This window comes from Burkholderia sp. AU28863 (genome assembly GCF_002223195.1).
GTDB lineage: Bacteria > Pseudomonadota > Gammaproteobacteria > Burkholderiales > Burkholderiaceae > Burkholderia > Burkholderia sola.
Genome location: NZ_NKFE01000003.1, coordinates 1 through 114,111, shown reverse-complemented (window position 1 = coordinate 114,111; position 114,111 = coordinate 1). Strand labels below are relative to the sequence as shown.

Below are 114,111 nucleotides of genomic sequence, written 5' to 3'. Positions count from 1 at the left end.
TCTGGGGCGACCGGTTCGCGCAGATCGAGGATCTCGACGGCTACCGCTGGGCGCTCGGGTGCCGTCTCGACGCATGACCGAAACCGCCACACGCATGAATGAAGCCACCACCACCGCGGCCGTGCCGCGCTTTTTCGTCGACGCCGCGCTGCGCGCCGACGCCACGCTCGCCTTGCCGGCCGACGTCGCGCGCCACGTGCAGGTGCTGCGCCTGCAGCCGGGCGACGTGCTCGCGTTGTTCGACGGCACGGGCGGCCAGTACCGCGCACGACTCGTCGAGCTCGACAAGCGCAGCGCGCTCGCGCAGATCGATACGTTCGAGCCCGTCGAGGCCGAGCCGCCCTATCGCGTGACGCTCGCGCAGGGGATCGCCGGCGGCGACAAGATGGACTGGGTGATCGAGAAGGCCGTCGAGCTCGGCGTCGCGGCGCTCGTACCGCTGTCGACCGCGCGCGGGGTCGTGAAGCTGTCCGGCGAACGGGCGGACAAGCGCGTCGCGCACTGGCGCGGCGTCGTGCGCGCGTCGTGCGAGCAATGCGGACGCAACCGCGTGCCCGACGTCGTGCCGGTCGCCGGGTTCAACGCGTGGCTCGATGCGCTGCCGGCCGCGCCGGCCGACGGCGAACTGCGGCTGCTGCTGTCCCCGCGCGCGAGCATCCCGTTCGCGTCGCTGCCCGACGCGCCGCCCGCGGCGGCCGTCACGCTGCTGATCGGGCCCGAAGGCGGGCTGTCGCCCGACGAGGAAAATGCGGCCCGCGCGCGCGGGTTCACCGCGCTGTCGCTCGGGCCGCGTGTGCTGCGCACCGAGACGGCCGGCGCGGCCGTGCTCGCGGCGCTGGCGGCGCGCTGGGGCGGGTGGTGACGCGCGTCAGCGCGTCGCGCCATGCAGCCGAGCGCGAATCGCACACGCAAAAAAGCCCGCTCGAAGCGGGCTTGTTACCGAATCGCCGAATCGGCCGCGCGGGCCGACCGGGCGCTTACGCGAACGAGTAGAACACGCGGAACGCGACCTTGCGCTCGGCCCAGAATTCGGCCGCCTCGCGGAACACGTCGAGCAGCGTTTCGCGCCCTTCCTTGTCGAATTTCTGCGCGATCGGCAGCCCTTCCAGGACGATCACGAAGCCGGGCTGCGCGCCGGCCTTCGCGACCAGGTCGGTGAGGCAGTCGTACAGCGCGTCGTAGTTCTTCCCGAAATGCTTCGGAAACAGGAACGAGGTCGCGATCGTTTCCATGACTTCCTGCTTCGACTGCGCGGCGCCGCAATACGCATACAGGAAATGCTGGCCGAGCCGACCGGCTTCGTCGGCGAGATCCTGCACGCGGAACGCGCGGATCGACTGCACGAGATTGGGTCGCACGGTCGTGAAAAGGCTCATAGGCTCCTCGTTCGATGAAAGCCCGGGCTCGGCTTCCTGTTGCTCCGGCGTGCCGCCGGCCTGCGCCGCCGCGTGCAGCTGAATCACACGCTGAAACAGATTGCCGTCGCCGGCCGCGAACAGTTCCGCCGCCGCCGTATCGTGCGCGTAGATGGAGTCGCTCATGCCATTCGTCCCGAAGTCATTCAACAATACGTTTAAAACTGTTGTAGTGGTCGCCCGTGTAATAACAGTTGTCGATCCGGCGCAACGGCCCGCCACAGACGATCCGGCGCGCGCCGCGATTGCGCGCACGCGGCGTCGGCACCGTGTACTCATGGTAGTAGCCGCGCTTCGCCTTCGGCAGGATCCGCTCGCGATTGCCGAACACCACGCCGTCTTTCTCGTACGGATAGGGGCCGCCGGCGCCGATCAGGCCCAGCGTGGTCACGGCCTCGCGCGGAAGACGGGCGGTCGGGATCGTATCGAGCCCGCTCGCGGCCACGTCGGCCGGAACGGCCTCCCGTGCGTAAGCGGCGGAAACCAGACTGCCCGTCGGCGTGCCGACGATACCCATCGCGAACATCGCGAAGACGGACGCGAGCGCGCCGTTGCGGAGCCACTTGCGTGCCATGAACCAGGGTTCCCGCTGTTAAATCAAGTAGTTGACGACCAACAAAGGCGTTAGCGTAGCGTTATTGGCCGCGCGAATCAATGTCCGTTTGGGAATCGAAAGCCCCGCGACACCCGTTATTCCGTATTTCTTACCGAAATTACACTACATTTATCTTACATGAGATAAAATGCGGGCGGCATCGCTCGTATGGCAAGACCCTGCCTCCTTGCCGCACTCTATTACCCGGGGTGGAGCGATGCTGCTGTTGCTTATGGGAAGCGCGGTTGCGCCCTGCCCGCGGCGTGCCCATTGCGGGCACGCCTCTTTTTGCCTTTGTTTACATTTCGCCCGACGCACGGCACCGGGTCGACCGGCACCGCGAGGTTGTTTCGGCTCAGCGCGCGGCGTTGACGTCGGCGACCAGCAGCGCCGCCATGTTGACGATGCGACGAACGGTCGCCGATTCGGTCAGCACGTGCACCGGCTCCGCGGCGCCCAACAGGATCGGCCCGATCGCGATGTTGTTGCCCGCGGCCGTCTTCAGCAGGTTGTATGCGATGTTCGCGGCGTCGATGTTCGGCAGGATCAGCAGGTTCGCGTCGCCTTCGAGCGTCGATTCCGGCAGGATTTCCTTGCGCAACGCCGCATCGAGCGCGACGTCGCCGTGCATTTCGCCGTCCACCTTCAGCTCCGGCGCGGTTTCCTGCAGGATCGCGAGCGTATCGCGCATCTTCTTCGCCGAAGGGGCATTGCTCGTGCCGAAATTCGAATGCGACAGCAGCGCGACCTTCGGTTCGATGCCGAAGCGGCGCACTTCTTCCGCGGCCATGATCGTGATCTCGGCCAGCTCCTCCGGGGTCGGATCGACGTTCACGTGCGTATCGACGAGGAAGATCTGGCGGCCCGGCAGCACGAGGCCGTTCATCGCCGCGTACACGCTGCAGCCCGGACGCTTGCCGATCACCTGGTCGATGAAGTGCAGGTGGCGGTGCGTGGTGCTGATCGTGCCGCAGATCATCCCGTCCGCTTCGCCCTTCTTCACCAGCATCGAGCCGATCAGCGTCGTGCGGCGACGCATTTCGACGCGCGCGAGCTGCTCGCTGATGCCCTTGCGCGCCATCATCTTGTGGTACGTCTGCCAGAAGTCGCGGTAGCGCTCGTCGTGCTCAGTGTTGACGACCGTGAAATCGGTGCCGGGCGTGAGGCGCAGGCCGTAGCGCTGGATACGATGCTCGATCACCGACGGGCGGCCGATCAGGATCGGCTTCGCGAGTTTTTCGTCGACGATGATCTGAACGGCGCGCAGCACGCGCTCTTCTTCGCCTTCCGCGAACACGACGCGCTTCTTCTCTTCCGGCGCGGCGCGCGCGATCTGGAAGATCGGCTTCATCGTCGTGCCGCTGTGATACACGAACTGCTGCAGATGGACGCGGTACGCCTCCATGTCCTCGATCGGGCGCGTCGCGACACCGCCGTCCATCGCGGCCTGCGCGACGGCCGGCGCGATCTTCACGATCAGGCGCGGATCGAACGGCTTCGGAATCAGGTATTCGGGCCCGAACGACAGATCCTGGATACCGTACGCGGTCGCGACGATGTCGCTCTGCTCGTGCTGCGCGAGTTCGGCGATCGCATTGACGGCCGCGATCTCCATTTCACGCGTGATCGTCGTCGCGCCGACGTCGAGCGCGCCGCGGAAGATGAACGGGAAACACAGGACGTTATTGACCTGATTCGGGTAGTCGGTGCGGCCGGTGGCCAGCACCGCGTCCGGGCGCACTTCGAGCGCGAGTTCCGGCAGGATTTCCGGCGTCGGGTTCGCGAGCGCGAGGATCAGCGGGCGCTCGGCCATGCCCTTCACCATCTCCTGCTTCAGCACGCCCGCGGCCGACAGGCCGAGGAAGATGTCCGCGCCGTCGATCACTTCGGCCAGCGTGCGGGCGTCGGTTTCGCGCGCGAAACGCTCCTTGTCCGGATCCATCAGCTCGGTGCGGCCCTTGTAGACCACGCCGGCCAGGTCGGTCACCGTGATGTTCTCGAGCGGCAGGCCGATGTCGACCAGCAGGTCGAGACACGCGAGCGCGGCCGCGCCCGCGCCGGACGCCACGAGCTTGACCTTCTTGATGTCCTTGCCGACGACCTTCAGGCCGTTCGTGACGGCCGCGGCCACGACGATCGCGGTGCCGTGCTGGTCGTCGTGGAACACCGGGATCTTCATCCGCTTGCGCGCTTCGCGCTCGACGATGAAGCAGTCCGGCGCCTTGATGTCTTCGAGGTTGATCCCGCCGAAGGTCGGCTCCAGCGCGGCGATCACGTCGACGAGCTTGTGCGGGTCCGACTCGTTCAGCTCGATGTCGAACACGTCGATGCCCGCGAACTTCTTGAACAGCACGGCCTTGCCTTCCATCACCGGCTTCGACGCGAGCGGGCCGATGTTGCCGAGACCGAGCACCGCCGTGCCGTTCGTCACGACGCCGACCAGGTTGCTGCGCGCGGTGAAGCGCGCCGCGTTCAGCGGATTCTCGACGATCTCCTCGCACGCGAACGCCACGCCCGGCGAATACGCGAGCGCGAGGTCGCGCTGGTTGATCATCTGCTTGGTCGGGGCGATCGCGATTTTGCCGGGGGTCGGAAATTCGTGATAGTCGAGCGCGGCTTCGCGGAGCTTGGCTTTGGAGGAGGCTTGGGTGGACATGTGTCTCTTGACGGGCGGATTAGAATAACTGTTCGACGGCATTGTAGCGCCAATCATTGGCCGCCAGACCGGCGATTCGGGTGCGACGGCCGCGACAAAAATGGTCTGGATGGTGCAGAAGCGCCGCCGCCCGCCTCGTACAATGCCGTTCCTTCAATCGTTTCGGATCGCCCGCCGTGCCAGCCGCCCTCTCCGAGTTCTCGCTGATCGAACGCTTCTTCACGCGCCGCGCCGCGCAGGGCGCCCGCGCGTCGACGCTCGGCATCGGCGACGATTGCGCGCTGATCGCGCCCCGATCCGGGAAATTGCTGGCCATTTCGACGGACATGCTGGTGGAGGGCCGCCACTTCTTCCCCGATGTCGCGCCGGACGCGCTCGGCCACAAGACGCTCGCGGTCAATCTGTCGGACCTCGCCGCGATGGGCGCCGCGCCGCGCGCCTTCACGCTCGCATGCGCGCTGCCGCGCGCCGACGCGGCGTGGCTCGAGGCGTTCAGCAACGGCCTGTTCGCGCTGGCCGAACGATACGGCTGCGAACTGATCGGCGGCGACACGACGAGCGGGCCGCTGAACCTGTGCGTGACCGTGTTCGGCGAAGTCGCGCCCGACGCGGCGCTGCGGCGCGATGCCGCGCGCGAAGGCGACGACGTGTGGGTGTCCGGCACGCTCGGCGATGCGCGCGCGGGGCTCGGCGTCGCTCGCGGCGAATGGACGGCCGGCGTGGATGAGGCCGCCGCATTCCGGCGCGCGCTCGAGCGTCCGGAGCCGCGCGTCGCGCTGGGGCTCGCGCTCGCGGGCGTCGCGCACGCGGCGCTCGATCTCTCCGACGGCCTCGCCGGCGATCTCCAGCACATCCTGACGCGCTCGAACGTGCGCGCCGAGATCGACGCCGACGCGGTGCCGCGCTCGGCCGCGCTCGCGACGCTGCCGGCCGACGTGCAGCGCCGCTGCACGCTGGCCGGCGGCGACGACTACGAACTGTGCTTCACGGCGCCGGTGGCGGCCCGCGCGGCGGTCGAAGCGGCGGGCGCCGCGGCCGGCGTGCCGGTCACGCGAATCGGTACAATACACGCGTTGTCCGCGCCGTCGGCGCAACCCGCCATCGCGTGGCGCGACGCCGCCGGCGCGCCCCTCGCTCTCACGTTGCACGGTTTCGACCACTTCCATGCAGACTGATCCGACGCCCGCGCACGCCGCGGCCGAGCCCGGCGCCGCGCCGCCCGCGCCGACCCGCACGACGGCCCGCTTCATGCTGTCGCACCCCGCGCATATCGTGTCGCTAGGCTTCGGCAGCGGGCTCGCGCCGATCATGCCCGGCACGTTCGGCTCGCTGTTCGGCTGGCTCACGTTCGTCGTGCTCAATCGCTACCTGACGGTGCCCGAATGGTGGGCCCTGATCGCCGTCGGCTTCGTGGCGGGCACCTGGATCACCGGTTTCACCGCGAAGAAGGCCGGCGTGTCCGACCCGGGCGCCGTCGTCTGGGACGAGATCGTCGCGATCTGGCTCGTGATGCTGTTCGTCACGCCCGCGACCTTCGTCGGCCAGCTGTGGGCGTTCGTCGCGTTCCGCTTCTTCGACATGCTGAAGCCGCCGCCGATCCGCTACTTCGACCGCCGCCTGAAAGGCGGGCTCGGCATCATGGTCGACGACCTCGTCGCCGCGTTCATGACGCTGCTGGTGATCGCGCTGTGGCGCTCGGTCGCCGGCTGACCGATTTCCCGACTTCCGTTTCCCGACGCGCATGCCAACCGATTCCGTCGTCCATCAGCTTGCGATCCGCGCAGGCAACAAGCTGCGTGACGAGCACCTGACGCTCGCCACCGCCGAATCCTGCACCGGCGGCATGATCGCCGCGGCGATCACCGACATTTCCGGCAGCAGCCAGTGGTTCGAGCGCGGCTTCGTCACGTACTCGAACCAGGCCAAGATCGAGATGATCGGCGTGCCGTCCGACCTGATCGACAAGCACGGCGCGGTCAGCGAACCCGTCGCGCGCGCGATGGCCGAAGGCGCGCTGCGCAACAGCCGCGCGCAGGTCGCGCTGTCCGTCACCGGCATCGCGGGCCCCGGTGGCGGCAGCGAGAAGAAGCCGGTCGGCACCGTATCGTTCGGCTGGAGCAACCGGCTGCATACCGACGTCGAAACGCTGGTGTTCAAGGGCGACCGCGAACAGATCCGCACGCAGGCGGCCGCGCATGCGCTGCGCGGGCTGCTGAAGCTGCTCGACGAACGCGAACGCTGATCGGGCCGGGCGCGCGTGCCGCGCCCTTCCTGCTCGCTTACTGAATCGCGTCGGGCTTCACGACGATCCAGTTCTTGTCCGCCGTCACCGGCAGCCCGAGCGCCTTCTGCTTCGCGGCCGATTCGTCCGACCACGCGCGGATCTGCGTCATCTGCTTGTCCTTCTTGTTGACCCACACGCGCACGCCGCCGCGCGCGACGTCGGTCGCGTTCAGCAGCATGTAGCCGTCGGACGTCGGCGTGTCGCCCGCGACGAGCACCGGCTTCTTCCACTGGTCGATCCAGCCGACGATCGAACCGAGCTTGCCTTCGTACCACGTCATCGGGTTCATCAGGAACGGCGTGATCACGAGATTGCGGTTCGCGGCCTCGTCGTACTTGCCGGCCTTGATCTGCAGCCGCGACGTCGTCAGCGCGCCGGTCGCCGGGTTGCGCAGCAGCGTCGTCACGCCGATCACGTTCTGCGGCTTCACGTTGTAGCCGTACTTCGGGTCGGCCAGCACGAGCCGCGCGAGTTCCTCGTGCGCGGCCGTCATCACGTAGACGTCGATGCCGTTCTCGCGCAGCGCGTTGTACAGCTCCTGCATTCCGCGAAAGAAGCGCGGCGGGTTCACCGTGCCGTCGACGACCTTGTCGCCCTGCCAGTAGCGGATCGGGATCGGCTTGCCGTCGGCGAGCATCGCGTCGATGTGGCGCTTCAGGTCGGCGAGCGACTGCCCGGCGAACGCCTGCGCGATCCACGGATAGCAGACCAGATCGTCGATCTCGCACAGCCGGTAGTAGTAGCTCGTCAGCGATTCCTTGTAGTCGGCGGAATCCTTGAACGGGATCAGCTTCAGCGACGGGTCGAGCGAATCGCGCGTCAGCACGCCGCGGTTCTCGAGATACGGCAGCAGCGCTTCCTCGAGGTCGTAGCGGTAGGTCGTGTTGTCGGCGTCGAACACCGCGTAGTCGCCGCGGTTCGCGTGCGCGGCGATCATCGCGTTCAGCGCCTTCGCGCTGTCGGCGGGCCAGTGCGACAGGTCGGCCGCATGGGCGAACGTCATGCACAGCGACGCGGCGAACGCGCTCAGAAGACGGCGGGACAGCTTGGGCATGGCGTCGCTCCTTTTCTTGACATTTTTGTGACGAATCGATGACAAACGGCAGCATGGCGCGACTAAATTGCGCACGTGCGGTACGGAAGCGACGGGAAATTGTTCGCGTGCGCCAGGACGGCGACCACGCGACAAAAGCGCGCGGCCCGCGGACGCGGGCGCGGCGATCGAAGGCCGCCCGGCGTGGGCGGCCCGTATTTCAGCGATGCGCGTTGATCGTGTCGCGCGTCTTCTGCGCGGCGAGCGCCGCGGCTTCGGCGAAATCCTCGCCTTTGCTCGCGTACAGGATCGCACGCGACGAGTTGATCATCATCCCCGTGCCGTCGGCCGTGCGGCCCGCGTTGACGGTCGCCTGCACGTCGCCGCCCTGCGCGCCGATGCCCGGGATCAAGAGCGGCATGTCGCCGACGATCCCGCGCACGATCTCGATTTCCTTCGGGAACGTCGCGCCGACCACGAGGCCGAGCTGGCCGTTCTTCGCATTCCACTTGTTCGCCGCGAGATCGGCGACGACCTGGTACAGCGGCCGCCCGTTCGTATCGAGGAACTGCAGGTCCGAGCCGCCCGGGTTCGACGTGCGGCACAGCACGATCACGCCCTTGCCTTCATGCTCGAAGTACGGCTCGACCGAGTCGTAGCCCATGTACGGGTTCACCGTGACGGCGTCCGCGCGATAGCGCTCGAACGCTTCGCGCGCGTACTGCTCGGCCGTGCTGCCGATGTCGCCGCGCTTCGCGTCGAGGATCACGGGCAGGCCCGGATGCTGGAGATGGATATGCGCGATCAGCCGCTCGAGCTGGTCTTCCGCGCGATGCGCGGCGAAGTACGCGATCTGCGGCTTGAACGCGCTCGCGTACGGCGCGGTCGCGTCGACGATCTGCCGGCAGAATTCGAAGATCGCGTCGGGCTGGCCGTCGAACTGCACGGGAAAGCGCGACGGCTCGGGATCGAGGCCGACGCACAGCAGCGAATTCGTGCGCTGCCACGCGGCGCGCAGCGATTCAATGAAAGTAAGCGGGGAAGACATGGCGGGTACTCGCGGCAAACCGTTGGTAGACCGCGTATTTTACCCGTGTCGCCGGCGTCCCCCGCGCGTCGCGGCATTGCTGCGCGCATCGGTGCGCCCGACGGTAAACGCGAAACGCCGCGTGAGCCGCTCGCCGGGCGCGAGCAGCGTCATTCCGTGCGCGGTCGCGCCGCCCGGCAGGTTCACCGCATTGATCGGATGATCGACCGGCTCGAAGCAGAAGAAATCCTCGCCCGGCGGCGTATAGAGCACGTACGCGTCGGCGTCGGCCGCGACGGTCAACGACAGCCGACGGCGCGGCCAGCTCACCGTCGCGTGGCCGCCCCAGCCGGTGAACGCGTGATTGACGAGCGCGGCCGGCAGCGGATACGCGACCCCGAACTGCCAGGCCGGCGGCACGCTGACGTGCCGCACCGGCAGGAAATCGGCGCCCGACAACCACAGCCCGCCCGCCGCCGCGGCCAGCTCCGTCACCGCATCGCGCACGAGGAACGGATGCACGCCGAGCCCGAACGGCAGCCGCGCGCGGCCCGCGTTCTCGATCGTCAGCGCGATCGACAGCGTCGCGTCGTCGAGTTCGAACGACTGGATCGCGCGGAACGCGTACGGCGCGCCGGCGGCGCGGTCGAGCGACAGTTGCAGCGACGTGTCGGTCGCCTCGTCCACCTGCCACGGCGCGAGCCAGCCGTCGCCGTGGATCGGCAGCGGCTCGTCGCGGCGGTTGCGCGGCACCGCGACCTTGCGCCCGTCGCATTCGAAGCGTCCGTCGCCGATCCGGTTCGAGTACGGCAGCAGCGGATAGCACGCGAGCTCGTTCGGGTCCGTCGCCGTCTCCGGGTGTTCGCAACGGCGGAACACCGGCATCAGCACGCCGTTGTCGCCGCGCCAGTCGAAGCGCGCGATGCCGCCGCCGAGGTGCGGCAGCACGTCGAGCCGCAGCGACGCGTTCGACAGCGTGACGACCGCCGCGGGCGCGGCGCCGACGCCCTGCGCGAACACGGCCGTCTGCGGGCCGGGGCTGACCGGCTGGGCGGCGGCGGCCAGGCGCGCGCGGCGCGACTGGCTGGCGGACGACGATGCGCGCGAGGACGTGGCGGTCATGGTGAGCTCCTTTCCTTCGTCGAAGAAACGATGCAGGTCGTGCGAGCGGTCAGGCCCAGCCGCCGTCGACGATCACGTCCTGCGCGGTGATCATCCGGCTGTCGTCGGCCGCGAGAAACAGCGCCATCCGCGCGAGGTCGGCGGGCAGCAGTTCGGCGTCGATGCACTGGCCGGCCTTGATCGCCGCGCGGCCCGCGTCGTCGAGCCACAGCCGGCGCTGCTTGTCGGTCATCACCCAGCCGGGCACCAGCGAATTCACGCGGATGCCGAACGGGCCGAGATCGCGCGCGAGGCCGCGCGTCAGGCCCTGCACGGCCGCCTTCGCCATCACGTAGACGGGATAGCCGCCGTTCTTCAGCATCCAGCTGATCGAGCCGAGATTGATGATCGCGCCGCCGCCCTGGCGCTTCATGTCGTCGATCACCGCCTGCGCGGCGAAGAACTGGTGGCGCAGGTTCACCGCGATGCCCGCGTCGAACGACGCGGGCGTCACGTCGCCGATCGCATGGCGTGCGTCGTTCGCCGCGTTGTTCACGAGCACCGCGATCGCGCCGATGCGCGCGCGGATCGCGTCGATCGCGCCGCGCAGCGCGTCGACGTCGGTCAGGTCGCAGGACAGGAACAGCGGCGCATGACGCACGTGCGCGAGGCGTTCGGCCAGCGCGGCGCCGGCCGCCGCGTCGAGGTCGACGAACGCGACGCGCGCGCCCTGTTCGACGAAGTGCTCGACGAACGACGCGCCGATGCCGGTCGCGCCGCCCGTGATCAGCACCGCGCGATCCTCGAGGCTCGGGTAGCGCGCGAAGCGCGCGTCGCTCGCCGCCGTGTGCGTGCCCTGCACTGATGTGTCGATGGTCATGCGGATCGTCTCCGTGGATTCGTCAGTCGCGTACGCCGCGATTCTTCAGCTGGTCGAGCAGCACGGCCGCGAGCAGGATCGCGCCGCGCACCAGGTACTGGTAGAACGCGTCGATGTTCAGCAGGTTCATCACGTTCTCGACGGTGCCCATGATCAGCACGCCGATCACGACGCCCGAGATGGTCGCGCGGCCGCCCATCAGCGACACGCCGCCGAGCACGCACGCGGAGATCACGTTCAGCTCGAAGCCTTGCGCGGCGTTCGGCTGGCCCGACGTGATGCGCGACGCGAGGATCACGCCCGCGAGCGCGGTCACCGCGCCCTGGATCAGGAAAATGTATACGCGCGTGCGTTCGACGTTGATCCCCGCGAGCCGCGATGCTTCCGGGTTGCCGCCGATCGCGAGCGTGTTGCGGCCATAGACGGTCTGGTTCAGCAGCACGCCGAACCCGATGAAGCACAGCAGCGTGACCCAGATCGGCAGCGACACGCCGAACATCGACAGCCCGCCGAGCGCGATGAACGTATCCGACGACACGCCGACCGCCTGCCCCTTCGACACGATGAAGCCGAGCCCGCGCACGATTTCCATCGTCGCGAGCGTGGTGATCAGCGCGTTGATCCGCAGGTACGCGATCACCGCGCCGTTCACGAAGCCGATCGCGGCGCCGGCCGCGACCGCGGCGACGATCGCGACGAACGTGTTGTCGGTCGCGTTCAGCACCATCGCGCACAGCACGCCCGAGAACGCGACGGTCGAGCCAATCGACAGGTCGAAGTCGCGCGACGCGAGACAGAACATCATCGTGCACGCGACCATGCCGATCTGCGAGATCGACAGCGCGAGGCCGAGCATGTTGTCGATCGAGAAGAAGTGATCGACGGTCAGCGACATCGTAATGAACATCACCGCGAAGATCGCGATCAGGCTGTATTCGGTCAGATGCTGCCACCACTTCTGGCGGTCGCTCTGCTGTGGCACCAGCGCGTCGGCCGACGGCTTCACGGCGGCGCTGGCAAGGTTTTCGTTGGCTTGCATGATGTGTCTCCTGCTCCTGCATCGCGCGGCCCGCGCCGCGCGTGTTCGATTCGAATGTCCCGGGCTTGTCCGGACGTAGCCGGCCGCGTCAGGCCGCCTCGACCGCGCTCGTCTGCGGCAGCGCGAGGTTCAGCACCGCGTGCTCGTTCGCCTCGGCGCGCGGCAGCTCGCCGGCGATCCGGCCTTCGCGCATCACGACGATGCGGTCGGACACGCCGAGCACTTCCGGCAGTTCCGACGACACCATCACGATCGCGCAGCCGCGCTCCGCGAGCCGGTAGATCACGTCGTAGATCTCGTGCTTCGCGCCGACGTCGATCCCGCGCGTCGGCTCGTCGAGGATCACGACCTTCAGGTCGGGCTCCGCGAGCCAGCGCGACAGGATCGCCTTCTGCTGGTTGCCGCCCGACAGGAAGCGGATCTTCTGCCGCCGGTTCGGCGTCTTGATCTTCAGCCGCTGGATGAAGCGATCGGCCGTTTCGCTTTCGGTCTTGCCGTTGATGAAGAGCCCCGCGCGCAGCGAATGGCGGCGGCAGCTGATGTTGATGTTCTCCGCGACCGACGCGATCGCGATGATCCCTTCTTCCTTGCGGTCCTCGGGGCACAGCACGATGCCGTGGCGGATCGCGTCGCCGGTGCGCTTCACGTCGATGCGCTTGCCGTCGAGCGTCAGCACGCCCGCGCGCCGGCGGTCCGCGCCGTACACGAGCCGCATCAGCTCGCTGCGGCCCGCGCCGACGAGCCCGAAGAAGCCGACGATCTCGCCCGCGCGCACCGAGAAGCTGGCGGGTTCGCGCAATGCCGGGCCGTCGACGCCTTCGGCGGAGAACCGCACGTCGCCGAGCGCGCGCGGCGCGTAATGGTAGATGTCCGCGATCTCGCGCCCGACCATTTCGGCGACGAGCCGCTCGCGCGGCACGTCGGCCAGCGCTTCGTGCGACGCGATCTTGCGCCCGTCGCGAAAGATCGTGCATGCATCGCACAGCCGGTAGATCTCGTCCATCCGGTGCGAGATGTAGATCAGCGCGCGGCCTTGCGCGCGCAGATCGTCGACCAGCTTGAACAGCACTTCCGTCTCGCGATGCGACAGCGAGCTCGTCGGTTCGTCGAGCGCGATCACGCGCGCATTGCGCATCAGCGCCTTGCAGATCTCGACCATCTGCCGCTGCGCGATCGACAGCCGCCCGAGCCGCGCGTCGGGATCGAGGTCCACGCCCATCTCGGCGAGCCGCTCGCGCACGTAACGCTTCGCCTCGCGCTTCCTGACCCAGCCGAACGCATTCGGCAGGCGGCCGAGCAACAGGTTCTCCGCGACCGTCAGGTCGGGCACGTACTGCAACTCCTGGTGAATCACCGCGATGCCGGCCGCGATCGACGCGGCCGCATTCGCGAACTGCACGGGCTGGCCGTCGACCAGCACGCTGCCCGCATCGGGCTGGTATTCGCCGCCGAGAATCTTCAACAGCGTCGACTTGCCCGCGCCGTTCTCGCCCATCAGGCCATGCACCTCCCCTGCATGCACGTCGAACGAAATGCCGTCGAGTGCGCGCACGCCGGGAAATACCTTGCCGATATTGTCAAAACGCAGTGCCGCTGACACGTCGTCTCCCCACTTCCAGATCCATCGACCGCCGGCCGCCGCGTCGCGCGGCAGCCGGCGGGCCGCTTACTTCGACGCGAGCCCCATCTCCTCGCGCACCTTCGACACGTTGTCGCGCGTCGCGAGCATGCCCGTCGTCAGCGTCAACGGCGGCGGCGCCTTGCCCTGCGTGATCCACGTGTACATCAGGTCCGAGGTTTCCTCGCCGTGGCGCTTCGGGCTGATGATCACGGTGCCGTAGAAGCCCGTCGGCTGCGGCTTCTTGAACTCGTTCAACGCCGAATCGGAACCGCCGATGCCGATGCCGATCATGTTGTCGGCCTTGAAGCCGCGCCCTTCGGCCGCGCGCACCGCGCCGAGCACGGCCTCGTCGTTCAGGCCGTACGCGACCCAGTGCTTGAACTGCGGGTTCTTCGTGAGCGCGATGTTCGCCGCGTTGAACGCGTTCTCGGTGTCGGTCTTCGCCTGCGGCGCCGCGACCACGTTCGCCTTCGGGAAGCCGGCGGCGACCAGCGCGTCGGTCGCGCCGCTCGTGCGGTCGTGCGCGGTCGGCAGCTGCTCGTAGGTGATGTCGATCGCGCCGACGTCCTTCATGTCCCAGCCGCGCTTCTTGATCTCGGCCGCGATGCCGTCGCCGACCTGCTTGCCGATGTTGTACGCGGAAATCCCCATGTGCGGCACCGACTCGATCGGCTTGCCCGCGCCGTCGACGAGGCGGTCGTCGACCGTCATCATCTTCAGGTTGTGCGACTTCGCCTTCGCGACGATGCCCGGCCCGAGCTTCACGTCGGGCGTGCAGATGATGAAGCCTTGCGCCTTCTGCGCGGACAGGTTGTCGATCGCGCTCATCACCTTCTCGCCAGACGGCGCGCCGATCTTCACGAGCGTGAAGCCCTTCTGCTTCGCGGCGATCTCGGCGAATTTCCACTCGTCCTGGAACCACGGCTCTTCCGGCTGCTTCACGAGGAAGCCGATTTTGACCGGGTCGGCCGCGTGCGCGACCGGGCTGCCCATCACCACCGCGGCCGCGGCGGCCAGCGTTACGAACGTTCTGCGTTTCATCTCCAGTGTCTCCTTGTTTTCATCGAACAGGATGCAGCCGCTTGTTGGTTTCGACGCAGCGTGCGCGCGGCCGTCGCACGTGCGGTCTTTCGAATCGTTACGTCACTTGTGTCAGTCGTGATACAGCGCCGCGCGCCCGCCGTCGACGGTGATGCACGCGGCATTGATGAACGGCGCCTCGTCGGACGCGAGAAACACGGCCGTCATCGCGACCTCCTCCGGTGTCCCGATCCGCTTCATCGGCTGCAGCGCGAGCGTCTCGGCACGCGCGGCGGCCGGATCGGGCTGCGCGTCCCACCAGTCGCGCGTCAGTTGCGTCTCGATGTAGCCCGGCGCGATCGCGTTCACGCGTACGTTGCGCGCCGCGTATTCGATACCGAGCGCACGCGTGAGGCCGAGCACGCCGTGCTTCGCGACGGGGTATGGAAAGCAGCCCGGGATGATCCTGAATGCATGCGTCGACGCGATGTTCACGATGCTGCCGCGGCCGCGCTCGACCATGCCCTCCAGCGCCGCGCGGCAGCCGTGCCACACGCCGTCGAGATCGACCGCGAAGCAGCGGCGCCAGTCGTCGTCGGTCATCGTCAGCGGATCGGCGAACACGTTGATGCCCGCGTTGTTCACGAGCACGTCGAGCGGGCCGAACGCGGCTTCCGTCTGCGCGAGCGCATCGCGCACCGCCTGCTGCCGCGCGACGTCGGCGTGCAGCGGCAGCACGCGCGCGCCGTCGCATTCACGTGCAATCGCGGCGGCCGTGTGCCGCGCCTGCGGAAAGTCGAGATCGACGAGCGCGACGGCCGCGCCTTCGCGCACGAACGCACGCGCGATCGCGGCGCCGATGCCGCGGCCCGCGCCCGTCACCATCGCAACCTTGCCCGCGAGGCGGCCCATCATGCGGCTCCGCCGCGTGCGGCGCGCAAGCCGGCCTGGAACGCGCGCGCATTCGCCGCGGTCGTGTCCGCCGACTGGCCGGGGCGGTACAGCGCCGAGCCGAGCCCGAAGCCGTTCGCGCCGGCGTCGAGGAACGGCTGCATGTTGTCCGGCGAAATTCCGCCGACCGGAATCAGCGGCACCGCGCGGTCGATCACCGCGCGCCACGCCTTCACGACGATCACGCCGAGCTGCTCGGCCGGGAACATCTTCAGCACGTCGGCGCCATGCGTCAGCGCCGCGAACGCTTCGGTCGGCGTCGCGACGCCCGGCGCGCTCGCCAGCCCGCGCTCGCGTGCGCGGCGGATCACGGCCGCGTCGCCGTGCGGCATCACGATCAGCGCGCCGCCCGCGTCCTGCACGCGGTCGACGTACTCGGCGCGCAGCACGGTGCCCGCGCCGACGATCATGTCGTCGGGCAGCGCACGGCGCAGCGCCGCGATGCTGTCGAACGGCTCCGGCGAGTTGAGCGGCACCTCGACGATCCGGAAGCCGGCTTCGTACAGCGCACGGCCATGGTCGGCCGCCTCGGCGGGCGTGATGCCGCGCATGATCGCGATCAGCGGACACGCGTCGAACGCACGCATCAATGCGGCGTGGGGCGTGTACGGTGCGGGCAATGTCAGGTCGGACGGCATCGGCAATTCCTCTTCAAGCAGTTCACTGGTCGGCACAGACGGGCTCGCCGTCCGCGCGTACGAGCCCGGCGCGCGACGCGATCCGCCACAGGCCGCGCTCGGTCGCATGCGGGACGACACGCGCACGCGCATGACCGAATACCCGGAGCGCATCGACGTAGCGCGAACACAAACCGTCGTCGCCGATCAGCAGCAGCGGCTGGTCCGCGAGCGCGATGCCGCGCTCCGCGAGCATCGCGTCGAGCGCGTTGAGCTCATGGCCGATCAGCAGGCCGGACAGGTAGTCACCCTGCGCATCGGGGGCGAGCCGGTCGGTCAGTCCCAGCGTGCGCGTGCTGAAAATCGTCGCGAGCAGGCCCGTGCGCTGCGCGCCGCGTGCGACCGCCACGCCGCGCAGGAACGCCGCGCGATCGGGCGATTCGCCCGCGCGCATCGTGCGGCCGAGGATCGTGTGATCGCGCAGCACCGCGAACAGCTCGCCCGTCATGAAGGTCTGGAAGCGTTCGATCAGCCCGTCCTTCACCCACGCCCATTTCGCATGCGTGCCCGGCAGGCCGATCAGTACCCCTGAACGATCGGCGCCAAGCATCGGATCGCTCGCGAGCGCGCCGACGATCTGCGTTTCTTCGCCGCGCATCACGTCGGGCAATTCGCCCGTCGCGATCACGCCCGGCACGATCGAGACCGTCGCGCCGCGCGCCGTCGTGACCGTGATGAGGCCCGCGACGAGCGCGTCGGCGCCGGCCGGCACCGCGACGTACGGCGCCTCGCGCCAGCCCTGCGCGCTGCCGACCATCCCGGCGGCGAGCACCGGCAGGCCGGGCGTACGGTCGAGCCAGTCGCCGCACGCTTCCTCGAACACCGCGTCGAACCCGCGCGCGCCGCCGCCGGGCACGTGCATCACGCCGGCCGCCCGGCTGCGCGTATCGATCGGCACGCCGTGCGCGTCGTACAGATACGCGCGCAGCGACGTGGTGCCCCAGTCGAGCGCGATCAGCGACGGGGACGCGGAACTGGCATCCGGAACGGGCCGGGTCGAAGTCGTCATCGTTTGATCCTGCGGGTACCCTGCGGCGGGCTCCAGCCCAGTTCCGCGGAAATGGCTCGCGCTTCGCGCTGCACGAGCGGAATCAGTTCGTCCATGCGGTCGTGCGGCATGTACGGAATCGTGCTCGCGACCGACACCGCCGCGACGATCGCACCCGACGCGTCGCGGATCGGCGCGGCCACGCAGCGGATCGATGCCTCGTTTTCCTCGAGATCGAACGTATAGCCGCCGGCCGCGTAATGGGCCATGCGCTGCAGGAACGCGCTCGTCTCGGGCCGGTTGTCGGGCTTGAAGTTGACGCCGGCCAGCGCGCGCCGCGCGGCTTCGAACAGCGAGCGCCACAGATCGGGATCGAGGTCGAGCATCATCGCCTTGCCGATGCCGGTCGACGCGAGCGGCATCCGGTGGCCGACGCGCGAGCGCATCTCCAGGCCGCGCGTGCCGGGAATCTTGTCGATGTACAGCACGTCGTCGCCGTCGCGCACGCCGAGATGGATCGTGTCGAGCGTCGCTTCCGCGAGCGCTTCCAGATGCGGGCGCGCCACCGCGGTCAGCGGCATCTGCTCGAGCGCGATCGTGCCGAGCTCGATCAGCTTCGGGCCGAGCAGGTAGCCGCCCTGCACCTGGCGCAGATAGCGCGCCTGCACGAGGCTGCTGACGAGACGGTGCGTCGTGCTGCGCGTCGTGCCGAGCGCGGCGCCGATCGCACGCATGTCGCGCGCGCCGTTCGCGATCGCCTCGAGGATCGCGAGGCCGCGCAGCAGCGTCTGCGTGCCGGCCTGCTGCGCGGCGAGGTCGAGCGGCGTGCTGGTCGCGCCGATGCTGTCGGTCAGCGACGTATCGGCCGGCATCGCGCGCCGGGCGTCGAGGGCAAGGGAGTCTGGCATCTTGGTCATGGAACGGGGCGTCTTCAACGGAATCGGTGAAGCCGCTCGCGCGGCGCCGGAACGGCGTCCGGTGCGGCGGCGTGGCGGCGGTCGATGCACCGAGTAAGGCGCCCGGCGAACTTCATGGAAGGTGTCTCCGTGTGCGACGGGCGCCGCGCGATGCGTGGGTCCGAAGCTGTCGATGTGCTTCGGATTGTAGGAGCGCACGCACTCGTCTCCAATATTTGAATGCGTTGTCCAGATAATGAGAATTCATGCGGGGTCGGCGGCGGGCTCGATGCCCCTGGCCGCGCCATGCGCGCGGGGGCGGGACCTGCCGTGCCGCAGGTTCCGCCCCCGTTTGTTCACGCCGTCCCGCGCTTACTGCTGACTCGTGCTGCGCGCCTGCATGTAGCGCTGTACGTCGGCGAACGACACGCGTCCGCTGCCGCCCGCGTCGATCTGCCGGAAGTGGTTCGCGACATAGCCGAGGCCGGCCGCGCGCGCCTGCGACTCGGTGATCGAACCCGTGTTCTGCGTGTCGGCCGCGCTGAACTGCCGCGCGAGCTTGCGCACCACCTGCGCATGCAACGCGGCGCCGGTGGTCTGCGTGCCGGCGGTCGCATGGCGCGCGGCCGGCGGCACGTACGGATCGCCGAGCTGCGCCTGGCGCGCACGCGCCGGCGCGGCGGCGGCGTCGCTCGCCTGCGCGAACGCGGAAACGGATGCGGCGGCGCCGACGCATGCGAGCGCCGCGGCAACGACGATGAAACGATTCTTCATGTCAGGCTCCAGTCTGGAATGAGGTCGTCGACTGCCGGCGAGCGGCGCCGACGAGGACGCCTGTCGCCGGCCTCGCGCAATCAATGCGCGGCCGCGTTGTAGAAGGTCACGAGGTCGGCTTTCTCCTGCGGGCGCGACGTATCGTCGAGATAGACCATGTGCCCGCCCTGATAGTCCCGGATCGTCAGGTTCGGTTGCGTGCCGAGCCGCGCGAGGTCGAGCTCGGTCTGGTAGAACGGCGTCGCGATGTCGTGATACCCGTTCAGCGACAGCACCTTCAGCGCCGGGTTCAGCGTCAGCGCCGCGGCCAGATCGGGGATCGTGTCGGGCATCGCGAGGCCGTCGTGCGTCCAGTCCCACGTGTTGATCGCATTGCTGCTCACCGAGTAGGCCGACTGCGCGGTGTACTTCAGTTCGTTCGGCAGATAGCTGCCGATCGTGTCGGTGAACGGCTTCGTGATGAACGAGCTGGACGGATCGCCGTCGGCCGCGAGCGGGCTCGACACGGGCACGTTCACGCGTGCGTCGTAGCGGCCGATCAGCGTGCCCGGCACCAGCGACAGCTGGAAGCTGTTGTCGAAGAAGGTCGGGACCACGTTGAAGTCCGCATTCCACAACGCCTGCTTCACGCCGGTCGAATTCGCCATCGTCGTGACGAGACTCGGCGGCGGCGGCGTGTGGCTCGCCAGGTACGCGTTCACGGCGGGCGCGTAGCTGCCGGCCGTCAGCAGCCGCATCTGGTCCGCATACTGCGGCAGGTTCGACGGATTCGGGTTGTCGAGCTGGTAATACGCGCCGACCGTGCCGTACGACGGCACGAAGCCGGCGCAGCTCACCGGGCTCGCGCCGTTGTTCGAGTTGCCGACATAGTCGCTCGCCATGTCGCAGTTCGTGTTGTAGTTCAGGATCGACGACTGCAGCACGATGCCGTCGAGCTTCACGCCGGCCGTCTCGAGCAGGTTCGCGAGCACGTCGGTGCGCGGCGTCCCGTACGACTCGCCGAACAGGTACTTCGGCGAATCGTTGCGCTGGTTCACGCTCAGGTAGCGCGTCACGAAATCGCGGAACGCGCCGGCGTCCTGGTCGACGCCCCAGAACGTCTGGTTCGTGTTCGGCGCGACCGCTTCCGAGAAGCCGGTGCCGATCGCATCGACGAACACGAGGTCGGTCGTGTCGAGCAGGGTTTCCTGGTTGTCGACGAACGGGAACGTCGACGTGTTCGCATTCGGGTCGCCGGTCTGGATCCGGCGCGGGCCGAACGAGCCGAGGTGCAGCCACACCGAGGCCGAGCCGGGGCCGCCGTTGTACAGGAACGTGACGGGCCGCTTCGCCGCGGACTGGTTGTCGGCCGTGTACGCGACGTAGAAGAACGATGCCTCGGGCGCGCCCGTCTGCGGATTGCGCGCGACGAGGTGGCCGGCCGTGGCCGTGTACCGGATCGTCTTGCCGTTCAGCGTGATCTGATGGTGCGTGACGGCGGCCTTTTCGACCGCGGCGGAGGCGTCGAGCGACGCGTTGGCGCTCGACGAATAACTGTTTGGATCGTTGTACGCGCGGTCGACCTGACCGGCGGGGTCGGCTGAATTGGCGGCGCTCGCTGCAGACGGCGACGTCACGTCGTCATTGCAGGCCGTCAGAATCAGCGAAGAACACACCACCCCCAACAACAGCTTCGCTTTGCTCGCTGGCATCGTTGCGTTCCTTCCCGGATGTTTTTTATGTCGAGCAGCCGGATAAGCCGCCCCCCGCCTCGATTGCGGCCGATGAGCCGAGGCGCCGGCCAATATACGCGAGCCCGCCGGCTTTGAAAAATTTGGAAATATTCGGCGCGCAACCGGTGCAGCGCACACCTTTCAGGAATGCTTCGATTCGCGAAACGTTGCATTTCACGTCGCTTTCATCGACTTTCGCGTTTACTGGCGACGACTAAAAAAGCACCGGTTTCGTGCGATGTCGACCAACAAAATCGCGCAGTCATCGGTATTGCTCGGCAAAGCGAAATAGACGGATTCGTCTAAAGGATACGGCCCGAAATGGTGTGGACACGCATGCGCTGCAGCGCACCAATCGCGCCTTTGCGACAGAAAGGACAATGCAGCGGCGCTGACGCGCCGCTTACTCGGATTGCGGCAGCTCGGCCGCGCCCATCCGCCGTGCGATGACCGCCGCCCGCTGCGCCTGGTAGGCCGAGCCGCGATGCGCATCGAACCAGCGTGGCTTCGGCAGCATCACCGCGAGGCGGGCCGACTGCCACGCACCGAGCCGGCTCGCGGGAATCCTGTAGTAATAGCGTGCGGCCGCTTCCGCGCCGTACACGCCGCGTCCCCATTCGACCGAATTCAGGTAAATCTCGAAGATGCGCTCCTTGTCGAGCACCGTTTCGAGCATCCACGTGATGATCAGCTCCTGCCCCTTGCGGATGTAGCTCTTCTCGCGCGACAGGAACAGGTTGCGTGCGAGCTGCTGTGTAATCGTCGAGCCGCCCGCGACGATCCTGCCGCGCGCCTTGTTCTTCTCCCACGCCTGCAGGATCGCGTCGACGTCATAGCCGTTGTTGGTCGCGAAGGTCGAATCTTCGGACGCGATCAGCGCGCGCTTCAGGTTGCGCGAGATCTGGTCGTACGGCACCCACTGGTGCCGGATCTGCGCGGGCGGCGTGTCGCGCGACAGCCACCACGCGTCGGTGCGCATGAACGCGGTCGAGCCCGGGTTCACGAACGACCACAGCGCGATCTGCGCGAGATAGAACAACTGCGTCGCGAGCCACGCGAGCGCGAACACCGATCCCGCGTAGACGATCCAGCGCGCGACGCTCACCGTCCGCGTGCGCTGCGTGCCGCTCACCGCCACCACGTGCCGCGCTCCGTTCAGTTCGCCGCGAGCGCCTGGCGCAGCGCGGCCAGCACCGGTGCGCCATCCGGCCGCACGCCGCGCCAGATAAAGAACGATTCGGCCGCCTGTTCGACCAGCATCCCGAGCCCGTCGGCCGTGCGCGCGCCGAGCGACGCCGCATGCTGCATGAACACGGTCGGCTGCGCGCCGTACATCATGTCGTACGCGAGCGTGCCGGCGCCGAACGCGGCCGCGTCGCATTCCGGCAGCGCGGCATCGAGGCTGCCGGCCGTCGCATTGATCACCACGTCGTACGGTTCGGCCCGCACGACGCCGGGGCCGCCGCCCGCGAGCGTGCAGCCCGCATCGTGCGCGGCCTGCATGAACTGGCCGACGAGCGCTTCGGCCTTGCTCGCGGTGCGGTTCACGATTTCGATCGACAGCGGTCCGCGGTCGAGCAGCGGCAGCACGACGCCACGCGCGGCGCCGCCCGCGCCGAGCAGCAGGATGCGCGCCCCCGCGAGCGACACGCCGAGATTCGCTTCGATGTCGCGCACGAGGCCGACGCCGTCGGTGTTGTCGCCGTGGAGGCGGCCGTCCGCATCGATGCGCAGCGTGTTCACCGCGCCTGCCGCCGCCGCGCGCGGCGACAGCGTGTCGGCGAGCGCATGCGCGTCGAGCTTGAACGGCACCGTCACGTTCGCGCCGCGCCCGCCTTCGGCGACGAACGCGCGCACGGCGGCCTCGAACCCGTCGATCGGCGCGAGCCGGTGCGCGTACTCGATCGGCTCGCCGGTCTGCGCGGCGAACTGCGCATGGATGAACGGCGACTTGCTGTGCGCCACCGGGTTGCCGAACACGACATAGCGGTCCGTGCCGCTCGTCGACGCAACTGCGTTCATGATGCGCGTCCCTCTTCGCCGTCGTTGCCGCTCGCGGCTTCGCCGCCCTCTGCCGCCGCGTCGCCCGACTCGGCCAGCGCCTCGGCCTCGGTTTGCGCCGACGCGTCTTGCGCGTCGACCAGCGTGTCGTCGCCGCCTTCGACATCATCCTCTTCGTCGGCCGCGTCGCCGCTCGTCACGGTCGGCGCGTCGAGCACGTTCAAGAGGCGCACCGACGCCTCGATCGTCAGCTCGTCGAGCGACATCACGTCGAGCAGCACGCGCGTGCCGCGCGCATGCACGCCGAGCCCCGGCACGTGCAGCAGCAGCGGGATTTCCTCGAGGCGCACGAGATCGCCCTTCACGACGCTCGCGACGACCTGCTTCTTCTGTTCCTGCTTGAGCCAGCGCAGGCACCAGAAATATTCCATCCGGCGCTGGTAGTCGGCATAGGCCGTGTACGTATCGTCGAAACCCTGCACGACCGCGTAGAGATCGGCGTCCTTCGGCTTGAACGGCGCGGCGAGCTTCGCGGTGACGCCGTGCTGCACGCACGCGAGCAATTGCCACTGGTTCACGAGGTCGACGTAGCGGCGCAGCGGCGACGTGCTCCACGCGTACTGCGCGACGCCGAGGCCTTCGTGCGGCGCGGCTGTCGTCTGCATCCGCGTGCGCTTCGGGCCCGGCGCGCCGAAGCCGCGCTGCGACCGGTAGATGCCCGGCACCGTGTGGTCGTGCAGGAACGCGCCCCAGGTCGAGTTCGCGAGGATCGCGAGCTCCGACACGATCAGGTCGAGCGGCGAGCCGCGGCGGCGCGGCGTGATCGTCACGTGCTCGCCTTCGACGTAGAAGTTGTAGTCGGTGTTGCGCTGCACCTCGCGCTTCAGGCCGTAGCCCGCGCGCGCGACCTGGCGCTTCTCGAACAGCGCCTGCGCGAGCGGCCACAGCACGGCGATGTCATCCTTGTGCGGGTAGTCGCCGGTGCCGGCCGCGAGCGTCTCTTCGTTGACGAGCTCGTCGAGCGTGTTGTGGCGCAGGTTGTTCTTCACGAACACGAGTTCGGCGCGGGTCTCGTTCGCGACGATGTCCTGCGTCTCGCGGTTGACGATGATGTACAGCGACAGCGCCGGCCGGTAATCGCCCTCTTTGAGCGTGAACACGTCGACGACGTCGTCCGGCAGCATCGTGATCTTGTCGCCCGGCATGTAAACGGTCGACAGGCGCGCGCGCGCGATCGCGTCGACCGGATCGCCGCGCACGATGCCGAGCGCCGGCGCCGCGATGTGCACGCCGATCCGCACCCGGCCGTCGGACAGGTGCTCGACCGAGAACGCGTCGTCGATTTCGGTCGTCGTGATGTCGTCGATCGAGAACGCCTCGACGTTCGCGCGCGGCAGGTCGTCCGGCAGCGGGCCGACCGTGACGGGCGGAAAGCCGGTGCCGTGCGGGAAGAATTCCGCGAGGAAGCGCGCTTCGTGCAGCGCACGCGGCGACTCGATGCCGCCGCAGTCGAGCATCAGCCGCGCCGGCGACACGCCGCGCGCGCCGGCCGCCGCTTCCATCGCCTTGTACTCGATCGAATTCTTGTCCGGCCGCGTCAGCAGCCCGAGCACCTTGCCCGCGAACGCTTCCGGCAGCTTGCCGGCCTTCAGCTCCTCTTCATACTGCGCCTGCACGAGCGCCTGCTGGCGCTTGCGCTCGAGCGACGCGAGCGCCATCTTGAGCTGCTCTTCCGGCGCGCGCTGGTACTGGCCGCGCCCCTTGCGGCGGAAATAGACGGGCGAGCCGTGCAGCCGCAGCACCAGCGCCGCGCGCTCGACCGGGCCGTACGTCGCGCCGAAGTATTCGGCGGCCAGCGCCGTATACGCGAACTCGTCGGCTGGCGCGCATTCCCACAGGAAGTCCAGATCGATCTGCTGCGCGGCCGTGTCGGCCTCCTGCATCAGTTCGCCTGCAGCCGGCTTGTCGAATTCGATCAGCACGTCTTTCGCGCGCACCTTCGCGCGCCGCCCGCCGGGCAACTCGACCTGAAACGCGTCGCCCTGGCGCGACAGCACGCTGCCCGCCTTGAAACTGCCCGATTCCTCGAAGAAAACGTTCACTCAGTACTCTCGTTCAGACTGCCGGGCGCCGCGTCGGCGGCGCCGCATGATGATGGGAATTCGATCGGCACGTGGCCGGTTTATGACGTCTTTCCGTCGCAAAACGCGAGAACGTCGTCGACATAGTCGGCAAATTCGCTGATTCCATGATCGCTGCCGTCGATCACGCGGGTTTTCGCACCCGGGTAATGGGCGAGCATCTCGCGGTAATCGAGCACTTCGTCGCCGGTTGCCGCGAACAGATAGTAGCGGTCGGCGCGCGTGATCGCCGGCACGCGCAGCGCGTCCAGTTCGTGCAGATGACGGCGCTCGACGACGATCGTGCCGCCGCCGTGCCACAACGGCTGCTCGCCCAGATGCTGCTCGAGATCGCGCTGCGGCACGATTGCCGGATTCAGCAGCACGGCTTTCCAGCCATGCTTTTCGGCGAGCCACGTCGCGTAATACCCGCCGAGCGAGCTGCCGATCACGGTCACGTCGCGTGCGCCCGCGACCTCGGCTTCCGCCACCGCGATCGCGTCGAGCGGCGACACCGACAGCAACGGGCACCGCCACTCGCCGGTGCGGCCGAGTTCGGCCATCCGTGCGGCGAGCAGCCGCGATTTCTGCGATTCCGGCGACGACCGGAAGCCGTGCAGATACAGGATCACGGGCGGCTCCCGAGCGCGTCGAGCAGCTTCTGGTGCACGCCGCCGAAGCCGCCGTTGCTCATCACGAGCACATGGTCGCCCGGACGCGCGGCCTCGACCACCGCCTTCACCAGCAGATGCAGATCGTCGAATGCGCGCGCGCGGTCGCCGAGCGGCGCGAGCGCCTCGGCGAGATTCCAGCCGAGCGCATCGCGCCCGGTCGGCGCGCCGTAGCCGAACACGAGATCGGCATCGGCGAGGCTCGCCGGCAATTGCGACTTCATCACGCCGAGCTTCATCGTGTTCGAGCGCGGCTCGAGCACGGCGAGGATGCGGGCATTCTGGCGGCCGATGCGTGCACGAAGACCGGCGATCGTGGTGTCGATCGCGGTCGGATGGTGCGCGAAATCGTCGTACACGGTCACGCCGTCCACGCTGCCGCGCACTTCCATGCGGCGCTTCACGTTGCGGAACGACGCGAGGGAAACCGCGGCCTGCGCCGGCGGCACGCCGACGTGGCGCGCGGCGGCGATCGCCGCGAGCGCGTTCATCCTGTTGTGGTCGCCCTGCACCTGCCACGCGACTTCGCCGACGCGCTCGGCGTGCGAATACACCGCGAAGCGTTCGTCGACCGGCACGCCGTCCTCGGCCGGCAGCGCCTGCCAGCCGCCGTCGACGCCGAAACGCTCGACCTCGCTCCAGCAACCGCGCGCGAGCACGCGCTCGAGCGCATCCGAGCGGCCGTTCGTGACGATCCGCCCGACGCCGGGCACGGTGCGCACCAGATGATGGAATTGCGTTTCGATCGCGGCGAGATCAGGGAAGATGTCGGCGTGATCGAATTCGAGGTTGTTCAGCACCGCGGTGCGCGGCCGGTAGTGCACGAACTTCGAGCGCTTGTCGAAGAATGCCGTGTCGTACTCGTCCGCTTCGATCACGAAGAAGCTCGAATCGGTGAGCCGCGCGGACACGCCGAAGTTCAGCGGCACGCCGCCGATCAGGAAGCCCGGGTTCAGCCCGGCGTCTTCCAGCAGCCAAGCGAGCATCGACGACGTGGTCGTCTTGCCGTGCGTGCCCGCGACCGCGAGCACCCATTTGCCGGCGAGCACGTGCTCGCCGAGCCACTGCGGACCCGACACGTAAGGCAGGCCGCGATCGAGGATCGCCTCCATCAGCGGATTGCCGCGCGTGACGACGTTGCCGATCACGAACAGGTCCGGTTTCAGGTCGATCTGCTCGGCGCCGTAGCCCTCGATCAGCGTGATGCCCTGCGCCTGGAGCTGCGTGCTCATCGGCGGGTAGACGCCCGCGTCGCAACCCGTCACCGTGTGGCCCGCCTCGCGTGCGAGTACGGCGAGACCGCCCATGAAGGTGCCGCAGATGCCAAGAATGTGGATGTGCATAGATGAATGCTTTCGCGCCGCCGGGCGCCGTCGATTCGGAAAGGATGCGTGCGCGGCGCGCCGGCGAGGCCGTGGAGCCGGCGCCCGCCCAACGACCTGGCCGCGACACAAAGAGCACTATTGTAACTGACGGCCTGCGACGCCCGGCGGCCCGAACGATGCGCGCGAACGGTGCCGGCGCCCTTGGACCGCGGGCCGCCGCACCCGTGCTCGGGCGCCGTGGCGATCGAGTATGATTGCCGGATCATGTCTCGCAAACCTCTTGTCGACCCGCGGCGCGTCCGCGAGGAAATCGCCCAGTCCGCCGCCCGCCTGATCGCGGAGGACGGCCAGGACTACGCCGGCGCGAAACGCAAGGCCGCGCGCCAGTTACTGGGCGATTCGCGCGTTGCCGGCGAATGGCTGCCCGATAACGACCAGATCGAGGAAGAACTGCGCGAGTACCTCGCGCTGTTCCAGAGCGACACGCAGCCGGACGAACTGCGCCGCCTGCGCGAGATCGCGCTCGACTGGATGGGCCGGCTCGCCGAGTTCCATCCTTATGTGACGGGCGCGGTGCTGAACGGCACCGCGAACGCGCATTCGGATATCCATTTGCAGGCATTCACCGACAACCCGAAGGACGTCGCGATCTACCTGCTGAACCAGAACGTCCAGTACGACGTGTCCGAGACGCGGCATTTCGCGGGCCGCGGCGACGTCGAGACGCTCAGTTTCCTGTGGCGCCCGCGGCGCGACGTGGATGCGATCGGCATCCATCTCGCGCTGTATGCGAGCGACGACCTGCGCGGCGCGGTAAAGGCCGACGCGCGCGGCCGCGTCGCCCGCGCGGACGCCGCGGCGCTGCGGGCGCTGGTCGGCGCAGGCCAGGCTCCTTCCGAACCGGAATGATTGAACGATGATGATGAAACGCATGTTGGCGCTCGCGGTGGTCGCGGCCGCCGCCATTGCCGGCGGGATCGCCGCCGGCCACTGGTTCCGCGGCACGGCCGACGACGGCGTCGCCGTCGCCGCGCCGGCCGCCCACGGCAACCCGGTCGACCAGCTGTGGGCGTCGTCGCTCACCGGCGTCGACGGCAAGCCGGCCACGCTGGCGGCCTTCAAGGGCCAGAAAGTCGTCGTCAATTTCTGGGCGTCGTGGTGCGGCCCGTGCGTCGAGGAGATGCCCGAGCTCGTTGCGCTGTCGCACCAGTACAAGCAAAAAGGCATCCGTTTCGTCGGAATCGGCGTCGATTCCGGGCAGAACGTGAAGAACTTCCTGCAGAAGGTGAAGGTCGACTATCCGGTCTTCGTCAGCGGCTATGCGGGTGCCGATCTGGCCCGTAATTTCGGAAATACGGCCGGCGCGCTGCCGTTTACCGTCGTCATCGACGAAACCGGCAAGATTCGCGAGACAAAATTGGGACAAATCCAACCGGCCGAGCTGAAAAAGACGCTCGACGCACTGTAATCCGTCCGAATGGCAGCCCGCGCGTTGGCGGCGATTTGCAGGTCAATCGCCGCAATTTCGCGGAAATTCGCGAATACTTTGCGGCCGCACCGGTAATTCTTGCGGGTCCGGCGCGCCTGGCCGTTCGGCAAAACTAGACAAATTTCTCTAAATAGCGCTAAAGTTCGCGCAATTCCGCAGAAATAGAAGCGACCATGACACGATTGCTGGTGCTGCACGGCCCCAACCTGAACCTTCTCGGCACCCGGGAACCGGAGGTGTACGGCCGCGTCACGCTCGCGCAGATCGATCAGGCGCTTGCCGCGCGTGCCCAGGAGGCCGGCGCCCAACTGTCGTCGTTCCAGAGCAACCATGAAGGCGCGCTGGTCGACCGCATCCAGGCCGCGCGGGAGGAACAGACCGATTTCATCCTGATCAATCCGGCCGCGTATACGCATACGAGCGTTGCGATCCGGGACGCGATCGCCGGCGTCGGCATCCCGTTCGTCGAGGTTCACCTGTCGAACGTGCATCGCCGCGAAGCGTTCAGGCACCACTCCTACTTTTCCGACCAGGCCGAAGGCGTGATCTGCGGGCTCGGCTGGAAAGGTTATCTGTACGCGCTCGAGTACGCGCTGGACAAGCTGCAAGGCGCGTCGCGCGGCTGATTTCGCGATCTAGATTCAGCGCCGGCCCCTAACCGGCGCTTTCACGTATTGAAAGGGGAATTCCCGATGGATCTTCGTAAGCTGAAAACTCTGATCGACCTCGTTTCCGAATCCGGCATCTCCGAGCTGGAAGTGACGGAAGGCGAAGGCAAGGTGCGCATCGTCAAGAACGCACCGCCGGTCTACGTGCAGCCGACGGCTGGGTATGCCCCGCAAGTCAGCGCGCCGGCTCCGTCGGCCGCGCTGCCGACCGACGGCGCTGCCGCGCCGGCAGCCGGCGCAGCCGCCGCACCGGCCGTCCCGCAGGGCCACGTCGTGACGTCGCCGATGGTCGGCACGTTCTATCGCGCGCCGTCGCCGGGCGCCGACCCGTTCGTGCAGGCCGGCGACACGGTCAAGGAAGGCCAGACGATCTGCATCATCGAAGCGATGAAGCTGCTCAACGAGATCGAGTCGGACAAGGCCGGCGTGATCAAGGAAATCCTCGTCGAGAACGGCCAGGCCGTCGAATACGGCCAGCCGCTTTTCGTGATCGGCTAAGCCCGCCGCGCGGCCCTGCCGGCCGCGCGCCGCCGATGCTCGCCAGGCGCCGTTCGCGCGCCCCTCGAAGAGACGAATACTCGCTATGTTTGAAAAAATCCTCATTGCCAACCGCGGTGAAATCGCGCTGCGCATCCAGCGCGCGTGCCGCGAACTCGGCGTCAAGACGGTGGTCGTCTACTCGGAAGCCGACAAGGAAGCCAAGTACGTGCGCCTCGCGGACGAAGCCGTCTGTATCGGCCCGGCCCCGTCGAACCTGAGCTACCTGAACATGCCGGCGCTGATCAGCGCCGCGGAAGTCACCGATGCCGAGGCGATCCACCCCGGCTACGGCTTCCTGTCCGAGAACGCCGATTTCGCGGAGCGCGTCGAGCAGTCGGGCTTCACGTTCATCGGCCCGCGCCCGGAAACGATCCGCATGATGGGCGACAAGGTCACCGCGAAGCAGACGATGATCAAGACCGGCGTGCCGTGCGTGCCGGGCTCGGAAGGCGCGTTGCCGGACGATCCGAAGGAAATCGTCAAGATTGCGCGCGCGATCGGCTATCCGGTCATCATCAAGGCGGCGGGCGGCGGCGGCGGGCGCGGGATGCGCGTCGTGCACACCGAAGCCGCGCTCGTCAACGCGGTCAACATGACCCGCGAGGAAGCCGGCCGTGCGTTCGGCAACCCGCAGGTGTACATGGAGAAGTTCCTCGAGAACCCGCGCCACATCGAGATCCAGGTGCTGTCGGACGCGCACAAGAACGCGATCTGGCTCGGCGAGCGCGACTGCTCGATGCAGCGCCGCCACCAGAAGGTGATCGAGGAAGCGCCGGCGCCCGGCATTCCGCGCCGCCTGATCGACCGCATCGGCGACCGCTGCGCGGACGCGTGCAAGAAGATGGGCTACCTCGGCGCGGGCACGTTCGAATTCCTGTACGAAAACGGCGAGTTCTACTTCATCGAGATGAACACGCGCGTGCAGGTCGAGCACCCGGTATCGGAACTGATCACCGGCGTCGACATCGTGCAGGAACAGATCCGCATCGCGGCCGGCGAGAAGCTCACGCTGCGCCAGCGCGACATCCAGTTCCGCGGACACGCGATCGAATGCCGGATCAACGCCGAAGATCCGTTCAAGTTCACGCCGTCGCCGGGCCGGATCACGTCGTGGCATACGCCGGGCGGCCCCGGCGTGCGCGTCGATTCGCACGCCTACAATGGCTATTTCGTGCCGCCGAACTATGATTCGATGATCGGCAAGCTGATCACCTACGGCGCGACGCGCGAGCAGGCGATCCGCCGGATGCGCATCGCGCTGTCGGAAATGGTCGTCGAAGGCATCCAGACCAACATTCCGCTGCACCGCGAGCTGATGATCGACGCGAAGTTCGTCGAAGGCGGCACCAGCATCCATTACCTCGAAAACCGGCTCGCACAGAAGCAGCAGGTCGCACCGGAAGAAGCGTAAGCATGAGTTATCGCGAACTCGTCGTCGAACTGGCCCGCGAGCATGCGGAGGCCCTGTCCGACGCACTGCTCGATCTCGGCGCGCTGTCGGTGTCCGTCGAGGACGCCGACGCCGACACGCCCGACGAACAGCCGCTCTTCGGCGAGCCGGGCCTCGTGCCCGATCGCACCGCGTGGCAGCACTCGCGCGTGGTCGCGCTGCTGTCGGCCGACCACGAGCCAGCCGTGCTGCTCGCGGCGGCCGCGAACGAGATCGGCATCGCGGAAACGCCGAAGTTCGTCGTGCGCGAAGTCGAGGAGCAGGACTGGGTGCGGCTCACGCAGTCGCAGTTCGAGCCGATCCCGATCGGCGAGCGGATCTGGGTCGTGCCGTCGTGGCACGATGCGCCCGATCCCGATGCGCTCGTCCTCGAGCTCGACCCCGGCCTCGCGTTCGGCACCGGCAGCCATCCCACGACCCGCCTGTGCATGGAGTGGCTCGAGCAGTCGGTAAAGCCCGGCCAGTCGGTGCTCGACTACGGCTGCGGCTCGGGCATTCTCGCGATCCTCGCGAAGAAATGCGGGGCGAACCCCGTGATCGGCATCGACATCGATCCGCAGGCGGTCGAATCGGCGCGCCAGAACAGCGAGCGCAATCGGGCGGAAGTCACGTACGGCCTGCCCGACGCGTGCCCGGACGGCGAATTCGACATCGTCGTCGCGAACATCCTGTCGAATCCGCTGAAGCTGATGGCGTCGATGCTCGCGTCGAAGGTCAAGCCCGGCGGGCGCATCGCGCTGTCGGGCGTGCTCGCGCGCCAGGCGGACGAAGTCGCGGCCGTTTATGCGCGCTACGTCGACATCTCGGTCTGGCGCGAACATGAAGGCTGGGTATGCCTTGCCGGAACCCGCCGCGAAAGCCATTAGAATAGCGCTGTCCTTCACTCTGGCCAGCAGGCCGCCCGGCTCGACATGCTTCTTGCGACGCGCTGCCCTCATTGCGAAACCGTCTTCCGGCTGCAGCAGGAACAGCTCTCGCTGCATCAGGGGCTCGTACGCTGCGGGCATTGCCACGAAGTCTTCAACGCCGCCGAATCGCTCGTTCCCGAGTACGCGCCGCAGCCCGAACCGGCATTGACGGAGCCGGCTGCCGCGCCGCACGGCGGCGACGCACGCCAGCAGGCCGCGCCGGCTCGGCTGTTCCTCCCTGACGCGCCGCCCGAATTGCCAACCGGCGCCGATTACAAGCCGGAAGGCTGGGACATGTGGGCGCCGTGGCTCGACGCCGGCGTCGATCCGTCGTTGCAGCACAGCGTCGAGACCGTGCGCACCGAGCCGTTGATACCGCTCGCGCTCCCGTCCACGGAAGCGGGCGTCGTCCACCTGTCGGGTACGCCCGAGTCATTCGCGACCGCTCCGGCCGAGCTCGACGCATCGACTGCCGTCGAGCAACCGGCAGAACCGCATTCGCCGCAAACGCGGTACGAACCGCACGAAGCCGACGAGGCCACGCCCTCGCGCTCGCCCACCGAGCACGATCCGCACGAGCCCCGTTTCGTCGCCCATCTTCCGTCGGAAACGGAAGCCGCCGCCGAACCGGTCGAACCCGTCGTCCCCACGCACTTCGCGACGCCGGACGACGAACGCGCGCCGCGCGAACCGCGTTTCGCGTTCACGCCCGCACCGGCCGTCACCGAAGCCGAAACAGCATCGGAACCCGACACCTTCGCCCGGCACGAGCAAGCCCCGACCGCAGCGGCAGCCGATGAACCGGCCGTCCAACCGGCCGTCCCCTTCCCCGCCGCATTGGCCGACGACGATCGCCCGCACTTCGCCGTCACGCGCGAAACGCGCGCGCCGCAGCGACGCGGGATGCTCGGCGGCTTTTTCGGCGGCTTTTTCGGCGGCCTGGTCGCGGCCGCGCTGGTCGGGCTGCTCGTCGCGCAGCTGGCGTGGTGGCAACGCGAAACGCTGATGATCTACTGGCCCGTCACGCAGGGCTGGTTCCGGCAGGCGTGCGCGCCGCTCGGCTGCACGGTCACGCCGCCGCGCGCGATCGACGGGCTGCGGCTCGACGCGACCGACCTGCGCCAGCTCGACGGCCCGCGCGAGCTCGAACTGAAGGTGCCGCTGACGAACCGCTACCGCGTCGCGCTCGCGTACCCGTCGCTCGAACTCACGCTGCTCGACGACACCAATCACGTCACCGTGCGCCGCGTGCTCGCGCCGCGCGACTACGTGCGCCCGGGCACGCCGATCGACGCCGGGCTGCCGCCCGGCACGACGCAGACGATGGTCGTCCGCCTCGAAACGAACGGCACGCCCGCCTCGAATTTCCGCGTCCAGATCTTCTATCCGTGACGCGCCGCGGCGCGCTCGCGCGCCCGTCTCAACCCGCGCGCCCCGAGCGGCGCGCTATTTCGGAGCACGAACATGAGCAAAGTTACGCTGGGTGGCAACCCGATCGATCTCGCCGGCACGTTCCCGGCCGTCGGCGCGCAAGCCGCCGATTTCAAGCTGGTCGGCAAGGATCTCGCCGATCTGTCGCTCGCCAGCTTCGCCGGCAAGCGCAAGGTGCTGAACATCGTGCCGAGCCTCGACACGCCGACCTGCGCGACGTCGACCCGCAAGTTCAACGAAGCTGCGTCGTCGCTCGACAACACGGTCGTGATCGTCGTGTCCGCCGACCTGCCGTTCGCCGCCACGCGCTTCTGCACGACCGAAGGCCTCGCGAACGTCGTGACGGCATCGACGTTCCGCACCGGCCGTGCGTTCGCGAACGCATACGGCGTCGACGTGACGAGCGGCCCGCTGAACGGCCTGACCGCACGCGCGGTGGTCGTGCTCGACGCGCAGGACAAGGTGATCCACGCGGAACTCGTCGGCGAAATCAAGGACGAGCCGAACTACGATGCAGCGCTCGCCGCACTGAAGTAAGCTTTCTTCCGCTTATCCCCTGCCGCGCCGCGCCCTTCGCGCGGCGTTGTCGCGCAGGGTCCCTCATTTCTACAGGAACGCACACCTTGGCTACGCTGATTTGCGGCTCGATCGCCTACGACTCCATCATGACCTTCGAAGGGCGGTTCCGCGAGCACATCCTGCCCGACCAGGTGCACCTCATCAACCTGAGCTTCCTCGTGCCGACGATGCGACGCGAATTCGGCGGCTGCGCGGGCAATATCGGGTATGCGCTGCACCTGCTCGGCGGCGATGCGCGGATCATGGGCACGATGGGCGCGCTGGATGCGCAGCCGTATCTCGACCGGCTCGACCAGCTCGGCCTGCGCCGCGACCATGTTCGCGTGCTGCCCGATACGTACACCGCGCAAGCGATGATCACGACCGATCTCGACAACAACCAGATCGCGGCGTTCCACCCGGGCGCGATGATGCAATCGCACCTGAACCATGCGGGCGACGCGCCGGACATCAAGCTCGCGATCGTCGGCCCGGACGGCTTCGACGGGATGGTGCAGCACGTGGAAGAGCTCGCCAGGGCCGGTGTGCCGTTCGTGTTCGATCCGGGCCAGGGTCTGCCGCTGTTCGACGGTGCGACGCTGCGCCGCAGCATTGAACTTGCGACCTATGTAGCGGTCAACGACTACGAGGCCAAGCTGGTGAGCGACAAGACGGGATGGTCCGAAGATGAAATCGCCAGCCGGGTCGACGCGCTCGTCATCACGCGTGGCGAGCACGGCGCGACCATCCGCCACAAGCAGGGGGCGGAGCAGATTCCGGTCGTGCCGGCCGAGCGCATCGCCGATCCGACCGGCTGCGGCGACGCCTTCCGGGGCGGCCTGCTCTACGGCATCGAGCATGGCCTCGACTGGGCAACCGCCGGCCGCCTCGCGAGCCTGATGGGCTCGCTCAAGATCGCCCATCAAGGGCCCCAGACTTACGTACTGACGCGCGCCGAAATCGACGCACGCTTCGAGACTGCGTTCGGTTACAGTCTCAAATGAATATTGTGGGAGAGCAAAGATGTTGACGAAAAAAACCCTCACGCTCGCGGCCATGCTAACGGCCACGCTGACCCTCGCCGGCTGCTTCACGGCACCCGGTTCGGCGGATGTCTATAGCGTCGGCCAGGCGCAGCGCGAACAGACGGTCCGCATGGGCACGGTCGAAAGCGTCCGTGCGGTGCGCATCCAGTCCGACGGCGGCGGCAGCGCGATCGGCACGCTCGGCGGCGGCGCACTCGGCGCGGTCGCGGGCAGCGCGATCGGCGGCGGCAAGGGCTCGATCCTGACGGCGATCGCCGGCGGCCTCGTCGGCGCGGTCGCGGGTAACGCGGTCGGCGAAAACCTCAGCACGGCGAACGGTGTCGAAATCACCGTGCGCCTCGACAACGGCGATCTGCGCTCGATCACGCAGGCGGCAAGCGGCGAAGCGTTCCGCGCCGGCGAGCGCGTACGCCTGCTGTCGAGCGGCGGCGTCACGCGCGTCACGCACTAACCGGTATCCTCAGCACGCGGCGCAAGCCGCGGTCGAACGCATGTGCGAAGCCGCACATGCGTTTTTTTTCGTCCGCCCGTTTCCTTCCGCGCTCGCATCGGCCAACCCATCGGCGACCTGCCGGCGGCTCATGCTGACGAAAAAAATCCCGCCACCTGAGCCAGGTGACGGGACTGATTGAGTAGCGCTACTCAACCCACGGACACCACGTGAGTGTCCGGGTGATGCTGCTCAGCCGCGATTACGGACGGCTGCCGGTCGGGAACGGCCATGCCGCTGCCGGGTTGAGCGCGGTCTTCACGCCCGATGCCGGCGCGACCGATGCGGTCGACGCGGTCGTTGCCGGCGCAGCCTTCTTCACGACGGCCTTCTTCGGCGCAGCAGCCTTCTTCGCCGGTGCGGCAGCCGTCTTCGCAGGGGCAGCCTTCTTGGCGGGCGCAGCCTTCTTCGCGGCAGCCTTCTTCGCCGGCGCGGCCTTCTTCGCGGCAGCCTTCTTCGCCGGCGCAGCCTTCTTAGCAGCAGCCTTCTTCGCCGGTGCGGCCTTCTTCGCAGCAACCTTCTTCACTGCGACTTTCTTGGCTGCAACCTTCTTCGCGGCGGCCTTCTTGGCCGGCGCCGCCTTCTTTGCAGCAACCTTCTTCACCGCGACTTTCTTCGCTGCGACCTTCTTGGCTGCAACCTTCTTCGTTGCGACCTTCTTCGTTGCGACCTTCTTTGCAGCGGCCTTCTTCGCCGGTGCTGCCTTCTTCGCGGCGACCTTCTTCACCGCGACCTTCTTCGCAGCAACCTTCTTCACCGCGGCCTTCTTCGCCGGAGCAGCAGCCTTCTTCGCAACGGTCTTCTTGGCAGCAACCTTCTTAGCAGCCGGTTTCTTCTTGGCAGTAGCCATGTTGTTCTCCTTCAGGTTCAGATGAGAGTCAGTTCAAACTACACCCTTCGTCAAAACCCGCTTCCCGCGGACGCTGTTCAGGACGTGCGCTTCGAAGCGGGCTATTCATCGGCGTACGCAGATACCGCGCGCTTACGCTAATGAATACGGTATGGCGCGCGTGACCGCCCGGCCTCGCGCGCCAAATCAAGTCGGTAGCCGGCGCGCCCCGCGCCGCTACCCCTAATCGCTTGATCAAGCGGACCGCCACACGGCCGTCCGCTTTTTCCGGAGGGAAGTTTGCCCATCCCACTGAAGGGTTCGCAAAGTGCCTGTCGTATCGTTGGGCCGTTAAGGCACCGGGCATGCTTTGCATCAGGCGTTCTTGCTCCTAAACCTTGGGCCGGGGCCGAGAGGCCACCGGCTGCTCCATCATGTAACGGGTTCGCTGCTGCGGGTTATTCCCAGGACAGCGCGCCCCCCGTCTGATACTCGATCACACGCGTCTCGAAGAAGTTGCGTTCCTTCTTCAGGTCGATCATCTCGCTCATCCACGGGAACGGGTTTTCCTCGTTCGGGAACAGCGGGTCGAGGCCGATCTGCTGGCAACGGCGGTTGCTGATGAAGCGCAGATAGCTCTTGAACATCGACGCGTTCAAACCCAGCACGCCGCGCGGCATCGTGTCCTCGGCGTAGCGGTATTCGAGTTCGACAGCCTGCTTGAACAGCTCGCGGATCTCGGCGCGGAATTCCGCGGTCCAGAGATGCGGGTTCTCGAGCTTGATCTGGTTGATCAGGTCGATGCCGAAGTTGCAGTGCATCGACTCGTCGCGCAGGATGTACTGATATTGCTCCGCAGCACCCGTCATCTTGTTCTGGCGGCCGAGTGCGAGGATCTGCGTAAACCCGACATAGAAGAACAGGCCTTCCATGATGCAGGCGAACACGATCAGCGACTTCAGCAGCTTCTGATCCGCTTCGAGCGTGCCGGTCTTGAAGGCCGGGTCCGTCAGCGTATGAATGAACGGGATCAGGAATTCGTCCTTCGCGCGGATCGACGTGACCTCGTGGTACGCGTTGAAGATCTCGCCTTCGTCGAGACCGAGCGATTCGACGATGTATTGGTACGCGTGCGTGTGGATCGCTTCTTCGAACGCCTGGCGCAGCAGGAACTGCCGGCACTCCGGCGCCGTGATGTGGCGGTACGTGCCGAGCACGATGTTGTTCGCCGCGAGCGAATCGGCCGTCACGAAAAAGCCGAGGTTGCGCTTCACGATGCGGCGCTCGTCCTCGGTCAGACCATTCGGGTCCTTCCACAGTGCGATGTCGCGGGACATGTTGATTTCCTGCGGCATCCAGTGGTTCGCGCAACCGGCCAGATACTTTTCCCACGCCCACTTGTACTTGAACGGCACCAGCTGATTGACGTCAGTCTGGCCGTTGATGATGCGCTTGTCGGCGACATTGACCCGCGCTTCCGTACCGCCGGCGGGAACAGCCGATGCTTGCGGCGGCACCGCAAGATCGCCTTCGAAAATGTCGCGGACCTGATGGGCGGCAGGCGTTGCAGCCTGCATTCCGACAGCCATCCCGGCGGAGGTGCGCATCGCGTTTTGCTGCGCTCCGCTCGCGGGGGTTACGGCAGTCTTCTCGTCATCCCAGTTGAGCATAAATTCTCACCATCAATTTAGAACGGTTTGTACCATCTTTTCCTGAGCGATAAAAGGGTTCGCTCACGAAAAATCCTTTTTTCGATTCGCGTTGCGACCTCGATACAACACTTTGAGCAACGCATCGTCGTTCATGCAGCGCGCGATGTGAGTCGCGCTTGTATCGCGAGGTGCGCTCGACGCATCGAACGTCGATCGAAACGCGACGCCGTCGGAGATGTTTCGATCGCTTGTCATTGCCTGCAACGCAGGTGTCGCGTTACAGATTCCTTATCATTTTTTTAGTTGAGCGCGGCGCACACTTCAACCTCGATCGGTCGTCGTGTGCGCCGCTCGGGCCTGCTTCTCAGGTCAGGCGCACGGCGTTACTGGCACGCTTCGCATTCGTCGAAGCCGGGGTCTCCCGGACGCATCGTGCACACCGGACCGTCCGCTTCGACCGGCGCGAGTGCCGGCGCCGCGCTGACCGCGCCCGACGACGCACCGCCGCCCGTCGCACCGAAGCCGCCCGCCGCGCCTTGCGCGCCGCCGCTGCCCGAGCCGCCCGTCGGCACTGCGTTCAGCGCGCCGTGTGCGACCGTCGACTTCTCGACGTGCGTTGCCGCCATCGTGCGGAGGTAGTAGGTCGTCTTCAGGCCGCGCAGCCATGCGAGCTTGTAGACCTCGTCGAGCTTCTTGCCCGACGCGCCGCCCATGTAGATGTTCAGCGACTGCGCCTGGTCGATCCACTTCTGGCGACGCGATGCCGCTTCGACCAGCCACGTCGGGTCGACCTCGAACGCGGTCGCGTAGATTGCGCGCAGGTCGGCCGGGATGCGGTCGATGCGCGACAGCATGCCGTCGAAGTACTTCAGGTCGGCGACCATCACCTCGTCCCACAGGCCGCGTTCCTTCAGGTCGCGGACGAGATACTCGTTCACCACCGTGAATTCGCCCGACAGGTTCGACTTCACGTACAGGTTCTGGAAGGTCGGCTCGATACAGGCCGACACGCCGATGATGTTCGAGATCGTCGCCGTCGGCGCGATCGCGACGCAGTTCGAGTTGCGCATGCCGTGCGCGGCGATCCGCGAACGCAGCGTCGTCCAGTCGAGCGATTCCGACGTGTCGACCTCGACGTAGCCGCCGCGCGCTTCCGTCAGCAGCTTCAGCGTGTCCTGCGGGAGGATGCCGCGATCCCACAGCGAGCCGCGGTAGCTCGAGTAGCGGCCGCGCTCTTCGGCCAGCTCGGTCGACGCGTAGTACGCGTAGTAGCAGACGGCTTCCATCGAACGGTCGGCGAACTCGACCGCCTCTTGCGACGCGTACGGCGTGCGCAGCAGGTGCAGGCAGTCCTGGAAGCCCATGATGCCCATGCCGACCGGACGGTGCTTCAGGTTCGAGTTACGCGCCTTCGGCACCGCGTAGTAGTTGATGTCGATCACGTTGTCGAGCATGCGCATCGCGACGCTGATCGTGCGCTTCAGCTTGTCGTGGTCGAGCGCGTAGCTGCCGTCGGCCTGCTTCACCAGGTGCGCGACGAGGTTCACCGAGCCCAGGTTGCACACCGCGATTTCGGTGTCGCTCGTGTTCAGCGTGATTTCCGTGCACAGGTTCGACGAGTGGACGACGCCGACGTGCTGCTGCGGCGAGCGCACGTTGCACGGATCCTTGAACGTGATCCACGGGTGGCCCGTCTCGAACAGCATGCCGAGCATCTTGCGCCACAGCTGCTGCGCCGGGATCTTCTTGAACAGCTTGATCTCGCCGCGCGCGACCTTGTCTTCGTAAGCCGTGTAAGCCTTCTCGAAATCGGCGCCGAACTTGTCGTGCAGGTCCGGGCAGGTCGACGGCGAGAACAGCGTCCAGTCGGCGCCTTCCATCACGCGCTTCATGAACAGGTCGGGAATCCAGTTCGCCGTGTTCATGTCGTGCGTACGGCGGCGATCGTCACCCGTGTTCTTGCGCAGCTCCAGGAATTCCTCGATGTCGAGGTGCCACGATTCGAGGTACGCGCAGACCGCTCCCTTGCGCTTGCCGCCCTGGTTCACTGCGACGGCCGTGTCGTTCACGACCTTCAGGAACGGGACCACGCCTTGCGACTTGCCGTTCGTGCCCTTGATATGCGAGCCGAGTGCGCGCACGCGCGTCCAGTCGTTGCCGAGGCCGCCGGCGAACTTCGACAGCAGCGCGTTTTCCTTCAGCGCTTCATAGATGCCGTCGAGATCGTCCGCGACCGTCGTCAGGTAGCACGACGACAGCTGCGAGCGATGCGTGCCCGAGTTGAACAGCGTCGGCGTCGAACTCATGAAGTCGAAGCTCGACAGCACGTTGTAGAACTCGATCGCGCGCGTTTCGCGGTCGATCTCGTTCAGCGACAGGCCCATCGCGACGCGCATGAAGAATGCCTGCGGCATTTCGATGCGGGTGCCTTCGACGTGCAGGAAGTAGCGGTCGTACAACGTCTGCAGGCCGAGGTAGCCGAACTGCAGGTCGCGGTTCGCGTCGAGCGCTTCGCCGAGGCGCTTCAGGTCGAACTGCAGCAGCTTGTCGTCGAGCAGGCCGGCGTCGACGCCGCGCTTCAGGAACTGCGGGAAGTATTCGGCATAGCGGGTCGACATCTCGGCCTGCACGACTTCCTCGCCGAGAATCTCGCGACGGATCGTATGCAGCAGGATGCGGGCCGTGACCTGGCTGTACGCCGGATCCTTTTCGATCATCGTGCGCGCCGCGAGGATCGCCGAGTCGTAGACCTGGCTCATCGGCACGCCGTCGTACAGGTTCTTCACCGTCTCCGCGACGATCGGGTCAGGGTTAACCGCAGCGCCGAGGCCGTCGCACGCCGACACGATCAACGCGCGCAGCGCGTTCAGGTCGAGCGGGCGCGTGACGCCGTTGTCGACGACGTTGATGCCGGTGGTCGACTCGCCGCCCGTTGCCGCCGCTTCCTCGCCCGCGTGCTGGCGCTCAAGGTGACGCTTCTCGCGATACAGCACGTACGCACGCGCGACGTTGTGCTCGCCGCCGCGCATCAGCGCGAGTTCGACCTGGTCCTGGATGTCTTCGATATGGAACGTACCGCCGTTCGGGCGGCTGCGCACGAGCGCGCGAACGACGTTGTGCGTCAGCTGTTCGACCTGCTCGCGCACGCGCGCCGATGCCGCGCCCTGCCCGCCATTGACGGCCAGGAAAGCCTTGGTCACCGCGATCGCGATCTTCGATGGTTCGAACGACACCACGCTGCCGTTGCGGCGGATCACCTTGTAGTCGGCGAACGTGGCCTGCGGCGCGAGCGCCTTCGCGCCCTGTTCGGTCCCGCCGAGCGGACGGCTCGAGGCGCTCTCGTACTGGGACGTCGCGTTGTCGGTGGTTTGCATGTGCAAAGCTCCTGGTGTTGGATGGTGCGGAGAGAACCGCGGATTAAAACGAACGCTGCGCAACGCGGTGCGCGAGCGGTAAGAGGCGAGCGATGCGCCGGGGAAGCCGGTTCGGTCGATGCGCGACAACCCAGCCGGTCGTGTGCTTCGTCATGTCTACCCTGCCCCGTCGATGTTCGCTGCGCTGATCGCGACGCCCGGACCGCCCGGCCTGACGCGCCGCCGTGAGAACCCTGTTCGCCGGCGTTGCCCGCCGGCCGGTGCCGCTCGGGTTTTCCCCTGCAACACACACTATATCTAGTACAGAACCGCTCAACTGGCACCAAGTATAGTGGACATTCGGAGGACGTCCAAACGGATAATTTGCGATGGAGGTCTTGACATCGCTCGCGCGCAGACACGGCAAGGCATTGATCGGAGAAAAAACTTTCTCCGATCAAAAAACCCCGCGATCAGTGCTGACGGAAAGGAAAGTATTCGGCGGAAAAACCGGCATCGCTCGCGAAGCGTTGCCAATCGAAGTGCGGGCCCGGGTCGGTCTTGCGGCCCGGCGCGACGTCCGAGTGCCCCGCGAACGCGTCGACCGGATAGCGTGTGGCGAGCGCGCGGGAGAGCGCGGCGAGCACCGCGTATTGCGCATCGTCGAACGGCACGTCGTCCGCGCCCTCGAGCTCGATGCCGATCGAGAAGTCGTTGCAGCGCGTACGGCCGAAGAACTCGGACGAGCCCGCGTGCCACGCGCGCTCGTCGCACGACACGAACTGCACGAGTTCGCCGTCGCGGCGGATCAGGAAATGGGCGGACACCCTCACGCCGCGCAGGTGGCTCTGGTAATAGGGGTGCGCATCGCAGTCGAGGCGATTCAGGAACAGCGCCTCGATCGCGTCGCCGCCGAATTCGCCGGGCGGCAGGCTGATGTTGTGGACGACCACGAGCGTCGGCGCCGCACCCGCGGGCCGCGCCTCGAAGTTCGGCGACGGCGCATGGCGCGCTTCGCGCACCCAGCCGTTCGCGTCGACCGACAACACCGGTGCGTCGCTCATCGCGCGTCGCGGCCGTTCACGCGCGCGGCGTGTCGCTGCGCATGCTCCGCGCTGCAGAAGTATTCGCCGCTCGCGGCGACGGCGTCGCCCTTCGGCGCATGCACGCCGCATTCGGCGCAGCGCACCATCGGCTCGGGCAGCGACCGCGCGTCGCCGTTCGGGCGCGCGGCGCCGCGGCCGGCGCGCGCCTGCGCCTGTTCCTGCGCGTGGCGCAGTTTGCGCGCGAGCCAGGAACCGGCGAAGAAGAGAAGGATCAGGAGAAGAATCTGTCGCATCGGGAACCTGCGGTCAAACCACGGAGCGGTGCAGCAGCACCTCGAACACGAACCGGCTGCCGACATACGCGAGCAGCAGCGCGGCGAACGACACGAGTACCCAGCGCGCGGCGCCGCGGCCGCGCCAGCCCGACGTCTTGCGGGCGACCAGCAGCCCGCCGAACATCAGCCACGACAGGATCGCGAACACCGTCTTGTGGTCGAGCCGCAACGCGCGCGCGTCGACCTGCTCGCTGAACAGGATGCCCGACGCGAGCGTCAGCGTGAGCAGCACGAAGCCGGCGCCGATCAGGCGGAACAGCAGCTTCTCGAGCGTGAGCAGCGGCGGCAGCGTTTCGAGCCAGCTCGCGATCCAGCCGGTCGAGCCGTCGCGCCCGCCGTGCCGCAGCGACTGCAGGCGCCGCTCGACCATCAGCATCAGGATCGCGTGCAGCGCGGCGATCGCGAACAGCCCGTAGGCGATGTTCGCGATCAGGAAATGCAGCTTGAACAGCGGCGCTGCGGCATAAGGCAGCACCCGCACGCCGCCGAACACGAGCGGCAGCAGCGACGCGCCGCAGGCGAGCGGCAGCACCAGCAGGCGCAGGCTGTCGAGCGGGAAGAAAAAGCTCTCGATCCAGTAGATGCCGGCGCCGAGCCAGAACATCGCGGACAGCGCGAACGCGAAGCCGAACACCATCGCGTCGTTCGGAAAGATCGTCATGTGGAGCAGCACGCCGTGCGCGAGCAGCGCGGCGAACAGCAGCGCGCGGCCGGCCCCACTCATCCCGGACGCGGCCGACGCGGGGACCGGCACGGCCGGCACGCTCGCGACGAGTGGCGTCGCGCCCTGGCGGTGCGCGCGCCAGCCTGCGACGGCGAGGCCGCCGTACAGGAATGCGGTGAGGGCATACAGTACAATATCCATGTTCGAAGTTTACACTAGGCCCCCTTCCCGCGACGGCTCCCTTTGTTCGGTTCCGCCGCGCCTTCGGGCCCCACTGTCCATCGCTCCCCATGCTCGACAATCTCACTCAACGGATGGCGCGCGTCGTCAAGACGCTGCGCGGCGAGGCCCGGCTCACCGAGGCGAACACGCAGGAAATGCTCCGCGAGGTGCGTCTCGCGCTGCTGGAAGCCGACGTGTCGCTGCCGGTCGTCCGCGAATTCATCGCCAAGGTCAAGGAAAAGGCGCTCGGCGAAGAAGTGATCAGCAGCCTGTCGCCGGGCCAGGCGCTCGTCGGCGTGGTCCAGAAGGAACTGACCGCCGTGATCGGCGGCGACTACGAAGGCAAGGCCGCCGAGCTGAACCTCGCGGTCACGCCGCCCGCCGTGATCCTGATGGCCGGCCTGCAGGGCGCGGGCAAGACCACGACCGTGGGCAAGCTCGCGAAACTGCTGCGCGAGAAGTACAAGAAGAAGGTGCTGACCGTGTCGTGCGACGTGTATCGCCCGGCCGCGATCATGCAGCTGAAAACGGTGACCGAGCAGGTCGGTGCCGACTTCTTCCCGTCCACGCCGGACCAGAAGCCCGTCGACATCGCGCTCGCGGCCGTCGACTGGGCGAAGCGCCACTACCATGACGTGCTGCTCGTCGACACGGCCGGCCGCCTCGGCATCGATGAAGCGATGATGCAGGAAATCGCCGCGTTGCACGGCGTGCTGAAGCCGGCCGAAACGCTGTTCGTCGTCGACGCGATGCTCGGCCAGGATGCCGTCAATACCGCAAAGGCGTTCAACGACACGCTGCCGCTCACCGGCGTCGTGCTGACCAAGCTCGACGGCGATTCGCGCGGCGGCGCCGCACTGTCGGTGCGTCACGTCACGGGCAAGCCGATCAAGTTCGTCGGCGTCGCCGAGAAGCTCGACGGCCTCGAGGTGTTCCACCCCGACCGGATGGCGAACCGGATCCTCGGCATGGGCGACATCCTCGCGCTCGTCGAGGAAGCGCAGCGCGGCGTCGACGTGCAGGCCGCGCAGAAGCTCGCCGACAAGGTCAAGAAAGGCGGCGATTTCGACCTGAACGATTTCCGCGCGCAGATCTCGCAGATGAAGAACATGGGCGGCCTGTCGTCGCTGATGGACAAACTCCCCGCGCAGTTCCAGCAGGCGGCGGCCGGCGCCGACATGGGCCAGGCCGAGAAGTCGATCCGCCGGATGGAGGGGATCATCAGCTCGATGACGCCCGCCGAGCGCGCGAAACCCGAAATCATCAAGGCGACGCGCAAGCGCCGCATTGCCGCCGGCGCGGGCGTGCCCGTGCAGGAAGTCAACCGGATGCTGAACCAGTACGACCAGATGCGTACGATGATGAAGAAGCTGAAGGGCGGCAACATGCAGAAGATGATGCGCGGCCTGAAAGGCATGATGCCCGGCATGCGCTGATTCCGTCCGTCGGCCGGCGCGCGGGTTTTTGCCGTAGCGCGCGCCTGCCGTTCTGCTTCATCCTTATTTGTATACCGACTGCCCGCCAGAACACATGAACCGCGAAGAAGCCCTCCACATTTTCGACCACTCCGAAGAGATCGTCTCGGCCGACGCCGTCAACGCGTCGATCTCGAAGATGGCCGACGCGATCCGCGCCGAGATCGGCGACGCGTTCCCGCTCGTTCTCTCGGTGATGGGCGGCGCCGCGGTGTTTACCGGGATGCTGCTGCCGCATCTCGATTTCCCGCTCGAATTCGACTACATCCACCTGACCCGCTACCGCAACACGACGCAGGGCAGCCCGGAGATGCACTGGCGCGTCGCGCCGCGCGAATCGGTGAAGGACCGCATCGTGCTCGTGCTCGACGACATCCTCGACGAAGGCGAGACGATGGCCGCGATCCGCGACCGCATCCTCGACATGGGCGCGAAGCGCTTCATGTCGGCCGTGCTGTGCGAGAAGACGCTCGCGAAGCCGAAACCGCTGCACCCCGACTTCTGCGGCTTCTCGGTGCCGGACCGCTACGTGTTCGGCTGCGGGATGGACGCGAAGGGCTACTGGCGCAACCTGCCGACGATCCGCGCGCTGACCGCGAACGTCTGATCGCGGCGCTGTCCGCGCGATACCCGCTATATAAATAGAAAGCGGCGCGCCGGTTTCCCGGAGCGCCGCTTTTTTTCGTCGACCGCGTCGCCCGCGCTACGGCTGCAACTGGTGCACGAACGCGCGAATGCCCGCCAGCAGCATCTCGACCGAGATCGCGACGAGCACGAGGCCCATCAGCCGCTCGAACGCCGCGACGGTCCGCTCGCCGAGCCACGCCTGAATCCTTTCGGCCAGCACCAGCGTGATCGCGCAGACGATCATCGTCACCGTCAGCGCGCCGACCCACTCGAGCATCTTGCCCGGCGCCTGCGACGTCATCAGCATCACCGTCGCGAGCGCGGACGGCCCGGCCAGCGCCGGAATCGCGAGCGGCACGATGAACGGCTCGCCGCCCGCGCGCGGATCGCTGCCGAGCGCGCCGTCCGGATGCGGGAAGATCATCCGCAGCGCGATCAGGAACAGCACGATCCCGCCGCCGAGCCGCAGCGACAGGTCGGTGAGGCTCATCATCCGCAGGAAGCGGTCGCCGACCAGCATGAAGAACAGCAGGATCACGAACGCGATCCCCACTTCGCGCAGGATCAGCTTCACGCGCCGCTCGCGCGGCACATCCCGCATCGCCGTAATGAACAGCGGGATGTTGCCGAGCGGATCCGTGATCAGCACGAGGAGCACGGTGGCCGACAGGAACGTGTATTCCATCGTGTCCCCCGGTCGCCGCGCTTAGTGCGCGAGCGCGGCGCGAACCTTCTCGGCGACCGTCGCCGCGGCCGTGTCGGCCGGCAGCAGCGTCGCTTCGGCATCGCGACGGCCCTGGTACTCGATCTTGCCTTCCTTCAGGCCGCGCTCGCCGATCACGAGACGATGCGGCACGCCGATCAGTTCCCAGTCGGCGAACATCACGCCCGGGCGCTCGCCGCGATCGTCGAGGATCACGTCGATGCCGGCCGCGACGAGTTCCGCGTACAGCTTGTCGGCCGTCTCGCGCACCATGTCGCTGCGGTCATAGCCCATCGGACACAGCACGACCTCGAACGGCGCGATCGACTCGGGCCAGATGATGCCGCGGTCGTCGAAGTTCTGTTCGATCGCCGCGCCGAGAATGCGCGTGATGCCGACGCCGTAGCAGCCCATCAGCATCGGCTGCGGCTTGCCGGACTCGTCGAGGAACGTCGCGCCCATCGCTTCCGAGTACTTGGTGCCGAGCTGGAACACGTGGCCGACCTCGATGCCGCGGCAGATGTCGATCGCGCCCTTGCCGTCCGGCGACGGATCGCCCTTCTTCACGTTGCGCACGTCGGCGACTTCCGGCTCCGGCAGGTCGCGGCCCCAGTTCACGCCCGCGATGTGATAGTCGACCTCGTTCGCACCGACGACGAAATCGCTCATGTTCGCGACCGTGCGGTCGGCGATCACCTTCACCGGCTTCTTCGTGCCGACCGGGCCGAGATAGCCCGGCGGCGTGCCGAACCACTCGACGATTTCCTGCTCGGTCGCGAAGCGGTGGTTCTTCAGGCCCGGCAGCTTCGACACCTTGATCTCGTTCAGGTCGTGATCGCCGCGCAGCATCACGAGCCAGATGGTCGGCTCGGCGCCTTCGTTGTCGGTCGCGAGCACGATCGACTTGATCGTGCGCTCGAGCGGGATCGACAGCAGTTCGGCGACGGCCTCGCACTTCGCCTTGCCGGGCGTCGCGACCTTTTCCATCGCTTCGGCCGGCGCCGCGCGCTCAGGCGTCAGCGGCAGCGCTTCGGCCGCCTCGACGTTCGCCGCGAACTCGGACGTCGGGCAGTACGCGATCGCGTCCTCGCCGGTGTCGGCGATCACGTGGAACTCGTGCGAGAAGTTGCCGCCGATCGAGCCGCTGTCGGCCGCGACCGCGCGGAACTCGAGGCCCAGACGCGTGAAGATGCGCACGTACGCGTCGTACATCTTCCGGTACGACTCGTTCAGGCCGGCCGCATCCTTGTCGAACGAATACGCGTCCTTCATGATGAATTCGCGGCCGCGCATCACGCCGAAGCGCGGGCGGATCTCGTCGCGGAACTTCGTCTGGATCTGGTAGAAGTTCACCGGCATCTGCCGGTAGCTCTTGATCTGGTTGCGCGCGATGTCGGTGACGACTTCCTCGTGCGTCGGCCCGATCACGAAATCGTTGTCCTTGCGGTCCTTGAAGCGCAGCAGCTCGGGGCCGTACTGCTCCCAGCGGCCCGACTCCTGCCACAGCTCGGCCGGCTGCACGGCCGGCATCAGCAGCTCGATGGCGCCCGCCCGGTTCATTTCCTCGCGCACGATCGCCTCGACCTTGCGAATCGAACGCAGGCCGACCGGCAGGTAGTTGTAGATGCCGCCGGCGACGCGACGGATCATGCCGGCGCGGACCATCAGCTTGTGGCTGACGATCTCTGCGTCGGCGGGTGCCTCTTTCAGGGTGCCGATAAAGAAACGGGAAGCTTTCATGCGGACGGTTCCAAAAACGGCGCCCCCAAGCGGGGCGCCCGAAAAAGTTTCAAGGTGAAAAAGCGGCGCGCCGGGAACAGCGATGGCGCAGATGACGTAGCAGACTAATCAGGGACAATTCAGCCGGTGTACCCCGCGCGGATTCGCTCCGTCACGGTGCGCAGCGCCCGTTATCTGTTTATAATCAAAGCAATTTTAAAGGATTCGAAGGTGGTTGTATGCTGGATCGTGAAGGCTTTCGCCCGAACGTCGGCATCATCCTCTTGAACGCGCGCAACGAGGTGTTTTGGGGCAAGCGGCTCCGCGAGCATTCCTGGCAGTTTCCTCAAGGTGGGATCAAGTACGGCGAGACCCCCATGCAGGCGATGTACCGGGAACTGCACGAGGAAACGGGCCTGCATCCGGAACACGTCAAGATAATCGGCCGCACCCGCGACTGGTTGCGTTACGAGGTGCCTGACAAGTTCATCAAACGCGAAGTACGCGGTCATTACCGCGGCCAGAAGCAGATCTGGTTCCTGCTGCGGATGGTTGGACGCGATTGCGACATTTGCTTGCGCGCGACCGACCACCCGGAGTTCGATGCGTGGCGCTGGAACGAGTATTGGGTACCGCTCGATGCGGTGATCGAGTTCAAGCGGGATGTCTATCAGTTGGCGCTGACGGAACTATCGCGCTTCCTGCGCCGCCCGGCGCAGCGAGCCGAGAAGCCGCGCGGGCCGCGTGTGTCGCGCTATCCGCGCGTCATTGGCGCGCAGGCCCAGACGCTGACGATTGTCGACACATCGGTAGTCTGTTCGGAGATCGAAGTGGAAGCGGGCACGCTGGACGAGATGCCGCCCCACGTGATCGTCGGCAAATGACGAGTCGGACTGCATGACCGGGCGCGACCTTGGTGTCGCGCCCTTTTTTTACGAGGAATGCATATTGAAAGCGATTGCTCTCGCGCTCGCATCGATCGCCGCGATGGCCGCCCTGGCCGGCTGCGCGAACTCGAAAGCGCCGTCCAACAAGGATGACAGCGAGTTCGTGTACCTGCTCGACCGTCAGGGAACCTGGAAGGAAAACACCGTCGACACGCTGCCGCCGCTGCCGCAAACGGGCGATCTGCTGCCGTTCAACGTGTCGCAGAACACGCCGCTGAAATTCTTTGTCGATGCGAAATCGCTCGACGTCGGCAGCGACGGCGTCGTGCGCTACGCAGTCGTCGTCACGAGCCCGGCCGGTGCGCGCAACGTGAACTACGAAGGCATCCGCTGCGACACCTACGAGTGGCGCCAGTACGCCGGCCTGAATTCGGACCACAACGGCTGGGATCGCACCGTCGAGAACGACTGGCGGCGTATCGAAAACGGCGAGCTGAACGCCTACCACTCCGCGCTCTACCAGGACTACTTCTGCGCGAACAAGATGCCGCAGGGCTCGACCCGGCAGATCCTCGAAAACATCCGGTTCCACCGCACCGCGATGACGCAGTTGCGCTGACGGCACGCGATGTGGGTCGCCACATCGTCCGCCGCACAAAAAAGCCCGCATCGCGCGGGCTTTTTCATTTGAACGACGGAATCCGGCCGGTGATCACACCAGCACGAGGTTGTCGCGGTGAATCAGTTCGGGCTCCAGCATGTAGCCGAGCACGGCCTCGATCTCGCCGCTCGGCTTGCGGTGAATCAGCTTCGTTTCCGCGCTGCTGTAGTTCGTGAGCCCGCGCGCCACCTCGCGCCCGTCCGGGCCCACGCACGCGATCACCTCGCCGCGCGCGAACGCGCCCTGCACGTCGATCACGCCGATCGGCAGCAGGCTCTTGCCGCCGGCCGTCAGCTTCTCGACCGCGCCCGCGTCGATCACGACGTGGCCGCGCACCTGCAGATGGTCGGCCATCCATTGCTTGCGTGCCGCCATTCGCGCGGTCCGTGCGATCAGTTGCGTGCCGATCGCCTCGCCGGCCGCCAGGCGCACGAGCACGTCGGACTCCCGGCCGCTCGCGATCACGGTATTCGCGCCGCTGTGCGCCGCACGCTTCGCCGCGAGGATCTTCGTCAGCATCCCGCCGCGACCGAGGCTCGAACCGGCCCCGCCCGCCATCGCCTCGAGCTCCGGCGCGCCCGCATTGGCCTCGCCGACGAGCGTCGCATTCGGGTCCTTGCGCGGATCGGCCGTGAACAGCCCCGACTGGTCGGTGAGGATGATCAACGCATCGCCTTCGATCAGGTTCGCGACGAGCGCACCGAGCGTGTCGTTGTCGCCGAACTTGATTTCGTCGGTGACGACCGTGTCGTTTTCGTTGATGATCGGCACGACGCCGAGCCGCAGCAGCGTGAGCAGCGTCGAGCGCGCGTTCAGGTAGCGCTCGCGGTCCGCCAGATCGGCGTGCGTGAGCAGGATCTGCGCGGTGCGGATGCCGTGCTCGGTGAAGCGGCTTTCGTAGACTTGCGCGAGCCCCATCTGGCCGACCGCGGCGGCGGCCTGCAGCTCGTCGATTTCCCGCGGCCGCTTGCTCCAGCCGAGTCGCTGCATGCCTTCGGCAATCGCGCCCGAACTGACGAGCACGACTTCCTTGCCCTGCGCACGCAACGCGGCGATCTGGGCTGCCCAGCGGCCGATTGCAGCATGATCGAGCCCCTTGCCGTCGTTGGTCACGAGGCTGGAGCCCACCTTCACCACCAATCGCTTCGAATCCGCGATGATCGAACGCATCCTGCACTGTCTCCTGTATCTGATGCCGGCCCGCCGGGCGCGATGGAACGCCGACGCCGGGCGGCACGCCCGGCGCGTGACCTAACCGTTCAGGCGTCGTCGCCCGGCGCCGCACCGCCCTTCGCCGGCGGCGCATCGCGGAAACGCACGTCCGCCGCGAGATCCTCCGCCTCCGCCGCGCGATGCGCGTCCGAATGTTCGGAGAGGTAGTCGTAGATCGCATAGCACAGCGCTTCGCAGCCCTGGCCCGTCAACGCCGAGATCTCGAACACCGGGCCGTCCCAGCCGAAGCGGTCGAGGAAATCCGCGACGCGTGCCTCGCGCTCGTCTTCCGGCACCATGTCGAGCTTGTTGAGCACGAGCCAGCGTGGCTTCTCGTAGAGCGCCTCGTCGTATTTGCGCAGCTCGCCGACGATCGCCGTCGCTTCCGCGACCGGATCGACGCTTTCGTCGAACGGCGCGAGATCGACCAGATGCAGCAGCACGCCGGTACGCTGCAGGTGACGCAGGAATTGATGCCCGAGGCCCGCGCCTTCGGCCGCACCTTCGATCAGCCCCGGGATATCGGCGATCACGAAGCTCTTGCTCGGGCCGACCCGCACCACGCCGAGATTCGGCGCGAGCGTCGTGAACGGGTAGTCGGCGATCTTCGGCTTCGCGTTCGACACCGACGAGATGAAGGTCGACTTGCCGGCGTTCGGCATGCCGAGCAGGCCGACGTCGGCGAGCACCTTCAGTTCGAGCTTCAGCATGCGCCGCTCGCCCGGCTTGCCGTCCGTCTTCTGGCGTGGCGCGCGGTTCGTGCTCGACTTGAAATGCAGGTTGCCGAGGCCGCCGGCGCCGCCCTGCGCGAGCATCACCCGCTGATCGTGCTCGGTCAGGTCGGCGATCAGCTCGCCCGTTTCCATGTCGGTGATGATCGTGCCGACCGGCATGCGCAGCGTGACATCGTCGCCGCCCTTGCCGTAGCAATCCGAGCCGCGGCCGTTTTCGCCGTTGCGCGCGAGGTGCTTCTTCGCGTAACGGTAGTCGATCAGCGTGTTGATGTTGCGGTCGGCGATCGCGTAAACGCTGCCGCCCCGGCCGCCGTCGCCGCCGTCCGGCCCGCCGAACGGGACGAATTTCTCGCGGCGCATCGACGCACTGCCATCGCCTCCGTCGCCGGCGATGACTTCGATTCGTGCTTCGTCAATGAACTTCATTCGTCACTCCGCCCAGTATTTCCGCTATTGTGCCGTGCGCCGGCACGCTTGAACAATCTGCCGTTCGGCCGATCGTATGCCGGTTGCGCGAGGGTCGCCGGCCCGCACTTGCGGGCGGCGACCCAATAAAAAAGGCCCCGCGAAGACTGCGGGGCCTTTCGGCTACGAAGCCCGTGGGTGCCTGACTTAGGCAGCCGCCGGGACAACGATGACCAGATGCTTCTTGTCCGCGCCCTTCGTCGCGAACTTGACGTGACCGTCGACCAGCGCGAACAGGGTGTGATCCTTGCCCATGCCGACGTTCTCGCCTGCGTGCATGCGCGTACCGCGCTGACGCACGATGATGCCGCCGGCATTGATTGCCTGGCCGCCGTACACTTTCACGCCGAGACGTTTCGACTCGGAGTCGCGGCCGTTCCGGGAAGAGCCGCCTGCCTTTTTGTGTGCCATCTGATTGCTCCTTTACCGAGGCGCTTACGCGTTGATCGCGTCGATGCGCAGCTCAGTGTAGTTCTGGCGGTGGCCGCCGTGCTTTTGGTAGTGCTTCCGGCGACGCATCTTGAAGATGGTGACCTTGGCATGACGACCGTGCGACACAACGGTGGCCTTGACGGAAGCCCCACTGACCAGCGGCGTACCGAACTTAATCGATTCGCCTTCGCCCACTGCGAGAACCTGGTCGAGCGTGATTTCAGCGTCAATGTCAGCCGGTATCTGTTCTACTTTGAGTTTTTCGCCAACGGCAACCTTGTACTGCTTGCCGCCGGTTTTTATGACCGCGTACATTGAGAACCTCACTCTGGATCCAATTTTTCCGCACACCACGCGCGGAAAACACGTGATTATACATGGGGTTAGCACCCAAGTCAAAGCCGATCGACGATTGCCGCGCGCGGGCCTCGGCCGGACGGCCAAAATCGCGCCGCTGGTACGTCTGACAGACCGGCATATCGCGGATTCGACTTATAATCCGCGGCATCACCCAATTCCATCATCATGTCGTCGTCCACCGCCTCCCCCACCCTCAGCGCCGCCCACCTGCTCGCCCCGATCACCAGCGACATGGAGCAGGTGAATCGCGTTATCCGGCAAAGCCTCGCGTCCGACGTGCTGCTGATCAACCAGATCGCCGAGTACATCATCGGCGCGGGCGGCAAGCGGCTGCGTCCGGCGTTGCTGCTGCTCGTCGCCGGCGCGCTCGGCGAAACGTCGCACCAGCGGCACGTGCTGGCCGCCGTCGTCGAGTTCATCCACACGGCCACGCTGCTGCATGACGACGTCGTCGACGAATCCGAGTTGCGCCGCGGCCGCCAGACCGCCAATGCGCTGTTCGGCAACGCGGCGAGCGTGCTGGTAGGCGACTACCTCTACTCGCGCTCGTTCGAGATGATGGTCGGCGTCGGCAAGATGCGCGTGATGGAGATCCTGTCCGAAGCGACGACGATCATTTCGGAAGGCGAGGTGCTGCAGCTCCTCAACATGCACGACGCGGACGTCGACGAAACGCGCTACATGCAGGTGATCCGCTACAAGACGGCGAAGCTGTTCGAGGCGTCGGCGCGCCTGGGCGCGGTGCTCGCGGGCGCCGACGCGCCGACCGAGGCCGCCGCCGCCGAATACGGCCGCCGGATCGGCACCGCGTTCCAGATCATGGACGACTGGCTCGACTATGCGGGCACCGCCGAGGCAATGGGCAAGAATGCCGGCGACGATCTGCGCGAAGGCAAGCCGACGCTGCCGCTCATCTATCTGATCGAACGCGGCACGCCCGAACAGTCGGCGCTCGCACGGGAGGCGATCGAACACGGCGGCACCGATCGCTTCGACACGATTTTCGAAGCGATCACGCGCTCGGGCGCGCTCGATCACACGCTCGAATGCGCACGCCAGGAAGCGCAGGCGGCAGCCGCGGCGATTGCCGCGTTCCCCGATTCGATCTACAAGGAAAGCCTGCTCGGGTTGTGCTCATACTCGACGTCGCGGCAGTCGTAAACACGCCGCGAACGCGAGGCGATGCCTTGTCTCGAAAATTTTCTTCATCAAAGTATTCCCTTTTAGAAAAAACATCGTTATAGTTACGTTCTTGCTTGTGACGACGCAGCGATTCTTAACGAAGACGGCGAAGTCGGAAGAGCAAAAATCGGGGTGTAGCTTAGCCTGGTAGAGCGCTACGTTCGGGACGTAGAGGCCGGAGGTTCGAATCCTCTCACCCCGACCAGGTTTCCTTGCAAAAACAGCGGACTAGATGTCCGCTGTTTTTGTTTTCAGGGTCCGCAGTGGCAAATCAGTGGCAATCTCCGCCACTTCGCTGCAAATCGCGAATCATCCCCCTGTGTCACGCCTATACGGTGCTCCCAACCTTGGAGCATCGCTGCCATGGCGTCCATCGAGAACCGCTCGCGCATCCGCGTCACCGTCCGCAACCGCGACGACCTGACCCGCACCTTTTCCCACAACGCCGACAAAGCTATCCAGCGCTACGTCCAGACGCTGCAGTTGCAGGGACTCAAGCCGAGGCTGGCCAGCCTCGACGACCACTATGTCGTCCGAACACGCAGCGTCGCGCACAAGAACCAGTTCCTCACCGCGCACAGCGAAGCGGAAGCCATCGCCATCAAGCAGCGCATCGAGAGCGAGCAGCGCCAGGGGCTTTTCATCGACTATGCGAAGGGGCACAAGACAACCCTCGCCGACCTGCTGATTCGCTACCTGCGCGACGAGGCGCCGCGCGACAAGAGCTTCGAGGTCCTCGGCTACAAAATCAATGCGTGGCTGGAGGATGCCGGCCTGCCCCGGCAGGACCTCGCCGAGATTCGCGACGCGCATCCAAATCCCTGCCCCACGGTCGCGGCCATGAAAATCCGCAAGTCCACGGGCACTCGCGTCGGGCAGCCGTCGGAGACCAGCAAGTTCATCCGGAAGCCCTTCGCCGCCATCGTCCCGGACGACTTCGCCGACTACATCGAGGAGCGGTGCCAGGTCGTCGAGCCGAGCACGGTGGACCGCGAAATCGACATCTTCTCGGCGGTCTGCCACATCGCCATCGACACTGGCGGATTCACGTCGCCAAGAACCCGATGGACGGTGTACGCCGGCCCCGCTACTACAACGAGCGGGACCGCCGCCTGAAGGATGGCGAGGAACCTGCGTACCATCCCCGGCGACTGGGACGACCGCATCGGTTCAGTGGAGACTCGTAACCGGGACAACACCATGGCAAATGAAGTTCAGCGAACCATGCTCGTGCTGGACCAGCCAATCCCAACCCTATTCGTCGATTACGATGGCACGCTCCACCGGGGACACGCCGTTCTCGACGCCGGCGGTAATGTGCTACTGGATTCTGGCCAGCCCTTGTTCGAATATGCGCCGCTTCTGGCGGAGATGCTTGAGCCGTATCCGGACGTGCAGCTTGTCCTGACGACATCTTGGCTCGACACGCTGCCGCTCGACCAAGTCGTCTCGTACCTGCCGGCTGCGCTCGCCAGACGGGTCGTGGGTACAACTCGCGGCATCAAGGTCCGCTTTGGGTATCTGAAGGACGGGTCGGCACGAACCTACGTCATCAGGTCTTACGTGTTCGAGAAGCGCTTAAAAAACTGGCTGGCGCTGGATGACTCGGTCTACGGTGCGTTTCACCTCAGCACCGATTTCCTCGACCTGAGTCCACATCTGGTCTTGCTCGACGCCCAGCGTGGAATTGGCGACGCGCAAGCCCAGCAACGCATCCAGGAGTGGCTGGTCGAAATGTATCGCCCGGGTTCCTAGGGTTGACACGATGGTCCATCGACTTCAGGAAATTATGGGCAAGCTGTACAAGCCGCCAGCGGATGGTTCGCGCCAGGTATTTGCGCTATCGCGCGGCGACGCCGAGAAACTGCCGCGGCTACCGTCGATTGCCGTCATCTCGGTCATCGCACCGGAGCGCTCGCCCGCCAGCCTCAACGGCTTCGCCCATCTGCTGCGCCTGAGCTTCGCGGACGTCGATTTTCTGAGCCCGAATCTGTCGACGAAGTCGCGGGACAAACTCGTCCACGCGTTCACCCCGGAACAGGCTCAGTCGATTCGCTCCTTTGTCGAGGCCCTGCCGATTGAAATCGTATCGGTGGTTGCCCATTGCGAAGGCGGCTATTCACGTTCATGTGCTATCGCCCTGGCGCTCCATCGGCTATACGGCTATCAAGCGGAAATCGAGCATCTTTCGCACGCCAACCAGTCAATCGTCCGCATCATGATAGGAAATGACAGTACAGCTCACCGCGAGCGGCAACGAGCCCGTCGCTGATACATTTCAACGACCGCGCCCGTTGTCCTGCAACAGGCAGCGACGCCCCGTCATGTCTTTATTGAGCCAAGAGTTTGCGACGCCACCAGCTTCGGCAGTGGCTCACATTTGCATTGGCACAAATCGTTCTCCAATGCGACCTGCTTGCCCATCATCGTCATCGTTCGTGGTGAGCCGTCGCTTATGATGATACCCGTCGTGCCACAGGTGGGGCACTGAACCGGGGCGCCTAGATAAGCGAAAGGTTGGCCTTGCAACGAGGTCCCAGCGATACCGTCAACCACAACACCGTTGCGGTCAGTCTTATCGCCCTCACGAATGAACCGTCGGCTCATACAGGAAGCCCCTTGGACGGAGCCTCGGCATTGCATGCACGTTCGATATTTTCGGGCCACACAGGTTCGCGGCAAGTCAGTTGGGCGAACCACTGCATCAGCGAGAAAATGAATGCTGGAAGTGCGCCAATCCCCATTACCAGCCATACCATCGGATTGCGCGAGTTAGTAAGAGCAGACCAGCCTGCAAAATTCAACCTAAGCGAATTGCGGAGGGAAGCCCCCTTCGGCAGGTACTCTGTCACGGGCGGCACGGAAGCGGGACCTTCCTCCATAAAGCGTCGGTAGAACTCGAAGTCCTGGTAAAGGATTTTCATGACCTCGTGGCCTCCCACACTGCTCTCATCGAATGCCAAGACGACGCGTGTTCCTACCGAAAACGTGTCCTTAACCAGTCCCTTGTCGTCAAGAACAAGGCAGCGGACCATACGCGGCGTGGTGCGCGCAAGGCCCTTTCTGGGTTTGCGTTCAACGTACAGGAAAGCACTATCCCAAGGTACTGATACAACCCCCCCAGGGCCATTGTGCTTGAACGCATAAATCATCCGGTTACGCCGGTCAAAGCGGACGGGTTTGCTGGTGTAGTTGAAACAATCGCGCGTCAATGCCCAAATCCCAAGCCCCGAGAAGCAAAGCCCGACAAACAGGAAAAAGCCAAACCCACCATAGACAAGCCCAAGCTGTCCTCGCTGCTCGTAGATTGGAGGTACATGAGTCAGCATCCAAAGTAGGGCCGCAGTGAACGCCAACGAGCCGAGCCCTGGCAGCAAAAAGGCAAAAACACCCCAACCCTTCTCCGAGTAGGTTCCATTGCGGACCTCAAGACAAGTATCGCTCATCGAGAATACGGAACGGTCATCCTTGGGCGTGTCAGACGCAGGCTGTCCGATTGCGAGGCGAGCAGCTTGTTCTTCCTCGCTGACCGGCCGATTCAGGCGGTACCACGAGAGTCCATCAAATGCCATCTCTTTTCTCCGTCACGAAAGCATTGCCGCAAATGCCTTTTGGTCTTCGGCCAGAGTCGGAAACCGGTCTTTGGCCTCTTTCAATCCAAAAAAACATCGTTCGAGCCACTCATCCACTTCTTTTCCTTTGAAGTAGTTGATGAGGATACCAATGAGGGCAGCAATAAGCAGAAGCGGCAAGGCAACAACAGCCGCAGCAGAGGCAGAAAGGAAGACGACAGAGAAAGCAAGAGCAAGACCGACAACCGCTGATGCGGTATTCAGAAAAGCCATCATCAGGTTCCCTTCCTTGAAATCCTGCACCGCATGATAGCCGTCAATCGCCGCAGATATGAGTCCAACCGCTGCGCCACCAAACTTTCCGGCAAACTCGAGGGCGCCTGCCAATCCTCGCCAGCCAGCCCCCAATTGGGCACCCGCCTTTTCGAAGGCACCAATCGTAGCCGAGCCATATTGCGCAACGCTCGCCACGAGCCCACCAATGGCGTTGTCGAACTTGACGCCGGCTTCCGTTTGATTGAACCGGTTCGACTTCTTCAACTCTTCCCGAGCAAAGCGAAGATTGATGGCACTGAATATCGCTCCGATGCCAGCAAACCCGGGTTCCCCCTTCGCCATAAGCCGGAATTTCGGCATGTAAATTGTCTCGACCACATCGGGCGTCAGCGTCGCGCTGGCCAACTTCTCGAAGCCGGGTTTGGCCTTGACGTTTGCCAGGGCAGCGGCCTCTGTCGCCGGGCTTTCGACTGGCACGAACTGCTTCGCCTTGATTTCCGGGTCGGCGCCTCCGCCTACGGTGGCCTTGTCCTGAAGCTGCTTTTTCAGGTCCTGCACGCTGATTTTCTGCCGACCCGGCATCATTTCCTGCATCTGACGAGCGATGTAGTTCACCCACTGGTTTACCGAACCGTATACGGCCTTAAACTCGAACAACTGTTTCGTTCGCATACACAGAGTCGCATAGAGCACTTTGGCCGCAGCCGTATCTACGCTCGTGCTGATAGCTTCAGCCACGGGCCCACCCGTCTCATGGAGCAGCCACGCCAACGCCTTCGCAACAGCAATCTTGATGCCCTTATCCTTAGACTCTTCCACCTGCTCTATCTTGCTATATGACTCGATGAGCTTCGCCACAAACTCCCTTAGCTCCATGTACGGATAACTAGAGACTTCTTTGACCTTCTCGGCCAACACTGGGCTATTCAGAACGAACGCCCGCAACAATGGATTGCGAGTATCAGTTACGCTGCCTTTAGCCCATTTGACGAGCACATCGACGGCATTCTTGCGGTCAGCAGAGCCTTCGATGCATCGCGTAAACGTGTTGGTATAGTTCAGCCCACATCTCCAGCTTCCCGGCTCGTAATCCGACTCGAAAACATTCAGCAATGCGGAACTGGACAGCCACGCCTGATGGTCTTGCGACAATGGTACAAGCGTACTCGTCTGCTCCGCCTTCATCGCCTTGGCCATCCCCGCCCGAAAGTCCACGATAGCCTGCTGCCGAAAGTGGGTCGTATAGGGCTTCCATGCCTCCGGCCCAGCGGTTGCAAGCCCCGCCTCTTTCATCGCCTCAATGCTTTTAAGTTGCTTCTCGAGCGCCTTGCCACCATCGAATAGAGCCCCGAGGCCCATGCCCTCGTAGGTATTGGCTTCCAGCATGCCGGCGGCACGTTCTACGTCCTCTTTCGCCGATACCGTGACCGCCTTTTGGAGCGCTTCAATGGCACTAGCGGTCCAGATGCCGTGTCCATACGGCGCAAGCGCAGCGCCGAAAGCGACACGCTGCTCGAAGTTGAGCTCCTGCGTGATACCGACCGGGTCCCACAATGCGAAGAACAGCCCCTTGTCCGGCAGGATGGTATCCATCGCCTTTTTCAAGGCCGGTTGCTGCCCGGCACGGTCGTGGTACGGAAAGCAACCGGTGACGAGCGCACCGGGACTACCACCCTTGTATTCGCTCAGTAACCCTTCGAGATGGTCCAGGCTATCCGCGTGCGGCTGATTCATGCTGCCGTTATACCAGGCGGTCGCATCGAACTTCTGCATCCGCTTGTCACGACAGCCCATGAAGTTCTTCGCGTAGGTGTCGCGGACTTTCTGCGTCCAAAGCTCGTCGCTGAACGCCAGATACACGGTTCCGGCATGTTCGGCGTCTTCAATGGTGATGCATTGAGCCAGTTGCGCATGCCCAGGCTGGTGGCAACTGAACGGTTTCTCGAAGCTACGGTCGAGCTTGATGCCGACCGGATAGTCGTACAAGTAGCCTTCCGCCGTAACGGCATATATCTGCCACCGCTGTGTTTTCGGATAGAAGACATACACGAAGCCGTAGCGCAGAGTACGCAGCGTGTACTTTGCCTTCTTGAGCGCAATGCCAACGACGCCGTCGCCAAACTTGCCGCCCATGAGCGACATCGCGCCAGCAGAGCTGTGAGCCTTCGAGTTGGCCACGACCCCGTAGCGGACAGGCAGAATCGGCAACCCCTTCTTCTTGCACATGTTGCATGAATTGGGCGCACGCGAGCTTGTCTGCATCGCGGACTGCGTGAGTTGGGAAATACTCGCAAAGTTCGTGTCGAGTGCCATTCTGTATCTCTCTCGTGCCGCCACTCGGGCTTATTGATATTGGATGCTCTCGCGCGCAATCGCTTCCCAGTCTGCCGCGCTCCAGTTCGCTACGGCTTCAGCATACGGGCCTTTCCGCGGCGCCTGCAGAACGGCCCGAACACGCGGGTGACGGTCGAAGTAGGGGGAAACGAGTGTGCCGTGAAGTGCAAAAGCAAGCAGGTCACCGCCAGCGAGTCCATGAGCTTCGCCTTTTGCAAGCTGCACATCGAGCAGTGCCGGCATATCGGGACGCGGCGCCGTACCATTGCGCCGGAGCAGGTCAAGCGCACGCTGAACCAGTTCGGTGCGCGCGATGCGTGCATGCTGTTCCGCCGTAACAGCGAAGGCGGCGTCCAGTTCAGAGGCGCCGTCGACCACCGTCCAGCCGCTCATGGGGTCGAGGTACGTCCACGATGCAACCGGCCCCAGAAGAGCACCCATCTGCTCAGCCTTCAAGATGCGACCCAAGTGCGGAAACACGCGCGGGTCGTAGTAGCGGAAGACCGCATCGCCCGAAGTCGGCGCCTGCAGTATCAACCGGTCCGCCAGATGCTGCTGCAGCCGGCCCGTCGCCTTGCCGCATTCGACAATGGCGCAAACGACCGGCGGCAAGCCATTCTCCAGGTCCGATTCGGCGCGCTTTCTCAACGCTGGCAATTGCAGCTCGGGATGCTCGGCGCAGTACAACACGGGAGCCACGCCCTCGAGCTCGGGACGCGCCGCAGGAACCAATTCACCGACTTCATAGACCGGCGGCACGCCAGGCAGCTCGAGCTTCCCGTTGACGACTTCAACGATAACGTAGTGAACCATGCCGACCGCCCTACACGAGTGCCGAGCCGGCCTGCGCTGCGGCTGCGAACTGCTGGGCGCACGACTTTGAAGGCGCAAGCTGCGCCGACGCGTTCTCGCCCGCCGGGCCGTCAAAAACGAGCGGACTGCCCTTGACCTCGACCAATCCCGGCGCATGGATGAAGATTTTGCCGTCGGCGATGCGAATCGTTGCGCCGCCAGCGGTGAGGGTGATTTCCTTCTGGGCCGTAACGTTCACCGAATCGGAGGTGGACACGACCTTCACGGTCTTGTCTGCCGTAAGTTCGATGTTGTCCGACTGCGCCTGCACTTCGACCTTGCCTTTGCCGGCAAACAGCTTGATACCAGCGTTCTGCACGAAGAAGCTCAATTTCTCGCCAATACTGGCAATCCACGACCTGGCCGCCGACACATAGGTGCTCTCGCCACTGACCAGATTGACGTGCTGGGTGGCCGCTGCGTGGAGTGACTTCTGCGTCGACAGGCCCATGTCAGCCGGGCTCGCAAGCAACATGACAGGTTGCGAAAACGCATTGGCGCTTCCGGTGCCGCCACCCGCTGTCCTGCCGCCCGCCATAGAGCCCTGCGCGTCGCTCTGCGTCGTCGCAGCGAAGTCCTTGATAGCGTCCTGTGCATCGTCCAGGGTCTCGGCCTTGCCGTCGGCTGCCGCAAGTGAGCGATGCTGAATCACGCCGCTCGAATCGATAAGGTGTTGCGTGGCTTCCTTCACATCCAGCGGCTGACTCGACGTGCCGCCGCGGGCGTAGGTCGACACGTAGAGCCCGCGTCCGGCCCGCAGTGCGCCTGACGCCTCGGTCTTCAGTTCGAAGCCCGTGCCAAGGTAGTTACCGCGCGTATTGCCGCTGTGGTCGATGAGATAGCCGATGTGCAGATACGAATTCGCCGTCGAGCTGAAAAGCTGCGCCCGGTTCTGCGACGTGGAGTCGTCGAAGACGAGTTGATTGAAGCCTTGACCGCTGTACTCCTGCGACTTGAAACCGGACAGCAGGCCATTCGAATGCCAATGTGGCGTGTTGACAGAGTGAAAGAGCACTCCGCTGACCACCGGGCGGTCGCAATCCCCGTCGAGGTAATTGACGGCCACTTCCTGCCCGATTCGCGGAACAAACACACCGCCGAACCCTTTGCCAGCGTGCGGCAGTATCACCCGCATCCAGCACGATGACGTCTCGTTATTGCTACCCAGACGGTCCCAGTGCATCTGAGCCTTCACCCGGTTCAGCTCGTCCGTGTACACCTCCTCGCCGGCCGGTCCCACGATAGTGGCCGTCTGCATATGCATGACCGGCTTTCTGTGCTCGAACGGGCTGCGGAATGGCACCGAGCGGCGCTGGGCCTCGATTTCGGCCAGCACGAAGCTTTCATTGCCTAACGGGTCTTTGGACACGAATGCGGCCTGCCGGTCCTTGTATTCGGCACGCAGGCGCGACAGGCGCCGCTGCAGGCTACCCGGGAAGGGACGGCTGTTGCCCAGCGGCAGATTGTTCTGGATAGCCCAACGCACGCCGAGAATCGCCAACTCGCGGTCCTCAGGCTTGTCTGCTTCGTGCTCGGGATGGTCTTCGAGCGTGAACCATCGACCGGCGTCCATGCACGGCACACTGCCCACCCCGAAAAACCGTTTGCTGCGCGAGGCCATCTCTTCAAGGCGAATACGCATGGCTCGCTCGCCACGGTCGTATGATTCGCCGGTAACCGGGAAACTATAGTGGCCCGCGTATTCGTAGACTTCCAACTGCTGCGGGATATCGCCTTGGTCGACCGTAGACCGGTCCGCCCGCTGCAAAGCGCGCGTTGGACGCTTGTAATCCGCCGTGCTGAACGCATATCCGACGCTTTGCGTCGTACGCTCGCCGCTCCATTCGACGAGTGTGCCGGCCTGACCGTCTCGGTCGCCGCGATAGAACGGTACTCGCTGGGTAGCGAGCGCCTTGCAATTGAAGAGGTCGTCGGTCACGACAACCGTATGCGACTTACCGTCCTCTGCATGCTCGACATACGTGAACCATCCCTCCGACTCCATCAACCGATGGACGAAATTGTGGTCGGTTTCGTACTGAGTACAGTATGAGCGAACCGCGCCCGGGTCTTTCACATCGAGCCGGAAGTAACCGCGTGCCTGCGAATGGCCGCTAAACACTTCAGTCAGGATGTCGGCAGTCGTTAGGTCCTGGAAGATACGCGCGTCCTTTCGGTACTGCAGAAAGCGCATCCACGACGAAAACGAAAGCTGGTAGTAAACGAGCCCCCCGTCCGCTCCGAGGCGTCGCGTTGCATGGACGTAACCATGCCACGGAAGGTACGAATCGTCGGCCTGACGCACCCATAACGTGACGGGTTGTGCCATCAACTTCTTCAGTTGGAGCGCCTGCTCCCGGGAAACGACGTCGACTGTGAGCTCGAAATCCCGGCCCACACGCGATTCGCCGATAGCACGCTGCGGTAACAGCACTTTCGCCCCGAGGGGAGTGTCCAGGATGAGCGTTCGGTTCGTCTGCTCGATACCCGCGTCGAGCATCAACGAATTGGGCAACCTACCCATTTCGAATATCTCCTCTGGTGGAAAAAATGAACATAAATCGGAGGGGGGGCGCGCGAAAGGTCGAAAGAGATTTTGCCACAACGACCTATCCGATTTGATAACAAACGTAAAAACAGCAGCCCGGAAACCGGCACCATTTTCCGATTCAACGCATTTTAATCCCTCACCTCGGCAACATTGGCATTTCTTACATCAATTAACGCTGAAACAAGCAGCGGAGCACCTCCGGCGGGTCATCCAGGATTGGGCCGTCTGGTCGCTTCGCCTCCTTCATCAGCTTGTGCGATTCTACAAAATGTGCCCTAAATTGGCCTCCGCATAACCATGTGGAGTTACTCGATTTTTCTGATAAGCGTTGCCCCGAGAGGAAAGAGCTGTCAGAAATAACGGGTTAGGAAAATTTAATGGGGCATTGCAGCCTCCGCCCCCGTCGGCACGCTTGGTCCTGTGAAGGCTGGACCAGTTGGGCCGCAACCTGCAAGACCTCATCCATATCGCCAACGACCTCGAAGCCTGGGGCGTCAAATTCAGGTCGTCCGCCAGGATGGTCATCAGCCGAAGGGCGATGAAGGCCTCTCGGCTGGAGTCGCAGGCGCCCACGCTGGACTGTACCCTTTAGGGGGCCGCGGACGGGGTGCATCGACAGGTGTGAGGCGCCACTCAGATGCCGACTACTGGGCCAAGCGTCCAGTCCATCAAGCCACGTACGCTCTCCTGCACGTGCGGTAGCGACGGTCGCCCCGTGTTTTTCATTTCCCGTAGCCTGAGAAATATCTCCAGCCATGCCCCACGCACTGAGCTATACGGTTCGCGACGCAGATTTCTGCCCGCCCTCTTTTTCGCCTGAGTATTACCTGCAATCGCGCCGCCCTCCAATCAGAAGGGGGGAGCGCCATGACCACGCAAAAACTCGACAAATCATCGAGTTATAGGATTTGCAGGTATTTCACTCCATCGTCTTTAACAGCATCGCAGACGAGCAGCGTGAGGGGCCGGGCGCCAGGGAGCCGTATGGCCGTACCCCTTACCTACCGCATCATGCTGGACGACCACGCCCGCAAGGTGCAACTCGAGAATCTCAATGAGCAAACTGCCGCGAACCGCGTCTCCGCGCTGCGCACCTTCCTCCGAGCGAATTGCCTGACCGAAGAGGACGTAATTGGCGACGAGATGCGCATGCGTTATCCCGAGGCTATCGAGCGCTTTGTCACCGCCCTGCAGGCGGTCGGGCGCTCCGCCAGAAACATTACGAACACGCGGTCCGCACTTCGGCCGTGGAAGGAGTTCGTTATTGAGCATGACACCCGCGTGGCCATCGACCAGGACAATGGCACTCCCTTCATGCAGGCACTCAAGAGCGTTCTGGACGACCAGTCCGTCGCGCGCGTCGCGAGAGATGCCGCGGTGCCGAAGAGTATGCTCTGGGGATGGCTTCGCGGCAAGACGCCTCGCGCCAGCAATGCCCGATATATCCTTCGCCTTGAAGCCTATTTCGGGCTGGAGCGCAATAGCCTGCTCAACCTCTCCGGCATGAAGGTCTCCGGCCACAAGGTTGCTGTCGGCGGGCCACCCGCGCCAATCCCATACAACGAAACCATCGGAAAGCTCACCAAGGTCGCGTTCCGCTACAAGCCCACCGAGGAGTCGCCACTACGCGGGCAATGGATGGAATATCTGCGCTACAAGACGGCAGCTGTACCGCCGTACAAGCGTACTGAACGCGGACAATGGAGATTTTCACCGTGTCCGCTGACCCCTGAAACCGCTGCCAACTGGTGGGCGTTCTACAAGGGGCAGGAGGTCGCGTCGGCCAGAATCGCCTGGATGAAAACGTCGGCGTACCTCGGCTGGCTAACCGTCCCTTCCCACCAGGGCGGCATCGGGCTCGCCGAGCAGGCTATTCAGACGCTCGCTTGGCTCGCCGTGCCGGACTACCTTGAGGCGTTCCTCGACTGGACTCGGTCGCGTATCGGCAAACGCAATCAAAGCGTTAATCAGTTTCTCGCGTTTGTGGCATCGCTCGTGCGGCCACGGTTCGGCTATCTGTGGCAACGCCCCGAGTTCCAGTCCACCCTGCCAAACGCGTATCAAGACCTCGACTGGGAGGTGATGTGCGAACGCCAACTCGAACTCACCAGGCAACTTGTCGCGAGCTATCGAAACGAAATCGACGTGTCCCGGGACTCCTTCGAACCCATCCGGCATTTCATTGAATTGCCCCAACCGATGGACGTGGTCGCCGACATGATTCAGCGCATGCGGGCCGACCGTCCTATTGGCCAACCGAGAAAGGAAGCAATCTGGGCTCGCGACATGGTTCTCATCAAGACTCTGGCCAGCAATCCGTTGCGCCGGCGTAATCTCGCTCACCTCACCTGGTGTGCAGACAACACGGGGGAACTGTATCAACGTCTGGATAAATCATGGTGGATACGGATACCGAAAACGAAGTTCAAGAATCGCCGCGGCGCTGCTGGCGAACACAACTACGACTGCATGGTGCAGCCAAGCGCGTGGCCGGACATTGAACGATATCTGTTCATTTACCGTCCGACGCTGCTGCACGCGCCAACCGACTTGGTCTTCCTGACACGGAAACGGGGTGCCAAGAAAGGCCATGTGCCGTGGGCCGACTTGAGCAAACGCGTATACGAACTCACCGGCAAGTACCTTCCGCGGTGCGCCGGTATCAGCGCTCACGCGTTCCGCCACTTGGTCGCGACCTCAATCCTGAAGGCAGACGGCGGTGATTACAAGACTGCAGCATTGGTACTGAACGACCGGACCCAAACCGTGGAGAAGCACTATGCGGGGCTGCGCAGCAACGATGGCGCGGAACGGATGGGCACACTGCTCAAGAGTCAGTTCAATCGCATGTAGTTCGGCGAGGCGCCGTGGACGCACTCGGGCGCCGACAAGTTCATGAGGGTCAACCCGGTATTCGGTCAGCTTCCAACGAGCTTCTCAAGAGCTTTGAGAAGCTCGTTCGCGGCCGGCAGGAGTAAATTCAGAAGCACATCTGCGCCTATGTCCAGCTTTCCGCCATGCTCAAATCCCGCAAGCACCGTGCCACGAGCCTCAGCGAGAGAATGCGGCGCATCCGGAGCCGAGACACGGCACCGGAATGGATTGTCCGGCGCACCCTTTGGCGGATGGGATATCGCTATCGGCTCCATGTCAAAAGTCTGCCCGGCACTCCAGACATCGTGTTCGCGCGCCGGAGGAAAGCGGTGTTTGTGCACGGCTGCTTCTGGCACCAGCATGGGTGCTCGCTAACAAACCTCCCGAAAACAAACATTGACTATTGGCACCCCAAGCTCCATCGCAATATCGAGCGCGATGCCGCGGCGATGCTGCAACTGGAGAAAGCCGGATGGTCAGTCCTTGTCGTATGGGAGTGTGAATCGGCCTTGGAAGACCTGCCGGAACGGCTGCGGCTGTTCCTCGACGGCGAATAAACCCCGCCCGAGCCACATTGAACGGCGAACGCGGCAGCGACTGATTCCCGCATCAACTGCACAATCGCGGTTCCCGGTGAATATTACCGGCGTGGTCGACGCCGCGCCCCCCTCTCGCACGACACCGCCGCCTCCACCTCGCAATTCCCTAACTTAAAGGAGCGCCGAAAGCGGCATCGCATGTTGACTGCAGATTTCTCCAATCTGCGCCCGGAAGCGAACATCTGAGATAAACCGCGAGTCGCCTGCTGCAATTGTGGGCGCCGGTATGTGTCTAGCTGGCACCAGCATAAGCGACGCGGTCGCAGACGCCACATCAAAGGTCTGCCACTCGGTCGATTCAGCGTCGTCGCCCAAGGTCTCGATAACCAGTTGCCACAGCTTTACCTGCCCCGCATCGGTGAGTTGCGGCGTGATGCGGCGCGCAAGGTCTAGGACTGATAGTCCGTCCGCGCTGCTACGAAGCACCACACTTGCTATGAAGTCGTCCGGCCGCCCGGACCGGACCTGCCGCAGCGAGAATTCGTGCTCCCGAATTACACTGGAAGTCGACTTCACCTCAATCCGGAATGCATCGGCGGCAAAATCGAAATCGTCGGTTGGCGCAACATGCCACGCGTCCACCATCCTCTGTGGTGACGAGGAGGCATTGATGAGAAGCAATTCTCCCCAGAGTCCCGTCATGGATGCCCGCGACGGCATTGCCATTTTTCGGAACAACTCCATCAGCGCTTCGACGGCCTCATCGACTGCCGAATCATCGAGCTGGTCGGGAAGGGAATTCGCTGTCGCCGCAAGCAGTTCGACAAAGTAGCCATGTAACGATGCGCTACTGGCATCACACGCCACCTTGCAAAACCATTCGCTCGACGACTCCCCGGTTTCAGTGGCGGTCACCTCGTAGCGAGCATCGAACTGGATGCTAACGTGCTTAAGCCTGATAGGCGCCCGAGGCGAGCGCCTTTGTGCCGTCGCGAGCAAAAGAATCGGCTCGTCGTGCTCGCCTTTCAGCAGGAGATGCCGTTTTCCTGCACCGCACCGGATTGTCCCAGACGCCTCGCTATCGTTAGATTTTTTAAGCGCCTGGAACTGCTGCCACAAGGAAGCCTGCACTTACACGCCCTCCGCCTGTATCAGCAACCGCTTCTTGAGCGATTCGGGCACGTGCATCGCGAACCATGGTACATCCCGCTCTTCCGGCACCTTCGTATTCGCGTTCAGCAGATTGAAAGTCCGAAGATGCAGAGAAACTCGGCTCGCCGATACGAACTCTCGGTCACCTCCGTACAGCAACTGAGAGCGGTCAGTAGTGTCGGGATTCTTGCCCTGGAAAACCTGGTTAATCGCCCCGGCCTTCTTACTACGATTTTGCGCAGCCAGTTCGCCAATGATGAAAACATCAGCGTGCGTCTGCCCATCCTTGATGAGTTGGCGCAATGCGAGAACGCAGCCGACCCTCAGCACGGCGTCATCGCCGTCGCCCATTCGCAGCCGTTCAAGTAGACCATCGATGACCGACTCAAGCGACACATTCTCGAACAGGATGTTCTTCTTGCCTGCGCGCTTGTCGATGTAGCGGTCGGGGTCCACATCGTTGGCGGCCACTCCATTGTCGAGCCCTCCCAGTTGCGCGATGAAGTCCTTGAAGACTTGGCGATTGTCTTCAACGCAGTGTGGGTCCACATGCGCCGCTTTCGGGTAGACCCAGTTCGACGCGACAACCTCGTCCAAGGGAATGCCAATGACATTCCGCCTGGTGGGATTCATAGCCCCGTCGAGCGTGAACTGGCGGTTCCACTTGCTCAGCGGCTCGCCTCGAGTCTTTCGGAGGCTCTCGTGTATCGCTTCTTCGTGCTCAACGTAGTTACGGAAGGCATCCTTAACCTCTCGTCTCAGGTACACGCGGCAGTAGCCGATGTACTTCTGCTTATAGCCATAGAACCGCGCACGCTGCTGGAGATTGTCCGCATTGCCGGTTCCTATCGGACGGGGCATGTAGGTAACCGTGAGCCCCTCGACGGTGAAGCCGCGGTCGAGCTTTGCTCCTCCGACCAGAATCCAATATTCGCACCCAGACCAGTCCACGGGCTCGGAGCCCGGGCCCGTAGAATTGACTTCTCGATAGTTCACTGTCTTGAGGACGTACGGCATGTGCAACACCAGTTCCTCCAACGAGGGAAGCGTGTCGCCGACGGTCTCTGCAAGGTCGGTATGTGCCTTGCGAAAATCCTCGAAGAACTCGTCCTTCAGGGCCTCGTCGCTAGCCATGGGGCGCCAGGCGTCCATGAGGTCAGCAATCCAGACCTGGTAGTCGTTGTGAAACACAGTTTGCTGCGATGGGTGAATCATCATCGTGCGATGAGCGACTTTCCCTGAGGCCTCGACCGCGCATGCGCCCAAGAGAAAAATCCGAAGCGCATCAACAAGCGTCTTTGGCGGTCCGTCAGGAGACGTGGCAAGCGAGGCATCCGCTTCGGCGTCAGGAATGGCCCGTGAATATTTCGCGAGCGGAGCGAAGAGCACTTTGCCGCCGACGTAGCCGTCGCCAGGGCTTAGTAGCTCCGCGAAGCTCGGCGATAGTGCATCCGAAAGCCCGACAAGCAGCGGCGCCTGGGGCGTCGCTGTGTACTGAACGTAGGTATGGTGCGGCAGAAGCGCCTTCAGTGCCGTAACTTCGCTATAGTTCGAACTCTTCTTATTGCTTCCATTGCGTCTGTTCGCGTAAGCGAAGTTATTCAGGCTCGCCTGGTCTGCCTCATCGTCGATGACCAGAGTCGGAACCGCGCTTAGGTCGAGGCCCTTCAGGCAAGCCCGAAGATTTCCCATGCGCTTGTGGTTCTTCAGCACGACAACCATCACCGTGCGCTTCTTCAGGGGCGAAAGGCTCGGGTCGCTCCACTTCGCGAGATGCTGCCGCAACTGCGTCTCGGATGCTTTGTCTGGCGTTGGCCTATCAATCAGTACCCACGGCCGGGCTAGCCCACCGGCAAGATTGAGGTCGGTCGTCAGGCGCGTGAGCGTCTGCTTGAGCAGGTTGTCGAGCACGCCAGCAATGAGCACCACCATTCCATAGCCGTTGTCGCGGGCAAGTGCAGCCAACGTCGTGAACGACAGGGTCTTGCCACTCTGTACATAGCCGACGGCCAGGCCAGTCGCACCCTCGGGTGGTTCGCCCGGGTTCACGCACCGGCCCAAGATTTGCTGAGCTTCGAAAACGACCCGCTGCAGCGCCTCCGGCGGAATCTGGTCGTTTGCCTGCTTCCGCTTAAGGAAGTCGTCAGTTTCCGCGCCGACCGCCGGCTCCCACAGCAGTGGCGGCCGCACATCCTTCAACTCTTTGACCACAACGCTCATTCGCTATCTCCAGTGAGCGATTCACGCAGGAGCCGGTTCATCCAGCTCAACATAGGCGCGGACGGGTAGCCTCCACGGCTCGCCTTTACTGCTGCCAAGGCGACCCCAACCGCAAATCGAAGAAAAAGCTCGGCATTTTCGTTTTTGGGGCCGATGAATTGCTGCACAAATGGGTGCGCCATCGACACATCAATTGCAACGTCATTGACCGGCAACTGCCCCAATTGGGAGCGCTCGGTTTTGCCAACCTTGAGCCAATCCGTGATGGAGGGGTCAACCAATGTTCGCACGGCGACATTCCACACCGCACCGTCGACTAGGACGGAGAATGCCTTCTCTGTCGCGACCAGAGGTGCCGCCGCGTCTTCCGTTAGACCCGGCTCCTGTATGACGCCCTCGTCCGAGGAGCCCTCAGAATCCGAGTCGCCGGAAAGCGCTTGCCCGCCGCGCTGCTCCATGTCGAGAGCCAATGACCGCGATGCGGCGTTGAGCAGAGGTTGCAGTGCTGTTTTGGACGGGCGAGCGCGATACTGCTCGGCTTGCCTCAAGAGATTCAGCGGTTCAGCCTCCAGATGGTCTCGTAGGCTATCAAGGAATTCCTCCTCGTACTCGTCCCAACTGAATCCGTCCTTCGTATGGCTGACCTCGAAACCTTCGACGTGCAGTTCTCCAAAAAGCCGCTGATAGCGATAGCTATTTGTATTGCCGAAGACTTCGTGCGGCCGGTATGTCTCATCATCGCTGCCCACTATCAATCGATTTCGACGAAACAGGGCAAAGCCGGCATGTGATGTGGATGCCTCACGCCGCAGCGCTGCAAAGCCCCATACGCGCCGGCCACCGGGCAAGTCGAAATTGATTTCCTTTCGCCACTGCACAGGCAGCGAGTTCGGGGCATTGTGCGGCGGTGCGACAAGGCTCTCCGGCTCTTCATACATCAACCGCGAGTTGTCGTCGCCGAAATAGAGTTCGACTTCTCCCGTGCGGATATAGACCCGGTAGATGCTGGCGAGGTGGTCACGCAGCTTCTTTTGTGTCTTCGTCTGCGGAAATTTCTTGCCCAGGTTTTCGAGCCGAACCACGGTGTAGTGAGACAACGGATTCGCCCGCGTCTCCTGGACGTTCAGGTCATCCAGATTTGCCTCAAGGATGTCGTGAATGTCGAACCGGACCGTTCGCTCCACCGGCTCGCCAAGAGCTTTCGTCCTGACGCTCCACGTATTCGTGAACCAGCAGGCAGCGGTCTTCATTCCCATGCCAAATTCGGACAGTCCGCTGCGGTCCGGTGGCACTTCGGCCGGGCGGAAGGCTCGCGGGAAGTCGCGACCGAGAATGCCTGCGGCGTTGTCAGTGATTTCGATAAGTCGGCTCGCGGCGTCCAACCGGATGACAACCTTGAGGACGAAGTTGTCTCCATGCAGGCGCTGCAACTGCTGCCGGTTTGCGAAATAGCTCTGAATGCTGTTGTCGACGAACTCAGCTACGGCGAACCAGGCTTTGTAGTTCAGTCTCGACAGCACCGAGAGCATCGATACCTTCGGCCGAATGCCGACCTTCGTCACGTGCTCATAGCTCTCACCTGTCACGCCTGTGTCTCCGCTGGGTGACGGTCTGCCCGGCTACCACGCGCGGTTGGCAGATTCGCCCGCCGGGTGCCGTTCAACAGCGCGGCTGCGACAAACTCGACCACTCTGGAATTTACGGCGTTCCCCAATGCATGGAAAGCTTTGGTAGGCGTAGCCGGCAACTGCTCCAGTCCTTCTAGGCTTTGAAGTCGCGCACACTCCCGTGGCGTCATGTATCGCTGCTCCCAGCCAATAATAGGCACCTGGGTGTCGGTCATTGCAATCAGGCTGGGGGCCGTGGTCCGGCGCTTTACACGCACGCCTGATGCTCTGAATTGCAACACGTACGCCCAGATGTTTCGCTCGCCGCCCTTCACGTTCCACTCGAGCTTCTGCAGGCTGGAAGGGAATTTGAGAATCTTCGGAAGCCAAGGGTCAATCCACTTCTTGTTATCGGCGTAAAACTTTCGATTTTGCCGGATAAAGTCGCGCTTCCACTTAGGAAACTCAAACTGCTCCGTGCGAGCATGGCTGGGCAATGCAGCCCAGCGGTCATCCACGGACTCCCAGTCACCCAGGCGAACGCCATGTGACCCACGCATATCAAACAGACCACGCTTTCCCTTTTCGACCAGCGCGGCATACGGCGTTGATTCTTCGAACGGGTAAGTTGCCCCCCACTCCATCGACCATAGCGGAAACGATGGCAATTCGACTGTAAGTGGACTACGAGCCAGGAAGTCATTCCACACCTCCAGGCACTCGGTTACCTGCGCGGAAAGCTGTCTCGCGTCGTCTGGATTTTCATCCAGAATGGTCTCGATAGACGTCGTAGCGTCAATCATTTCCGGCCACTGAAAGCTGATCAGCGGCTCTATCGAGCCCACGATATAAACGCGCTCTCGAATCTGCGGTATGCCGAAATTGTGGGGCGACAATTTCTCGGCTCTGATGTGATAGCCCAATCCATCAAGGCCCAATTTTTCCTGAATCTTTTCCCATGTCCGCCCGCCATCGTGCTTAAGCAGATTCGGGACATTTTCAAGAATAAAAAACCGAGGCATCTTCTCTTTCAAGATGGCCTCGACGTTGAAAAACAGATTACCTTGCTTCGTGCACTCAAAGCCGAGTTGGTCACCCGCTTTTGAAAACGGCTGGCACGGAAAACCCGCGGTCAGCACGTCATGACTCGGGACGTCCTCCGGTGATATCAGCGTAATATCACCTTTCGGCCTCAGCCCGAAATTGACCTCATACAGGTCGCGAAGGTGCTCCTGCCATTCAGCAGCAAAGACACAGGTTCCGCCTAGACGCTGAAGCGCCAGGTGAAAGCCGCCGAGCCCTGCGAACAAGTCGACGAAACGGAAAGACTTCATTTGCGCCACAAAGCGTCGAGATTAGTTTTCATTGGATACGGCCCATCGCTTCGCGCGCAGGCGCTGCGCGCTCGCCATTATGCCATCTACAGCACGCACTTCATCAACCCGCGCTGAACATGGGCGGGCGCGCCATCACCACTGTATATCCATACATGCCTCTTGTACACCCCTCGGCCGGTCGGGAAGCCCTTCAGACTGGGTTATCGGCGGGGAAATCGGGAAGTTCAGTCCCACCCGCCGTCGAGGCAATGGCTTCCATGTCCAAAGATGAGGGCAACCGGTACGTCATCCGCTGCAGCATTGAGCCGGGAGATGCATTGGCGCACTGTCCCCAATGTACCGAGAGCACCCGAGACCGCGCCGCTCAAACCACGCTGGGTGTCAGCGGTCGCCCTGCAAGCGCGCCAGTTTCTTATCCGTACTAGCTCGCAGGCCCGCCGCAACTGATTCGGGCCGCTTGGCGACCGGCTTCGGAGGTGCGGGGGCTGCTGCGGGCGTCTCCGCTGCCCCTTCCGCGACTGGCTCCAGCAACCGCCGCGACAGCCACCCGAAAAACACCTCGGGGTGCCAGTAAACGCGATTGCCCAGCTTCACCGGCGCCGGCAAGGTACCGTCGTTTATCCAGTTCTCCACGGACCGGACAGAAATGCCCAGGACGTCGGCTACCGCCTGCTTCGTAAGAGGCGTGAAAGATTCCTGATGAGTGGCCATGATGAGGCGCGTCGATGTTGAGGTCTGGGCGTATAGCAAGGCCCACAGAGCATGGCCCGAACTATTTCGCGAAATCGACGACCAGCCGCACCCATATACTCGCTACGGCTGACGAAGTCAGTGGCAAATCCGTGGCAACTCCCCCTATATCGCCACTGCGCGCAGGTGCGCGAAACGAAGCGAAGCCAAGCGCAAGCCATTGATTTATAATGCAGCGACCGCAATCCGGAGCACCGTATCAGGCGGGGAAATCGCGTTCGGGACGTAGAGGCCGGAGGTTCGAATCCTCTCACCCCGACCAGATTTAAAAAAACCGTGCACCGCGTGCACGGTTTTTTTTCGTCCGGCCGCCGCGGCCCCTCGTGTCGCGCGCGACACATCGCGGTCGCCGGCCTCTGCTATATTTCCCCCATCCCTGTCCTTCACTGCCCTTTCCAACGCGTGGACCAAATTCCCTTATGGGCGCAAATCGGCGCCGTCTTCCTGCTTCTTCTCTGTTCCAGCTTCTTTTCCATTTCCGAGACCGCGATGATGGCGCTCAACCGCCATCGGCTGAAGCATCTCGCCGGCCAGGGCGTACTCGGCGCGAAAACCACGCAGGGGCTGCTCACGCGCACTGACTTGCTGCTCAGCGTGATCCTGATCGGCAACAACCTGTTCAACACGATCATCCCGGTCCTCACGACGTCGCTCGCGCTCCATACGTTCGGCCGCAACAACCTCGCGCTGTCGATCGCGACCGGCGTCGTCGCGTTCCTGATCATCGTGTTCGCGGAAATCGCGCCGAAGATCGTCGGCGCGACGTTCCCCGAACGCATCGCGCTGCCCGCGAGCCTCGTGATCGCCCCGCTGATGCGCGTGTTCAAGCCGGTCGTGTGGTTCGTCAACGCGCTCGCGAACGGCGTGCTGTGGGTGCTGCGCATCAACACGAAGACGGGCCGCGACCAGCGGATGTCGGCCGACGAACTGCGCGCCATCGTGCTCGAATCGAGCAGTTTCATGCCGACCAAGCACCGCAGCATCCTGCTCAATCTGTTCGACCTCGAGAACATCACGGTCGACGACGTGATGGTGCCGCGCCGCCAGATCGAGTCGCTCAACTTCTACGCGCCGCTCGACGACATCCTGCATCAGCTCGAAACCTGCTATCACAACCGGCTGATCGTCTACGAAGGCGACATCGACAAGGTGCTCGGCGTGCTGCACGTGCGCAAGACGCTCACCGGGCTGCACAACCAGGATTTCGACCGCGAGACGCTGCGCGCGCTGCTCGCCGAACCGTACTACGTGCCGTCCGGCACGCCGGTGGTCCAGCAGCTCCAGTTCTTCCAGGAAACCCGGCAGCGCACCGCGCTCGTCGTCAACGAGTACGGCGAACTCGAAGGGCTCGTCACGCCCGAGGACATCATCGAGGAACTGATCGGCGAATTCACGACGTCGATGCCGCGCAGCGAACGCGCGGGCGGCTGGGACGAGCACGGCGAATGCATCGTGTCGGCCAGCATGCCGCTGCGCGAGCTGAACCGCTGGCTGCACCTGAAACTGCCAACCGACGGGCCGAAGACGTTGAACGGACTGGTACTCGAGATCCTCGAGGAAATTCCGGAAGACGACGTGTGCCTGAAAATCGGCGACGTGATGCTCGAGGTGATGCGCAGCGACGATCAGGCAGTACGCACCGTCAAGCTCTTCAAGCCGCGCGGCACGCGCACCGGGCGCGCCGCCTCGCGCTAGGGCCTGTTCACGCCGATAACGGGCTGGCCCTGGCCGAACGGCCGACTGCCGGCGCCGCCCGCGACGCGCGATCATCTGCGCGTCACGGTCAACAGGCGGCCAACGTGCCGGCTCACATGCACTTCCCTTCCTCCGCGGCGTCGCTGCACGCGCAGTCGGCACCTGCGCACGCCGACGCGCCGCCCGCCGCCGCGCCCCATGCACTCGATGCGGCCCAGCTCGACGATGCCCCCGCCGTACGGCTGCTGACGGACACGCTGCACGCCGCGCGCGTGCGCGACGCGTCGGACATCCACGTCGAGCCGTTCGAAGCCGGCTGGCGCATCCGTCTGCGCATCGACGGCGTGCTGCATGAACACGCGCGGCCGCCGTCGCACCTGCGCGATGCGCTCGTCACGCGAATCAAGGTGCTCTCGCGCATGGACATCGCCGAGCGGCGGCTCCCGCAGGACGGCCGGCTGCGCATCGCGATCGACGGCGGCACGCGCGGCGACTATCGCGTCAGTTCGCTGCCCACGCTGTTCGGCGAAAAACTCGTGCTGCGGCGGCTCGAAACGCTGCCGCCCGATCTCACGCTCGCCAACCTCGGCTTCGATGCGCGACAGGCGGCCGCGATGGAAGCCGCGATCCGCGCGCCGCATGGCCTCGTGCTCGTCACGGGCCCGACCGGCAGCGGCAAGACGCTGTCGCTCTACTGCGCGCTGCAAATGCTCGATCGCGACGCGCACAACGTCTGCACGGTCGAGGATCCCGCCGAGATCCAGCTCGACGGAATCAATCAGGTCGGGGTCGCCGACAAGGCGGGGCTGACGTTCGCAACGGCGTTGCGCGCGCTGTTGCGGCAGGACCCGGACGTCATCATGGTCGGCGAGATTCGCGATGCGGAGACGGCCGACGTCGCGATCAAGGCCGCGCAGACCGGCCATCTCGTGTTGTCGACGCTGCACACGAACGACGCGCCGGCTGCCGTCGCGCGGCTGCTCGACATCGGCGTCGCGCCGTACAACCTCGCCGCCGCGCTGCACCTCGTCACCGCGCAACGCCTCGTCCGGCGCCTGTGCGTCCACTGCCGCGCGCATTCGGACGCATCGGCGCGCGCGCTGCGGGAAGCCGGCTGCGACCCGGCGGCGCTGGCGGCCGGCTGGCGGCCGTTCGTCGCACGCGGCTGTTCCGCCTGTCACGGGATCGGCTATCGCGGCCGCATCGGCCTGCATCAGACGATGCCGGTATCGCCCGGCCTGGCCGAGCGCATCGTCGCGCGGGCGAGCGTCGGCGAACTCGCGCAATGCGTGGCGGCCGAGGGCGTGCGCACCCTGCGCGACGCGGCATTCGCGCGCGTCATGGACGGCACGACGAGCATCGCGGAAGCCGTCGCCGCCACCCCAGCGGCGTGAACGTGCGCACGCCGCCGCGCGAAACCCGCTTCGCATGGCGCGGCCGCCATCGCGACGGCTCGCCGCGCCGCGGGATCGTCATCGCGTTCGACGCCGCGGCCGCGCGCGCCACGCTCGCGCGCGACGGCATCGCGGTACTGTCGCTCGACGTCCGCGGGCCCGCCCGGCCGCCTGCGGCGGCCGCGCGCGACATCACGCGCTTCACGCGCCAGCTCGCGAGCCTGCTGCAGGCCGGCCTGCCGCTCGCGCCGTCGCTCGACATGCTCGCGCGCACCCGCACGCGCGACGGCGTGCCGCGCGACGGCGTGCCGCGCATCGCCGCGGGGCTCGCCCGCGAGATCGTCGGCGGCCGGCGCTTCGCCGATGCGCTCGCACGCTATCCATCGCAATTCGGCACGCTGTATCGTCAGTTGATCGAGGTCGGCGAGGCGTCCGGTTCGCTCGGCGTCGTGCTGACGCGGGTTGCGGAACACCGCGAGCGCGCCGATGCGCAATGGCGCAAGCTGCGCGCCGCACTCGCGTATCCGGCCGCCGTCATCCTGTTCGCGCTCGCGATCTCGGCCGCATTGATGGTGTGGGTCGTGCCGACCTTCCGGCAGATCTTCGACGGTTTCGGCGCCGCCCTCCCCGCACCGACCCGTGCGCTACTCGCGCTGTCCTCCGCGCTGTCGGCGTGGGGCGGTGTGCTTCTGGCCGGCGCGGCCGCCGCCGGGCTTGCCGCGCAGTACGCGCTGCGGCGCTCGGCCGCGCTGCGTCATGCGCTCGCGCGGCGTCTGCTGCGCGCCCCGCTTGCGGGCAGCGCGCTCGAGCGGTACGCTGCCGCCCGCTGGTGCCGGTCGCTTGCGACCCTGCTCGGCGCCGGCGTGCCGCTCGCCGATGCGTTCGCCACGCTCGAGCGCACGGCCGGTCATCCGGTGTTCGCGCACGCCACCGCGCACATCGCCGCACGCGTGTTGCGCGGCGTGCGTCTGGCCGATGCGATGCATTCGGCCGGCTGCTTTCCGGACGACGTCGTGCAGCCGATCGCGGTCGCCGAGGAAACCGGTGCGCTCGACACGATGCTCGCCGACATCGCCGCGCTGTGCGAACGCCAGCTGGACACGCGCCTCGATGCGCTCGCGGCGCTCGGCGAACCGTTGATCGTGATCGTCCTGGGCGCACTCGTCGGCGGCCTCGTGATCGCGATGTACTTGCCGATCCTTCAACTCGGCAACGTGGTGTAGCATCGCAACCGATTCTGTCGCCTTTTAAGTCCGAACCTTGAGCCTCATGACGCCCGCGCCCCTGTCCACCGTTTCCGATTCGCCCGAGGGCACGCTGCTCGCGCTGGCGATGCTGCCGCCCGCGCTGCAGTATGCGTTCGCGGTCGTCATCGGCCTTTGCATCGGCAGCTTCCTGAACGTGGTCGTGCATCGGTTGCCCGTGATGATGCAGCGCGCGTGGCAGGCCGAGATCGCCGAAGCGACGGGCACCGCGAGCGCGCCGCCCGACGACGGTTATCCGCCGCGCTACGATCTGTGGCGCCCACGCAGCGCCTGCCCGCATTGCGGCCACGTATTGTGCGCGTGGGAAAACATCCCGCTCGTCAGCTACCTGATGCTGCGCGGGCGCTGCCGGCGCTGCGGCCATGCGATCGGCATCCGTTACGTGCTCGTCGAGATCGCGTGCGCGGGGCTCGCCGCCGGCTCGCTCGCGGCGTTCGGCCCGACCGTCGCCGCGCTTGCCGCGTTCGCGCTGTGCGCGGCGCTGCTCGCGATGAGCGCGATCGATATCCGGACCGGCTACCTGCCCGACTCGATGACGCTGCCGCTGCTGTGGGCCGGGCTCGCGCTGAACCTCGGCGGCACCTTCACGTCGCTGCGCTCGGCCGTGATCGGCGCGATGGCCGGCTACCTGTTCCTGTGGTCGATCTACTGGCTGTTCAAATGGCTGCGCGACATCGAGGGCATCGGTTTCGGCGATCTGAAGCTGCTTGCCGCGCTCGGCGCGTGGATGGGCTGGGCCGCACTGCCGCAGGTCGTGCTGTTCGCGGCGGTGACCGGCGCGATCGTCGGGCTCGTCGCGACGTGGCGCGGCCACATGCGCTTCGAGGAGCCGATTCCGTTCGGCCCGTTCCTCGCGGCCGGCGGCGTCGCCACGCTGTTTTTCGGCACCCCTTTCTATGCGGCGCTCGGAGGCTGACATGTTTTCCGTAGGACTCACGGGCGGCATCGGCAGCGGCAAGACGACCGTTGCCGACCTGTTCGGCGCCCGTGGCGCATCGCTCGTCGATACCGACCTGATTGCCCACCGCATTACCGCGCCGGGCGGCCTCGCGATGCCGGCGATCGAGCAGGCTTTCGGTCGCGACTTCGTGGCCGCCGACGGCTCGCTCGATCGCGCGAAGATGCGCACGCTGATCTTCAGCGACGACGACGCGCGCCGGCGCCTCGAAGCGATCACGCATCCGCTGATCCGCGCGGAGACCGATCGCGACGCGCGCGAAGCACGGGGTCCGTACGTGATGTTCGTCGTGCCGTTGCTCGTCGAGTCGGGCACCTGGAAGGCGCGCAGCGATCGCGTGCTCGTCGTCGACTGCCCGGTCGAAACGCAGATCGCGCGCGTGATGCGGCGCAACGGTTTCACGCGCGAACAGGTCGAAGCGATCATCGCGCGACAGGCGACGCGCGAAGCCCGCCTCGCCGCAGCCGACGACGTGATCGTCAACGACGCGCTCCCGCCCGGCGCGCTCGCCGCGCAGGTCGATGCACTGCACCAACGCTATGTCGAATTCGCGGCCGCGGCGCGGTGACCATCGCGCGCAATCGTGATGGTGTACGAAATTGGCGCGTTGCTAGGGTAGAGAGGGGGCATTAGAATGTCCTTCATTGTTTCAATCCCTACCCAAGAGGCGAGCGCGCTTGATTCTTTACGAGTATCCGTTCAACGAGCGAATTCGCACGCTGTTGCGTCTCGAAGATCTGTTCGAGCGCTTCGCGTTCTTTTTGGCTCAGGAGGACCCGCGTGAACACCACGTCGCACTGACGACGCTGTTCGAAATCGCCGAGGTAACGGGCCGCGCGGACCTGAAATCGGATCTGATGAAGGAGCTCGAACGTCAACGGCAGACGCTCGCCCCCTTTCGCGGCAATCCGGGCATCGAGCAGAACGCGCTCGAGGCCGTGCTCGGCGAAATCGAGCAGACGCTCGCGAATCTCGCGCAGATGCAGGGCAAGACCGGCCAGCACCTCGTCGACAACGAGTGGCTCGCCAGCATCCGCAGCCGCGCGGTGATTCCGGGCGGCACGTGCAAGTTCGACCTGCCGTCGTACTACGCGTGGCAGCAATGGCCCGCCGAGCAGCGGCGCCAGGACATCACGAAGTGGATCCTGCCGATGCTGCCGTTGCGCGACGCCGCGGCGATCGTGCTGCGGCTCGCGCGCGAATCGGGTCAGGCGTCGAAGGTCATGGCGATGCAGGGCAGCTACCAGCAGATGCTGTCCGGCCGCAGCTACCAGCTGATGCAGGTGCGCGTGTCGCCGGAGTTGCGCGTGATTCCCGAGGCGAGCGCCAACAAATACATGCTGTGGGTGCGGTTCACCATGCAGGACGGCGATGTACGGCCGCGCGCGGTGGACATCGACGTGCCGTTCCATCTGACACTGTGTAATCTGTAACGGCCGCGTGCCGGTTCAATGCTTTCGTATGACTACCGTCGTGAAATGTCCTTCGTGCGGCGCAGAAGTGCGCTGGACGCCTGAAAACAAGTTCCGTCCCTTCTGTTCGGCCCGCTGCAAGCAGCTCGACCTCGGCGCATGGGCCGCGGAAAAGTATCGGATCGGCGGTTCCTCGGACGAGGGTCCGTCGTCGGAAGAAGACGGCACGGACAACCGCCGCGACAGCTGAGCGGCGCCCCGTCCGCCGATATGGCCCGCGTTTCAGGCGGGCCGCTGCGGCGTCATTGCGACGCCGCTTCCTTCTCGAGCAGTTCGAGCACCGGCAGCGCCGCCGGCAGCAACGGCGCGACGTCGACTGGCAGTTGCTGCCACACGAACGCCTGCCCTTCCTTGCTGTGCGGCTCGCCCGTCCAGCCCGTCACCTTGCAGAAATAGAGCCGCACGTACGCGTGCGGATAATCGTGCTCGAGCGTGTGCCAGCGGTGGCTGGCCGTGACTTCGATGCCGAGTTCCTCGTGCAGTTCGCGCGCCAGCGCGTCCTCGACGCTTTCGCCGGCCTCCAGCTTGCCGCCTGGAAACTCCCAGTAACCCTCATACGGCTTGCCCTGCAGGCGTTGCGCGAGCAGGTACCTGCCGTCCGGCTGCACCATCACGCCGACCGCGACTTCGGTCACCTTGCGGCCGTCCGGCGCCCGCACGGCGCCCTGTGCCTGATCCGCGCTCATGCCTGCTCCTTGCGGCCCGACCAGTCCCGCGCGAACTGCCACGCGACGCGGCCCGAGCGCGAACCGCGCTCGAGCGCCCATACGAGCGCGTCGCCGCGCGCGGTCTCGATCTCCGCATCCGGGCAGCCGAAATGACGCAGCCAGTGCGCGACGATGTCGAGGTAGTCGTCCTGCTTGAACGGATAGAAGCTGACCCACAAGCCGAAGCGCTCCGACAGCGAGATCTTCTCCTCGACGACTTCGCCGGGGTGAATCTCGCCGTCCGGCAGATGCTTGTACGACTCGTTGTCGCTCATGTACTCGGGCAGCAGATGGCGGCGGTTCGACGTCGCGTAGATCAGCACGTTGTCCGACTGCGCGGCGATCGACCCGTCGAGCGCGACCTTCAGCGCCTTGTAGCCCGATTCGCCGTCCTCGAACGACAGATCGTCGCAAAACACGATGAACCGCTCCGGACGCTGCGAGATCAGGTCGACGATGTCGCCGAGATCGTGCAGGTCGTCCTTGTCGACTTCGATCAGGCGCAGCCCGTCGTTCGCGTACGCATTCAGGCACGCCTTGATCAGCGACGACTTGCCGGTACCGCGTGCGCCGGTCAGCAGCACGTTGTTGGCCGGCTTGCGCTGCACGAACTGCCGCGTGTTCTGGTCGATCAGCGCTTTCTGGCGATCGATGTTGTGCAGGTCGCCGAGCGTGATCGACGACACGGCCGGAACCGGCTGCAGATAACCGCGCCCCTGGCGCTTGCGCCAGCGGAACGCGTGGGCCGCGTTCCAGTCGATGGCCGCCGGTGCGGGCGGCAGCATCCCTTCGAGACGGCCGAGCAGCGCTTCCGCGCGCGTCAGAAACTGTTCAAGCTTGTCCATGTCGTTCGGGCGCTCCCGGTCAGGAGCGGTAATCCGCGTTGATGCTCACGTAACCGTGCGACAGGTCGCACGTCCAGACGGTGGCCTGCGCGTCGCCACGGCCGAGCAGCACGCGGATCGTGATCTCGCTCTGCTTCATCACGCGCTGGCCGTCCTCTTCCTGGTAGGCCGGGTTGCGACCGCCGGCCTTTGCGACGAGCACGTCGTCGAGATAGAGGTCGATCTTGCCGACGTCGAGATCCGCAACACCCGCATAACCGATCGCCGCGAGAATCCGGCCCAGGTTGGGGTCGGATGCGTAGAAGGCCGTCTTCACAAGCGGCGAATGGCCGATCGCGTACGCGATCTGGCGGCATTCGGCGACGCTCTTGCCGCCTTCGACCTGCACCGTCATGAATTTCGTCGCGCCTTCGCCATCGCGCACGATCAGTTGCGACAGCACCTGCGCGACTTCCGTCACCGCGTCGCGCAGCGCCGCATAGGCGGGCGAATCGGTCGATGTGATCGCGGGCAGCGTGCTCTTGCCCGACGCGATCAGGATGAACGAGTCGTTCGTCGACGTGTCGCCGTCGATCGTGATGCAGTTGAACGAGCGGTCGGCGACTTCCTTCACGAGCGTGTCGAGCACCGGCTGCGCGACGTTCGCATCGAACGCGAGGAAGCCGAGCATCGTCGCCATGTTCGGCTTGATCATGCCCGCGCCCTTGCTGATGCCCGTCAGCGTGACCGTGTGACCGTCGATCGTCACCTGGCGCGACGTCGCCTTCGGCAGCGTATCGGTCGTCATGATCGCCTGCGCGGCGTCGAACCAGTTCGCGGCCTTGCGGTTCGCGAGCGCTGCCGGCAGGCCGGCCTTCAGGCGGTCGATCGGCAGCGGCTCGAGGATCACGCCGGTCGAGAACGGCAGCACCTGCGCCGGCTCGATGCCCGCGAGACGCGCAAGCTCCGTGCAGGTCTCGCGTGCGTTCACGAGGCCCGGCTCGCCGGTGCCCGCGTTCGCATTGCCCGTATTCACGACCAGCGCGCGGATGCCCGCGCCGCCCGCACGCACCTTCGCCAGATGCTCGCGGCAGACGGTGACCGGCGCTGCACAGAAACGGTTTTCGGTGAATACGCCCGCGACCGTCGCGCCTTCGTCGACGGAGACGACCAGCACGTCCTTGCGATTCGGCTTGCGGATGTTCGCTTCCGCCCAGCCGAGCGTGACGCCGGCGACAGGATGCAGTTGGGCGGGATCGATCGACGGAAAATTGACAGCCATGGGGCACACCTGCCGGATGGAAAATGCCGGCACGTGCCGGCATCGATTGGAAGAACCGGCGGCCCCACGCGGGCCGCCACAACTCACATCACTGACTCGAAGCTGCGAACGACGCGGCACGCGTGACGCGCGCCGCCGCCGATCATGACAGCTTCCCGTGACATTGCTTGTACTTCTTGCCGCTGCCGCACGGGCACGGATCGTTGCGGCCGACCTTCGGCATTTCGCCGCCGGGGCCGCTGTGCGTCATCGCGCTGCCAACCATGTCGGCCGTCGCCGTGGCCGCCGCGGCAGCCGTGACGTTCGCGACCGGCGCGCCGGCGTCCGCGTAGTCGGCATGCTGGTACTCGACGTTCTCGAGATGACCGCCGCGCTCCTCGATCTGCTCGGCAGCCTCTTCCAGCTGCTCCGGCGACTGGATCTGCACGTTCATCACGATGCGCGTGACTTCCTGCTTGATCGCGTCGAGCATCGCTGCGAACAGCTCGAACGCCTCGCGCTTGTACTCCTGCTTCGGGTTCTTCTGCGCATAGCCGCGCAGATGGATGCCCTGGCGCAGGTGGTCCAGCGCCGCGAGGTGCTCGCGCCACAGGCGGTCGACCGTCTGCAGCATCACCGAACGCTCGAACGCGCTGAACGATTCGCGGCCGACCAGCGCGACCTTCGCCTCGTACTGCTCGTCGGCGGCCGTCGTCACCGCGTCGAGGATCTCCTCGGCCGTGATCGACGACGACTCGTTCACCATTTCCTGGATCGCGAGGTCGAGCTGCCAGTCGTTGCGCAGCGCCTCCTCGAGTTCGGGCACGTCCCACTGCTCTTCGATGCTGCCTTCCGGCACGAACTGGCGGACGACTTCGGTAATCACGCCGTGGCGCATCGCGGTGATCGTCTCGGTGATGTCGTGCGCCTCGAGCAGTTCGTTGCGCTGCTGGTAGATCACCTTGCGCTGGTCGTTCGACACGTCGTCGTATTCGAGCAGCTGCTTGCGGATGTCGAAGTTGCGCGCTTCGACCTTGCGCTGCGCCGATTCGATCGACCGCGTGACGATGCCCGCCTCGATCGCCTCGCCTTCCGGCATCTTCAGGCGATCCATGATCGAGCGCACGCGGTCGCCCGCGAAGATGCGCAGCAGCGGATCGTCGAGCGACAGATAGAAGCGCGACGAGCCCGGATCGCCCTGGCGACCCGCACGGCCGCGCAGCTGGTTGTCGATCCGGCGCGATTCGTGACGCTCGGTGCCGATGATGTGCAGGCCGCCAGCTGCCTTCACCTGCTCGTGCAGCGTTTCCCACTCGTCGTGCAGCTTCTGGATGCGGCGCGCCTTTTCGTCGGCCGGGATCGAGTCGTCGGCCTCGATGAACGCGGCCTGCTTCTCGACGTTGCCGCCGAGCACGATGTCGGTGCCGCGACCGGCCATGTTGGTCGCGATCGTCACGCGGTGCGGACGGCCGGCTTCCGCGACGATCGCCGCTTCACGCTCGTGCTGCTTCGCGTTCAGCACTTCGTGCGGCAGCCCGGCCTGCTTCAGCAGGTGCGACAGCAGTTCGGAGTTCTCGATCGACGTCGTGCCGACCAGCACCGGCTGGCCGCGCTCGTAGCAGTCGCGGATGTCGCGGATCACCGCGTCGTAGCGCTCCTTGGCCGTCTTGTAGATCTGGTCCTGCTTGTCGATCCGTTTCGGCGGACGGTTGGTCGGGATCACGACCGTCTCGAGACCGTAGATCTCGTTGAATTCGTACGCTTCGGTGTCCGCGGTACCGGTCATGCCGGCCAGCTTCGCGTACATCCGGAAGTAGTTCTGGAACGTGATCGACGCGAGCGTCTGGTTCTCGCTCTGGATCTTCACGTGCTCCTTCGCCTCGACCGCCTGGTGCAGGCCGTCGGACCAGCGGCGGCCGGCCATCAGGCGGCCCGTGAATTCGTCGACGATGACCACTTCGCCGTTCTGCACGACGTAGTGCTGATCCTTGTGGAACAGCGTGTGGGCACGCAGCGCCGCGTACACGTGGTGCATCAGCGTGATGTTCTGCGGTGCGTACAGGCTTTCGCCCTCGCCGATCAGGCCCCATTCGGCGAGCAGGCGCTCGGCCTTCTCGTGGCCCGATTCCGTCAGGAACACCTGGCGCGCCTTCTCGTCGAGCGTGTAGTCGCCCGGCTTCTCGACGCCCGTGCCGTCGGCCTTCTCTTCGCCGATCTGGCGCTCGAGCAGCGGCGGCAGCGCGTTCATCCGCACGTACAGCTCGGTGTGATCCTCGGCCTGGCCCGAAATGATCAGCGGCGTACGCGCTTCGTCGATCAGGATCGAGTCCACTTCGTCGACGACCGCGAAGTTCAGCGCCCGCTGCACGCGCGCGTCGGTCTCGTAGACCATGTTGTCGCGCAGGTAGTCGAAGCCGAATTCGTTGTTCGTACCGTACGTGATGTCCGCCGCGTACGCCTGCTGCTTCTGGTCGTGCTCCATCCCGGACAGGTTGATGCCGACCGACAGGCCCAGGAAGTTGTAGAGGCGCGCCATCCATTCGGCGTCGCGCTGCGCGAGGTAATCGTTGACGGTCACGACGTGCACGCCGCGGCCGGCCAGCGCGTTCAGGTACACGGGCAGCGTCGCGACGAGCGTCTTGCCCTCGCCGGTGCGCATTTCCGCGATCTTGCCGTAGTGGAGCACCATGCCGCCGATCATCTGCACGTCGAAGTGCCGCATCTTCAGCACGCGGCGGCTCGCCTCGCGACAGACCGCGAAGGCCTCGGGCAACAGCTTGTCGAGCGACTCGCCGGCCGCGACCCGCTGGCGGAATTCATCCGTCTTGCCGCGCAACTGGTCGTCCGTCAGCTTCTCGATCTGCGTTTCGAGCGCATTGATCGTCGCGACGGTCTTTTGGTATTGCTTGACGAGCCGCTGGTTGCGGCTGCCAAAAATTTTCTGGAGAAAACCGGTTGTCATCGGATCGGATCCTGCGTCGCAGCACCGGCGCCCGGCGCGTGTTGCGCGCCCCGGCGCCCGAGCCTCGGCGGCTTAGCGAATTAGTGGACTCAAACGACGAATTTTAGCACGCGGGGCCGCGTGCGCCTGCGTCCCGGCCGGACGGCCATTGCGCGCCGGGGCCGGGTAAGCAGGGGCGAAAGCCGCCCGTGCGCGGGCCGGCGCGGGTACAATCGGCTGCAACGTCCGCGCGCGTGCGCGCTCGAAGAAAGCCTCGATGAACCGATTTTCCAAGCGTTTCGGCCCGCTCGCCGCCTATCGCCCGCAACCCGTGTCCGAAGTGCTCGGCCGTACCGACGCATTCGCGGCACTGCGCGCCGGCGTCGAGCAGATCGCGTCGCTGCAGCGCGACCTCGGCGCGTGCCTGCCCGACTATCTGGCGAATCATGTCGAACCGGGCTTCATCAAGGACGGCACCCTGACCCTCTTTGCCGCGCACAATGCGCTGGCCGCCCGGCTGCGACAGGTCGAAGTGCGGTTGCTCGGCGATCTCCAGAAGCGCGGCTGGCCCGTGACGACGCTGCGCGTGCGCGTGCGGCCGAAGGACGCGCCGGAACCGCCGCACGTGAAGCAGGCGCGGATGACGTCGGTCGGCGCCGCCGCGCTGCGCGATCTCGCCGACCACCTCGAACCGTCGCCGCTGCAGGCCGCGCTCGCGCGGATGGCGGCGCGGCACGGCGCGAAGCCGCGTTGACCGCACGGGTCATCGGCGGCGGCGAGCCAACAAAAAAGCGACCCGAGGGTCGCTTTTTTATCGCTTGCGGTAACGAGCGCCGGTCACGCGAACGCCGTCTGCGCGTCGAACGCGAACCCCTTCGGCGCAGCCTGCGGATCCTCGAACGTCACGATCTCGTATGCATCTTCGTGCGCGAGCAGCTCGCGCAGCAGCGCGTTGTTCAGCCCGTGACCCGACTTGTACGCGGTGTACGACGCCAGCAGCGGATGGCCGACCACGTACAGGTCGCCGATCGCGTCGAGCATCTTGTGCTTCACGAACTCGTCGTCGTAACGCAGCCCGTCGTTGTTCAGGATCCGGTACTCGTCGAGCACGATCGCGTTGTCCATGCTGCCGCCGCGGGCGAGACCCAGTTCGCGCATCATTTCGACTTCATGGGCAAAACCGAACGTGCGCGCACGCGCGATCTCGCGCACGTACGACGTGCTCGCGAAGTCGACCTCCAGTTCCTGGCCGGTCTTGTCGACGGCCGGGTGACGGAAGTCGATCGTGAACTTCAGCTTGAAGCCGAAATACGGATCGAGACGCGCGAACTTGTCGCCATCGCGGATTTCGACCGGCTTCTTCACCTGGATGAAGCGCTTCGGCGCGTTCTGCTCTTCGATGCCGGCGGATTGAATCAGGAACACGAAAGACGCGGCGCTGCCGTCCATGATCGGGATTTCCTCGGCCGTCACGTCGACATAGAGGTTATCGATGCCGAGGCCGGCGCACGCCGACATCAGGTGCTCGACCGTCGACACGCGCGCACCATCCTTCTGCAGCACCGACGCGAGCCGCGTATCCCCGATCGACATCGCGGAAGCCGGAATATCGACGGGCGTGGGCAGGTCGACGCGCGAGAACACGATGCCCGTGCCCGGCGCAGCCGGACGGAGCGTCAGTTCGACCTTGCGGCCCGAGTGGAGACCGATACCGACGGTCTTCACGATGGATTTGATGGTGCGCTGCTTCAACATGGTCTTCTTCGTCTTGATTGAAGATATCAATCAGGAGTTATATTCGATAGGCGGGATTATAGCGTAATTCCCAATTCAACGCTGTTTGAAACTGCGTATCAATCTGTTTCGACAGTTTACCCGTGCCGATACGGGACGGGCCGATGCCCGGAACGGAGGCGTTTCCGGTCATCGGCCCGTGTTACAACTGCCCTGAGGCCGGTGGGCAGCGTTGCCGGAAGGCAACGGCGCACCGCACGATCAGGACGTCAACGTCGCGAGAACACTCGCCGCATCGCTCACTTCGAATTTGCCCGGCGCCTCGACGGCCAGCGTCTTGACCACACCGCCGTCAATCACCATCGCGTAGCGCAGGGAACGAATTCCCATGCCACGCGCGGACAAATCCTGCGTCAGCCCCAGCGCATGAGTGAAAGCCGCGCTGCCGTCCGCCATCATGCGCACCTTGCCCGCGGTGTGCAGATCACGTCCCCATGCGCCCATCACGAATGCGTCGTTGACGGACACGCACCAGATCTCGTCGATCCCCGCCGCGCGCAGTTGCTCGGCGTGTTCGACGTAGCCCGGCACATGCTGCGCCGAGCAGGTCGGCGTGAACGCGCCCGGCAATCCGAAGATCACCACGCGCTTTCCCGCAACCTGGTCGCGCACGCTGAAGGCATTCGGCCCCAGCGTGCACCCTTCGCGCGCGTCGTCGACGAACTCGAACAATTGCGCGTCGGGCAGCGCGTCGCCCACTTGAATCATGGCTGGTCCCTCATAGCGATACGGTTTTTCAGCGTGTCGCGGACAGCACGGCCCATCCCGCTCCGCTCACGCGAAGAGGGCACGTTTCCCGGCCCGGCGTCGCATCCGACGCGGCCTGTCGTGGTCCGTGGCATCCGTCACGCCGGCGTTACCGCGGCAACTTCGCCGCGGCTTCGCCTGTGTGCGTCGTCAGTCAGCCTGCTTGCGCAGGAAAGCCGGGATGTCGTACGTGTCGACCCCCTTCTCCTGCAGCGCCTGCACGTGCGATGCCGCGGTTTCGCGCGAGTTGCGCCACACCGCCGGCGTATCGAGCGCGCCGTAGTCGGCCGTGCTGACGTGATGCGCCGGCGCATAGCCGTGCGACACCGCGCTGACCGGCTGGTTGTCCGTACCGGTGCGCAGCAGCGTCATCGGTGCCGACTGCTGCTTCTTCGCCGCACGGCCCAGACCCGTCGCCACGACCGTCACGCGCAGTGCATCGCCCATCGCGTCGTCGTACACCGCACCGAAGATCACCGTCGCATCTTCCGCCGCGTAGCTCTTGATCGTGTTCATCACTTCGCGCGTTTCCGACAGGCGCAGCGAACGGCTCGACGTGATGTTGACCAGCACGCCGCGCGCGCCCGACAGATCGACGCCTTCGAGCAGCGGGCTCGCCACGGCCTGTTCCGCCGCGAGGCGTGCGCGATCGACGCCGGCAACCGTCGCCGTGCCCATCATCGCCTTGCCCTGCTCGCCCATCACCGTCTTCACGTCTTCGAAGTCGACGTTCACGAGGCCGTCGACGTTGATGATTTCCGCGATACCTGCCACCGCGTTGTTCAACACGTCGTCCGCGCACTGGAAGCACTTGTCCATCTCGGCGTCATCGCCCATCACGTCGAACAGCTTGTCGTTCAGGACGACGATCAGCGAGTCGACGTGATCCTCCAGTTGCTGCGAGCCTGCTTCGGCGACGCGCATGCGCTTGCCGCCCTCGAACTCGAACGGCTTGCTGACGACACCGACCGTCAGAATGCCCATCTCCTTCGCGATCTGCGCGACCACCGGCGCCGCGCCCGTGCCCGTGCCACCACCCATGCCGGCCGTGATGAACACCATGTGCGCGCCGCGCAGTGCGTCGGCGATGCGCTCGCGCGCTTCTTCCGCTGCCGCACGCCCCATTTCCGGCTTCGCACCGGCGCCCAGACCCGTGTTGCCGAGCTGGATCACCGACGATGCGCGCGAACGCGACAGCGCCTGCGCATCCGTGTTCATCACGATGAAGTCGACGCCCTGCACGCCGCGGTTGATCATGTGCTGGACGGCATTGCCGCCAGCGCCGCCAACGCCGACCACCTTGATGATGGTGCCGTTGGTTTCGGTTTCCAGCATTTCGAATTCCATTGTTGCCTCCGTCAAGAGAATGACTGCTACTCGGCCGTTATTCGGCAGGAGATCGGGCAACCCCCTGTCGCGCGCCAGCCGCCGGCACCAGCGCGAATTTCGATTCGGTTCAATTCTTCAGAAGTTGCTCAGGAACCATTCCTTCATCCGCGAGAACACCTGCCCCGCGTTGCCGGACTGCACGGCGACCTTGCGGCCGCGCATGCGCTGCGCACTGCCTTCGACGAGCAGCCCCATCGCCGTCGAGTAGCGCGGATTGCGCACGACGTCGGACAGGCCGCCCGCATATTCCGGCGCGCCGATGCGCACCGGTTTCAGGAAAATGTCTTCGCCGAGCTCGACCATGCCCGGCATCATCGACGCGCCGCCGGTAATGACCACGCCGGAGCTCAGGAGTTCTTCGTAACCCGATTCGCGCACGACCTGCTGCACGAGCGAGAACAGTTCCTCGACGCGCGGCTCGATCACGGCCGCGAGCGCCTGGCGCGACAGCGTGCGCGGGCCGCGTTCGCCAAGGCCCGGCACTTCCACCATTTCGTCCGGATCGGCGAGCGCCTGCTTCGCGATCCCGTAGCCGACCTTGATGTCTTCCGCATCCGGCGTCGGCGTGCGCAGCGCCATCGCGATGTCGCTCGTGATCTGGTCGCCGGCGATCGGGATCACCGCCGTGTGGCGGATCGCGCCTTCGGCGAAGATCGCGATGTCCGTCGTGCCGCCGCCGATGTCGACCAGCACCACGCCGAGATCCTTCTCGTCCTCGGTCAGCACCGCCAGCGAAGACGCGAGCGGCTGCAGGATCAGGTCGTTCACTTCCAGCCCGCAGCGGCGCACGCACTTGACGATGTTCTGCGCCGCGCTCACCGCGCCCGTCACGATGTGCACCTTCACTTCCAGCCGGATGCCGCTCATCCCGATCGGCTCGCGCACGTCTTCCTGGCCGTCGATGATGAATTCCTGCGTGAGGATGTGCAGCACCTGCTGGTCGGTCGGGATGTTGATCGCCTTCGCGGTCTCGATCACGCGCGCGACGTCCGTCTGCGTGACTTCCTTGTCCTTGATCGCGACCATCCCGCTCGAGTTGAAGCTGCGGATGTGACTGCCCGCGATTCCGGTGAACACGTTGGTGATCTTGCAGTCGGCCATCAGCTCGGCTTCCTCGAGCGCGCGCTGGATCGACTGCACGGTGGCCTCGATGTTGACCACCACACCTTTCTTCAGACCCTTCGACTCGCTCTGGCCGAGACCGATCACCTCGTAGTGACCCTCGCCCTTCAGCTCGGCGACGATGGCCACCACCTTCGACGTGCCGATGTCGAGGGAAACCAGCAGATCCTTGTAGTCTTTGCTCATAAAGTGCTCTTGCGTGTGATCTCTCGTTACTTCTTGCGCTTGTCGGTATCGGTCAGGAACCGCATGCCTGCCGCGCGAATCGCGAATCCGTTCGGATACCGCAGGTCCGCGTACTCGATGTCGTTGCCCCAACGCTCCGTGACGGCCGGCCACGCGGCGACCAGACGCTGGCTCCGGTCATGCAGCGTGTCGCTGTTGCGCTCCTTGCCCAGCTCGACCTGCATGCCGTTCGACAGCTTCACCGTCCACGCGTACCGCGCCGACAGCGTCACTTCTTCCGGCGCCGCCTTCAGCGGCGCAAACCATTTCCCGAAGTCGCGATACCGCGTGACGACTTCCTTCGCACTGCCTTCCGGGCCGTCGAATGCCGGCAGTTCCTGCTCTAGCTCGCCCTGGTTCGCGGTGAACAGCTCGCCGTCGACGCTCACCAGCTGATCGCTGCCCCAGGTCCCGAGCGGCTTGTACTCCTCGAGCGTGACAGCCAGCGCATTCGGCCACACCCGGCGCACGCTCGCGTGACGCACCCACGGCATCTGCTCGAACGCCGCGCGCGCCGTATCGAGATCGACCGTGAAGAAGTTGCCCTTCAGCCGGCCGACCACGCCCGCGCGCACCGTGGGCGAATTGATGTGCTCGGTGTCGCCGTCGATCCGGATCTCCCGCAGCGCGAACGTCGGGCGCTGGATCAGCCAGTAGCAGCCGGCCGCCGCCAACACGAGCAGCAGCAGCGCGTACAGCGCGCTGGCGGCAAGGTTGAGTTGGCGAACGTTGTTCCACATACGTCGTTCCGTTCCTGCGTCAGTCGTTGAGCGTGAGCGACAGCACCTTCACGACCAGCTCCGAGTAGCCGATGCCGACCGCGCGCGCGGCCTTCGGCGGCAGCGAGTGGTCGGTCATCCCGGGGGCCGTGTTCACTTCCAGGAAATACGCGTTGCCGGCCGCGTCGACCATGAAATCCGCGCGACCCCAGTCGGTGCAGCCGAGCACGTCGAACGCGCGGCGCGCGATGCGCTTCAGTTCCGCTTCCTGTTCCGCCGGCAGACCGCACGGGATCAGGTACTGCGTATCGTCGGCGACGTACTTCGCGTGATAGTCGTAGAACTCGCCGGCCGGCACGATCTTGATCAGCGGCAGGTCAAGATCGCCGGCGATGCACGCGGTGTATTCGCCGCCGCCTTCGATGCTCTTCTCGACGATCACGATCTTGTCGTGCGTCGCGGCTTCCGACAGTGCGGCGGGCAACGCGTCGGCCGTCTTCACCTTCAGCACCGCAACGCTCGAGCCTTCGCTCGCCGGCTTCACGAACAGCGGCAGGCCGAGCTTCGCGACGATCTCCGTCGCGCGCGCCGCGTAGTCGTCGCCGCGCATCACCGTCTCGAACGGCGGCGTCGGCACGCCCGTCTGCTGCCACACGAGCTTCGTGCGGAACTTGTCGAGGCCGAGCGCCGAGCCGAGCACGCCGCTGCCCGTGTAGCGAATGCCGTAGAAATCGAGCGCGCCCTGGATCTGGCCGTTCTCGCCGTAGCCGCCGTGCAGCGCATTGAATGCGCGCACGAAGCCTTCGTCCTTCAGCGCCGACAGCGGCCGCTCGGCCGGGTCGAACGGATGGGCGTCGACGCCTGCGTCGCGCAAGCCCTGCAGCACGAGGCGGCCCGAGGTGAGCGACACCTCGCGCTCGGCGGATTCGCCGCCGAACAACACCGCCACCTTGCCGAAACGTTTCGGATCGATTCCGCTCATGTCAGCCTCCGCAGGGCCGCCCCAAGGAGGCTGACCGCCCCCGCGGGGGGCAGCGAACGAAGTGAGCGTGGGGGTCGTTTCATGTCATGCCTTCTGTTGAATGTGTTGCACGAGCTTCGCCGGCACGCCGCCGATCGAACCCGCACCCATCGTGATCACCACGTCGCCGTTCTGCGCGACCTTCGCCAATGCGGCCGGCACGTCGTCGACCGTCGCGACGAACACCGGGTCGACCTTCCCCGCCGTGCGCAGCGCACGCGACAGCGCGTCGCCGCTGGCCGTCGGGATCGCGGCCTCGCCGGCCGCGTAGACTTCCGTCAGCACCAGCGCATCGACCGTCGACAGCACGTTGACGAAATCGTCGAAGCAATCGCGCGTGCGCGTGTAGCGGTGCGGCTGGAACGCCAGCACGAGGCGGCGGCCCGGGAACGCGCCGCGCGCGGCCGCGATCGTCGCCGCCATCTCGACCGGGTGATGACCGTAGTCGTCGATCAGCGTGTACCGGCCGCCGTCCGCGGTCGGCACGTCGCCGTAACGCTGGAAGCGCCGGCCGACGCCGTTGAATTCCGCCAGCGCCAGCTGGATCGCATCGTCCGACACGCCGAGATCGGTCGCGATCGCGATCGCCGCGAGCGCGTTCTGCACGTTGTGCAGGCCCGGCATGTTCAGCACCACCGCGAGCGGCGCACGCCCTTCGCGGATCACCGTGAAATGCATCCGGCCATCGCGCGCGTCGATGTCTTCCGCGCGCACCTGCGCATCCGGCGACAGGCCGTAGCGCACGACCGGCTTCGAGATGAACGGGATGATCTGCCGCACGTTCGGATCGTCGACGCACACGACCGCGCTGCCGTAGAACGGCAGGCGCTGCGTGAATTCGATGAACGCCTGCTTGAGCCGCGCGAAGTCGTGGCCGTAGGTGTCCATGTGGTCGGCGTCGATGTTCGTGATGACTTCGATCACCGGATACAGGTTCAGGAACGACGCATCCGACTCGTCGGCCTCGGCGACAATGAAGTCGCCCGTGCCGAGCCGTGCGTTCGCGCCGGCGCTGATCAGGCGGCCGCCGATCACGAAGGTCGGGTCCAGGCCGCCCGCCGCGAGCACGCTCGCGACGAGGCTCGTCGTCGTGGTCTTGCCGTGCGTGCCGGCGATCGCGATGCCCTGCTTCAGGCGCATCAGCTCCGCCAGCATCACCGCGCGCTGCACGATCGGCACGCGCTGCGCGCGCGCGGCGAGCACTTCCGGGTTGTCCGAGCGCACGGCCGTCGACACGACGACCGCGTTCGCGCCCTCGATGTTCGCCGCGTCGTGGCCGATCGCGATCCGCGCGCCCAGCGCCTGGAGGCGGTCGGTCACCGCATTGCGCGACAGGTCGGAGCCGCTGACCTCGTAGCCGAGGTTGACGAGCACTTCGGCGATGCCGCTCATGCCCGCGCCGCCGATCCCGACGAAATGGATGTGTTTGACGATGTGTTTCATGTCAGCCTCCGCCGGGCCGCTCCGTGCTTCGACGGAAGCGCCCGCGGGAGACGGGGGGGCCGAGCCCCCCCGAGCGAACGAAGTGAGCGTGAGGGTTGTTTCATTTAAGTTGTTCCAGGTTCGCGCCGGCCGCCTTCGCGCACACGCGCGCGACTTCGTCGGTGGCCTCGGGCTTCGCGAGCGAGCGCGAACGTTCCGCCATCTCCGCGAGCGATGCCCGCGACTGGCTGCGCAGCCAGTCGGCGAGCAGTTCCGCCGACAGGTCGCGTTGTTGCACCAGCACGGCCGCGCCCGCATCGGCAAGGAACGCGGCGTTGGTCGTCTGGTGATCGTCGACCGCGTACGGGAACGGCACGAACAGCGCCGCCACGCCCACCGCCGCGATCTCCGACACCGTCATCGCGCCCGACCGGCAGATCACCAGATCCGCCGCCGCATACGCGGCCGCCATGTCGTCGATGAACGGCACGAGCCGCACGTCTTCGCCGGCCGCGAAACCGGCCGCTTCGTAATTCGCCTTCAACGCATCGATGTGCTTCACGCCGGCCTGATGCACGACGCGCGGGCGCTCGCCCGGCGCCAGCAGCGCCAGCGCGCGCGGCACGACTTCGTTCAGCGCGGCCGCCCCGAGGCTGCCGCCGACGACCAGCACGTTCAACGGGCCGCCGCGCGACGCATAGCGTGCTTGGGGCGGTTCCGTGTGCGCAAGTTCCGCGCGAATCGGGTTACCCGTCCATTCCGCGTGCGGCAGCGCGCCGGGGAACGCGACGAGCACGCGCTTCGCGAGTTTCGCGAGCACCTTGTTCGTCAGGCCCGCGATCGAATTCTGTTCGTGCAGCACGAGCGGACGCCCCGACAGCGCGGCCATCACGCCCGCCGGGAACGTGATGTAGCCGCCCATCCCGAGCACGACGTCCGGCCGCACGCGGCGCAGCGCGCCGAGGCTCTGCCAGCATGCGCGCAGCAGGTTGACCGGCAGCGTCAGCTTGGTCTTCAGGCCCTTGCCGCGCAGCCCGCCGAAGCGCACGTACTCCATCGGAATGCCGTGTTTCGGCACGAGCGTCGCTTCCATCCCGGCCGGATTGCCGAGCCATACGACGCGCCAGCCCGCCGCTTCCATCCGGTGCGCGACCGCGAGCCCCGGGAACACGTGGCCCCCGGTGCCGCCTGCCATCACCATCAGCGTGCGTTGCGACGCGGTCATACCTTCCCTCCGCGCATCAGCACCCGGTTCTCGTAATCAACCCGCAGCAACACCGCGAGCGCGACGCAGTTCAGCAAAATGCCCGAGCCGCCGTAACTCACGAGCGGCAGCGTCAGCCCCTTGGTCGGCAGCAGCCCGAGGTTCACGCCCATGTTGATGAACGTCTGCGCGCCGAACCAGATGCCGATGCCCTTCGCCATCAGGCCCGCGAACGTGCGATCGAGCGCGAGCGCCTGGCGGCCGATCTCGAACGCGCGGCGCACGATCCAGTAGAACAGCAGGATCACGACCAGCACGCCGACGAAGCCGAGTTCCTCGCCGATCACCGCGAGGATGAAGTCGGTATGCGCTTCCGGCAGGTAGTTCAGCTTCTCAACGCTGCCGCCGAGGCCGACGCCGAACCACTCGCCGCGGCCGAAGGCGATCAGCGAGTGCGTGAGCTGGTAGGCCTTGCCCTGCGCGTAGCGCTCGTCCCACGGATCCAGATACGCGAAGATCCGCTCGCGACGCCACGGCGACAGCCACACGAGCATCGTGAACGTGCCGACCGCCGTCGCGACGAGGCCGCCGAACAGCTTGCCGTTCACGCCGCCGAGGAACAGCACGCCCATCGCGATCGCGGCGACCACCATGAACGCGCCCATGTCGGGCTCGAGCAGCAGCAGCGCGCCGACGAGACCGACCGCGAACGCCATCGGCAGGAAGCCCTTCGCGAAGCTCTGCATGTATTCCTGCTTGCGCACCGTGTAGTTCGCCGCGTAGATCGTCACCGCGAGCTTCATGATTTCCGACGGCTGCATGTTCGTGATGCCGAGCGGAATCCAGCGGCGCGCACCGTTCACGCCCTTGCCGACGTGCGGGATCAGCACGATCACGAGGCCGACGAGCGCGATCAGGAACAGATGCGGCGCGTATTTATCCCAGGTCGACACCGGCACGCGGAACGCGATCACCGCCGCGACGAACGCGACGCCGAGCGACACGCAATGACGCATCAGGAACGCGTAATCGTGGTACGACGCGTATTTCGGCGAATCGGGCATCGCGATCGACGCCGAATACACCATCACGACGCCGAGCCCGAGCAGCGCGATCGCGACCCAGAGCAGCGAATAGTCGAAATCGAGCATCCGCGAACGGCTCGGGCGCACGCCGTTGACGACGCTCGCGAGGCCACCCGTCGCAGCGCGCGTGGCCGATGCGACGCGGCCGCCCGCGGCATTGCCGCCGGTGTCGCGCCGGTCGTTGAAACGGGAGGCGAGGCGATCGGACCAGCTCATGACGTCGCTCCTTTGTCGATGGCGACTTCATCCACCGCCGCGCGGAACACCTCCGCGCGATGGGCGTAGTTCCTGAACATGTCGAGGCTCGCGCACGCGGGCGACAGCAGCACCGCATCGCCCGGTTCGGCCAGCTCGGCCGCCGCGTGCACCGCACCTTCGAGCGTCGCGTGGTCGGCGAGCGGCACGCCGGTTTCGGCGAGCGTGTCGCGGATCGCCGGCGCGTCGCGGCCGATCAGCATCACCGCGCGGCACCAGCGCGCGACCGGCGCGACCAGCGGCGCGAAATCCTGCCCCTTGCCGTCGCCGCCCGCGATCAGCACGATCTTCTGCGCGAGCCCGTCGAGCGCGGCCACCGTCGCGCCGACGTTCGTGCCTTTGCTGTCGTCGACGTAGTCGACGTCGTCGACCGTCGCGATCACTTCGACGCGATGCGCTTCGCCGCGGTATTCGCGCAGCGCGTGCAGCAGCGGCGCGGCCGGCAGGTCGATCGCCCGCGCGAGCGCGAACGCGGCCAGCGCGTTCGCCGCGTTGTGCAGCCCGCGGATGCGCAGCGCGTCGACCGGCATCAGGCGCTTCTGCGCGATGTCGGGCGTATGCCCGGCGTCGCGCTTGCGCCGGCGGGTCGTCGTCGCTTCGTCCGGCGCGTCGCGATCGACGGCTTCCACCAGCCATGCGATGCCGTTGTCGCGCGACAGCCCGTAGTCGCCGTCCTGCGTCGGTTCGTTCAGGCCGAACGTGACCGTGCGCGGCGCGTCGGCCGCGCCGGCTGCCGGCGCGAACTTCATCACGGCCGCGTCGTCGCGGTTCAGCACGCGCGTCGTCGTCGCGCCGAAGATCCTGCCCTTTGCCTGCGCGTACGCGTCGAAGCTGCCGTGCCAGTCGAGGTGGTCCTGCGTGATGTTGAGGATCGCGGCCGCATCGGGCGCGAACGTGCGCGCGGTCTCGAGTTGGAAGCTCGACAGTTCGAGCACCCAGACGTCGGGCAGCGCGGTTTCGTCGATCGCGCTCGCGAGCCGGTCGAGCATCGCCGGGCTGATGTTGCCCGCGACCGCGACCTTCCTGCCCGAGCGCTGGCACAGCAGGCCCGTGAGACTCGTCGTCGTGGTCTTGCCGTTGGTGCCGGTAATCGCGAGCACCTTCGGCTGGTAGCCGCTCGTGCCGAGCGCGCGCAGCGCCTGCGCGAAGAATTCCAGCTCGCCCCACACCGCGATACCGCGCTCGTTCGCGGCCGCGACCAGCGCCGCGAGCGCCGGCTCCAGCGGCGACAGCCCGGGGCTCAGCCCGACGATCTCGACGCCGCCGTCGAGCAGCGCGGGCGTGAACGCCCCGCCGACGAATTCCGCATCGATGCCTTCGGCCTGCAGCGCGGCAAGGTTCGGCGGCGCCTCGCGGGTATCGGCAATGCGCAGCCGGCACCCGTGCCTCGCGCACCATCGCGCGATCGCGAGACCCGATTCCCCGAGCCCCAGTACGAGCACCATCGGCCGTTGCCGATCTCCAAACATCTCGCCAGACATCCTTGTTACCTTTCCTTTACCGCAGCTTGAGGGTGGTCAGACCGAACAGGCACAGCATCAGCGTGATGATCCAGAAACGCACGACCACCTGCGTTTCCTTCCAGCCGGACAATTCGAAATGGTGATGCAGCGGCGCCATCTTCAGCAGGCGCCGCCCTTCGCCGTAACGCTTCTTCGTGTACTTGAACCACGACACCTGCAGCATCACCGACAGCGTTTCCGCGACGAAGATGCCGCCCATGATGAACAGCACGATTTCCTGGCGCACGATCACCGCAACCGTGCCGAGCGCGCCGCCCAGCGCCAGCGCGCCGACGTCGCCCATGAACACCTGCGCGGGATGCGTGTTGTACCAGAGGAATGCGAGCCCTGCCCCGCCCATCGCGGAACAGAAGATCAGCAGTTCGCCCGCGCCCGGGATGTGCGGGAACAGCAGGTATTTCGAATAGACCGCGCTGCCCATCACGTACGCGAACACACCAAGCGACGCGCCGACCAGCACGACCGGCATGATCACGAGACCGTCGAGGCCGTCGGTCAGGTTCACCGCGTTGCTCGCGCCGACGATCACGAAGTAGGTCAGCACGATGAAGCCCCAGACGCCGAGCGGGTAGCTGATCGACTTCAGGAACGGCAGCATCAGGTCGGCGCGCGCCGGCAGCCCCATCGACAGGCCGCTCCTCACCCACGCCATGAACAGGTCGAACACGCGCACGTTGTTCGCCTCGGACACGCTGAACGCGAGATAGACGGCCGCGAACAGGCCGATCACCGACTGCCAGAAATACTTCTCGCGCGACGACATCCCGCGCGGGTCCTTGTGGACGACCTTGCGGTAATCGTCGACCCAGCCGATCACGCCGAAGCCGAACGTGACGAGCATCACGATCCAGATGAACCGGTTCGTCAGGTCGCCCCACAGCAGCGTCGCGACCGCGATGCCGATCAGGATCAGCACGCCGCCCATCGTCGGCGTGCCGGACTTGACGAGGTGGGTCTGCGGGCCGTCCTTGCGCACGGCCTGCCCCACCTTCATTTGCGTCAGCTTGCGGATCACCCACGGTCCGCACACGAGCCCGATCCCGAGCGCGGTGATGGTGGCCATCACCGCCCGGAACGTGAGGTACGTGAACAAGCGCAAAAAGCTTGCGTCTCCTTGCAGCCATTGCGCCAGCGCCAGCAGCATGCTTCCTTCCTTCTACTCAGTGTGCGGCGGGCACGGTGCCCGCCGCGGGTTGGTTCGTCAGCGCGTCGACCACGCGCTCCATCTTCATGTACCGCGAGCCCTTCACGAGCACCGTCGCGTGCGCGCCGTAACCGGCCGCGAGCAGCGCCGACACGAGCGCGCCGACGTCGCCGAAATGGCGTGCCGTGTCGCCGTATGCGGTGCACGCGTCGCGCGATGCGTCGCCGAGCGCGAACAGCGCGTCGATCCCGCGTTCGCGCGCGTACGCGCCGACCTCGCGGTGGAATGCCGGCCCTTCGTCGCCGACTTCGCCCATGTCGCCGATCACCAGCACGCGCGGCGCCGGATGCGCGGCGAGCACGTCGATCGCGGCACGCATCGAATCGGGGTTCGCGTTGTATGTGTCGTCGACGACCGTCGCGCCCGCGAGGCTGCCGACGCTCGCCTGCTTCACCTGCAGCCGGCCCTTGACCGGTTCGAACGATTCGAGCCCCTGCCGGATCGCCGACAGCGCGACGCCGGCGCCGAGCGCCGCAGCCGTCGCGGCCAGCGCATTACGCGCGTTGTGCTCGCCGAGCGCGCGCAGCCGCACCGTGACGGCGCCCGCCGGCGTGTCGATCGCGAGTTCGCCGCCGTGCACGCGACCGACCACCTGCGCGTCGTTCTGCCGTTCGGCGTCGTGCAGCGCGAAATCGAGGATCCGGTTGCCGGTCGCCGCGACGCGCCAGATGCCCGCGTATGCGTCGTCGGCCGGGAACACCGCGACGCCGTCCGGCGGCAGCGCGTGGATCACGGCCGCGTGTTCGAGCGCGACGGCTTCGACCGTCGCCATGAATTCCTGGTGCTCGCGCTGCGCGTTGTTGACGAGCGCGACCGTCGGCGCGGTGACGCGCGCGAGGACCTCGGTTTCGCCCGGGTGGTTCATGCCGATCTCGATCACCGCGAGACGATGCGCGGCCGACAGGCGCAGCAGCGTCAGCGGCAGGCCGACATCGTTGTTCAGGTTGCCGGCCGTCGCGAGCCGCGCGTCGGCGCCGACCGCCGCCGCGAAGATCGACGCGATCATTTCCTTGACGGTCGTCTTGCCGTTGCTGCCCGTCACCGCGACGAGCGGCAGCGGGAATCGCATCCGCCAGCCGTGCGCGAGCGCACCGAGCGCGGCACGCGTTTCGCCGCCTTCGATCATCGGCATCGCGACGCCCGCGGGCGCATGCGCGACGAGCGCCGCGGCCGCCCCGCGTGCGGCGACGTCGCCGAGGAAGTCGTGCGCGTCGAAGCGCTCGCCCTTCAGCGCGACGAACAGGTCGCCCGTGCCGACCGTGCGGCTGTCGGTCGACACACGGTCGAACGTGACGCCCGCATCGCCGTGGACGGTGGCGCCGGGAATCAGGCGGGCGGCTTCGCCGAGACTGAGCATCGTCATTCGGCGCCTCCCTTGCCCTGCGTCGCGCGCGCGGCGAGCGCGAGCCGCGCGTGATCCTGGTCGGAGAACGCGCGCTTCTTGCCCATGATTTCCTGCGTGGCCTCGTGGCCCTTGCCGGCCAGCACGACGACATCCTCGCGTGCGGCGCCGCGCACGGCCTGCAGGATCGCGCTCGCGCGATCCTCGATACGGCGTGCGCGATCGGGCGCGGTCATGCCCGCGACGACCTGGTCGATGATGCGCTGCGGATCTTCGCTGCGCGGGTTGTCGCTCGTGACGACGGTTTCGTCGGCGAGCCGCTCCGCGATCGCGCCCATCAGCGGACGCTTCGTCGCATCGCGATCGCCGCCGCAGCCGAACATGCAGACGAGCCGTCCGCCGCGCGCCGCGGCGATCGGGCGCAGCGCGTCGAGCGTCTTTTCAAGCGCGTCGGGCGTATGCGCGTAGTCGATCACGACGAGCGGTTCGTCGTTCTGCAGTCGGCCGCCGAGCCGCTGCATCCGGCCGTTGACCGACTCGAGCCGCCCGATTTCGGCGAGGGCCGCGTCGAACGGCACGTCGGCCGCGAGCAGCGAGCCGAGTACCGCGAGCAGGTTGCTGACGTTGAACGTGCCGAGCGTGCCGACCTCGACGTCCGCGTCGCCCCACGACGAACGCACGCGGAATGCGGTACCCGTCGCCGTCGCGCGCACGTCGAGCGCGATCAGCTCGCGATCGGCGTCGGGCGCCGGAGCGTCGCCGATCCCGTACGCGATCGTGCGCACGCGGCCGGCCAGCTTCTCGAGCAGGCGACGGCCCGCCGCGTCGTCGCGGTTGATCACCGCCGCGCGCAAGCCGCGCCACGCGAACAGCTTCGCCTTCGCCGCCTCGTACGCATCGAACGTGCCGTGATAGTCGAGGTGATCCTGTGTGAGGTTCGTAAACACCGCGATGTCGAACGCCGTGCCATTCACCCGCCCCTGGTGCAGCGCGTGCGACGAGACCTCCATCGCGACGGCCTGCGCGCCCGCGTCGCGCAACTGCGCGAGGCTGCGCTGAAGTTGCGGCGCGTCGGGCGTCGTGAAGCCGGTCGGCACGAGCTGGCCGGGCATCCCGCTGCCGAGCGTGCCGATCACCGCGCACGGTTGGTGCAACGCCGTCAGCGCGGTGGCGATCCATTGCGTGCACGACGTCTTGCCGTTCGTGCCGGTGACGCCGATCGCGAGCAGGCTGTCGCTCGGATCGCCGCACCAGCCGCTGGCGATCTCGCCGGCGAGCTGGTCGAGCGCCGGCACCGCGAGCGCGACGGGTACGGCCGGCGCGGCCGGTGCTGCGCGCAGCCCTTCCGGCTGATACAGCACGGCAGCCGCACCACGTGCGACGGCGTCGGCCATGAAAGCGCGGTTATCTGCCCCGTCGACCGCATACGCGACGAACACGTCACCAGCCTTCAGGCTGCGCGTGTCCGCATGCAGTTGCGCCGCGGGGGCCACATGCTGACGCAGCCACGCGAGCGCGGCTGCGATCTGCTGATGCGCCGGATGGGAACTGCGGGCGGCGCTCATCGAACAACTCCTGGTGAATTACGCGTCGTGCTGGATACGATCATATGCTTCGCGCCGCTGCCCGCGGCCAGCTTTTGCGGGCCCTTTGCGGCAGCAGATTCCGGTGAATCGTCGGACACGACGAGCTGCTTGATCGGCATGTTCGGCGGGACGTTCAGCGCACGCATCGTGTCGCCGGCGATCGCGGAGAATACGGGGCCCGACACCTGACCGCCGAAGTGGCTGCCGGCAGTCGGCTCGTCGACCGACACTGCGATCACGACGCGCGGATTCGGCATCGGCGCCATCCCGACGAACGACGCGCGGTACTTGCGCGTGTAGCCGTGACCTTCGTGCTTGTATGCGGTACCGCTCTTGCCGCCGACGCGATAGCCCGGCACGGCCGCATCCGGCGACGTGCCGCCCGGCGCGACCACCGTCTCGAGCATCGCGCGGACTTCGCGCGCGGTAGTCGGATTGAACACCTGCGTGCCCGCGATCGGTTGATTGGGGTCGGTCTTGAAAATGGTCACGGGCATCAGCTCGCCGTCGTGCGCGATCGCCGTGTACGCCCGTGCGAGCTGGAACAGCGACACCGACAGGCCATAGCCGTACGACATCGTCGCCTGCTCGATGCGGCGCCAGCTCTTCCACGGACGCAGGCGGCCGGCCACCGCGCCCGGGAACCCGACCTTCGGCGCCTGGCCGAGGCCGATGCTCGTATACATATTCCACATTTCCTCGGGCCGCATCGTCATCGCGATTTTCGTCGCGCCGATGTTGCTCGACTTCTGGATCACGCCGCCGACCGTCAGCGTGCCGAAACCCGCGTCGTCGGTGATCGGCGCGCCGTCGAGCACGAAATGCCCGTTGCCCGTCTCGACGAGCGTGTTCGGCGTCACGCGGTGCAGATCGAGCGCGAGCGACACGGTGAACGGCTTCATGATCGAGCCCGGCTCGAACACGTCGGTCATGATCCGGTTGCGCAACTGCTCGCCCGTCATGCGCGAACGGTCGTTCGGGTTGTACGTCGGGTAGTTGACGAGCGCGAGCACTTCGCCGGTACGCACGTCGACGACCATCGCCGCGCCCGCCTTCGCCTTGAACTTCTCGACGGCGGCCTTCAGGTTCGCGTACGCGATGTACTGGATCTTGCTGTCGATCGACAGATCGACGTCGGTGCCGTTGTGCGGCGGGATCTGCTCGGCGACATCCTCGACGATGTGCCCCATCCGGTCCTTGATCACGCGACGCATGCCCGACGTGCCGGACAGCATCTTCTGGTCGCCCAGTTCGACGCCTTCCTGCCCTTCGTCCTCGACGTTCGTGAAGCCGATCAGGTGAGCGGTGATCTCGCCTTCCGGGTAGAAGCGCTTGTACTCGTTGCGCTGATAGATGCCGGGAATGTCGAGCGCGGCGACCTTGTCCGCGACGTCGATCGGCACCTGGCGCTTCACGTAGACGAAACCCTTGTCTTGCGACAGCTTCACGCGCAGTTCCTTCGACGTCATGCCGAGGAGCTTGCCGAGCTGGTTGATCTTGTCGGCGTCGAGATCGTCGGGCACCGCGTCCGGAATCGCCCAGATCGCGCGCACCGGCAGGCTCGTCGCGAGCACGAGCCCGTTACGGTCGAGAATCTTGCCGCGCGTGGCGGGCAGCTCCAGCGTGCGCTGGTAGCGGCTTTCGCCCTGCTTCTGATAGAACGCGTTGCCGGGCCCCTGGATCCAGAACGCCCGCGCGGTCAACGCGACGAACGCCATGAACAGCAGGAACACGACGAGCTTCGAGCGCCACATCGGCAAATGCACGCCCAGCACGGGGCTCGACGAGAACTTCACGTTCTGGCGCTTCGAGGACGGCTTCATCGCGCGCCCCCCTTGCCCTTGCCGGCCGTGTCGGCCGACGCCGCGATCGGCGCGTCGATCGCCTTCGCCGCGCCCGGCGGCAGCGTCAGGTATTGCGTGCGGCCGGTCGAAATCGGCTGCATTTTCAGCGAATCGTTCGCGAGCTGCTCGATGCGCGACGTCTTCGACAGCGCGCTCTGCTGATATTGAAGCTGCGCGTAGTCCTGCTGGAGCTGACGCTCCTGCGACTGCGCGCGCTGCAGCTGAATGAAGATCTGGCGTTGCTGGTTCGTCGAGTTGACGACCGACAGCGCGCAACCCATCACGATGATCAGCAGGAAGATATTGAGACGGCTCATGGCGTGACGCGCTCCGCAATGCGCATCACGGCCGAGCGGGCGCGCGGATTCGCGGCGACTTCCGCTTCGCTCGGAAACTGGCGGCTGATGATCTTGAGCGGCGGGCTCGGCAGGTCGACGGCGCGGATCGGCAGGCGACGATCGACCGCAGGCGCACTCGCGTGCGCCTGCATGAATCGCTTGACGATCCGGTCCTCGAGTGAATGAAAGCTGATGACCACCAGCCGCCCCCCTTGCTCCAGCAACGACAGTGCCGCGTCTAGTACGACTTGCAGGTCCGCAAGCTCTTGATTGACGTGAATCCGTATAGCCTGAAAGGTGCGGGTTGCCGGATCCTTGCCCTTCTCACGGGTTTTGACGACGTGACCCACGATTTGGGCAAGCTCGCCCGTGGTGTCGAGAGGCCCAAGACGGTCGGACTCTGCCCGGCGAGCAACAAGCGCCTTTGCAATCTGAAAAGCAAACCGTTCTTCCCCATAATCCCGTATCACCTCCGTCAATTCCTGCACCGATGCCCGCGCGAGCCATTCGGCCGCCGACTCGCCGCGCGTCGGATCCATTCGCATGTCCAGCGGACCATCGGCGCGGAAACTGAAGCCGCGCGCCGGATCGTCCACCTGCGGCGAGGACACGCCCAGGTCCAGCAACACCCCCGACACCTTCTCGACGCCGCGCGCCGCAAGCGCGTCGCGCATCGATGCAAAGCTGTCATGCACGATCGAGAAGCGCGCATCCTCGATGCCCTGCGCCGTCTCGATCGCCCTCGGATCCTTGTCGAACGCGATCAGCCGCCCGGCCGACGCCAGCCGCGCGAGCACCGCGCGGCTGTGGCCGCCGCGCCCGAACGTGCCGTCGACATACACGCCGTCCGGCCGCGTCACGAGCGACTCCACCGCTTCATCCAACAGCACCGTCCGATGCCGCAATTCATTTCCCATCGCGGGCGTCTCCGTCACCGCAATCAGAACGTGAAATTCTTCAGCGCGTCGGGCATGCCCTGCGCCATCGCTGCCTGCTCCTTCGCGTTGTAGGTCTGCGAATCCCACAGCTCGAAGTGACTACCCATTCCCAACAACATGACTTCCTTTTCCAGTCCGGCTGCCATGCGCAGCTCGGGCGATACGAGAATCCGGCCCGCGCTGTCGAGATCGACATCCATCGCATTGCCGAGAAAAATTCGCCGCCACCAGTGCGCATCCATCGGCAGCGCGGCGATCTTGGCGCGGAACACTTCCCATTCGGGGCGCGGAAACAGCAACAGGCAGCCGTCCGGGTGCTTGGTCACAGTCACCCGTCCTTCTGCCTGTCCTTGCAGCGCTTCGCGATAGCGAGCCGGCACCGACATCCGCCCTTTCGCATCGAGCGTCAGCGCCGACGCCCCTTGGAACACTTTCCGCTCTCCCGTTCAGGGCACCGAAGCACCCGCTCAATGCTGAGAATTTAGCCGGAACAGCCTGCTAAATCACACAAAAATACACTTTCTCACACTGTCTCCCACTTTAGAGGAAGGGTGTGGCACGGTCAAGGGAGCGGCCCGCTTTTTTGACGAATTTTGTTAGTTAGAACAAGGACTTACGCGCACATGCTCATGCGACCCCTCATTCCAAAAACCGTTATAAATGAATGAGCTAGTGCAATTTGTGAAGGTGATACGTGAGAAAGACGGGCCAGACGGGCGTGCGGACGGGGCTTTCGGGGGCGGGAAAACGAGGAGCGCGTGGACGGTATCGGGGGCGGTGAACCGGGGCGGCGTCCTGCGCCACCCGGGCCCAAATCTCAGAGATAGTAAGCAGTGCGCGTCATGACTTTCGATGCGGCACGCATCAGCATGCGCGCGGGCAGCGGCAGCTCGATCCCGCCGGCGTCGGTCGCGGCCTTGCCGTGCTTCACCTCGTCGATCCGCATCTGGTCGACGATCGCGCGCGACGCGGCGTCGGTCGCCGGCAGCTCGGACATGTGACCTTCGAGATGGCTCTCGACCTGCCGCTCCGTCTCGGCCATGAAGCCGAGGCTGACCTTGTCGCCGAGCGTGCCGGCCGCCACGCCGATCGCGAGCGCGCCGGCATACCACAGCGGGTTCAGCAGGCTCGGGCGCGAATCGAGTTCCTTCAGCCGGTGCGCGGTCCATGCGAGGTGATCCTCCTCCTCGCGCGCGGCTTCCTCGAACATCGCCTTCGCCGACGCCGTGCGCGCGGTGAGCTTCTGCGCCTGATAGAGCGCCTGCGCACAGACCTCGCCGACGTGATTCACGCGCATCAGGCCGGCCGCGTGCGTGCGCTCGGCGGGCGTCAGTTCGACGTCCGTCGTATCGGCCGGTACGGGCACCGGCCGGCTCATCCGGCTAATGCCGGTCAGCGATCGCAGGCCGCGATCGAATTCGCTGATCAGTTCATCCAACACCATCCTGTTCTCCTGGCTGCAGGTGCCGCCGCGCGCGGCAAGGGCACGAGTCCGCTGCGTAACCGAGTTGATTATTCAGCGGAAATTGCGGTTAACCCGTGATTTTAACCATTGTTGCATAAAGGAAACATGGCGGCGTTGAGCTGCAGCATTTCGCTTTGTGGCAAAAACCGGCTTTGCTACATTACGTGCGACTTCTTGCGAAGTTGATGGGGCCTGTCGACAGAACATAACTATCCGCCCCGCCAAAAAAATTCAGTGATTCTTGGAGATCCGCTAATGAAAAAGTCGCTTCTCGCGCTCGTCGCGCTGGGCGCGTTCGCTGGCGCTGCCCATGCGCAAAGCAGCGTGACGCTTTACGGCATCATCGATGAAGGCTTCCTCTTCAACAACAACGCAGGCGGCAAGCACCTGTACGGCCTGGCGAGCGGCGTGATGCAAGGCAGCCGCTTCGGCCTGCGCGGCACCGAGGACCTCGGTGGCGGCCTGAAGGCGATCTTCACCCTCGAAAACGGTTTCGACGTGAACAGCGGCAGGCTCGGTCAGGGCGGCCTGATGTTCGGCCGTCAGGCTTACGTCGGCCTGTCGAGCCCGTACGGTACGGTCACGCTGGGCCGTCAGTACGATTCCGTCGTCGACTTCGTCGGCCCGCTCGAGGCAGGCGACCAGTGGGGCGGCTACATCGCCGCTCACCCGGGCGACCTCGACAACTTCAACAACGCGTATCGCGTGAACAACGCGGTCAAGTTCACGAGCCAGAACTACGGCGGCCTCACGTTCGGCGGCCTGTACAGCTTCGGCGGCCAGGCAGGCCAGTTCTCGAAGAACCAGGTCTGGTCGCTCGGCGCAGGCTACAACAACGGCCCGCTGGTCCTCGGCGTCGGTTACTTGAACGCACGTACGCCGAACCAGTTCGGCGGCATGTTCAACAACGGTTCCGCATCGTCGTCGGTCTCGTCGCCGGTCTACGGCGCGTACGCGAACAATGCGAACACGTACCAGGTCATCGGTGCAGGCGGTGCATACACGTTCGGGGCAGCGACGATCGGCGCGACGTACTCGAACACGAAGTTCAAGGGCTTCTCGGCAGGCCCGTTCGTGAACCAGACCGCGACGTTCAACAACGGCGAAATCAACTTCAAGTACCAGTTGACCCCGGCGTTGATCCTCGGCGCCGCGTACGACTACACGCAAGGCAGCAAGATCGACGGCAACTCGGCAGCCAAGTACCACCAAGGCTCGCTGGGCGTCGACTACTTCCTGTCGAAGCGCACCGACGTCTACGCGATCGGCGTGTACCAGCACGCATCGGGCAACGTGCTCGATTCGAACGGCAACGTCCTGAAGGCAACGGCAGCGATCAACGGCCTGGCCGGGTCGAGCACCAGCAACCAGGTCGCGGCACGCGTCGGCATCCGTCACAAGTTCTAATCAGCTTATCTGACAAGCCGCAGCATATTGAAGGCGCCTTCGGGCGCCTTCTTCTTTTCTGGTGCGGCCGGGGTGTCGGTCGGTAGCAGGTGGCCGGGTGGCAGGTGGCCGGGTGGCGAATCGATCGGCTCGCGAGTGGCGGTAGATGCGCGTCGCGGTGCGCCGTCCCGGCCGTCAGGTCCAAAGCGCGAAGCTTGCGCCGCCGCCCGCACGAAACAGGCGCTTCCGGTCATTCACCCGCAGCCGCAAACAGAAAACCCGGCACCGGCCGGGCGTTTCGTTCAACCGTATCGTTGCGTGCGTTACGCGCGTCCGTCACGTAGTTCGCGCCGCAGGATCTTGCCGACGTTCGTCTTCGGCAACTCCGTGCGGAACTCGACCAGCTTCGGCCGCTTGTACCCGGTGAGCCGCTCCTTGCAGTAGGCAAGGATGTCCTTGTCGGTCAGCGCCGGATCCTTTTTGACGACGAACAGCTTCACGGCTTCGCCGGAATGCTCGTCCGGTACACCGACTGCCGCCACCTCGAACACGCCCGGATGCGACGCCACCACGTCTTCGACTTCGTTCGGATACACGTTGAAGCCGGACACGAGAATCATGTCCTTCTTGCGATCGACGATCTTCACGTAGCCGCGCGCGTCCATCACGCCGACGTCGCCCGTCTTGAAGAAGCCGTCCGCGAACATGACCTTCGCGGTCTCGTCCGGCCGGTTCCAGTAGCCGGCCATCACCTGCGGCCCGCGGATGCAGATCTCGCCCGGCTCGCCGAGCGCGACGTCGTTGCCGGCATCGTCGCGGATCGCGACTTCGGTCGACGGCAGCGGCAAGCCGATCGTGCCGCTGTATTCGGTCGCCGTCACGGGGTTGCAGGTCGCCACCGGCGACGTTTCGGACAGCCCGTATCCTTCGATGATCGCGGTACCGGTCTTTTCATACCAGCGCTTCGCGACGCCTTCCTGGATCGCCATGCCGCCGCCGTTGGCGATCACGAGCTTCGACAGGTCGAGCTGACCGAATTCCGGATGGTTCAGCAGCGCGTTGTACAGCGTGTTGACGGCCGGAATCGTCGAGATCTGGTAGCCCTTCAGCTCCTTGATCATGCCGGCGATATCGCGCGGATTCGGGATCAGGATGCCCATCCCGCCCGTGCGCATCGTCAGGAAACCGCAGACAGTCAGTGCGAACACGTGATACAGCGGCAGCGCGACAACCGTCACGAACTGTTTCACGTCCGGGTACTTGTCGTGAGCCGGCTGATGCCAGGCGCCGGCCTGCAGCACGTTCGACACGATATTCCGGTGCAGCAGCGTCGCGCCCTTCGCCACGCCGGTCGTCCCGCCCGTGTACTGCAGGAACGCGACGTCGTCGGGGCCGATTTTCTGCGATTTGAAGCCCTGCCGCGCGCCCTCCGACAGCGCGGCCTTGAAGCGCGTGAACGACGGCAGTTGCCACGCAGGCACCATCTTCTTCACGTTGCGCACGACATAATTGACGAGCCAGCCCTTGATGCCCAGCAGGTCGCCCATCGACGCGACGACCACGTGCTTGACGGCCGTATCGGCGATGACGGCCTGCAGCGTCGACGCGAAATTCTCGAGGATGACGATTGCCTCCGCACCGCTGTCCTTCAGCTGATGCTCGAGCTCACGCGGCGTATAGAGCGGGTTGACGTTGACGACGGTGTAGCCGGCGCGCAGGACCGCGGCAATCGTGACCGGGTATTGCAGCACGTTCGGCATCATGATCGCGACGCGCGCCCCGCGAGCCAGGCCGCGGGATTGCAGCCACGCACCGAACTCGCGCGACAGCTTGTCGAGTTCGCCGTACGTGATGCCCTTGCCCATGCAGACGAACGCGGTACGGTCTCGGTACTGCCGAAAGCTCTCGTCGAGCAGGTCCGGAACGGACGGATAAGGAGAGGAATCAATTTCGGCTGGAACGCCGGGTGGGTACGATTTCAGCCAAATTTTATCCATACCGCGCGTCTCCTCACAGATTTTCGAATGGTCGTGCTAAAACGCATCGTAACGGCTCCCCCGCCCCGAGACAACAGGGTTAGATGTCCACTTCGAACTTGCATATCAATTTCGTCTGATCATACGGCGATATTCGATCAAATCCGCTCAACTTCCACAAGACAATCGTAAAACGTCGCCGAATTGCCCAGGTCCGTCAGCGCCTGGCTCGTCACCTCGTTCGCGTTCCTGCCGTCCGGCGCCAGCTTCTTCCACCAGATCGACAGCCCGACGACGAGCCCGGCACGCGCGCGCTCGGTCACCCGCGCGAGCGCCTGCATCGATCCGCGGTCGTTGAAGATGCGGACGACGTCACCCTCTGCGATCCCGCGCGCGCTGGCGTCGGACGGATGCATGTCGAGGTGCGGCTCGCCTTCCGTCGAACGCAGGCTGTCGACGTTCACGAACGTGCTGTTCAGGAAGTGGCGGGCCGGCGGCGAAATCATCGCCAGCGGATAGCGTGCGGCAAGCTCGGGCGCGGCTTCGGCCGATTCGAACGGCGGCAGATAGTCAGGGAGGGGGTCCATGCCCATCTGCTCGAGCCGCGGGCTGTAGAACTCGCACTTGCCGGAGGGAGTGCGGAAACCGCCGTTCGCGAACGGCGCTTCCGGCAGCTTGAGCTTCAGCCAGCCGGCGCGCTTCAACGTGTCCCAGTCGCTGTCGAGCGCCGGATCGTCCCAGCGAAGCGCCGCGCGCGCAACCTCTTCGTCGCTGTGATAGAGCGCGGGCTCGTCGAGTCCCATGCTGCGCGCGATTCCGCGAAAGATCTCCGTGTTCGGCCGCGCGTCTCCCACCGGCGGAATCGCCGGCAGGTTCGCCATTACGTAGGTATGGCCGTACGACTTATGGACATCCAGATGTTCTAGCTGCGTGGTCGCCGGCAATACAATGTCGGCGAAATCGACCGTATCTGTCTTGAAGTGCTCGAGAACGACCGTGAACAAATCGTCACGTGCGAAGCCCGCGGCAACCTTCGACGAGTCGGGTGCAACCGCCACCGGATTCGAGTTGTACACGATCACCGCTTCGACTCTCGGCCCGAACGTCGCGTCGCCCGGATGCAGCAGCGCGTCGCCGAGCGCGTTCATGTTGATGATGCGCGGCAGCTTGTGCGGCCAACCCGGCATCAGGTCCGGACGCAGCAGCGCCGCCTGATTGATGGGCGCCGATTCCGACGACGAGAGCAGCAGGCCACCCGCCCGATCCCGCCACGCCCCCGTCAACGCCGGCAGGCTGGCGATTGCGCGCACGGCATTGCCGCCGCCGCGAACGCGTTGCATGCCGTAGTTGAGGCGGATGGATGCCTTGCGGGTGGCGCCGTAGCGACGCGCAAGATCGACCAGCTCCGACGCGTCGATGCCGCAGATCTGCGCAACGCGTTCCGGCGGATAGGACAAGGCGCGCGCCTTGAGTGCGTCAAAGCCGAGCGTGTGGTCGGCGATGTAATCGTGATCGAGCAGATTTTCGGTAATCAGCACGTACATCATGCCGAGCGCAAACGCGCCATCGGTACCTGGCTTCAGCGCAATGTGCTGATGACATTTCTCCGCGGTCAGCGAACGGTACGGGTCGATCGCGACAAGACGCGCGCCACGACGCTTCGCTTCCTGCGCGCGGGTCCAGAAGTGCAGGCTCGATGCAATCGGATTCGCGCCCCATATCAGGATCAGCTCGCTTTCCTCGAAGTGCTCGACGTGCATGCCGACACTGCCGCCGTACGTGTATCGCAGCCCCGCCGCGCCGGCCGCCGAGCAGATCGTGCGCTCCAGCCGCGACGCGCCGAGCTTGTGAAAGAAGCGCTGTGCGATGCCCTCGCCTTGCACGAGCCCCATCGTCCCCGCATAGCTGTACGGCATGATTGCTTCCGGCGCGCGCTCGGCGATTTCACCGAGGCGACGTCCGATCTCGTCGAAGGCCTCGTCCCAGCTGATCGGCACGAAGCGCCCTTCCCCCTTCGGGCCGACCCGCCTGAGCGGAACGGTGAGGCGGTCGGGATGATGAACGCGATCCGCATATCGGCTGACTTTCGTACACAACACGCCCTGCGTCGGAGGATGGTCGGGGTCGCCGGTGACCTTGATTGCCTTGCCGTTGTCGACGGTCACCCGCATTGCGCACGTGTCCGGACAATCATGCGGGCAAACGGCCCGGGCTACCTGGGTGGCGGCGTTCATCGTTTTGAATGCAGAGGTGAGGATTCGCAAATTTTACGTGGACACGTCGAATAAAGCGTTCATTTCGCACCGGTTTTGGATTACTTGACCGAAGAGGGGACGAGGTGGCGGGCCGCAGGAAGCGGAAGGCGGGTCACGCAATCGCGCTTGTCGATATGCGTTTGCGGGAGCAAAGCGCGGTTTGATCGAAGATACGATCGATAACCGGCAGAATCACCGAAGATGGAAGCGAGTAGGGGAGTTTGATGCTGCAATGGTTTGCGGCAGAGGAGCCCGGCTTACGTCGCCTCGGAACGCTTCGCCACATGCTTTTGAGGACGCCGAAATGCAAAAACCCCCGCCTGTTCGGGCGGGGGTTTCTGGCTTGAGGGAGCCTGACGATTACCTACTTTCACACGGGAATCCGCACTATCATCGGCGTAGAGTCGTTTCACGGTCCTGTTCGGGATGGGAAGGGGTGGGACCGACTCGCTATGGTCATCAGGCAAAGGGGGTTGTTGTGCTGGCTTCGCAGCGCAACCAATCTTGGAAGAAGCAGTAATTTAGTTGGGTTGTGAGCTGTATCTCACACGTACGCGGTACTTCAACCGTCGTACGTCGAGTGCCTCGCACTCGACGCTCGATGTCCGTAAGCGCTAAAGCGCTAACGGGCATCGACACAAGGCAGACTTGTTATAGGATCAAGCCTTACGGGCAATTAGTATCAGTTAGCTGAACGCATTACTGCGCTTACACACCTGACCTATCAACGTCCTGGTCTCGAACGACCCTTCAAGGGGATCTAGTC

102 protein-coding genes, 1 tRNA gene and 2 rRNA genes (1 of these 105 only partly in view) are annotated in these 114,111 nt (G+C 65.4%); 35 read left to right on the top strand and 70 right to left on the bottom strand.

Features of this window, described 5'->3' with window-relative positions:
• Positions 1-77: the final stretch of a glyoxalase/bleomycin resistance/extradiol dioxygenase family protein gene (locus tag CFB81_RS02835; RefSeq protein ID WP_089434531.1), read on the top strand. It extends 340 nt beyond the left edge of the window; the window shows 77 of its 417 coding nt (coding positions 341-417); the start codon falls outside the window, past its left edge; the stop codon is at positions 75-77.
• 17 nt (positions 78-94) lie between these two features.
• Entirely contained in the window at positions 95-862 is a 768-nt protein-coding gene (locus CFB81_RS02830; RefSeq protein WP_089435310.1) for a 16S rRNA (uracil(1498)-N(3))-methyltransferase, read from the top strand.
• A 115-nt stretch (positions 863-977) separates the two neighbouring features.
• On the opposite strand, the gene CFB81_RS02825 is transcribed toward CFB81_RS02830, so the two are convergent.
• The 3 genes from CFB81_RS02825 to CFB81_RS02815 form a co-directional block, all read right to left on the bottom strand.
• Positions 978-1,541 carry a barstar family protein gene (locus CFB81_RS02825; RefSeq protein ID WP_006476945.1) on the bottom strand — a complete coding sequence of 188 codons (564 nt, stop codon included), beginning with the start codon at positions 1,539-1,541 and terminating at the stop codon, positions 978-980.
• 16 nt (positions 1,542-1,557) lie between these two features.
• Entirely contained in the window at positions 1,558-1,989 is a 432-nt protein-coding gene (locus CFB81_RS02820; protein WP_031398890.1) for a ribonuclease domain-containing protein, read from the bottom strand.
• A 376-nt stretch (positions 1,990-2,365) separates the two neighbouring features.
• On the bottom strand, positions 2,366-4,708 hold the full coding sequence (locus tag CFB81_RS02815) for an NADP-dependent malic enzyme (protein WP_282983324.1): 2,343 nt from the start codon (positions 4,706-4,708) through the stop codon (positions 2,366-2,368).
• Positions 4,709-4,842: 134 nt separating this feature from the next.
• On the opposite strand from CFB81_RS02815, the gene thiL reads away from it, so the two are divergent.
• From thiL to CFB81_RS02795, 3 genes are read left to right on the top strand one after another with little or no spacing between them, the layout of a single operon-like run.
• Positions 4,843-5,841, top strand: coding sequence for a thiamine-phosphate kinase (gene thiL, locus CFB81_RS02805; RefSeq protein WP_089434529.1), 999 nt, complete (start codon positions 4,843-4,845; stop codon positions 5,839-5,841).
• Positions 5,831-6,376 carry a phosphatidylglycerophosphatase A gene (locus tag CFB81_RS02800; RefSeq protein WP_089434528.1) on the top strand — a complete coding sequence of 182 codons (546 nt, stop codon included), beginning with the start codon at positions 5,831-5,833 and terminating at the stop codon, positions 6,374-6,376. The genes thiL and CFB81_RS02800 overlap by 11 nt, the downstream gene beginning before the upstream one ends.
• Before the next feature lie 31 nt (positions 6,377-6,407).
• Positions 6,408-6,908: a CinA family protein gene (locus tag CFB81_RS02795; RefSeq protein WP_069616781.1), complete on the top strand. Its 501-nt coding sequence runs from the start codon at positions 6,408-6,410 to the stop codon at positions 6,906-6,908.
• Positions 6,909-6,945: 37 nt separating this feature from the next.
• Here CFB81_RS02795 and CFB81_RS02790 read toward each other — a convergent pair whose 3' ends face one another.
• The 18 genes from CFB81_RS02790 to mpl all read right to left on the bottom strand — a co-directional run bounded on the left by CFB81_RS02790 (position 6,946) and on the right by mpl (position 26,804).
• Positions 6,946-8,004, bottom strand: a complete 1,059-nt coding sequence (locus tag CFB81_RS02790) for a phosphorylcholine phosphatase (RefSeq protein WP_089434527.1) — start codon at positions 8,002-8,004, stop codon at positions 6,946-6,948.
• A gap of 199 nt (positions 8,005-8,203) precedes the next feature.
• Positions 8,204-9,031 (bottom strand): orotidine-5'-phosphate decarboxylase, encoded by an 828-nt coding sequence (gene pyrF, locus CFB81_RS02785; RefSeq protein ID WP_006483119.1) that lies wholly within the window; start codon positions 9,029-9,031, stop codon positions 8,204-8,206.
• 39 nt (positions 9,032-9,070) lie between these two features.
• Positions 9,071-10,132: an aldose 1-epimerase gene (locus tag CFB81_RS02780; protein WP_069616783.1), complete on the bottom strand. Its 1,062-nt coding sequence runs from the start codon at positions 10,130-10,132 to the stop codon at positions 9,071-9,073.
• A 49-nt stretch (positions 10,133-10,181) separates the two neighbouring features.
• A complete protein-coding gene (locus tag CFB81_RS02775) occupies positions 10,182-10,991 on the bottom strand; it encodes an SDR family NAD(P)-dependent oxidoreductase (RefSeq protein WP_089434526.1) in 810 nt (269 codons plus the stop codon).
• Positions 10,992-11,013: 22 nt separating this feature from the next.
• Complete coding sequence (gene araH / locus CFB81_RS02770; protein ID WP_089434525.1) at positions 11,014-12,030, bottom strand: L-arabinose ABC transporter permease AraH; 1,017 nt, start codon at positions 12,028-12,030, stop codon at positions 11,014-11,016.
• 88 nt (positions 12,031-12,118) lie between these two features.
• Entirely contained in the window at positions 12,119-13,630 is a 1,512-nt protein-coding gene (gene araG, locus CFB81_RS02765; RefSeq protein WP_069616786.1) for an L-arabinose ABC transporter ATP-binding protein AraG, read from the bottom strand.
• 66 nt (positions 13,631-13,696) lie between these two features.
• Complete coding sequence (locus CFB81_RS02760) at positions 13,697-14,692, bottom strand: arabinose ABC transporter substrate-binding protein (RefSeq protein ID WP_069616787.1); 996 nt, start codon at positions 14,690-14,692, stop codon at positions 13,697-13,699.
• Positions 14,693-14,803: 111 nt separating this feature from the next.
• Positions 14,804-15,583: an SDR family oxidoreductase gene (locus CFB81_RS02755; protein ID WP_089435309.1), complete on the bottom strand. Its 780-nt coding sequence runs from the start codon at positions 15,581-15,583 to the stop codon at positions 14,804-14,806.
• The gene (locus CFB81_RS02750) at positions 15,583-16,260 is read right to left on the bottom strand and encodes a 2-dehydro-3-deoxy-6-phosphogalactonate aldolase (RefSeq protein ID WP_069616789.1); all 678 of its coding nucleotides are present in this window, start codon (positions 16,258-16,260) and stop codon (positions 15,583-15,585) included. Before CFB81_RS02750 ends, CFB81_RS02755 begins: the two co-directional genes overlap by 1 nt.
• A 22-nt stretch (positions 16,261-16,282) precedes the next feature.
• Entirely contained in the window at positions 16,283-17,308 is a 1,026-nt protein-coding gene (locus CFB81_RS02745) for a 2-dehydro-3-deoxygalactonokinase (protein WP_089434524.1), read from the bottom strand.
• A complete protein-coding gene (locus tag CFB81_RS02740; protein ID WP_011694140.1) occupies positions 17,305-18,204 on the bottom strand; it encodes an IclR family transcriptional regulator in 900 nt (299 codons plus the stop codon). The genes CFB81_RS02745 and CFB81_RS02740 overlap by 4 nt, the downstream gene beginning before the upstream one ends.
• A gap of 351 nt (positions 18,205-18,555) precedes the next feature.
• Complete coding sequence (locus CFB81_RS02730; protein ID WP_050013859.1) at positions 18,556-18,957, bottom strand: EF-hand domain-containing protein; 402 nt, start codon at positions 18,955-18,957, stop codon at positions 18,556-18,558.
• Between the two features lie 80 nt (positions 18,958-19,037).
• Entirely contained in the window at positions 19,038-20,648 is a 1,611-nt protein-coding gene (locus tag CFB81_RS02725) for a S10 family peptidase (protein WP_089434523.1), read from the bottom strand.
• Positions 20,649-21,072: 424 nt separating this feature from the next.
• Positions 21,073-21,810: a monofunctional biosynthetic peptidoglycan transglycosylase gene (mtgA, locus tag CFB81_RS02720; RefSeq protein ID WP_069616792.1), complete on the bottom strand. Its 738-nt coding sequence runs from the start codon at positions 21,808-21,810 to the stop codon at positions 21,073-21,075.
• 14 nt (positions 21,811-21,824) lie between these two features.
• The gene (aroE, locus tag CFB81_RS02715) at positions 21,825-22,691 is read right to left on the bottom strand and encodes a shikimate dehydrogenase (RefSeq protein ID WP_069616793.1); all 867 of its coding nucleotides are present in this window, start codon (positions 22,689-22,691) and stop codon (positions 21,825-21,827) included.
• The gene (locus CFB81_RS02710) at positions 22,688-24,772 is read right to left on the bottom strand and encodes an RNB domain-containing ribonuclease (RefSeq protein WP_069616794.1); all 2,085 of its coding nucleotides are present in this window, start codon (positions 24,770-24,772) and stop codon (positions 22,688-22,690) included. The genes aroE and CFB81_RS02710 overlap by 4 nt, the downstream gene beginning before the upstream one ends.
• Before the next feature lie 80 nt (positions 24,773-24,852).
• Positions 24,853-25,422, bottom strand: a complete 570-nt coding sequence (locus CFB81_RS02705; protein WP_069616795.1) for a YqiA/YcfP family alpha/beta fold hydrolase — start codon at positions 25,420-25,422, stop codon at positions 24,853-24,855.
• Positions 25,419-26,804, bottom strand: a complete 1,386-nt coding sequence (mpl, locus tag CFB81_RS02700) for a UDP-N-acetylmuramate:L-alanyl-gamma-D-glutamyl-meso-diaminopimelate ligase (protein ID WP_069616796.1) — start codon at positions 26,802-26,804, stop codon at positions 25,419-25,421. Before mpl ends, CFB81_RS02705 begins: the two co-directional genes overlap by 4 nt.
• Positions 26,805-27,050: 246 nt before the next feature.
• On the opposite strand from mpl, the gene CFB81_RS02695 reads away from it, so the two are divergent.
• From CFB81_RS02695 to CFB81_RS02650, 10 genes are all read left to right on the top strand, one after another.
• Positions 27,051-27,695 (top strand): UDP-N-acetylmuramate--alanine ligase, encoded by a 645-nt coding sequence (locus CFB81_RS02695; protein ID WP_069616844.1) that lies wholly within the window; start codon positions 27,051-27,053, stop codon positions 27,693-27,695.
• A gap of 7 nt (positions 27,696-27,702) precedes the next feature.
• The gene (locus CFB81_RS02690; protein ID WP_069616797.1) at positions 27,703-28,254 is read left to right on the top strand and encodes a TlpA disulfide reductase family protein; all 552 of its coding nucleotides are present in this window, start codon (positions 27,703-27,705) and stop codon (positions 28,252-28,254) included.
• Between the two features lie 194 nt (positions 28,255-28,448).
• Positions 28,449-28,901: a type II 3-dehydroquinate dehydratase gene (gene aroQ, locus CFB81_RS02685; protein ID WP_089434522.1), complete on the top strand. Its 453-nt coding sequence runs from the start codon at positions 28,449-28,451 to the stop codon at positions 28,899-28,901.
• A 66-nt stretch (positions 28,902-28,967) separates the two neighbouring features.
• Positions 28,968-29,441 carry an acetyl-CoA carboxylase biotin carboxyl carrier protein gene (gene accB / locus CFB81_RS02680; RefSeq protein WP_069616798.1) on the top strand — a complete coding sequence of 158 codons (474 nt, stop codon included), beginning with the start codon at positions 28,968-28,970 and terminating at the stop codon, positions 29,439-29,441.
• A gap of 85 nt (positions 29,442-29,526) precedes the next feature.
• Positions 29,527-30,894, top strand: a complete 1,368-nt coding sequence (accC, locus tag CFB81_RS02675; RefSeq protein WP_050013869.1) for an acetyl-CoA carboxylase biotin carboxylase subunit — start codon at positions 29,527-29,529, stop codon at positions 30,892-30,894.
• Between the two features lie 2 nt (positions 30,895-30,896).
• The gene (prmA, locus tag CFB81_RS02670; protein WP_034186386.1) at positions 30,897-31,799 is read left to right on the top strand and encodes a 50S ribosomal protein L11 methyltransferase; all 903 of its coding nucleotides are present in this window, start codon (positions 30,897-30,899) and stop codon (positions 31,797-31,799) included.
• A 45-nt stretch (positions 31,800-31,844) separates the two neighbouring features.
• Positions 31,845-33,233 (top strand): zinc-ribbon and DUF3426 domain-containing protein, encoded by a 1,389-nt coding sequence (locus CFB81_RS02665; RefSeq protein ID WP_089434521.1) that lies wholly within the window; start codon positions 31,845-31,847, stop codon positions 33,231-33,233.
• Positions 33,234-33,305: 72 nt separating this feature from the next.
• Positions 33,306-33,809 (top strand): thiol peroxidase, encoded by a 504-nt coding sequence (tpx, locus tag CFB81_RS02660; RefSeq protein WP_006476975.1) that lies wholly within the window; start codon positions 33,306-33,308, stop codon positions 33,807-33,809.
• 86 nt (positions 33,810-33,895) lie between these two features.
• Positions 33,896-34,834: a carbohydrate kinase family protein gene (locus CFB81_RS02655; RefSeq protein WP_089434520.1), complete on the top strand. Its 939-nt coding sequence runs from the start codon at positions 33,896-33,898 to the stop codon at positions 34,832-34,834.
• 19 nt (positions 34,835-34,853) lie between these two features.
• The gene (locus tag CFB81_RS02650) at positions 34,854-35,327 is read left to right on the top strand and encodes a glycine zipper 2TM domain-containing protein (RefSeq protein WP_006476977.1); all 474 of its coding nucleotides are present in this window, start codon (positions 34,854-34,856) and stop codon (positions 35,325-35,327) included.
• 241 nt (positions 35,328-35,568) lie between these two features.
• Here CFB81_RS02650 and CFB81_RS02645 read toward each other — a convergent pair whose 3' ends face one another.
• The 7 genes from CFB81_RS02645 to CFB81_RS02605 all read right to left on the bottom strand — a co-directional run bounded on the left by CFB81_RS02645 (position 35,569) and on the right by CFB81_RS02605 (position 43,446).
• Complete coding sequence (locus CFB81_RS02645) at positions 35,569-36,216, bottom strand: histone H1-like DNA-binding protein (protein ID WP_084044092.1); 648 nt, start codon at positions 36,214-36,216, stop codon at positions 35,569-35,571.
• Between the two features lie 28 nt (positions 36,217-36,244).
• Complete coding sequence (locus tag CFB81_RS02640; protein ID WP_084044093.1) at positions 36,245-36,571, bottom strand: hypothetical protein; 327 nt, start codon at positions 36,569-36,571, stop codon at positions 36,245-36,247.
• 82 nt (positions 36,572-36,653) lie between these two features.
• On the bottom strand, positions 36,654-37,865 hold the full coding sequence (locus tag CFB81_RS02635; protein ID WP_006476978.1) for a ribonucleotide-diphosphate reductase subunit beta: 1,212 nt from the start codon (positions 37,863-37,865) through the stop codon (positions 36,654-36,656).
• Positions 37,866-38,230: 365 nt separating this feature from the next.
• On the bottom strand, positions 38,231-41,221 hold the full coding sequence (locus CFB81_RS02625) for a ribonucleoside-diphosphate reductase subunit alpha (RefSeq protein WP_089434519.1): 2,991 nt from the start codon (positions 41,219-41,221) through the stop codon (positions 38,231-38,233).
• A gap of 452 nt (positions 41,222-41,673) precedes the next feature.
• Complete coding sequence (ampD, locus tag CFB81_RS02615) at positions 41,674-42,264, bottom strand: 1,6-anhydro-N-acetylmuramyl-L-alanine amidase AmpD (RefSeq protein ID WP_069616804.1); 591 nt, start codon at positions 42,262-42,264, stop codon at positions 41,674-41,676.
• Positions 42,261-42,539: a PP0621 family protein gene (locus CFB81_RS02610; protein ID WP_089434518.1), complete on the bottom strand. Its 279-nt coding sequence runs from the start codon at positions 42,537-42,539 to the stop codon at positions 42,261-42,263. The genes ampD and CFB81_RS02610 overlap by 4 nt, the downstream gene beginning before the upstream one ends.
• Positions 42,540-42,552: 13 nt before the next feature.
• Positions 42,553-43,446: an inner membrane protein YpjD gene (locus tag CFB81_RS02605; RefSeq protein ID WP_069616806.1), complete on the bottom strand. Its 894-nt coding sequence runs from the start codon at positions 43,444-43,446 to the stop codon at positions 42,553-42,555.
• 89 nt (positions 43,447-43,535) lie between these two features.
• Between CFB81_RS02605 and ffh the strand changes: the two genes are divergently transcribed.
• Both ffh and CFB81_RS02595 read left to right on the top strand, forming a co-directional pair.
• Positions 43,536-44,903: a signal recognition particle protein gene (ffh, locus tag CFB81_RS02600; protein WP_089434517.1), complete on the top strand. Its 1,368-nt coding sequence runs from the start codon at positions 43,536-43,538 to the stop codon at positions 44,901-44,903.
• 94 nt (positions 44,904-44,997) lie between these two features.
• Positions 44,998-45,549: a hypoxanthine-guanine phosphoribosyltransferase gene (locus CFB81_RS02595; RefSeq protein ID WP_069616807.1), complete on the top strand. Its 552-nt coding sequence runs from the start codon at positions 44,998-45,000 to the stop codon at positions 45,547-45,549.
• A gap of 96 nt (positions 45,550-45,645) precedes the next feature.
• Here the strand turns inward: CFB81_RS02595 and CFB81_RS02590 are convergent, their stop codons facing one another.
• Positions 45,646-46,254: a MarC family protein gene (locus CFB81_RS02590; protein ID WP_089434516.1), complete on the bottom strand. Its 609-nt coding sequence runs from the start codon at positions 46,252-46,254 to the stop codon at positions 45,646-45,648.
• Positions 46,255-46,275: 21 nt separating this feature from the next.
• Positions 46,276-48,012, bottom strand: coding sequence for a proline--tRNA ligase (locus tag CFB81_RS02585; protein WP_069616809.1), 1,737 nt, complete (start codon positions 48,010-48,012; stop codon positions 46,276-46,278).
• Positions 48,013-48,230: 218 nt separating this feature from the next.
• Between CFB81_RS02585 and CFB81_RS02575 the strand changes: the two genes are divergently transcribed.
• Together CFB81_RS02575 and CFB81_RS02570 are read left to right on the top strand one after the other, a co-directional pair.
• Positions 48,231-48,875 carry an RNA pyrophosphohydrolase gene (locus CFB81_RS02575; protein ID WP_069616810.1) on the top strand — a complete coding sequence of 215 codons (645 nt, stop codon included), beginning with the start codon at positions 48,231-48,233 and terminating at the stop codon, positions 48,873-48,875.
• Between the two features lie 13 nt (positions 48,876-48,888).
• Positions 48,889-49,497, top strand: coding sequence for a CNP1-like family protein (locus CFB81_RS02570; RefSeq protein WP_069616811.1), 609 nt, complete (start codon positions 48,889-48,891; stop codon positions 49,495-49,497).
• A gap of 93 nt (positions 49,498-49,590) precedes the next feature.
• On the opposite strand, the gene proB is transcribed toward CFB81_RS02570, so the two are convergent.
• The 4 genes from proB to rplU form a co-directional block, all read right to left on the bottom strand.
• Positions 49,591-50,709: a glutamate 5-kinase gene (proB, locus tag CFB81_RS02565; protein WP_069616812.1), complete on the bottom strand. Its 1,119-nt coding sequence runs from the start codon at positions 50,707-50,709 to the stop codon at positions 49,591-49,593.
• 89 nt (positions 50,710-50,798) lie between these two features.
• Positions 50,799-51,911 carry a GTPase ObgE gene (obgE, locus tag CFB81_RS02560; protein ID WP_069616813.1) on the bottom strand — a complete coding sequence of 371 codons (1,113 nt, stop codon included), beginning with the start codon at positions 51,909-51,911 and terminating at the stop codon, positions 50,799-50,801.
• A gap of 186 nt (positions 51,912-52,097) precedes the next feature.
• Complete coding sequence (gene rpmA, locus CFB81_RS02555) at positions 52,098-52,361, bottom strand: 50S ribosomal protein L27 (protein ID WP_006476999.1); 264 nt, start codon at positions 52,359-52,361, stop codon at positions 52,098-52,100.
• 24 nt (positions 52,362-52,385) lie between these two features.
• A complete protein-coding gene (gene rplU, locus CFB81_RS02550) occupies positions 52,386-52,697 on the bottom strand; it encodes a 50S ribosomal protein L21 (protein ID WP_006025184.1) in 312 nt (103 codons plus the stop codon).
• A 210-nt stretch (positions 52,698-52,907) separates the two neighbouring features.
• On the opposite strand from rplU, the gene CFB81_RS02545 reads away from it, so the two are divergent.
• The 5 genes from CFB81_RS02545 to CFB81_RS02525 all read left to right on the top strand — a co-directional run bounded on the left by CFB81_RS02545 (position 52,908) and on the right by CFB81_RS02525 (position 56,196).
• A complete protein-coding gene (locus tag CFB81_RS02545) occupies positions 52,908-53,903 on the top strand; it encodes a polyprenyl synthetase family protein (RefSeq protein WP_050013887.1) in 996 nt (331 codons plus the stop codon).
• Positions 53,904-54,052: 149 nt separating this feature from the next.
• A tRNA-Pro gene (locus CFB81_RS02540) sits at positions 54,053-54,129 on the top strand.
• Positions 54,130-54,287: 158 nt separating this feature from the next.
• Positions 54,288-55,040: an integrase gene (locus tag CFB81_RS02535; RefSeq protein ID WP_256975918.1), complete on the top strand. Its 753-nt coding sequence runs from the start codon at positions 54,288-54,290 to the stop codon at positions 55,038-55,040.
• 84 nt (positions 55,041-55,124) lie between these two features.
• Positions 55,125-55,679 (top strand): HAD domain-containing protein, encoded by a 555-nt coding sequence (locus tag CFB81_RS02530; RefSeq protein ID WP_089434515.1) that lies wholly within the window; start codon positions 55,125-55,127, stop codon positions 55,677-55,679.
• Between the two features lie 10 nt (positions 55,680-55,689).
• A complete protein-coding gene (locus CFB81_RS02525) occupies positions 55,690-56,196 on the top strand; it encodes a hypothetical protein (protein ID WP_089434514.1) in 507 nt (168 codons plus the stop codon).
• A 50-nt stretch (positions 56,197-56,246) separates the two neighbouring features.
• Here the strand turns inward: CFB81_RS02525 and CFB81_RS02520 are convergent, their stop codons facing one another.
• Genes CFB81_RS02520 through CFB81_RS02500 form a run of 5 tightly spaced genes read right to left on the bottom strand, consistent with a single transcriptional unit; the run spans position 56,247 to position 63,482 of the window.
• On the bottom strand, positions 56,247-56,531 hold the full coding sequence (locus CFB81_RS02520; protein WP_089435308.1) for a PAAR domain-containing protein: 285 nt from the start codon (positions 56,529-56,531) through the stop codon (positions 56,247-56,249).
• Positions 56,528-57,496 (bottom strand): DUF6708 domain-containing protein, encoded by a 969-nt coding sequence (locus CFB81_RS02515; protein ID WP_124502214.1) that lies wholly within the window; start codon positions 57,494-57,496, stop codon positions 56,528-56,530. Before CFB81_RS02515 ends, CFB81_RS02520 begins: the two co-directional genes overlap by 4 nt.
• A 12-nt stretch (positions 57,497-57,508) precedes the next feature.
• Positions 57,509-60,085: a T6SS effector BTH_I2691 family protein gene (locus tag CFB81_RS02510; protein ID WP_089434513.1), complete on the bottom strand. Its 2,577-nt coding sequence runs from the start codon at positions 60,083-60,085 to the stop codon at positions 57,509-57,511.
• A gap of 30 nt (positions 60,086-60,115) precedes the next feature.
• Positions 60,116-60,919, bottom strand: coding sequence for a DUF4123 domain-containing protein (locus tag CFB81_RS02505; RefSeq protein ID WP_089434512.1), 804 nt, complete (start codon positions 60,917-60,919; stop codon positions 60,116-60,118).
• Between the two features lie 10 nt (positions 60,920-60,929).
• The gene (locus CFB81_RS02500; protein ID WP_089434511.1) at positions 60,930-63,482 is read right to left on the bottom strand and encodes a type VI secretion system Vgr family protein; all 2,553 of its coding nucleotides are present in this window, start codon (positions 63,480-63,482) and stop codon (positions 60,930-60,932) included.
• Between the two features lie 1,011 nt (positions 63,483-64,493).
• Here CFB81_RS02500 and CFB81_RS36435 point away from each other — a divergent pair.
• Both CFB81_RS36435 and CFB81_RS02490 read left to right on the top strand, forming a co-directional pair.
• Positions 64,494-66,362: a hypothetical protein gene (locus tag CFB81_RS36435; protein WP_256975917.1), complete on the top strand. Its 1,869-nt coding sequence runs from the start codon at positions 64,494-64,496 to the stop codon at positions 66,360-66,362.
• A 164-nt stretch (positions 66,363-66,526) separates the two neighbouring features.
• A complete protein-coding gene (locus CFB81_RS02490; protein WP_226189374.1) occupies positions 66,527-66,940 on the top strand; it encodes a very short patch repair endonuclease in 414 nt (137 codons plus the stop codon).
• A 153-nt stretch (positions 66,941-67,093) separates the two neighbouring features.
• On the opposite strand, the gene CFB81_RS02485 is transcribed toward CFB81_RS02490, so the two are convergent.
• The 5 genes from CFB81_RS02485 to CFB81_RS02465 form a co-directional block, all read right to left on the bottom strand.
• The gene (locus CFB81_RS02485; RefSeq protein WP_226189371.1) at positions 67,094-68,053 is read right to left on the bottom strand and encodes a PD-(D/E)XK motif protein; all 960 of its coding nucleotides are present in this window, start codon (positions 68,051-68,053) and stop codon (positions 67,094-67,096) included.
• Entirely contained in the window at positions 68,054-70,294 is a 2,241-nt protein-coding gene (locus CFB81_RS02480) for a Z1 domain-containing protein (RefSeq protein WP_089434510.1), read from the bottom strand. It lies immediately after the preceding gene.
• On the bottom strand, positions 70,291-71,880 hold the full coding sequence (locus CFB81_RS02475; protein WP_226189368.1) for an ATP-binding protein: 1,590 nt from the start codon (positions 71,878-71,880) through the stop codon (positions 70,291-70,293). Before CFB81_RS02475 ends, CFB81_RS02480 begins: the two co-directional genes overlap by 4 nt.
• The gene (locus CFB81_RS02470; protein ID WP_089434508.1) at positions 71,877-73,235 is read right to left on the bottom strand and encodes a DNA cytosine methyltransferase; all 1,359 of its coding nucleotides are present in this window, start codon (positions 73,233-73,235) and stop codon (positions 71,877-71,879) included. The genes CFB81_RS02475 and CFB81_RS02470 overlap by 4 nt, the downstream gene beginning before the upstream one ends.
• 384 nt (positions 73,236-73,619) lie before the next feature.
• Positions 73,620-73,949, bottom strand: a complete 330-nt coding sequence (locus tag CFB81_RS02465) for an AlpA family transcriptional regulator (protein WP_124502212.1) — start codon at positions 73,947-73,949, stop codon at positions 73,620-73,622.
• 441 nt (positions 73,950-74,390) lie between these two features.
• On the opposite strand from CFB81_RS02465, the gene CFB81_RS02460 reads away from it, so the two are divergent.
• The 7 genes from CFB81_RS02460 (at position 74,391) to CFB81_RS02430 (ending at position 80,962) form a co-directional block, all read left to right on the top strand.
• Positions 74,391-75,683, top strand: a complete 1,293-nt coding sequence (locus tag CFB81_RS02460) for an HlyC/CorC family transporter (RefSeq protein ID WP_069616814.1) — start codon at positions 74,391-74,393, stop codon at positions 75,681-75,683.
• A 116-nt stretch (positions 75,684-75,799) separates the two neighbouring features.
• On the top strand, positions 75,800-77,077 hold the full coding sequence (locus CFB81_RS02455; protein WP_069616815.1) for a GspE/PulE family protein: 1,278 nt from the start codon (positions 75,800-75,802) through the stop codon (positions 77,075-77,077).
• Positions 77,074-78,300: a type II secretion system F family protein gene (locus CFB81_RS02450; RefSeq protein ID WP_089434506.1), complete on the top strand. Its 1,227-nt coding sequence runs from the start codon at positions 77,074-77,076 to the stop codon at positions 78,298-78,300. Before CFB81_RS02455 ends, CFB81_RS02450 begins: the two co-directional genes overlap by 4 nt.
• 46 nt (positions 78,301-78,346) lie before the next feature.
• Positions 78,347-79,258 carry an A24 family peptidase gene (locus CFB81_RS02445; protein WP_089434505.1) on the top strand — a complete coding sequence of 304 codons (912 nt, stop codon included), beginning with the start codon at positions 78,347-78,349 and terminating at the stop codon, positions 79,256-79,258.
• A gap of 1 nt (position 79,259) precedes the next feature.
• On the top strand, positions 79,260-79,868 hold the full coding sequence (gene coaE, locus CFB81_RS02440; protein WP_089434504.1) for a dephospho-CoA kinase: 609 nt from the start codon (positions 79,260-79,262) through the stop codon (positions 79,866-79,868).
• Positions 79,869-79,977: 109 nt separating this feature from the next.
• Positions 79,978-80,733, top strand: a complete 756-nt coding sequence (zapD, locus tag CFB81_RS02435; RefSeq protein WP_069616819.1) for a cell division protein ZapD — start codon at positions 79,978-79,980, stop codon at positions 80,731-80,733.
• A gap of 28 nt (positions 80,734-80,761) precedes the next feature.
• A complete protein-coding gene (locus tag CFB81_RS02430; RefSeq protein ID WP_021159902.1) occupies positions 80,762-80,962 on the top strand; it encodes a DNA gyrase inhibitor YacG in 201 nt (66 codons plus the stop codon).
• Positions 80,963-81,014: 52 nt separating this feature from the next.
• On the opposite strand, the gene CFB81_RS02425 is transcribed toward CFB81_RS02430, so the two are convergent.
• The 4 genes from CFB81_RS02425 to secA form a co-directional block, all read right to left on the bottom strand.
• Complete coding sequence (locus tag CFB81_RS02425; protein ID WP_089434503.1) at positions 81,015-81,458, bottom strand: NUDIX domain-containing protein; 444 nt, start codon at positions 81,456-81,458, stop codon at positions 81,015-81,017.
• Positions 81,455-82,324 (bottom strand): ATP-binding protein, encoded by an 870-nt coding sequence (locus CFB81_RS02420; RefSeq protein ID WP_027783462.1) that lies wholly within the window; start codon positions 82,322-82,324, stop codon positions 81,455-81,457. The genes CFB81_RS02425 and CFB81_RS02420 overlap by 4 nt, the downstream gene beginning before the upstream one ends.
• Positions 82,325-82,343: 19 nt before the next feature.
• The gene (gene argJ / locus CFB81_RS02415; RefSeq protein WP_089434502.1) at positions 82,344-83,585 is read right to left on the bottom strand and encodes a bifunctional glutamate N-acetyltransferase/amino-acid acetyltransferase ArgJ; all 1,242 of its coding nucleotides are present in this window, start codon (positions 83,583-83,585) and stop codon (positions 82,344-82,346) included.
• A gap of 142 nt (positions 83,586-83,727) precedes the next feature.
• Positions 83,728-86,526 (bottom strand): preprotein translocase subunit SecA, encoded by a 2,799-nt coding sequence (gene secA, locus CFB81_RS02405; protein ID WP_069616822.1) that lies wholly within the window; start codon positions 86,524-86,526, stop codon positions 83,728-83,730.
• A 256-nt stretch (positions 86,527-86,782) separates the two neighbouring features.
• On the opposite strand from secA, the gene CFB81_RS02400 reads away from it, so the two are divergent.
• Entirely contained in the window at positions 86,783-87,259 is a 477-nt protein-coding gene (locus CFB81_RS02400) for a DUF721 domain-containing protein (protein ID WP_069616823.1), read from the top strand.
• 83 nt (positions 87,260-87,342) lie between these two features.
• Here the strand turns inward: CFB81_RS02400 and lpxC are convergent, their stop codons facing one another.
• From lpxC to coq7, 18 genes are all read right to left on the bottom strand, one after another.
• Complete coding sequence (lpxC, locus tag CFB81_RS02395; RefSeq protein ID WP_089434501.1) at positions 87,343-88,260, bottom strand: UDP-3-O-acyl-N-acetylglucosamine deacetylase; 918 nt, start codon at positions 88,258-88,260, stop codon at positions 87,343-87,345.
• A gap of 240 nt (positions 88,261-88,500) precedes the next feature.
• Positions 88,501-89,007: a peroxiredoxin gene (locus CFB81_RS02390; protein ID WP_059580848.1), complete on the bottom strand. Its 507-nt coding sequence runs from the start codon at positions 89,005-89,007 to the stop codon at positions 88,501-88,503.
• A 189-nt stretch (positions 89,008-89,196) separates the two neighbouring features.
• Positions 89,197-90,393: a cell division protein FtsZ gene (gene ftsZ / locus CFB81_RS02385; protein ID WP_021159911.1), complete on the bottom strand. Its 1,197-nt coding sequence runs from the start codon at positions 90,391-90,393 to the stop codon at positions 89,197-89,199.
• Between the two features lie 117 nt (positions 90,394-90,510).
• Positions 90,511-91,743 carry a cell division protein FtsA gene (ftsA, locus tag CFB81_RS02380; RefSeq protein WP_006487138.1) on the bottom strand — a complete coding sequence of 411 codons (1,233 nt, stop codon included), beginning with the start codon at positions 91,741-91,743 and terminating at the stop codon, positions 90,511-90,513.
• Between the two features lie 26 nt (positions 91,744-91,769).
• Positions 91,770-92,522: a cell division protein FtsQ/DivIB gene (locus tag CFB81_RS02375; protein WP_006477014.1), complete on the bottom strand. Its 753-nt coding sequence runs from the start codon at positions 92,520-92,522 to the stop codon at positions 91,770-91,772.
• A gap of 19 nt (positions 92,523-92,541) precedes the next feature.
• Positions 92,542-93,483: a D-alanine--D-alanine ligase gene (locus CFB81_RS02370; protein WP_050013901.1), complete on the bottom strand. Its 942-nt coding sequence runs from the start codon at positions 93,481-93,483 to the stop codon at positions 92,542-92,544.
• Positions 93,484-93,567: 84 nt separating this feature from the next.
• The gene (gene murC / locus CFB81_RS02365; protein ID WP_069616825.1) at positions 93,568-94,965 is read right to left on the bottom strand and encodes a UDP-N-acetylmuramate--L-alanine ligase; all 1,398 of its coding nucleotides are present in this window, start codon (positions 94,963-94,965) and stop codon (positions 93,568-93,570) included.
• Between the two features lie 100 nt (positions 94,966-95,065).
• On the bottom strand, positions 95,066-96,169 hold the full coding sequence (murG, locus tag CFB81_RS02360; RefSeq protein WP_069616826.1) for an undecaprenyldiphospho-muramoylpentapeptide beta-N-acetylglucosaminyltransferase: 1,104 nt from the start codon (positions 96,167-96,169) through the stop codon (positions 95,066-95,068).
• A complete protein-coding gene (gene ftsW, locus CFB81_RS02355) occupies positions 96,166-97,449 on the bottom strand; it encodes a putative lipid II flippase FtsW (RefSeq protein ID WP_089434500.1) in 1,284 nt (427 codons plus the stop codon). Before ftsW ends, murG begins: the two co-directional genes overlap by 4 nt.
• Positions 97,446-98,957 carry a UDP-N-acetylmuramoyl-L-alanine--D-glutamate ligase gene (gene murD, locus CFB81_RS02350; protein ID WP_089434499.1) on the bottom strand — a complete coding sequence of 504 codons (1,512 nt, stop codon included), beginning with the start codon at positions 98,955-98,957 and terminating at the stop codon, positions 97,446-97,448. The genes ftsW and murD overlap by 4 nt, the downstream gene beginning before the upstream one ends.
• Before the next feature lie 28 nt (positions 98,958-98,985).
• Complete coding sequence (gene mraY / locus CFB81_RS02345; RefSeq protein WP_006477019.1) at positions 98,986-100,155, bottom strand: phospho-N-acetylmuramoyl-pentapeptide-transferase; 1,170 nt, start codon at positions 100,153-100,155, stop codon at positions 98,986-98,988.
• Between the two features lie 16 nt (positions 100,156-100,171).
• A complete protein-coding gene (murF, locus tag CFB81_RS02340) occupies positions 100,172-101,578 on the bottom strand; it encodes a UDP-N-acetylmuramoyl-tripeptide--D-alanyl-D-alanine ligase (protein ID WP_089434498.1) in 1,407 nt (468 codons plus the stop codon).
• Positions 101,575-103,122, bottom strand: a complete 1,548-nt coding sequence (locus CFB81_RS02335) for a UDP-N-acetylmuramoyl-L-alanyl-D-glutamate--2,6-diaminopimelate ligase (RefSeq protein ID WP_089434497.1) — start codon at positions 103,120-103,122, stop codon at positions 101,575-101,577. Before CFB81_RS02335 ends, murF begins: the two co-directional genes overlap by 4 nt.
• Positions 103,119-104,966, bottom strand: coding sequence for a penicillin-binding protein 2 (locus tag CFB81_RS02330; RefSeq protein ID WP_069616831.1), 1,848 nt, complete (start codon positions 104,964-104,966; stop codon positions 103,119-103,121). The genes CFB81_RS02335 and CFB81_RS02330 overlap by 4 nt, the downstream gene beginning before the upstream one ends.
• A complete protein-coding gene (ftsL, locus tag CFB81_RS02325; RefSeq protein ID WP_089434496.1) occupies positions 104,963-105,304 on the bottom strand; it encodes a cell division protein FtsL in 342 nt (113 codons plus the stop codon). The genes CFB81_RS02330 and ftsL overlap by 4 nt, the downstream gene beginning before the upstream one ends.
• Positions 105,301-106,242 carry a 16S rRNA (cytosine(1402)-N(4))-methyltransferase RsmH gene (gene rsmH / locus CFB81_RS02320; RefSeq protein WP_011694135.1) on the bottom strand — a complete coding sequence of 314 codons (942 nt, stop codon included), beginning with the start codon at positions 106,240-106,242 and terminating at the stop codon, positions 105,301-105,303. Before rsmH ends, ftsL begins: the two co-directional genes overlap by 4 nt.
• Before the next feature lie 23 nt (positions 106,243-106,265).
• On the bottom strand, positions 106,266-106,694 hold the full coding sequence (mraZ, locus tag CFB81_RS02315) for a division/cell wall cluster transcriptional repressor MraZ (RefSeq protein WP_006487094.1): 429 nt from the start codon (positions 106,692-106,694) through the stop codon (positions 106,266-106,268).
• Between the two features lie 386 nt (positions 106,695-107,080).
• Positions 107,081-107,707, bottom strand: coding sequence for a 2-polyprenyl-3-methyl-6-methoxy-1,4-benzoquinone monooxygenase (coq7, locus tag CFB81_RS02310; protein ID WP_069616833.1), 627 nt, complete (start codon positions 107,705-107,707; stop codon positions 107,081-107,083).
• 276 nt (positions 107,708-107,983) lie between these two features.
• Between coq7 and CFB81_RS02305 the strand changes: the two genes are divergently transcribed.
• Entirely contained in the window at positions 107,984-109,135 is a 1,152-nt protein-coding gene (locus tag CFB81_RS02305) for a porin (RefSeq protein ID WP_050013912.1), read from the top strand.
• A gap of 302 nt (positions 109,136-109,437) precedes the next feature.
• Here CFB81_RS02305 and CFB81_RS02300 read toward each other — a convergent pair whose 3' ends face one another.
• From CFB81_RS02300 to CFB81_RS02285, 4 genes are all read right to left on the bottom strand, one after another.
• The gene (locus CFB81_RS02300; RefSeq protein WP_089434495.1) at positions 109,438-111,111 is read right to left on the bottom strand and encodes a long-chain fatty acid--CoA ligase; all 1,674 of its coding nucleotides are present in this window, start codon (positions 111,109-111,111) and stop codon (positions 109,438-109,440) included.
• Positions 111,112-111,248: 137 nt separating this feature from the next.
• Positions 111,249-113,324 (bottom strand): molybdopterin-dependent oxidoreductase, encoded by a 2,076-nt coding sequence (locus tag CFB81_RS02295; protein ID WP_089434494.1) that lies wholly within the window; start codon positions 113,322-113,324, stop codon positions 111,249-111,251.
• A 372-nt stretch (positions 113,325-113,696) separates the two neighbouring features.
• Positions 113,697-113,809: ribosomal RNA gene (rrf, locus tag CFB81_RS02290) — 5S ribosomal RNA — on the bottom strand.
• Between the two features lie 191 nt (positions 113,810-114,000).
• A 23S ribosomal RNA gene (locus CFB81_RS02285) occupies positions 114,001-114,111 on the bottom strand; the annotation flags it as partial.

Bases quoted from the DNA above. Each gene is read 5' to 3' on its own strand.
- CFB81_RS02455 (WP_069616815.1), top strand. From the start codon at position 75,800: ATGCACTTCCCTTCCTCCGCGGCGTCGCTGCACGCGCAGTCGGCACCT.
- ftsZ (WP_021159911.1), bottom strand. From the start codon at position 90,393: ATGGAATTCGAAATGCTGGAAACCGAAACCAACGGCACCATCATCAAG.
- argJ (WP_089434502.1), bottom strand. From the start codon at position 83,585: ATGGCTGTCAATTTTCCGTCGATCGATCCCGCCCAACTGCATCCTGTC.
- CFB81_RS02605 (WP_069616806.1), bottom strand. From the start codon at position 43,446: ATGGATATTGTACTGTATGCCCTCACCGCATTCCTGTACGGCGGCCTC.
- CFB81_RS02755 (WP_089435309.1), bottom strand. From the start codon at position 15,583: ATGGGCCGCCTCGCGGGCAAGGTTGCGATGGTGACGGGCGCGGGCCGC.
- CFB81_RS02520 (WP_089435308.1), bottom strand. From the start codon at position 56,531: ATGAGCCGACGGTTCATTCGTGAGGGCGATAAGACTGACCGCAACGGT.
- CFB81_RS02690 (WP_069616797.1), top strand. From the start codon at position 27,703: ATGATGATGAAACGCATGTTGGCGCTCGCGGTGGTCGCGGCCGCCGCC.
- araH (WP_089434525.1), bottom strand. From the start codon at position 12,030: ATGCAAGCCAACGAAAACCTTGCCAGCGCCGCCGTGAAGCCGTCGGCC.
- CFB81_RS02370 (WP_050013901.1), bottom strand. From the start codon at position 93,483: ATGAGCGGAATCGATCCGAAACGTTTCGGCAAGGTGGCGGTGTTGTTC.
- CFB81_RS02585 (WP_069616809.1), bottom strand. From the start codon at position 48,012: ATGAAAGCTTCCCGTTTCTTTATCGGCACCCTGAAAGAGGCACCCGCC.
- murF (WP_089434498.1), bottom strand. From the start codon at position 101,578: ATGACGATGCTCAGTCTCGGCGAAGCCGCCCGCCTGATTCCCGGCGCC.
- CFB81_RS02625 (WP_089434519.1), bottom strand. From the start codon at position 41,221: ATGCAAACCACCGACAACGCGACGTCCCAGTACGAGAGCGCCTCGAGC.
- CFB81_RS02775 (WP_089434526.1), bottom strand. From the start codon at position 10,991: ATGACCATCGACACATCAGTGCAGGGCACGCACACGGCGGCGAGCGAC.
- prmA (WP_034186386.1), top strand. From the start codon at position 30,897: ATGAGTTATCGCGAACTCGTCGTCGAACTGGCCCGCGAGCATGCGGAG.
- rpmA (WP_006476999.1), bottom strand. From the start codon at position 52,361: ATGGCACACAAAAAGGCAGGCGGCTCTTCCCGGAACGGCCGCGACTCC.
- CFB81_RS02815 (WP_282983324.1), bottom strand. From the start codon at position 4,708: ATGCCGTCGAACAGTTATTCTAATCCGCCCGTCAAGAGACACATGTCC.
- accC (WP_050013869.1), top strand. From the start codon at position 29,527: ATGTTTGAAAAAATCCTCATTGCCAACCGCGGTGAAATCGCGCTGCGC.
- CFB81_RS02650 (WP_006476977.1), top strand. From the start codon at position 34,854: ATGTTGACGAAAAAAACCCTCACGCTCGCGGCCATGCTAACGGCCACG.
- CFB81_RS02295 (WP_089434494.1), bottom strand. From the start codon at position 113,324: ATGAACGCCGCCACCCAGGTAGCCCGGGCCGTTTGCCCGCATGATTGT.
- CFB81_RS02790 (WP_089434527.1), bottom strand. From the start codon at position 8,004: ATGCCCAAGCTGTCCCGCCGTCTTCTGAGCGCGTTCGCCGCGTCGCTG.
- CFB81_RS02510 (WP_089434513.1), bottom strand. From the start codon at position 60,085: ATGGCACTCGACACGAACTTTGCGAGTATTTCCCAACTCACGCAGTCC.
- CFB81_RS02445 (WP_089434505.1), top strand. From the start codon at position 78,347: ATGACGCCCGCGCCCCTGTCCACCGTTTCCGATTCGCCCGAGGGCACG.
- CFB81_RS02665 (WP_089434521.1), top strand. From the start codon at position 31,845: ATGCTTCTTGCGACGCGCTGCCCTCATTGCGAAACCGTCTTCCGGCTG.
- pyrF (WP_006483119.1), bottom strand. From the start codon at position 9,031: ATGTCTTCCCCGCTTACTTTCATTGAATCGCTGCGCGCCGCGTGGCAG.
- CFB81_RS02725 (WP_089434523.1), bottom strand. From the start codon at position 20,648: ATGCCAGCGAGCAAAGCGAAGCTGTTGTTGGGGGTGGTGTGTTCTTCG.
- CFB81_RS02800 (WP_089434528.1), top strand. From the start codon at position 5,831: ATGCAGACTGATCCGACGCCCGCGCACGCCGCGGCCGAGCCCGGCGCC.
- CFB81_RS02730 (WP_050013859.1), bottom strand. From the start codon at position 18,957: ATGAAGAATCGTTTCATCGTCGTTGCCGCGGCGCTCGCATGCGTCGGC.
- CFB81_RS02645 (WP_084044092.1), bottom strand. From the start codon at position 36,216: ATGGCTACTGCCAAGAAGAAACCGGCTGCTAAGAAGGTTGCTGCCAAG.
- CFB81_RS02740 (WP_011694140.1), bottom strand. From the start codon at position 18,204: ATGACCAAGATGCCAGACTCCCTTGCCCTCGACGCCCGGCGCGCGATG.
- CFB81_RS02530 (WP_089434515.1), top strand. From the start codon at position 55,125: ATGGCAAATGAAGTTCAGCGAACCATGCTCGTGCTGGACCAGCCAATC.
- CFB81_RS02750 (WP_069616789.1), bottom strand. From the start codon at position 16,260: ATGCCGTCCGACCTGACATTGCCCGCACCGTACACGCCCCACGCCGCA.
- CFB81_RS02330 (WP_069616831.1), bottom strand. From the start codon at position 104,966: ATGAAGCCGTCCTCGAAGCGCCAGAACGTGAAGTTCTCGTCGAGCCCC.
- CFB81_RS02335 (WP_089434497.1), bottom strand. From the start codon at position 103,122: ATGAGCGCCGCCCGCAGTTCCCATCCGGCGCATCAGCAGATCGCAGCC.
- CFB81_RS02505 (WP_089434512.1), bottom strand. From the start codon at position 60,919: ATGGTTCACTACGTTATCGTTGAAGTCGTCAACGGGAAGCTCGAGCTG.
- CFB81_RS02820 (WP_031398890.1), bottom strand. From the start codon at position 1,989: ATGGCACGCAAGTGGCTCCGCAACGGCGCGCTCGCGTCCGTCTTCGCG.
- CFB81_RS02635 (WP_006476978.1), bottom strand. From the start codon at position 37,865: ATGCTCAACTGGGATGACGAGAAGACTGCCGTAACCCCCGCGAGCGGA.
- CFB81_RS02515 (WP_124502214.1), bottom strand. From the start codon at position 57,496: ATGGCATTTGATGGACTCTCGTGGTACCGCCTGAATCGGCCGGTCAGC.
- CFB81_RS02795 (WP_069616781.1), top strand. From the start codon at position 6,408: ATGCCAACCGATTCCGTCGTCCATCAGCTTGCGATCCGCGCAGGCAAC.
- proB (WP_069616812.1), bottom strand. From the start codon at position 50,709: ATGCGTTCGATCATCGCGGATTCGAAGCGATTGGTGGTGAAGGTGGGC.
- murG (WP_069616826.1), bottom strand. From the start codon at position 96,169: ATGACCGCGTCGCAACGCACGCTGATGGTGATGGCAGGCGGCACCGGG.
- CFB81_RS02695 (WP_069616844.1), top strand. From the start codon at position 27,051: ATGTCTCGCAAACCTCTTGTCGACCCGCGGCGCGTCCGCGAGGAAATC.
- obgE (WP_069616813.1), bottom strand. From the start codon at position 51,911: ATGAAGTTCATTGACGAAGCACGAATCGAAGTCATCGCCGGCGACGGA.
- CFB81_RS02760 (WP_069616787.1), bottom strand. From the start codon at position 14,692: ATGAAACGCAGAACGTTCGTAACGCTGGCCGCCGCGGCCGCGGTGGTG.
- accB (WP_069616798.1), top strand. From the start codon at position 28,968: ATGGATCTTCGTAAGCTGAAAACTCTGATCGACCTCGTTTCCGAATCC.
- CFB81_RS02590 (WP_089434516.1), bottom strand. From the start codon at position 46,254: ATGGAATACACGTTCCTGTCGGCCACCGTGCTCCTCGTGCTGATCACG.
- CFB81_RS02390 (WP_059580848.1), bottom strand. From the start codon at position 89,007: ATGATTCAAGTGGGCGACGCGCTGCCCGACGCGCAATTGTTCGAGTTC.
- ftsA (WP_006487138.1), bottom strand. From the start codon at position 91,743: ATGAGCAAAGACTACAAGGATCTGCTGGTTTCCCTCGACATCGGCACG.
- CFB81_RS02525 (WP_089434514.1), top strand. From the start codon at position 55,690: ATGGTCCATCGACTTCAGGAAATTATGGGCAAGCTGTACAAGCCGCCA.
- CFB81_RS36435 (WP_256975917.1), top strand. From the start codon at position 64,494: ATGGCCGTACCCCTTACCTACCGCATCATGCTGGACGACCACGCCCGC.
- CFB81_RS02400 (WP_069616823.1), top strand. From the start codon at position 86,783: ATGAACCGATTTTCCAAGCGTTTCGGCCCGCTCGCCGCCTATCGCCCG.
- CFB81_RS02640 (WP_084044093.1), bottom strand. From the start codon at position 36,571: ATGCAAAGCATGCCCGGTGCCTTAACGGCCCAACGATACGACAGGCAC.
- mpl (WP_069616796.1), bottom strand. From the start codon at position 26,804: ATGCACATCCACATTCTTGGCATCTGCGGCACCTTCATGGGCGGTCTC.
- secA (WP_069616822.1), bottom strand. From the start codon at position 86,526: ATGACAACCGGTTTTCTCCAGAAAATTTTTGGCAGCCGCAACCAGCGG.
- CFB81_RS02500 (WP_089434511.1), bottom strand. From the start codon at position 63,482: ATGGGTAGGTTGCCCAATTCGTTGATGCTCGACGCGGGTATCGAGCAG.
- rplU (WP_006025184.1), bottom strand. From the start codon at position 52,697: ATGTACGCGGTCATAAAAACCGGCGGCAAGCAGTACAAGGTTGCCGTT.
- murC (WP_069616825.1), bottom strand. From the start codon at position 94,965: ATGAAACACATCGTCAAACACATCCATTTCGTCGGGATCGGCGGCGCG.
- coaE (WP_089434504.1), top strand. From the start codon at position 79,260: ATGTTTTCCGTAGGACTCACGGGCGGCATCGGCAGCGGCAAGACGACC.
- CFB81_RS02825 (WP_006476945.1), bottom strand. From the start codon at position 1,541: ATGAGCGACTCCATCTACGCGCACGATACGGCGGCGGCGGAACTGTTC.
- CFB81_RS02470 (WP_089434508.1), bottom strand. From the start codon at position 73,235: ATGAAGTCTTTCCGTTTCGTCGACTTGTTCGCAGGGCTCGGCGGCTTT.
- CFB81_RS02595 (WP_069616807.1), top strand. From the start codon at position 44,998: ATGAACCGCGAAGAAGCCCTCCACATTTTCGACCACTCCGAAGAGATC.
- CFB81_RS02420 (WP_027783462.1), bottom strand. From the start codon at position 82,324: ATGGACAAGCTTGAACAGTTTCTGACGCGCGCGGAAGCGCTGCTCGGC.
- ftsL (WP_089434496.1), bottom strand. From the start codon at position 105,304: ATGAGCCGTCTCAATATCTTCCTGCTGATCATCGTGATGGGTTGCGCG.
- CFB81_RS02745 (WP_089434524.1), bottom strand. From the start codon at position 17,308: ATGACGACTTCGACCCGGCCCGTTCCGGATGCCAGTTCCGCGTCCCCG.
- CFB81_RS02465 (WP_124502212.1), bottom strand. From the start codon at position 73,949: ATGGCCACTCATCAGGAATCTTTCACGCCTCTTACGAAGCAGGCGGTA.
- CFB81_RS02535 (WP_256975918.1), top strand. From the start codon at position 54,288: ATGGCGTCCATCGAGAACCGCTCGCGCATCCGCGTCACCGTCCGCAAC.
- ffh (WP_089434517.1), top strand. From the start codon at position 43,536: ATGCTCGACAATCTCACTCAACGGATGGCGCGCGTCGTCAAGACGCTG.
- ftsW (WP_089434500.1), bottom strand. From the start codon at position 97,449: ATGAGCTGGTCCGATCGCCTCGCCTCCCGTTTCAACGACCGGCGCGAC.
- CFB81_RS02300 (WP_089434495.1), bottom strand. From the start codon at position 111,111: ATGGATAAAATTTGGCTGAAATCGTACCCACCCGGCGTTCCAGCCGAA.
- CFB81_RS02780 (WP_069616783.1), bottom strand. From the start codon at position 10,132: ATGACCGCCACGTCCTCGCGCGCATCGTCGTCCGCCAGCCAGTCGCGC.
- mraY (WP_006477019.1), bottom strand. From the start codon at position 100,155: ATGCTGCTGGCGCTGGCGCAATGGCTGCAAGGAGACGCAAGCTTTTTG.
- CFB81_RS02480 (WP_089434510.1), bottom strand. From the start codon at position 70,294: ATGAGCGTTGTGGTCAAAGAGTTGAAGGATGTGCGGCCGCCACTGCTG.
- murD (WP_089434499.1), bottom strand. From the start codon at position 98,957: ATGTTTGGAGATCGGCAACGGCCGATGGTGCTCGTACTGGGGCTCGGG.
- CFB81_RS02830 (WP_089435310.1), top strand. From the start codon at position 95: ATGAATGAAGCCACCACCACCGCGGCCGTGCCGCGCTTTTTCGTCGAC.
- CFB81_RS02570 (WP_069616811.1), top strand. From the start codon at position 48,889: ATGACCGGGCGCGACCTTGGTGTCGCGCCCTTTTTTTACGAGGAATGC.
- rsmH (WP_011694135.1), bottom strand. From the start codon at position 106,242: ATGGGAAATGAATTGCGGCATCGGACGGTGCTGTTGGATGAAGCGGTG.
- CFB81_RS02490 (WP_226189374.1), top strand. From the start codon at position 66,527: ATGCTCAAATCCCGCAAGCACCGTGCCACGAGCCTCAGCGAGAGAATG.
- CFB81_RS02610 (WP_089434518.1), bottom strand. From the start codon at position 42,539: ATGCGACAGATTCTTCTCCTGATCCTTCTCTTCTTCGCCGGTTCCTGG.
- aroE (WP_069616793.1), bottom strand. From the start codon at position 22,691: ATGAACGCAGTTGCGTCGACGAGCGGCACGGACCGCTATGTCGTGTTC.
- CFB81_RS02375 (WP_006477014.1), bottom strand. From the start codon at position 92,522: ATGTGGAACAACGTTCGCCAACTCAACCTTGCCGCCAGCGCGCTGTAC.
- CFB81_RS02305 (WP_050013912.1), top strand. From the start codon at position 107,984: ATGAAAAAGTCGCTTCTCGCGCTCGTCGCGCTGGGCGCGTTCGCTGGC.
- CFB81_RS02430 (WP_021159902.1), top strand. From the start codon at position 80,762: ATGACTACCGTCGTGAAATGTCCTTCGTGCGGCGCAGAAGTGCGCTGG.
- CFB81_RS02575 (WP_069616810.1), top strand. From the start codon at position 48,231: ATGCTGGATCGTGAAGGCTTTCGCCCGAACGTCGGCATCATCCTCTTG.
- CFB81_RS02425 (WP_089434503.1), bottom strand. From the start codon at position 81,458: ATGAGCGCGGATCAGGCACAGGGCGCCGTGCGGGCGCCGGACGGCCGC.
- coq7 (WP_069616833.1), bottom strand. From the start codon at position 107,707: ATGGTGTTGGATGAACTGATCAGCGAATTCGATCGCGGCCTGCGATCG.
- aroQ (WP_089434522.1), top strand. From the start codon at position 28,449: ATGACACGATTGCTGGTGCTGCACGGCCCCAACCTGAACCTTCTCGGC.
- CFB81_RS02545 (WP_050013887.1), top strand. From the start codon at position 52,908: ATGTCGTCGTCCACCGCCTCCCCCACCCTCAGCGCCGCCCACCTGCTC.
- ampD (WP_069616804.1), bottom strand. From the start codon at position 42,264: ATGAGCGACGCACCGGTGTTGTCGGTCGACGCGAACGGCTGGGTGCGC.
- tpx (WP_006476975.1), top strand. From the start codon at position 33,306: ATGAGCAAAGTTACGCTGGGTGGCAACCCGATCGATCTCGCCGGCACG.
- lpxC (WP_089434501.1), bottom strand. From the start codon at position 88,260: ATGTTGAAGCAGCGCACCATCAAATCCATCGTGAAGACCGTCGGTATC.